At 65.6% G+C, this 112,137-nt stretch carries 108 protein-coding genes and 2 tRNA genes (1 of these 110 only partly in view); 55 read left to right on the top strand and 55 right to left on the bottom strand.

Annotated elements, in window-relative coordinates; translation table 11 throughout:
- The 8 genes from EMQ25_RS16615 to EMQ25_RS16580 all read left to right on the top strand — a co-directional run.
- Window positions 1–504 carry the 3' portion of a carbohydrate ABC transporter permease gene (locus EMQ25_RS16615; RefSeq protein ID WP_127189728.1) on the top strand. Its footprint begins 357 nt before the window's first position, so 504 of the gene's 861 nt are visible here — the last part of the coding sequence; its start codon lies off the left edge, out of view; the stop codon is at window positions 502–504.
- Window positions 501–1,358, top strand: a complete 858-nt coding sequence (locus EMQ25_RS16610) for a carbohydrate ABC transporter permease (protein ID WP_127189727.1) — start codon at window positions 501–503, stop codon at window positions 1,356–1,358. The genes EMQ25_RS16615 and EMQ25_RS16610 overlap by 4 nt, the downstream gene beginning before the upstream one ends.
- A 4-nt stretch (window positions 1,359–1,362) precedes the next feature.
- Window positions 1,363–2,178, top strand: coding sequence for an aldo/keto reductase (locus EMQ25_RS16605; protein ID WP_127189726.1), 816 nt, complete (start codon window positions 1,363–1,365; stop codon window positions 2,176–2,178).
- A 10-nt stretch (window positions 2,179–2,188) separates the two neighbouring features.
- A complete protein-coding gene (locus EMQ25_RS16600) occupies window positions 2,189–3,247 on the top strand; it encodes an ABC transporter ATP-binding protein (protein WP_127189725.1) in 1,059 nt (352 codons plus the stop codon).
- Window positions 3,248–3,298: 51 nt separating this feature from the next.
- A complete protein-coding gene (locus EMQ25_RS16595; protein ID WP_127189724.1) occupies window positions 3,299–4,051 on the top strand; it encodes an RraA family protein in 753 nt (250 codons plus the stop codon).
- 62 nt (window positions 4,052–4,113) lie between these two features.
- Complete coding sequence (locus EMQ25_RS16590) at window positions 4,114–4,611, top strand: 2,4'-dihydroxyacetophenone dioxygenase family protein (RefSeq protein WP_127189723.1); 498 nt, start codon at window positions 4,114–4,116, stop codon at window positions 4,609–4,611.
- 3 nt (window positions 4,612–4,614) lie between these two features.
- A complete protein-coding gene (locus tag EMQ25_RS16585) occupies window positions 4,615–5,367 on the top strand; it encodes an SDR family NAD(P)-dependent oxidoreductase (RefSeq protein ID WP_127189722.1) in 753 nt (250 codons plus the stop codon).
- 64 nt (window positions 5,368–5,431) lie between these two features.
- The gene (locus EMQ25_RS16580) at window positions 5,432–6,172 is read left to right on the top strand and encodes an endonuclease/exonuclease/phosphatase family protein (protein ID WP_127189721.1); all 741 of its coding nucleotides are present in this window, start codon (window positions 5,432–5,434) and stop codon (window positions 6,170–6,172) included.
- 271 nt (window positions 6,173–6,443) lie between these two features.
- Here the strand turns inward: EMQ25_RS16580 and EMQ25_RS16575 are convergent, their stop codons facing one another.
- On the bottom strand, window positions 6,444–8,507 hold the full coding sequence (locus tag EMQ25_RS16575; RefSeq protein WP_192895688.1) for an ATP-dependent helicase: 2,064 nt from the start codon (window positions 8,505–8,507) through the stop codon (window positions 6,444–6,446).
- Between the two features lie 197 nt (window positions 8,508–8,704).
- Here EMQ25_RS16575 and EMQ25_RS16570 point away from each other — a divergent pair, with 197 nt between their 5' ends.
- On the top strand, window positions 8,705–10,120 hold the full coding sequence (locus tag EMQ25_RS16570; RefSeq protein ID WP_127189720.1) for a cytochrome ubiquinol oxidase subunit I: 1,416 nt from the start codon (window positions 8,705–8,707) through the stop codon (window positions 10,118–10,120).
- Window positions 10,110–11,114, top strand: coding sequence for a cytochrome d ubiquinol oxidase subunit II (cydB, locus tag EMQ25_RS16565; protein ID WP_127189719.1), 1,005 nt, complete (start codon window positions 10,110–10,112; stop codon window positions 11,112–11,114). Before EMQ25_RS16570 ends, cydB begins: the two co-directional genes overlap by 11 nt.
- A gap of 113 nt (window positions 11,115–11,227) precedes the next feature.
- Here cydB and EMQ25_RS16560 read toward each other — a convergent pair whose 3' ends face one another.
- From EMQ25_RS16560 to EMQ25_RS16530, 7 genes are all read right to left on the bottom strand, one after another.
- Window positions 11,228–11,923, bottom strand: coding sequence for a hypothetical protein (locus EMQ25_RS16560; RefSeq protein ID WP_127189718.1), 696 nt, complete (start codon window positions 11,921–11,923; stop codon window positions 11,228–11,230).
- Window positions 11,924–11,934: 11 nt separating this feature from the next.
- Complete coding sequence (locus EMQ25_RS16555) at window positions 11,935–12,984, bottom strand: ABC transporter ATP-binding protein (RefSeq protein ID WP_127189717.1); 1,050 nt, start codon at window positions 12,982–12,984, stop codon at window positions 11,935–11,937.
- Window positions 12,985–12,997: 13 nt separating this feature from the next.
- Window positions 12,998–13,840 (bottom strand): carbohydrate ABC transporter permease, encoded by an 843-nt coding sequence (locus tag EMQ25_RS16550; RefSeq protein WP_127189716.1) that lies wholly within the window; start codon window positions 13,838–13,840, stop codon window positions 12,998–13,000.
- Window positions 13,830–14,741: a carbohydrate ABC transporter permease gene (locus EMQ25_RS16545; protein WP_127189769.1), complete on the bottom strand. Its 912-nt coding sequence runs from the start codon at window positions 14,739–14,741 to the stop codon at window positions 13,830–13,832. The genes EMQ25_RS16550 and EMQ25_RS16545 overlap by 11 nt, the downstream gene beginning before the upstream one ends.
- 87 nt (window positions 14,742–14,828) lie before the next feature.
- The gene (locus EMQ25_RS16540; RefSeq protein ID WP_127189715.1) at window positions 14,829–16,097 is read right to left on the bottom strand and encodes an ABC transporter substrate-binding protein; all 1,269 of its coding nucleotides are present in this window, start codon (window positions 16,095–16,097) and stop codon (window positions 14,829–14,831) included.
- 23 nt (window positions 16,098–16,120) lie between these two features.
- Window positions 16,121–17,731: an FAD-dependent oxidoreductase gene (locus tag EMQ25_RS16535; RefSeq protein WP_192895687.1), complete on the bottom strand. Its 1,611-nt coding sequence runs from the start codon at window positions 17,729–17,731 to the stop codon at window positions 16,121–16,123.
- The gene (locus EMQ25_RS16530; protein WP_127189714.1) at window positions 17,728–18,756 is read right to left on the bottom strand and encodes a LacI family DNA-binding transcriptional regulator; all 1,029 of its coding nucleotides are present in this window, start codon (window positions 18,754–18,756) and stop codon (window positions 17,728–17,730) included. Before EMQ25_RS16530 ends, EMQ25_RS16535 begins: the two co-directional genes overlap by 4 nt.
- A 166-nt stretch (window positions 18,757–18,922) precedes the next feature.
- Here EMQ25_RS16530 and EMQ25_RS16525 point away from each other — a divergent pair, with 166 nt between their 5' ends.
- On the top strand, window positions 18,923–20,452 hold the full coding sequence (locus EMQ25_RS16525) for a cryptochrome/photolyase family protein (RefSeq protein ID WP_127189713.1): 1,530 nt from the start codon (window positions 18,923–18,925) through the stop codon (window positions 20,450–20,452).
- Window positions 20,453–20,461: 9 nt separating this feature from the next.
- On the opposite strand, the gene EMQ25_RS16520 is transcribed toward EMQ25_RS16525, so the two are convergent.
- The 6 genes from EMQ25_RS16520 to EMQ25_RS18125 all read right to left on the bottom strand — a co-directional run bounded on the left by EMQ25_RS16520 (window position 20,462) and on the right by EMQ25_RS18125 (window position 26,396).
- Window positions 20,462–21,733, bottom strand: a complete 1,272-nt coding sequence (locus EMQ25_RS16520) for an O-acetylhomoserine aminocarboxypropyltransferase/cysteine synthase family protein (protein ID WP_127189712.1) — start codon at window positions 21,731–21,733, stop codon at window positions 20,462–20,464.
- A gap of 77 nt (window positions 21,734–21,810) precedes the next feature.
- Window positions 21,811–23,028, bottom strand: a complete 1,218-nt coding sequence (locus EMQ25_RS16515) for an MFS transporter (RefSeq protein WP_127189711.1) — start codon at window positions 23,026–23,028, stop codon at window positions 21,811–21,813.
- Window positions 23,029–23,217: 189 nt separating this feature from the next.
- Complete coding sequence (gene cysW / locus EMQ25_RS16510) at window positions 23,218–24,045, bottom strand: sulfate ABC transporter permease subunit CysW (protein WP_127189710.1); 828 nt, start codon at window positions 24,043–24,045, stop codon at window positions 23,218–23,220.
- Window positions 24,042–24,890 (bottom strand): sulfate ABC transporter permease subunit CysT, encoded by an 849-nt coding sequence (gene cysT / locus EMQ25_RS16505; RefSeq protein ID WP_127189709.1) that lies wholly within the window; start codon window positions 24,888–24,890, stop codon window positions 24,042–24,044. The genes cysW and cysT overlap by 4 nt, the downstream gene beginning before the upstream one ends.
- Before the next feature lie 66 nt (window positions 24,891–24,956).
- A complete protein-coding gene (locus EMQ25_RS16500) occupies window positions 24,957–25,955 on the bottom strand; it encodes a sulfate ABC transporter substrate-binding protein (protein WP_127189708.1) in 999 nt (332 codons plus the stop codon).
- Window positions 25,956–26,219: 264 nt separating this feature from the next.
- Window positions 26,220–26,396, bottom strand: a complete 177-nt coding sequence (locus tag EMQ25_RS18125; protein WP_158626120.1) for a hypothetical protein — start codon at window positions 26,394–26,396, stop codon at window positions 26,220–26,222.
- A gap of 216 nt (window positions 26,397–26,612) precedes the next feature.
- On the opposite strand from EMQ25_RS18125, the gene EMQ25_RS16495 reads away from it, so the two are divergent.
- Complete coding sequence (locus EMQ25_RS16495; RefSeq protein ID WP_127189707.1) at window positions 26,613–26,855, top strand: DUF6894 family protein; 243 nt, start codon at window positions 26,613–26,615, stop codon at window positions 26,853–26,855.
- Between the two features lie 6 nt (window positions 26,856–26,861).
- Here the strand turns inward: EMQ25_RS16495 and EMQ25_RS16490 are convergent, their stop codons facing one another.
- Window positions 26,862–27,413, bottom strand: coding sequence for a cytochrome b (locus EMQ25_RS16490; protein WP_127189706.1), 552 nt, complete (start codon window positions 27,411–27,413; stop codon window positions 26,862–26,864).
- 100 nt (window positions 27,414–27,513) lie between these two features.
- Here EMQ25_RS16490 and EMQ25_RS16485 point away from each other — a divergent pair, with 100 nt between their 5' ends.
- The 3 genes from EMQ25_RS16485 to EMQ25_RS16475 are packed head-to-tail and all read left to right on the top strand — an operon-like array spanning window position 27,514 to window position 30,862.
- Window positions 27,514–28,284 carry a CDP-alcohol phosphatidyltransferase family protein gene (locus EMQ25_RS16485; protein ID WP_127189705.1) on the top strand — a complete coding sequence of 257 codons (771 nt, stop codon included), beginning with the start codon at window positions 27,514–27,516 and terminating at the stop codon, window positions 28,282–28,284.
- Entirely contained in the window at window positions 28,281–29,921 is a 1,641-nt protein-coding gene (locus EMQ25_RS16480) for a sulfatase-like hydrolase/transferase (RefSeq protein WP_192895686.1), read from the top strand. The genes EMQ25_RS16485 and EMQ25_RS16480 overlap by 4 nt, the downstream gene beginning before the upstream one ends.
- A complete protein-coding gene (locus EMQ25_RS16475; RefSeq protein ID WP_127189704.1) occupies window positions 29,918–30,862 on the top strand; it encodes a lysylphosphatidylglycerol synthase transmembrane domain-containing protein in 945 nt (314 codons plus the stop codon). The genes EMQ25_RS16480 and EMQ25_RS16475 overlap by 4 nt, the downstream gene beginning before the upstream one ends.
- On the opposite strand, the gene EMQ25_RS16470 is transcribed toward EMQ25_RS16475, so the two are convergent.
- The 6 genes from EMQ25_RS16470 to EMQ25_RS16445 all read right to left on the bottom strand — a co-directional run bounded on the left by EMQ25_RS16470 (window position 30,859) and on the right by EMQ25_RS16445 (window position 36,846).
- On the bottom strand, window positions 30,859–31,698 hold the full coding sequence (locus EMQ25_RS16470) for a carbohydrate ABC transporter permease (RefSeq protein WP_425290251.1): 840 nt from the start codon (window positions 31,696–31,698) through the stop codon (window positions 30,859–30,861). The genes EMQ25_RS16475 and EMQ25_RS16470 overlap by 4 nt on opposite strands.
- Window positions 31,698–32,528: a carbohydrate ABC transporter permease gene (locus EMQ25_RS16465; RefSeq protein WP_127189766.1), complete on the bottom strand. Its 831-nt coding sequence runs from the start codon at window positions 32,526–32,528 to the stop codon at window positions 31,698–31,700. The genes EMQ25_RS16470 and EMQ25_RS16465 overlap by 1 nt, the downstream gene beginning before the upstream one ends.
- A gap of 159 nt (window positions 32,529–32,687) precedes the next feature.
- Window positions 32,688–34,001: an extracellular solute-binding protein gene (locus tag EMQ25_RS16460; RefSeq protein ID WP_127189702.1), complete on the bottom strand. Its 1,314-nt coding sequence runs from the start codon at window positions 33,999–34,001 to the stop codon at window positions 32,688–32,690.
- Between the two features lie 88 nt (window positions 34,002–34,089).
- Window positions 34,090–35,187, bottom strand: a complete 1,098-nt coding sequence (locus tag EMQ25_RS16455) for an ABC transporter ATP-binding protein (protein ID WP_127189701.1) — start codon at window positions 35,185–35,187, stop codon at window positions 34,090–34,092.
- 150 nt (window positions 35,188–35,337) lie between these two features.
- Window positions 35,338–36,279: a class 1 fructose-bisphosphatase gene (locus tag EMQ25_RS16450; protein WP_127189700.1), complete on the bottom strand. Its 942-nt coding sequence runs from the start codon at window positions 36,277–36,279 to the stop codon at window positions 35,338–35,340.
- 108 nt (window positions 36,280–36,387) lie between these two features.
- Window positions 36,388–36,846, bottom strand: coding sequence for a tryptophan-rich sensory protein (locus EMQ25_RS16445; protein WP_127189699.1), 459 nt, complete (start codon window positions 36,844–36,846; stop codon window positions 36,388–36,390).
- A 206-nt stretch (window positions 36,847–37,052) separates the two neighbouring features.
- Here EMQ25_RS16445 and EMQ25_RS16440 point away from each other — a divergent pair, with 206 nt between their 5' ends.
- The 3 genes from EMQ25_RS16440 to EMQ25_RS16430 are packed head-to-tail and all read left to right on the top strand — an operon-like array spanning window position 37,053 to window position 40,002.
- Window positions 37,053–38,120 carry an efflux RND transporter periplasmic adaptor subunit gene (locus EMQ25_RS16440; protein WP_158626119.1) on the top strand — a complete coding sequence of 356 codons (1,068 nt, stop codon included), beginning with the start codon at window positions 37,053–37,055 and terminating at the stop codon, window positions 38,118–38,120.
- Between the two features lie 2 nt (window positions 38,121–38,122).
- Window positions 38,123–39,328, top strand: coding sequence for an ABC transporter permease (locus EMQ25_RS16435; RefSeq protein ID WP_127189697.1), 1,206 nt, complete (start codon window positions 38,123–38,125; stop codon window positions 39,326–39,328).
- Window positions 39,325–40,002, top strand: coding sequence for an ABC transporter ATP-binding protein (locus tag EMQ25_RS16430; RefSeq protein WP_127189696.1), 678 nt, complete (start codon window positions 39,325–39,327; stop codon window positions 40,000–40,002). Before EMQ25_RS16435 ends, EMQ25_RS16430 begins: the two co-directional genes overlap by 4 nt.
- Window positions 40,003–40,152: 150 nt before the next feature.
- Here EMQ25_RS16430 and EMQ25_RS16425 read toward each other — a convergent pair.
- Window positions 40,153–40,226 (bottom strand) — tRNA-Gln (locus EMQ25_RS16425).
- A 395-nt stretch (window positions 40,227–40,621) separates the two neighbouring features.
- On the opposite strand from EMQ25_RS16425, the gene EMQ25_RS16420 reads away from it, so the two are divergent.
- Together EMQ25_RS16420 and EMQ25_RS16415 are read left to right on the top strand one after the other, a co-directional pair.
- Entirely contained in the window at window positions 40,622–41,806 is a 1,185-nt protein-coding gene (locus tag EMQ25_RS16420; protein WP_244606628.1) for a Ppx/GppA phosphatase family protein, read from the top strand.
- Entirely contained in the window at window positions 41,757–42,497 is a 741-nt protein-coding gene (locus EMQ25_RS16415) for an RlmE family RNA methyltransferase (protein WP_425290249.1), read from the top strand. Before EMQ25_RS16420 ends, EMQ25_RS16415 begins: the two co-directional genes overlap by 50 nt.
- A 59-nt stretch (window positions 42,498–42,556) precedes the next feature.
- Here EMQ25_RS16415 and EMQ25_RS16410 read toward each other — a convergent pair whose 3' ends face one another.
- Window positions 42,557–43,954: a DHA2 family efflux MFS transporter permease subunit gene (locus tag EMQ25_RS16410; RefSeq protein ID WP_244606627.1), complete on the bottom strand. Its 1,398-nt coding sequence runs from the start codon at window positions 43,952–43,954 to the stop codon at window positions 42,557–42,559.
- A gap of 293 nt (window positions 43,955–44,247) precedes the next feature.
- Here EMQ25_RS16410 and guaB point away from each other — a divergent pair, with 293 nt between their 5' ends.
- From guaB to EMQ25_RS16390, 4 genes are read left to right on the top strand one after another with little or no spacing between them, the layout of a single operon-like run.
- On the top strand, window positions 44,248–45,750 hold the full coding sequence (guaB, locus tag EMQ25_RS16405) for an IMP dehydrogenase (RefSeq protein ID WP_127189692.1): 1,503 nt from the start codon (window positions 44,248–44,250) through the stop codon (window positions 45,748–45,750).
- A 19-nt stretch (window positions 45,751–45,769) separates the two neighbouring features.
- Entirely contained in the window at window positions 45,770–46,210 is a 441-nt protein-coding gene (locus EMQ25_RS16400; protein WP_127189691.1) for an MAPEG family protein, read from the top strand.
- Window positions 46,210–47,502, top strand: a complete 1,293-nt coding sequence (locus EMQ25_RS16395) for an RsmB/NOP family class I SAM-dependent RNA methyltransferase (protein ID WP_127189690.1) — start codon at window positions 46,210–46,212, stop codon at window positions 47,500–47,502. Before EMQ25_RS16400 ends, EMQ25_RS16395 begins: the two co-directional genes overlap by 1 nt.
- 38 nt (window positions 47,503–47,540) lie before the next feature.
- The gene (locus EMQ25_RS16390; RefSeq protein ID WP_127189689.1) at window positions 47,541–48,026 is read left to right on the top strand and encodes a TspO/MBR family protein; all 486 of its coding nucleotides are present in this window, start codon (window positions 47,541–47,543) and stop codon (window positions 48,024–48,026) included.
- Between the two features lie 48 nt (window positions 48,027–48,074).
- On the opposite strand, the gene EMQ25_RS16385 is transcribed toward EMQ25_RS16390, so the two are convergent.
- Together EMQ25_RS16385 and EMQ25_RS16380 are read right to left on the bottom strand one after the other, a co-directional pair.
- Window positions 48,075–48,404 carry an ArsR/SmtB family transcription factor gene (locus EMQ25_RS16385; protein WP_127189688.1) on the bottom strand — a complete coding sequence of 110 codons (330 nt, stop codon included), beginning with the start codon at window positions 48,402–48,404 and terminating at the stop codon, window positions 48,075–48,077.
- Window positions 48,405–48,412: 8 nt separating this feature from the next.
- A complete protein-coding gene (locus EMQ25_RS16380) occupies window positions 48,413–49,057 on the bottom strand; it encodes an SRPBCC family protein (protein WP_127189687.1) in 645 nt (214 codons plus the stop codon).
- A 118-nt stretch (window positions 49,058–49,175) separates the two neighbouring features.
- On the opposite strand from EMQ25_RS16380, the gene guaA reads away from it, so the two are divergent.
- The 6 genes from guaA (at window position 49,176) to EMQ25_RS16350 (ending at window position 56,059) form a co-directional block, all read left to right on the top strand.
- A complete protein-coding gene (gene guaA, locus EMQ25_RS16375) occupies window positions 49,176–50,753 on the top strand; it encodes a glutamine-hydrolyzing GMP synthase (RefSeq protein WP_127189686.1) in 1,578 nt (525 codons plus the stop codon).
- 59 nt (window positions 50,754–50,812) lie between these two features.
- Complete coding sequence (locus EMQ25_RS16370; protein WP_127189685.1) at window positions 50,813–51,262, top strand: DUF3429 domain-containing protein; 450 nt, start codon at window positions 50,813–50,815, stop codon at window positions 51,260–51,262.
- Window positions 51,259–52,239, top strand: a complete 981-nt coding sequence (locus EMQ25_RS16365; protein WP_127189684.1) for an NAD(P)/FAD-dependent oxidoreductase — start codon at window positions 51,259–51,261, stop codon at window positions 52,237–52,239. The genes EMQ25_RS16370 and EMQ25_RS16365 overlap by 4 nt, the downstream gene beginning before the upstream one ends.
- A 101-nt stretch (window positions 52,240–52,340) precedes the next feature.
- Window positions 52,341–53,219, top strand: a complete 879-nt coding sequence (locus EMQ25_RS16360; protein ID WP_127189683.1) for a tetratricopeptide repeat protein — start codon at window positions 52,341–52,343, stop codon at window positions 53,217–53,219.
- A 40-nt stretch (window positions 53,220–53,259) separates the two neighbouring features.
- Entirely contained in the window at window positions 53,260–54,690 is a 1,431-nt protein-coding gene (gene der / locus EMQ25_RS16355) for a ribosome biogenesis GTPase Der (protein WP_127189682.1), read from the top strand.
- Between the two features lie 106 nt (window positions 54,691–54,796).
- Entirely contained in the window at window positions 54,797–56,059 is a 1,263-nt protein-coding gene (locus EMQ25_RS16350; RefSeq protein ID WP_192895690.1) for a CNNM domain-containing protein, read from the top strand.
- A gap of 15 nt (window positions 56,060–56,074) precedes the next feature.
- On the opposite strand, the gene EMQ25_RS16345 is transcribed toward EMQ25_RS16350, so the two are convergent.
- From EMQ25_RS16345 to rpsF, 9 genes are all read right to left on the bottom strand, one after another.
- Complete coding sequence (locus EMQ25_RS16345; RefSeq protein ID WP_127189680.1) at window positions 56,075–56,809, bottom strand: SDR family NAD(P)-dependent oxidoreductase; 735 nt, start codon at window positions 56,807–56,809, stop codon at window positions 56,075–56,077.
- Window positions 56,810–56,812: 3 nt separating this feature from the next.
- Entirely contained in the window at window positions 56,813–58,297 is a 1,485-nt protein-coding gene (purF, locus tag EMQ25_RS16340; protein ID WP_127189679.1) for an amidophosphoribosyltransferase, read from the bottom strand.
- Between the two features lie 161 nt (window positions 58,298–58,458).
- Window positions 58,459–59,085, bottom strand: coding sequence for a CvpA family protein (locus EMQ25_RS16335; RefSeq protein WP_127189678.1), 627 nt, complete (start codon window positions 59,083–59,085; stop codon window positions 58,459–58,461).
- 121 nt (window positions 59,086–59,206) lie between these two features.
- Complete coding sequence (gene radA / locus EMQ25_RS16330; RefSeq protein WP_127189677.1) at window positions 59,207–60,595, bottom strand: DNA repair protein RadA; 1,389 nt, start codon at window positions 60,593–60,595, stop codon at window positions 59,207–59,209.
- Between the two features lie 86 nt (window positions 60,596–60,681).
- Window positions 60,682–61,818, bottom strand: a complete 1,137-nt coding sequence (gene alr, locus EMQ25_RS16325) for an alanine racemase (RefSeq protein ID WP_127189676.1) — start codon at window positions 61,816–61,818, stop codon at window positions 60,682–60,684.
- Entirely contained in the window at window positions 61,818–63,305 is a 1,488-nt protein-coding gene (locus EMQ25_RS16320; protein ID WP_127189675.1) for a replicative DNA helicase, read from the bottom strand. Before EMQ25_RS16320 ends, alr begins: the two co-directional genes overlap by 1 nt.
- Window positions 63,306–63,590: 285 nt before the next feature.
- Entirely contained in the window at window positions 63,591–64,211 is a 621-nt protein-coding gene (gene rplI / locus EMQ25_RS16315) for a 50S ribosomal protein L9 (RefSeq protein ID WP_127189674.1), read from the bottom strand.
- A gap of 95 nt (window positions 64,212–64,306) precedes the next feature.
- Window positions 64,307–64,561 (bottom strand): 30S ribosomal protein S18, encoded by a 255-nt coding sequence (rpsR, locus tag EMQ25_RS16310; protein ID WP_127189673.1) that lies wholly within the window; start codon window positions 64,559–64,561, stop codon window positions 64,307–64,309.
- Window positions 64,562–64,583: 22 nt separating this feature from the next.
- A complete protein-coding gene (gene rpsF, locus EMQ25_RS16305; protein ID WP_127189672.1) occupies window positions 64,584–64,973 on the bottom strand; it encodes a 30S ribosomal protein S6 in 390 nt (129 codons plus the stop codon).
- A 358-nt stretch (window positions 64,974–65,331) separates the two neighbouring features.
- On the opposite strand from rpsF, the gene fabD reads away from it, so the two are divergent.
- The 7 genes from fabD (at window position 65,332) to gmk (ending at window position 71,557) form a co-directional block, all read left to right on the top strand.
- Window positions 65,332–66,273, top strand: a complete 942-nt coding sequence (fabD, locus tag EMQ25_RS16300) for an ACP S-malonyltransferase (protein WP_127189671.1) — start codon at window positions 65,332–65,334, stop codon at window positions 66,271–66,273.
- 27 nt (window positions 66,274–66,300) lie between these two features.
- Entirely contained in the window at window positions 66,301–67,038 is a 738-nt protein-coding gene (gene fabG / locus EMQ25_RS16295) for a 3-oxoacyl-[acyl-carrier-protein] reductase (RefSeq protein WP_127189670.1), read from the top strand.
- Between the two features lie 210 nt (window positions 67,039–67,248).
- The gene (locus EMQ25_RS16290; RefSeq protein WP_127189669.1) at window positions 67,249–67,485 is read left to right on the top strand and encodes an acyl carrier protein; all 237 of its coding nucleotides are present in this window, start codon (window positions 67,249–67,251) and stop codon (window positions 67,483–67,485) included.
- Between the two features lie 29 nt (window positions 67,486–67,514).
- A complete protein-coding gene (fabF, locus tag EMQ25_RS16285) occupies window positions 67,515–68,777 on the top strand; it encodes a beta-ketoacyl-ACP synthase II (RefSeq protein ID WP_127189765.1) in 1,263 nt (420 codons plus the stop codon).
- 85 nt (window positions 68,778–68,862) lie between these two features.
- The gene (mltG, locus tag EMQ25_RS16280) at window positions 68,863–70,005 is read left to right on the top strand and encodes an endolytic transglycosylase MltG (RefSeq protein ID WP_127189668.1); all 1,143 of its coding nucleotides are present in this window, start codon (window positions 68,863–68,865) and stop codon (window positions 70,003–70,005) included.
- A 2-nt stretch (window positions 70,006–70,007) separates the two neighbouring features.
- Window positions 70,008–70,910 (top strand): YicC/YloC family endoribonuclease, encoded by a 903-nt coding sequence (locus tag EMQ25_RS16275; RefSeq protein WP_204570077.1) that lies wholly within the window; start codon window positions 70,008–70,010, stop codon window positions 70,908–70,910.
- Between the two features lie 8 nt (window positions 70,911–70,918).
- Entirely contained in the window at window positions 70,919–71,557 is a 639-nt protein-coding gene (gene gmk, locus EMQ25_RS16270) for a guanylate kinase (protein ID WP_244606626.1), read from the top strand.
- 9 nt (window positions 71,558–71,566) lie between these two features.
- On the opposite strand, the gene rsmA is transcribed toward gmk, so the two are convergent.
- From rsmA to EMQ25_RS16240, 6 genes are all read right to left on the bottom strand, one after another.
- Window positions 71,567–72,415, bottom strand: a complete 849-nt coding sequence (gene rsmA / locus EMQ25_RS16265) for a 16S rRNA (adenine(1518)-N(6)/adenine(1519)-N(6))-dimethyltransferase RsmA (protein ID WP_127189667.1) — start codon at window positions 72,413–72,415, stop codon at window positions 71,567–71,569.
- Complete coding sequence (gene pdxA / locus EMQ25_RS16260) at window positions 72,412–73,425, bottom strand: 4-hydroxythreonine-4-phosphate dehydrogenase PdxA (protein ID WP_127189666.1); 1,014 nt, start codon at window positions 73,423–73,425, stop codon at window positions 72,412–72,414. The genes rsmA and pdxA overlap by 4 nt, the downstream gene beginning before the upstream one ends.
- A 12-nt stretch (window positions 73,426–73,437) precedes the next feature.
- Entirely contained in the window at window positions 73,438–74,346 is a 909-nt protein-coding gene (locus EMQ25_RS16255) for a peptidylprolyl isomerase (RefSeq protein WP_280177646.1), read from the bottom strand.
- Between the two features lie 79 nt (window positions 74,347–74,425).
- A complete protein-coding gene (locus tag EMQ25_RS16250) occupies window positions 74,426–76,687 on the bottom strand; it encodes an LPS-assembly protein LptD (RefSeq protein ID WP_158626117.1) in 2,262 nt (753 codons plus the stop codon).
- 23 nt (window positions 76,688–76,710) lie between these two features.
- Complete coding sequence (locus EMQ25_RS16245) at window positions 76,711–77,781, bottom strand: LptF/LptG family permease (protein WP_127189663.1); 1,071 nt, start codon at window positions 77,779–77,781, stop codon at window positions 76,711–76,713.
- A complete protein-coding gene (locus tag EMQ25_RS16240) occupies window positions 77,778–78,875 on the bottom strand; it encodes an LptF/LptG family permease (RefSeq protein ID WP_158626116.1) in 1,098 nt (365 codons plus the stop codon). The genes EMQ25_RS16245 and EMQ25_RS16240 overlap by 4 nt, the downstream gene beginning before the upstream one ends.
- Before the next feature lie 203 nt (window positions 78,876–79,078).
- Between EMQ25_RS16240 and EMQ25_RS16235 the strand changes: the two genes are divergently transcribed.
- Window positions 79,079–80,581: a leucyl aminopeptidase gene (locus EMQ25_RS16235; protein ID WP_127189661.1), complete on the top strand. Its 1,503-nt coding sequence runs from the start codon at window positions 79,079–79,081 to the stop codon at window positions 80,579–80,581.
- Here EMQ25_RS16235 and EMQ25_RS16230 read toward each other — a convergent pair.
- Entirely contained in the window at window positions 80,569–81,537 is a 969-nt protein-coding gene (locus EMQ25_RS16230) for a nucleoside hydrolase (protein ID WP_127189660.1), read from the bottom strand. The two genes, EMQ25_RS16235 and EMQ25_RS16230, sit on opposite strands and share 13 nt — an antisense overlap.
- Window positions 81,538–81,673: 136 nt before the next feature.
- Here EMQ25_RS16230 and EMQ25_RS16225 point away from each other — a divergent pair, with 136 nt between their 5' ends.
- Window positions 81,674–82,120: a DNA polymerase III subunit chi gene (locus EMQ25_RS16225; protein WP_127189659.1), complete on the top strand. Its 447-nt coding sequence runs from the start codon at window positions 81,674–81,676 to the stop codon at window positions 82,118–82,120.
- Between the two features lie 7 nt (window positions 82,121–82,127).
- Here the strand turns inward: EMQ25_RS16225 and EMQ25_RS16220 are convergent, their stop codons facing one another.
- The gene (locus tag EMQ25_RS16220; protein ID WP_127189658.1) at window positions 82,128–84,008 is read right to left on the bottom strand and encodes an ABC-F family ATP-binding cassette domain-containing protein; all 1,881 of its coding nucleotides are present in this window, start codon (window positions 84,006–84,008) and stop codon (window positions 82,128–82,130) included.
- A 90-nt stretch (window positions 84,009–84,098) separates the two neighbouring features.
- Here EMQ25_RS16220 and EMQ25_RS16215 point away from each other — a divergent pair, with 90 nt between their 5' ends.
- The 3 genes from EMQ25_RS16215 (at window position 84,099) to EMQ25_RS16205 (ending at window position 86,061) form a co-directional block, all read left to right on the top strand.
- A complete protein-coding gene (locus tag EMQ25_RS16215) occupies window positions 84,099–84,533 on the top strand; it encodes a hypothetical protein (RefSeq protein WP_127189657.1) in 435 nt (144 codons plus the stop codon).
- Between the two features lie 128 nt (window positions 84,534–84,661).
- Window positions 84,662–85,084, top strand: a complete 423-nt coding sequence (ndk, locus tag EMQ25_RS16210; protein WP_127189656.1) for a nucleoside-diphosphate kinase — start codon at window positions 84,662–84,664, stop codon at window positions 85,082–85,084.
- 101 nt (window positions 85,085–85,185) lie between these two features.
- Complete coding sequence (locus EMQ25_RS16205; protein ID WP_158626115.1) at window positions 85,186–86,061, top strand: SDR family NAD(P)-dependent oxidoreductase; 876 nt, start codon at window positions 85,186–85,188, stop codon at window positions 86,059–86,061.
- 7 nt (window positions 86,062–86,068) lie between these two features.
- On the opposite strand, the gene EMQ25_RS16200 is transcribed toward EMQ25_RS16205, so the two are convergent.
- A complete protein-coding gene (locus EMQ25_RS16200) occupies window positions 86,069–86,674 on the bottom strand; it encodes a MarR family winged helix-turn-helix transcriptional regulator (RefSeq protein WP_127189654.1) in 606 nt (201 codons plus the stop codon).
- Window positions 86,675–86,849: 175 nt separating this feature from the next.
- Here EMQ25_RS16200 and EMQ25_RS16195 point away from each other — a divergent pair, with 175 nt between their 5' ends.
- The 3 genes from EMQ25_RS16195 to EMQ25_RS16185 all read left to right on the top strand — a co-directional run bounded on the left by EMQ25_RS16195 (window position 86,850) and on the right by EMQ25_RS16185 (window position 90,993).
- Complete coding sequence (locus tag EMQ25_RS16195) at window positions 86,850–88,436, top strand: MDR family MFS transporter (protein WP_127189653.1); 1,587 nt, start codon at window positions 86,850–86,852, stop codon at window positions 88,434–88,436.
- Between the two features lie 192 nt (window positions 88,437–88,628).
- Window positions 88,629–88,817, top strand: a complete 189-nt coding sequence (locus tag EMQ25_RS16190; RefSeq protein ID WP_127189652.1) for a hypothetical protein — start codon at window positions 88,629–88,631, stop codon at window positions 88,815–88,817.
- 76 nt (window positions 88,818–88,893) lie between these two features.
- Window positions 88,894–90,993, top strand: a complete 2,100-nt coding sequence (locus tag EMQ25_RS16185) for a molybdopterin-containing oxidoreductase family protein (RefSeq protein WP_127189651.1) — start codon at window positions 88,894–88,896, stop codon at window positions 90,991–90,993.
- Here the strand turns inward: EMQ25_RS16185 and EMQ25_RS16180 are convergent.
- Window positions 90,984–91,781 (bottom strand): sulfite exporter TauE/SafE family protein, encoded by a 798-nt coding sequence (locus EMQ25_RS16180; RefSeq protein WP_244606625.1) that lies wholly within the window; start codon window positions 91,779–91,781, stop codon window positions 90,984–90,986. The genes EMQ25_RS16185 and EMQ25_RS16180 overlap by 10 nt on opposite strands.
- A gap of 240 nt (window positions 91,782–92,021) precedes the next feature.
- On the opposite strand from EMQ25_RS16180, the gene EMQ25_RS16175 reads away from it, so the two are divergent.
- Both EMQ25_RS16175 and EMQ25_RS16170 read left to right on the top strand, forming a co-directional pair.
- Window positions 92,022–92,462 carry a glyoxalase superfamily protein gene (locus EMQ25_RS16175; protein WP_127189650.1) on the top strand — a complete coding sequence of 147 codons (441 nt, stop codon included), beginning with the start codon at window positions 92,022–92,024 and terminating at the stop codon, window positions 92,460–92,462.
- A gap of 99 nt (window positions 92,463–92,561) precedes the next feature.
- Complete coding sequence (locus EMQ25_RS16170; RefSeq protein ID WP_127189649.1) at window positions 92,562–93,269, top strand: glutathione S-transferase N-terminal domain-containing protein; 708 nt, start codon at window positions 92,562–92,564, stop codon at window positions 93,267–93,269.
- Between the two features lie 36 nt (window positions 93,270–93,305).
- Here the strand turns inward: EMQ25_RS16170 and EMQ25_RS16165 are convergent, their stop codons facing one another.
- Both EMQ25_RS16165 and EMQ25_RS16160 read right to left on the bottom strand, forming a co-directional pair.
- The gene (locus EMQ25_RS16165; protein ID WP_127189648.1) at window positions 93,306–93,809 is read right to left on the bottom strand and encodes a DUF2147 domain-containing protein; all 504 of its coding nucleotides are present in this window, start codon (window positions 93,807–93,809) and stop codon (window positions 93,306–93,308) included.
- A gap of 90 nt (window positions 93,810–93,899) precedes the next feature.
- Window positions 93,900–94,478, bottom strand: coding sequence for an acyloxyacyl hydrolase (locus tag EMQ25_RS16160; RefSeq protein WP_158626114.1), 579 nt, complete (start codon window positions 94,476–94,478; stop codon window positions 93,900–93,902).
- 164 nt (window positions 94,479–94,642) lie between these two features.
- Between EMQ25_RS16160 and EMQ25_RS16155 the strand changes: the two genes are divergently transcribed.
- Window positions 94,643–94,735, top strand: a tRNA-Ser gene (locus EMQ25_RS16155).
- Between the two features lie 660 nt (window positions 94,736–95,395).
- On the opposite strand, the gene EMQ25_RS16150 is transcribed toward EMQ25_RS16155, so the two are convergent.
- From EMQ25_RS16150 to EMQ25_RS16130, 5 genes are all read right to left on the bottom strand, one after another.
- Window positions 95,396–95,941 (bottom strand): hypothetical protein, encoded by a 546-nt coding sequence (locus EMQ25_RS16150; RefSeq protein WP_127189646.1) that lies wholly within the window; start codon window positions 95,939–95,941, stop codon window positions 95,396–95,398.
- Window positions 95,942–95,963: 22 nt separating this feature from the next.
- Window positions 95,964–96,785: an SH3 domain-containing protein gene (locus EMQ25_RS16145; protein ID WP_127189645.1), complete on the bottom strand. Its 822-nt coding sequence runs from the start codon at window positions 96,783–96,785 to the stop codon at window positions 95,964–95,966.
- A 35-nt stretch (window positions 96,786–96,820) separates the two neighbouring features.
- Window positions 96,821–98,848, bottom strand: coding sequence for a vWA domain-containing protein (locus tag EMQ25_RS16140; RefSeq protein ID WP_127189644.1), 2,028 nt, complete (start codon window positions 98,846–98,848; stop codon window positions 96,821–96,823).
- A 21-nt stretch (window positions 98,849–98,869) separates the two neighbouring features.
- Window positions 98,870–99,844, bottom strand: coding sequence for a hypothetical protein (locus EMQ25_RS16135; RefSeq protein WP_127189643.1), 975 nt, complete (start codon window positions 99,842–99,844; stop codon window positions 98,870–98,872).
- Window positions 99,845–99,953: 109 nt separating this feature from the next.
- Entirely contained in the window at window positions 99,954–100,904 is a 951-nt protein-coding gene (locus tag EMQ25_RS16130; RefSeq protein ID WP_127189642.1) for a helix-turn-helix transcriptional regulator, read from the bottom strand.
- A gap of 450 nt (window positions 100,905–101,354) precedes the next feature.
- On the opposite strand from EMQ25_RS16130, the gene EMQ25_RS16125 reads away from it, so the two are divergent.
- The 3 genes from EMQ25_RS16125 to EMQ25_RS16115 all read left to right on the top strand — a co-directional run bounded on the left by EMQ25_RS16125 (window position 101,355) and on the right by EMQ25_RS16115 (window position 103,918).
- Window positions 101,355–102,491, top strand: coding sequence for an AAA family ATPase (locus EMQ25_RS16125; RefSeq protein WP_192895685.1), 1,137 nt, complete (start codon window positions 101,355–101,357; stop codon window positions 102,489–102,491).
- 373 nt (window positions 102,492–102,864) lie between these two features.
- Window positions 102,865–103,113, top strand: a complete 249-nt coding sequence (locus EMQ25_RS16120; protein ID WP_244606624.1) for a VOC family protein — start codon at window positions 102,865–102,867, stop codon at window positions 103,111–103,113.
- 223 nt (window positions 103,114–103,336) lie between these two features.
- Entirely contained in the window at window positions 103,337–103,918 is a 582-nt protein-coding gene (locus EMQ25_RS16115) for a uracil-DNA glycosylase family protein (RefSeq protein ID WP_127189640.1), read from the top strand.
- A 240-nt stretch (window positions 103,919–104,158) separates the two neighbouring features.
- Here the strand turns inward: EMQ25_RS16115 and gdhA are convergent, their stop codons facing one another.
- The 4 genes from gdhA to EMQ25_RS16090 all read right to left on the bottom strand — a co-directional run bounded on the left by gdhA (window position 104,159) and on the right by EMQ25_RS16090 (window position 108,069).
- Window positions 104,159–105,514, bottom strand: coding sequence for an NADP-specific glutamate dehydrogenase (gene gdhA, locus EMQ25_RS16105; RefSeq protein WP_127189639.1), 1,356 nt, complete (start codon window positions 105,512–105,514; stop codon window positions 104,159–104,161).
- Between the two features lie 385 nt (window positions 105,515–105,899).
- Complete coding sequence (locus EMQ25_RS16100; RefSeq protein ID WP_127189638.1) at window positions 105,900–106,295, bottom strand: hypothetical protein; 396 nt, start codon at window positions 106,293–106,295, stop codon at window positions 105,900–105,902.
- Window positions 106,292–107,617 (bottom strand): recombinase family protein, encoded by a 1,326-nt coding sequence (locus tag EMQ25_RS16095; protein WP_127189637.1) that lies wholly within the window; start codon window positions 107,615–107,617, stop codon window positions 106,292–106,294. The genes EMQ25_RS16100 and EMQ25_RS16095 overlap by 4 nt, the downstream gene beginning before the upstream one ends.
- Window positions 107,614–108,069 carry a DUF2924 domain-containing protein gene (locus EMQ25_RS16090; RefSeq protein ID WP_127189636.1) on the bottom strand — a complete coding sequence of 152 codons (456 nt, stop codon included), beginning with the start codon at window positions 108,067–108,069 and terminating at the stop codon, window positions 107,614–107,616. The genes EMQ25_RS16095 and EMQ25_RS16090 overlap by 4 nt, the downstream gene beginning before the upstream one ends.
- Window positions 108,070–109,042: 973 nt before the next feature.
- Between EMQ25_RS16090 and EMQ25_RS16085 the strand changes: the two genes are divergently transcribed.
- From EMQ25_RS16085 to EMQ25_RS16070, 4 genes are all read left to right on the top strand, one after another.
- Window positions 109,043–109,258 carry a helix-turn-helix transcriptional regulator gene (locus EMQ25_RS16085; RefSeq protein WP_127189635.1) on the top strand — a complete coding sequence of 72 codons (216 nt, stop codon included), beginning with the start codon at window positions 109,043–109,045 and terminating at the stop codon, window positions 109,256–109,258.
- 96 nt (window positions 109,259–109,354) lie between these two features.
- Entirely contained in the window at window positions 109,355–109,942 is a 588-nt protein-coding gene (locus tag EMQ25_RS16080; protein WP_127189634.1) for a hypothetical protein, read from the top strand.
- A complete protein-coding gene (locus EMQ25_RS16075; protein ID WP_127189633.1) occupies window positions 109,939–111,090 on the top strand; it encodes an AAA family ATPase in 1,152 nt (383 codons plus the stop codon). The genes EMQ25_RS16080 and EMQ25_RS16075 overlap by 4 nt, the downstream gene beginning before the upstream one ends.
- Before the next feature lie 727 nt (window positions 111,091–111,817).
- Window positions 111,818–112,137: ParB/Srx family N-terminal domain-containing protein (locus tag EMQ25_RS16070; protein ID WP_158626113.1), on the top strand; the 320-nt coding region annotated here is incomplete at its 3' end.

Raw genomic sequence — 112,137 nt, 5'->3', positions numbered from 1 at the left:
ACCGAATTCGGCATCATCAACTACATGATGACGGCGCCCGGCCTCATCGAGGCGCCGATCGGCTGGCTCTCCAATCGCGATACCGTGCTCCCGGTCATGATCGCGATCAATGTGTGGAAGCTCTTCCCCTTCGTCGCCATCATGGTGCTCGCGGGCCTTCAATCGATCCCCAATGACCTCTACGAGGCCGCGCGTGTCGATGGCGCGAATTTCTGGCACGAGGTCTGGCACATCATGCTGCCGCAGGTCCGGCCGGTGATCGTTGCGGTGACCCTGCTGCTCGTGATCTGGGGGCTGAACTCCATCACCATCATCTACGCCATCACCCGCGGCGGCCCGGCCAATCTGACGCTGATCACGCCGATCCAGATCTTCCGGCTCGCCTTCGAAAGCTTCCAGTTCAATCAGGCGGCGGCGCTCAGCGTCATCTTCTTTGCGGTCACCATCGTGGTCGTCTTCATCTACATCCGGTACCTGGCGTCCTCGCCCGCGGAGGCAAAATGAGCTCCCTGACCACGACCGACACGCCCACCCGCACCGGGCTCGGCATGCCCTTCATCATCGTCGGCGCGATCGTGCTGGTGCTCGTGTGCCTCTTCCCCTTCGCCTGGATGGCGCTTTCATCGGTCAAGACGCTGGGGGAACTCTACACCGTTCCGCCCATCTGGTGGCCGGCGAGCCCGACCTGGGAGAATTACCGGACGGTGCTCTTCGAGAGCAATATCCCGCGCTATTTCCTCAATTCGGTGATCATCTCGGTGGGGTCGACCGGGCTGGCCCTGATCCTGGCGATCTTTGCGTCCTACGGCTTTGCGCGCTTCAACTTCCGCGGCAAATCCTGGCTGCAGAGCTTCGTCCTGATCGGCCAGCTGCTGCCCACTGCCGCGATCATCGTGCCGCTCTTCATCACCCTGCGCGTGCTCGGGCTGGTCAACACCTTCTGGGGGCTGATCCTCGTCTACATGATCATCACCCTGCCGCTCTCGGTCTGGATGCTGACGAGCTATTTCAAGGCCATTCCGGTCGAACTGGAAGAGGCCGCGATCATCGACGGGGCGAGCCGGCTCGGCGTCCTCTTCCGCATCACGCTGCCGCTTTCCCTGCCCGGCATCGTCGCGGTGCTGGTCTATGCTTTCGTCACCACCTGGAACGAGTTCATCTTCGCGCTCTGCTTTGCGACGGACTCTTCGGTCAAAACCCTGCCCATCGGGCTCGCCGAGTTCTCGACCGAGTTCAACACCGACTGGGGCGCGGTCATGGCCGCGTCGGTCGTGATGACCGTGCCGATCGCGATCCTCTTCTTTTCCATGCAGAAACTCTTCGTCGGTGGCCTCACCGCCGGCGCCACGAAAGGTTGACTTGATGGCCCAGACCACCACCATTCCCCGCCTCGGGCTCGGCACCTATGGCCGTACCGGTCCCGAAGGTCTCGATGCGCTGTTGAAGGCGATCGAGATCGGCTATCGCCATCTCGACACCGCCCAGAGCTATGGCACCGAGGAGAATGTCGGGGAGGCGGTCAAGCGCTCCGGCCTCAGCCGGTCCGAGCTTTTCGTCACGACCAAGGTTGCCGACACGAACCTCGAGGCAACCCAGTTTCTCCCGAGCGTCGAGAAGAGCCTCGAAACCCTGCAGCTCGATCATGTCGACCTGCTGCTCATCCACTGGCCGTCGGCCCGTGATCAGGTGCCGTTCGAGGTCTACATGACCGGGCTCGCCGAAGCCAAGGCGCGCGGCTGGGCCAAGCGGATCGGCGTTTCGAACTATCCCATTGCTGATCTCGAGCGGGCCGACCCCATCGTCGGCAAGGGCGAGATCGAGACGAACCAGGTCGAGATCCATCCCTATCTGCAGGCGCCGCGGCTGCGCGATCATGCTCGCAGCAAGGGGCTGACGCTCACTGCGTACATGCCGCTCGCCAAGGGCAAGGTCAGCGCCGACCCGGTGCTGGGTGAAATCGCTGCGACCCATGGGGTGACGGCGGCGGCCATCTCACTCGCCTTCCTCATGGGGGAGGGCCACATCGTCATTCCCGCCTCGGGCAATACCGAGCGGCTTCACGACAATTTCGCCGCGCGCAACGTAACGCTCAGCGCCGACGAGACGGACGCGATCCGGGCGCTCGACCGCGGCGAACGCATGATCAATCCCGAAAAATCTCCCAAGTGGGACGACTAGGAGCAAGCCAATGGGTGCCGTCACCATCAGGGATGTGCGCAAGAACTATGGCAGCGTCGCCGTCATCCACGGCGTCTCCATCGATATCGCCGATGGGGAGTTCGTCATTCTCGTCGGGCCCTCGGGCTGCGGGAAGTCGACGCTGCTGCGGATGATCGCCGGGCTCGAGGCGATCAGCGGCGGGGAGATCGATATCGGGGGCAGGGTGGTCAACAATCTCCACCCCAAGGAACGCGATATCGCCATGGTGTTCCAGAGCTATGCGCTCTACCCGCACATGACGGTCGAGCAGAACATGGGCTTTTCGCTCAAGCTCGGGAAGGTCTCCAAGGAAGAGACGCGCAAGCGGGTCACCGCCGCCGCGCAGATCCTCGGGCTCGAGCCCTATCTCCAGCGCTATCCGCGCAATCTTTCGGGCGGGCAGCGCCAGCGCGTCGCCATGGGTCGCGCCATCGTGCGCGATCCGCAGGTGTTCCTCTTCGACGAGCCGCTCTCCAACCTCGATGCCAAGCTGCGCGTGCAGATGCGCTCGGAAATCAAGGCGTTGCACCAGCGGCTGAAGACCACAACCGTCTACGTCACCCATGACCAGATCGAGGCCATGACCATGGCCGACAAGATCGTCGTGATGCATGACGGCATCGTCGAGCAGATCGGAACGCCGCTCGAACTCTACGACCGGCCCGAGAACATGTTCGTCGCAGGCTTCATCGGCTCGCCGGCAATGAACTTCCTGCCCGGCCGGATCGACCAGGGGGCCTTCGTCGCCGACGACGGCACGCGGATCCCGCTCAATCCGCTGCCGCCCGCTGCCGAAGGCGCGCGGGTGACGCTCGGCATCAGGCCCGAGCATTTCCGGCTCGATCCCGAGGGCATCGCCGCCAAGGTCGTGACCATCGAGCCCACCGGCTCAGAGACCCAGGTCTCCGCTCAGCTGGCAGGGCAGGACATCGTCGGAGTCTTCCGCGAGCGTCTGTCCACCGCTCCGGGTGCCGATCTCAGGGTGAGCCTCGATCTCAACGCGGTCCACCTCTTCGATGCAGCCACCGGCAAGCGGCTCGTCGCCTGAACGTCCCGGCCGGGCACGGGCCCGGCCACAACCCTATTTCGGAGACTATCGATGACCCACACGCCAGGCATCACCCGGCCGGACCGGGCGCTTGTCGAGGCCCTGGCCCAGGTCGGCACCGCCACCGCCACGGGCGAACTCAGCCTCATGGGCATTCGCAACGCCCAGATCCGCGGGCCGCGCGCCTTCACCACCGGCAAATGCGTCGCCGGTCCCGCGCTGACGCTCCAGTTCATGCCCAAGCGCGAAGACATCTTCGGGGCCAACGAGTATGAGGAGCCCGAGCTCCAGCTCCACCGGCACGTGCTCTACCACACCGAGCCGGGCGACATGGTGGTCGTGGATGCGCGCGGCGACATGGACAGCGGCATTTTCGGGGAGATGATGCTGACCTACTTCAAGGGCAAGGGTGGCGCGGGCGTCGTCATCGACGGCTGCATTCGTGACAGCGCCAAGGCGCGCGAGCTCGACCTGCCGATCTGGGTGAAGGGGGTGACGCCCAATTTCCATGCCCAGACCAACATCATCCCCTTTGGCGTCAACTGCCCGATCGCCTGCGGCGATGCGCTGGTCATGCCCGGCGACATCATCATCGCCGATGATGACGGCGTGGTGGTCGTGCCCGTCGCCATGGCACCGGCCCTGCTCGAACGGGCGAGCGAGCACGTCGAGTGGGAAGAATTCGCGCGGATCCGCCTCTCCGAGGGCGGGGATCTGCGCAAATATTATCCTCTCACCGAGGAAGTGCAGGAAGAATACCTCGCCTGGCGCAAGGCGCAGGAAGAGGCAATGGGTCGCCCCTGACGCGGGGTGACGGCCAGAGCGGAATCGGGGATAGTCCGGCCAGTCCGGAGGAAGGAAACTCTATGTACAAGACCCTCAACGGTTCCGCCCATCCGCTTGCGCCCGCCGAAATTGCCGTCAAGGCCATGCCCGAGGATGAGCGCGTCTGGGTGCCGCAGGCGGACAATGTCTGGTTTCGCCCGCTCATGCTCAACACCATGGTCGGGCAGTGGTGCAATCTGTTGCGCGTCCGTCGGTCGGGCGTCCTTTCGCGGCACCTGCACCCCAACCCGGTCCATGGCTATGTCATTGCAGGAAAATGGTATTATCTCGAGCATGACTGGGTGGCCGACACCGGCTCCTATGTCTTCGAGCCTCCCGGAGAGATCCACACCCTGATGGTGCCGGAGGACTGCGCGGAGATGATCACCTTCTTCAACATCACCGGGTCCATGGTCTATCTCGACGCCGATAACCGCCAGATCGGCTATGAGGACGTATTCACCAAGATCGACATGTGCCGCGCCCATTACGACAAGGTCGGGCTCGGCGCCGACTATGTCGACCAGTTCGTGCGCTAGCCGATGAGCACCGATTATCGCTGGGCCGCGGACTGGTACCGCGGCCGGACGGTCCTCGTGACCGGGGGTACCTCCGGCATCGGGCTGGGGATCGCGACGGCTTTTGCGCTTGCCGGCGCAAACGTGGTCGCAACCGGGGTGAACGCCGCGGAAATCGACGCGATCGCGCCGGATTCGCCGCTGCGCGGGCAGCGCCTCGAGACGCTCGATGTTCGGGACGGGGAGGCGGTCAAGGCGCTGCTGGGCACGTTCGACACGCTCGACCATGTGGTCAATTGCGCCGGGATCATCCGGCGGGGCGCCGAGCTCGAGCCGGACGTCTTCGACCAGGTCGTGGACATCAACCTCAATGGCACGATGCGCATCTGCGCGGCGGCGCGCCCGCTTCTGGGCAAGTCCCAAAACGGTGCCATCGTCAACCTGGCCTCGATGCTCTCGATCTTCGGTGGCGGGCTGGTGCCGGGCTATTCGGCGAGCAAGGGCGGGATTTCCCAGCTGACCAAATCGCTCGCGATCGCCTACGCCGCCGAGGGCATCCGGGTGAATGCCATTGCCCCGGGATGGATTGCGACCCCGCTCACCGCGGCGCTTCGGGAGGACGAGGACCGCTCTCGGGTGATCCTGGGGCGCACCGCGCTCGGGCGCTGGGGCACGCCGGAGGACCTTGCGGGCGCGGCGCTCTATCTCTGTTCGCCCGTCGCGGCCTTCGTCACCGGCACGGTTCTGGTCGTGGATGGCGGCTATTCCATCACCTGAGCGAAGCGGCTAAGGGAACGGCCCGAACTCCGGCGCGTTTGCGCTCCACACCGACGGGCAGTGCATGATCTCCGTAGCCTCCTATAACATCCGCAAGAGTGTCGGCACCGACTGGAAGCGGCGACCCGAACGCATCCTGTCGGTGATCTCCGAAGTGGGCGCTGATATCGTTGCGTTGCAGGAGGTGGATCGCCGCTTCGGCAGCCGGGCGACTTCGCTCGAAACCGACCTCATCGAGGCGGAAACCGACTACACCCCCGTGCGGTTCAGCCTGCGCGACCAGAGCCTCGGCTGGCATGGCAACGTCATCCTCGTGCGCAAGGGAATCGAGGTGATCGACAGCCGGCGGCTCGTGCTGCCCGCATTCGAGCCCCGCGGCGCGGTGCTCGCCGACCTCTCGATCTCCGGCTTTCGGCTGCGCGTCATCGGCATGCATCTGGGCCTGATCGGGCTATGGCGCAAGCGCCAGGCGCAGGCGGTGCTCGACCAGCTCGAGGCGCTCGAGGAGACCCTGCCGACCGTGATGATGGGCGACCTCAACGAGTGGACCACCGAGGGCGGGTGTCTGGCGCATTTCTCGCGGGATCATCACGTCGTGGCGCCGGGCCCGAGCTTCCATGCGACGCGGCCATTCCTGACCTTCGATCGGATCATCACCTCGATCGACCTCGCCGTGCCCGAAGCGGGTGTCCACACGTCCCCGCTCGCGCGGCAGGCTTCCGACCATCTGCCGGTCTGGGCGCGGCTCCACCATGAAGGACCGGCCGCTGCCCGCCTGCGCGAGGAAATCGCGCGTGGACATTGACGTCGGGGCGCATGAGGGAAGCCGAGCTGTCGGCGCATTCACCGACCCCCACCCAACCTCCCCCTGAAAGGGGGAGGAGCCGGCCGGTGCTTGTCGCCGGCCCCACCGTACCCCGATCCGTTCCTCCCCCTACAAGGGGGAGGTTAGGTGGGGGGCCTGCCAGCCCATCGCCAAACCGCGAGCTCGCGGCCCCTCATCCGTCTCGCGCTTTGCGCGATCCACCTTCTCCCACGTAGGGGAGAAGGAAGGGACGAGGGGGCCAGCGCAAGCGCTATTTCGCCCACATGCCCCGCATCTGCGCGCCTAGATCGATCCGCACGGGGCCCGGTGCCAGCCCTTCAATGGCGGCGGGCTTTACCGGTGGCCAGAGCATGTCCTCGAAAAGCGCGAGCATGGAGCGCGAGATGAAGCGGCTGCGCTGGGCGTAGACGTGCCGGTCGCCATAGGCGCTTTGCTGATGCACGAAGAAGCGCTGCGGGGTGATAAGGTGGAGCTCGTCCTTGGCGCGCGTCATCGCGACGTAGAGGAGGCGGCGTTCCTCCTCGATCTCCTCGCTGGTCCCCGTTCCGAGATCTGACGGCATGCACCCATCTACCACGTTGAGAACATGGACCGATTTCCATTCCTGGCCCTTGGCCGAATGGATGGTCGACAAGATGAGATAGTCTTCGTCGAGCAGCGGAACGCCGGACTGGTCGCTCGTCGCATCCGGCGGATCGAGGGTGAGATCGGTGAGGAACTTCTCCCGCGAGGGATAGCCCGAGGCGATCTGGCACAATTGGAGGAGATCGGCCTCCCGCATGGCGGCGTCTTCATAGAGGCCGTCCATCAGCGGGATGTACCAGGCGCGCGCGTGATCGAGCTCGAGCGGCCAGCCCGGGCGGCCCCGCAGCGTGCCGACCAGCGCGGTGAGAGCGGGCCAGCCTTCGCCGGCCCGGGGCGGGGGCGGGGCCTCGACGAGCTCGAGGAGCGGGTCCGCTGCGCCTGCCATCGCGTCGAGCATCCGACCGGCAGAGGCCGGGCCAACCCCCGGCAGCAATTGGAGAATTCGGAACCCGGCGACTCGATCGCGGGGGTTTTCGACCCAGCGCAGGAGCGCCAGCAGGTCCTTGATGTGGGCGGCGTCGAGGAATTTGAGGCCGCCGAACTTGACGAAGGGAATGTTGCGGCGCGTGAGCTCGATCTCGAGCGGGCCCGAATGGCTCGAGGTGCGAAAGAGCACGGCCTGTGACTTGAGCACGGTCCCGGCCTCGCGGGATTCCAGAACACGTTCAACGACATAGCGCGCCTGATCGGCCTCGTCGCGGACCGTGACCAATGCGGGACGCGGTCCGTTTTCGCGCTCGCTCCAGAGGTTTTTGGTGAAGCGTTCCCGGGCTTCTCCGATCACGGCATTGGCCGCAGCGAGGATCGGCTGGGTCGATCGATAGTTCCGATCGAGCGTGACGATGCGCGCCTGAGGCGTAAAATTTTGCGGAAATTGCAGAATGTTGCGCACAGTTGCAGCGCGGAACGAATAGATCGACTGCGCATCGTCCCCGACCACCGTCAATCCGCTGCCCAGAGGCTTGAGGGCGAGGAGGATCGATGCCTGCAGCCGGTTGGTATCCTGGTACTCATCGACGAGGACGTGATCGAACCGCTCGGCGAGCCCGGCCGCGATCTGCGGGGCCGACATCATCGCGGCCCAGTAGAGGAGCAGGTCGTCATAATCGAGGACGTTCTGGCGCTGCTTGGCCGCAACGTATTCGGCAAAGAGGGTGCGCAGCTCGGCCTCCCACATGGCGCACCATGGGAAATTGACTTTCAGCACTTCGGCCAAATCGGTCTCGGCGTTGACGACCCGCGAGTAGATCGAAAGGCAGGTGCCCTTGGTGGGGAAGCGGGACTTCGCGGCCGAAAAGCCGAGCTCGTGGCGGACGAGGTTCATGAGGTCCGCCGAATCCTCCCGGTCGTGAATGGTGAAGGCCGGATCGAGCCCGATGAGCGGAGCATGCTCGCGCAGGAGCCGGGCGCCGACGCCGTGGAAGGTGCCCGACCAGTCGAGCGCCCCGGCCATTGCCGCTTCGCCCGTGCCCAGGACGCGGCCGCAGATGCGCTCGACCCGACGGGTGAGTTCCTGCGCCGCGCGGCGCGAGAAGGTGAGAAGCAGGATGCGCTGCGGCGCCGCGCCGTTGACGACGAGATGGGCGACCCGGTGCGCCAGCGTATTGGTCTTGCCCGACCCGGCACCGGCGATGACCAGCAGCGGCCCGCACGGGCTGCCGACGCCATGCTCGACCGCGTCGCGCTGGCCGGCATTGAGGGCGTCGAGATAGTCGGGCGTGGCGAGCAAGGCGAATCTCTGCGGGGGTTTGATCCGAGCAGAACATGTTTCGCGTTTTGTTCGCAACCGGCATGCGCTTGCGGCATGCGGGCGCAGGACAGTCTGCGCCCTTGCAGGAGAGCGCCTGGTCTGCCCATTCTATGTGCACAGCGGGCCGGAACGTCGGTCCCCGGCGTCAGCCGACCCGCCAAACGCGGGGTGCCGCCATGTTCATGGGGTTCAGCGCCGAGCTTCTGGCGCGTTTCCAGTTCGCCTTCACAGTCTCCTTCCACATCATTTTCCCGGCGTTCTCGATCGGGCTGGCGAGCTATCTGGCCATGCTCGAAGGGCTCTGGCTCTGGAAGAAGGACCCGATCTACCTGAGGCTTTTCAATTTCTGGAAGGTGCCCTTTGCCGTGACCTTCGGCATGGGCGTCGTTTCGGGCATCGTGATGAGCTACCAGTTCGGCACCAACTGGGCGGTTTTCTCCGACCGGGCTGGGCCGGTGATCGGACCGCTGATGGGCTATGAGGTGCTGACGGCATTCTTCCTCGAGGCGGGCTTCCTCGGCATCATGCTGTTCGGGCTCAACCGCGTGGGGCCGCGGCTCCATTTCGTCGCGACGCTGATGGTCGCGATCGGTACGCTGATCTCGGCGACCTGGATCCTCTCGGCCAATTCCTGGATGCACACCCCGCAGGGCTTCTCGATCGCCGAGAACGGCCAGTTCGTGCCCGAGGACTGGTGGGCGATCATCTTCAACCCGTCTTTCCCCTACCGGCTGACGCATATGGTGCTGGCGGCCTATCTCACCACCGCCTTCATGGTCGGGGCGACGGGCGCCTACCACCTGCTGCGCGACAGGACCAACCGCCAGGCGCGGATCATGTTCTCGATGGCGATGTGGATGGCGGTGATCGTCACCCCGCTGCAGATCGTCGCCGGAGATCTGCACGGGCTCAACACGCTCGAATACCAGCCCGCCAAGGTCGCGGCGATGGAGGGGCATTATAAGACCCATGAGGGCGGCGCGCCGCTCATCCTGTTCGGCATTCCCGACGACGAGAACCAGGAGATCCGCAACACGATCGAGATTCCCCGGCTGGGCTCTCTGATCCTTACCCATTCGCTCGATGGCGAAGTGCTCGGGCTCGATGCCTTCCCCGAGGACGAGCGCCCGCCCGCCGCCATCATCTTCTGGACCTTCCGCATCATGGTGGCGATCGGGTTCGCCATGCTCGGGGTGGGGCTCTGGTCGCTCTGGCGGCGCTGGCGGGGCAAGCTCTTCGAGGATCGCCTGCTGCACCGGGCCGTGCTGCTGATGGGCCCGTCGGGGTTCCTCGCCGTGCTCGCAGGCTGGTTCACGACCGAAATCGGGCGGCAACCCTTCACCGTCTATGGCTACATGCGGACCTCGGAAAGCCTTTCGCCGGTCGATGCGCCGGCGGTCGGCACCTCGCTCATCGCCTTCATCATCGTCTACTTCATCGTCTTCGGGGCCGGCACGTTCTACCTCTTCCGCCTGATGCGCCGGCCGCCCGATGCGGACGACCACGAACTGGACAAGGGCCCGACCCGTACTGCCGGCATCACCCCGGGACCCCATCAGGACACGCCTCTGGAGAGCGGCCATGGAGCTTGATCTCGCGTTCATCTGGGCCGGCCTCATCGCTTTTGCGGTGCTGGCCTATGTGGTGCTCGACGGGTTCGATCTGGGCGTCGGGATCCTCTTTCCCTTCTTTCCGGAGGCCCATGACCGGGACGTGATGACCAATTCGGTCGCCCCGGTCTGGGACGGCAACGAGACCTGGCTGGTGCTGGGGGGCGGGGGGCTGATGGCGGTCTTCCCGCTGGTCTACGCCACGGTGCTTCCCGCGCTCTACATGCCCATCATCCTGATGCTGCTCGGGCTCGTTTTCCGCGGGGTGGCGTTCGAATTCCGCTGGCGTACCAATCGCTGGCGGACAGTCTGGGACTGGGGCTTCACCATCGGCTCGATGATTGCCGCCTTCATGCAGGGCATCGCGCTCGGGGCGCTCGTGCAGGGCATTCGGATCGAGAACCGTGCCTATGCCGGGGACTGGTGGGACTGGCTGACCCCGTTCAGCCTGCTGACGGGTCTCGCCGTCGTCGTCGGCTATGCGCTGCTCGGCGCGTGCTGGCTCAACCTCAAAACAACAGGCGAACTGCAGGCCCATGCCCGGCGCATCGCCATGGCGACCGGGGTGGGGACGCTCGGGCTGATCGGCGTGGTCAGCCTCTGGACGCCCTTCATCAACACGCTCTATTTCGAGCGCTGGTTCGCCTTCCCCCAGGCGTTCTTCTCGGCGCTGGTGCCGGCAATGCTGGCCGTGTGCGCTTTCGGGCTCTGGCACGGTCTGACGCGGGACAAGCACCTCCAGCCCTTCCTTGCGGCGCTCGGCCTCTTCATCCTGAGCTTCGTGGGGCTCGGGGTGAGCTTTTACCCCTATATCGTGCCCGGATCGCTCACCATTGCTGAGGCCGCGGCGCCGGAATCCTCGATGGCGTTCCTGCTGGTGGGCGCGGTGGTGCTGATCCCCGTCATCCTCGCCTACACCGGTTACGCCTATTGGGTGTTCCGCGGCAAGATCGACCCCGAGGAGGGGTATCACTGATGGCCACCGGCAGCAGGGGTTCGCAGCTTTTGTGGTTCGTCGGGCTCTGGATCGCCGGGGTGGCGACGATCACGCTCGTGGGGCTCGCGATCAAGCTGGCGCTCGGGGCCTGATCAGGCAGCCCGGGCCGCCGCGACTATGGGGGGGACGGCGCTGGCGAGGCTCGAGGGCGTGTCGCCGGTGACGATCACCCCCAGAAGTGCTGCGGCAACGCCTGCGCCCTTGAGCCGCGCCATGTCGGCGGGCACGAATTTCTTCTGGCTGGGCGCGATGACGGGAATGCCGGCCCTCTCGACGACGCTCCGATAGGCGGCGACGTCTTCGTCGGTCAGAGGCTTGCCATAATCGGCAAAGCGCGTGATCGAGGCTTCGACCATGGCGCCCGGAATGGCGGCGATGGTTTCGAGGTCCGCGTCGGTGCTGGAATCGGCGAGGGCCGGCATGGGGCGCAGGCGGCTTTGCAGCATGTGGGGCTGCATGTGCGCGAAATAGACGTTGAAACCTTCAAAGCCGAGATCCGCGAGCGCCTCGAGTTCTTCCGGGCTCGGCAGGGTTTCCTGCCCGGCCATGACGAGGAGGGGCAGGCCGAGCGTCGCGAGCTCTTCGAGGAACGGCCGCTCCTCGGTAAAGGAGCCGAAACTGACCTTGCCGGCACGGTGGTAGGCGTTGAGATGGATCTTGAGCGCATCGACGCCGGCGTCCTTTGCCGCGCGGGCGAGCGCCATGTCGTGGCGCGCGAGCGAGACGATGACGGGAAACCTGCCGCCGGTGATGGCGCGATAAAGGGGCGTATCGGGGTAATCGGGCATGGCAAACTCGCTCAGTTGAGACGCGCGCCGGTCTCGGCGTCGAAGAGGTGGATGGCCTCGAGATCGGGCCGGATGTGGAGCGTGTCGCCGGGCCGGGCCTTCACCCGCTCGCGGAAGACCGCGATGATCTGGTGTTCGCCGAGCATGAGGGTGACCTGGGTCTCTGGGCCCATCGGCTCGACGAGGGTGACAGTCGCGGGGAGGCCGTCGGGCGCGAGCGCGAAAGCTTCGGGTCGCGCGCCGTAGACCGCGCTGCGTTCCCCGGCAGGAAGCCCGGCGGGCAGGGGCAGGGTGACGCCGGCCGCCACGAAACCGCCAGGCGTGATCCGCCCGCCGATGAAATTCATCGCCGGCGAGCCGATGAAGCCGGCGACGAACTGGTTGGCCGGCCGGTCATAGAGATCGAGCGGGGCGCCGACCTGCTCGACGCGCCCGGCATTGAGCACGACGATCTTGTCGGCCATCGTCATGGCTTCGACCTGGTCGTGCGTGACGTAGATCGTCGTGGTCCTGAGCCGCTGGTGCAGCCCCTTGATCTCGCCGCGCATGACGACGCGCAGTTTCGCATCGAGATTGGAGAGCGGTTCGTCGAAGAGGAAAACCTGCGGGTTGCGCACGATCGCGCGACCCATGGCGACGCGCTGGCGCTGACCGCCCGAGAGCTGGCGGGGATAGCGATCGAGCAGCGCCTCGAGCCCGAGAATGTCGGCGGCCCATTTTACACGCTCGGCGATCTGGGCTTTGGAGGTCCCGCGATGTTCGAGCGAGAACCCCATGTTCGTCGCGACGGTCATGTGCGGGTAGAGCGCATAGTTCTGGAAGACCATCGCGATGTCGCGGTCCTTGGGCTCGAGGTCGTTGACGACCCGGTCCCCGATCGCGATCTCGCCATCGGTGATGGTTTCGAGCCCCGCGACCATGCGCAGGAGCGTGGACTTGCCGCACCCCGAGGGGCCGACGAGGACGACGAACTCGCCATCGGCGATATCGACGTCGACGCCGTGGATGACGGCGGTCGCGCCATAGGATTTGCGGACATCGGTGAGTGTGACGGAGGCCATGGGTGAATTCCTCTCAGCCCTTGAGGCCGGTATGGGCGAGCCCTTCGACGAACTGCTTCTGGGCGATGATGAAGACGATGAGGACGGGCAGCGCCGTCATCGAGGCGGCCGCCAGCTGCACGTTCCAGAGCGCGCCGCCATAGGCGTCGGTGAACTGGGTGAGCGCCTGGGGCAGGGTGAACCTGTCGGGCGAGGAGAGGAAGACGATCGGCTCGAGATAGAGGTTCCAGCTATGGAGGAACGTGAAGATCGCGACCGCGGCCAGCGCCGGGCGGGCGAGGGGGAGGGCGATGGTCCAGAAGATCTTGAACCGCCCCAGCCCATCGACGCGCGCCGCTTCCTCGAGCTCCACCGGCAGCGCGATGAAGAACTGGCGCATGACGAACGTGGCGAACACCGACGGCGCCCCGAAGATCGGCACCAGCACCAGCGGCCAGTGCGTGTTGATCATCCCCCAGGAGAGGAACATCTGGAAGAGCGGCACGATGGTGACTTCGGACGGGATGAGGAGCCCGAGAAGGACCACCATGAAGAGGAGGTTCGCGCCCGGAAACCGGATGCGCGCGAAGGCGTAGCCGGCCATGGAGGAGAACAGCATGGTGCCGATGGTGACGAGCGCGGCGATATAGGCCGAGTTCCAGTATTGCTGGGCGAAGGGCTGCAGCTCGAACACCCGCCCGTAGGTGGTGAAATCGAAGCTGCGCGGTATGATGTCGGGCGGGAAGGCGAAGATCTGGCTGATCGGCTTGACCGACGAGGTGACCATCCACCAGGTCGGGAAGACGAACGGGATGAGCAGCACGCACATCAGCCCGTAGACAAGCACCTTGGTGCGCGGGGCGAGCTCAGTTTTCATAGAACACGATCTTCCTGCGCATCTGCCACTGGGCGAAGGTCAACACGGCGACGATCACGAAGAGCAGGATCGAGAGCGTCGAGCCGTAGCCGAAGAGGTGGAACTGGAACGCCTGCTGGTAGAGGTAATAGACGAGCACGGTGGTCGAGATGCCCGGTCCGCCCTGGGTGAGGACGGCGATCTGGGCGAAGACCTGCAGCGATCCCACGATGGTGATGATCGAGGTGAGGAGCACGGTCGGGCTGATCAGCGGCAGGGTGATGCGGCGGAACTGCTTGAAGGGGCTCGCGCCATCGACGCGGGCGGCTTCGTAGAGCTCTCGCGGCACGCCCTGGAGCGCGGCGAGGAAGAGGATCATGTTGAGCCCGACATTCTTGAACACCTGCACAACGATGACCGAGATCATCGCGGTGGTCGGGTTGCGCAGCCAGTTGGGGCCCTCGACGCCGATCGCGGCCAGCATGCCGTTGATGCCGCCATTGTTCTGGAGGAGGAAGCTCCAGACGATCGTCCAGGCGACGAGCGAGACGACGACCGGCGAGAAGAAGAGCGTGCGGAAAATGGTGATGCCGGCGAGCTTCTGGTTGAGGAGCACGGCGAGCAGGAGCGCGAGGCTCATGTTGAGGACGACGAGGCCGGCCGAGAAGATCGCCGTGGCGCCGAGCACGCGGGGCAGATCGCGGTCGGTGAGCAGGCGCTCGTAATTCTCGGTGCCGATGAAGCGGAAGGTCGAGGCCAGCACGTTCCACTCGTGCAGCGAATACCAGAAGACGAGCCCGAGCGGGATGAGGACGAAGAGCGTGATCCCGGCAAGCTGCGGGGCGATGAACAGATAGCCCGCCGCCGCGTCGCGCCGCTCCATCGTCCAGAACGGGCGCTTGCGCTTTTCGCGCACTGCCATCGATGTGGCGGAGGAAGTCACCGGGGTATTCTCCATCGCGTGGGGGGTCGGCACCGGGGCAGGGCCCCGGCGCCTTGGGTGATGGCCTCAGAGGAGAGAGCCGATCCGGTCGCAGACCGAAGCGAGCACCGCTTCGACGTCCGCATCGGGCGTCCAGAGCGCGTCGAGTTCGGCGCGGACGGTCTGCTGGATCTGGGCGAACCCTTCATGGCCGGGCAGCACGACGCCGTTGGTGATGCCGGCGATGACGACGCTCTCCAGCTGCTCGGGGCTGAGCAGCGGATTGGTCAGCCCCAGCGTCTCGGCGGTGAGGAGGCTCGCCCTGGCCGGCGGGAAGAACTGCGCGAGCTTGCGGCTGTTTTCCGGATTGGTCATGAAGGCGAGGAAGTCGGTGGCGACTTCCGGATTGGCGCCATTGGCGAAGACGCCGATGCCGGCCTGGCCGATCACCGCATATTCGCCGGCAGGTCCGGCGGGCAGGGGCACGAGATCCCAGTCGAAGGCGTCATCGCCCTGCGGCAGCAGGGAGGCACGCGAGATCTGCGTGATGGTCATCGCCGCGTCGCCTGCGAAGAAATCGACGCTCTCGCCCGGCCCAGGCATCGCACCGGTCTCGAAGATGGCGTTGTGGATGAAGCTCATCGCGTCGACCATGGGCTGGTCGGCAAAGGTGCAGGTGTCGCCGTCCTCGCTCCAGGGCGAGGCGCCCCAGCCGCGCCAGATCGAGGCGAGGTTCTGCCAGATCTGGTAGTTGAAATCGCGCACGATGAGCCCGTCATGGCCGGCATCGGCAACTGCGGCAGCGATCGCGATGGCGTTGTCCCAGTTCCATTCGCCCGCCGCGATGAGCTCCGCCGGGGTCTGCTGCCCCGCCTCGGTGATGAGGTCGTTATTGGCGAAGATCGCGAAAGGCGAGGTCGAGAACGGGTAGGCGTAGAGTTCGCCATCGGACGACCAGAGGGCGGTCGCCTGTTCGGTGACGTCGTCGAGCTCATAGCCTTCTGCCGCCGCGAAGCTCTCGCGGAGCGGGGCGAGGGCGCCCGAATTGACGAAGTCCGCGGCCGTCGTCTCGAGGATCCAGGCGAGGTCGGGCGGGTTGCCGCCGGCGATCTGGGTCGTCAGCGTCGTCGTGTAGGTGTCGAAGGGCAGGGAATCGAACGTCACGGTGACGTTCGGGTTCTCGGCCTGGTAGGCGGCGGCGATCTCGTTGAACATCGCCAGATGCGCTTCGTTGGCGCTCCAGATGGTCATGCGCAGATTGACTGTGTCCTGCGCCCAGGCATTGCCGGCGAACGCCAGCGGGACGATGAGCGCAGCAAGCGCCGTCGCCGATTTGAGGCGGGTAAGATGGTTCATGGTGGTCCTCCTTTTTTTGATCGTCAGTAGCCGCGGACGTCGGGCCAACGGGTCTCGACGCCTTCGGTGTAGAGCTTGGTCTGGAACTGCTCGAGCTGCCGGTCGTCGGCCTGCACGGCATGGGGCGTGGTGCCGTGCTCGAGGCAATGGGCGGCGAGCAGGCCGGCCACTTCCCCGATGTTCCATTCGACCGGATGGAGCCGGTAGCAGCCATTGGTGATGTGGGTGGTGCCGATGGTCTTGCCGGCCGGGATGAGGTTCTTCATCCGGCGTGGCAGGAGCGCGCCGAGCGGGATCTCGAAGGGGCAGGAGCCCACATCGATGTAATTGTCCCCGCCCGTCGAGGGGTGCAGGTCGATCCGGTACATGCCGACCCCGACGCTGTCGCGATAGTTGACGGCGCCCGCCTCGCCCCGCACTTCGAGCGACAGATCCTGCTCGACGACCGTCGTGACGGCACGGATGCGGCGGCTCTCGCGGATATAGGGGGCCATGGCGAGCCCGTGCTCGGTGCCGGTGATGTCACCGCGCAGCCTGAGGCCCGGGAAACCCTGTCCGCCATCGACGCGCGGCGCCTCGGTCTGGAGCCAGTAGAAGACCGAGCAGGAGAGGTCGGCGGCCGCCGAGAGGTGCCGCTGGTACTCGTCCTCGGGGATGTCGATGATCGGGGCTTCGAAATAGTCGATCATCGGCCAGTTGACGAGGCATATGTCGGACGCATAGGCACCCTCGACGAAATTGCGCCGCGCGGCGATGCGCCGGAAGGTCCAGAGATTGCCGTCGCCGGGATTGCGCCGCTGGTCGGCATCGACGAGCAGCGGATCGTCGTCCGGATTGGGCGTGAAGCTGCGCTCGGTGATTTCGAGCGTGCGGGGGTGGGGGGCCTTGAACCCGATCAGCGGACCGCCCCAGAATTCGGGCTGGTAGGCCTTCCAGAAATCATAATTGCGAGGCTTGTCGATGACGTGATTGCCATCGACGTGGTCGACCGCAAAGCAGATCGAGACGGCCTGCTGGTTGTGGGGCTGGGCTTCGGACGGCGCGCTCGGCTCGCCCGTCTCAGCCTGGCTCTCGAAGCCGGTGACGTATTCGGTGCCGGTCATCGGCAACAGATCGCCGAGTTCGGTCGCATCGATCACATAGGGCGCCGACGCCACGATCTTGTCGCCGCTGTCGCGATGGCGCAGCGTGACCGAGCGGACGGTGTCGCCATCGGTTTCGGCCGACACGGGCTTGTAGGGCTGGAGGAGGGTGAGCTTTTTCGCCCCGATAAAGGGCATCAGCATCGCCTGCATGACCGCGAGTGAAACGCGCGGCTCGTGGCAGAGCCGGCTGACCCAGCCCGCGCCGGGATTGAGATCGCCCCAGTTCCGCGAGCGCTCGGTTAGCGGGTAATGGTCGCGATAATACTGGCGGACGCCCCGGCGCAGCGCCTGGTAGGAGCGGGTGACGCCGAACTGCTCGACCCAGGAATGCTCGTCGGGCGGCACGGCCTGGCTGGTCAGCTGCCCGCCGATCCAGTCATACTCCTCGCTCATGATGACGCTGTGCCCGTTGCGCAACGCCCCGAGGGCCGCCGCGACGCCCCCCAGTCCACCGCCCACGATCAGAATATCGGCTGCCAGTTCTCTCACGATCGGTCCTTGTTCTCGTTGTGGCCGAGGGTCTGGCCCTCGACGGGTTCGCATTGGAGCAGCACTTGCCGCTCGCCCGGCGTGCCTTCGAGCAGGCCCGCCAGCATCGAAGTGGCGCGCCGGCCCATCTCCTCGCGCGGGATCGCGTAGGAGGTGAAGACCGTGCCGGTATGGCTAGGGCGCAGATGACTGCCGAGCACGACGATGGAAAAATCGCGCGGGATAGAGAGCCCGCGCGCTTCGGCGGCGCGCTCGACGAGCACCGCATCGGCGAGCTCGGTGAAGAACACGGCCGTCGCCCCGGAGGTGTTGATGGTGTCGAGCGTTTCGACCGGATCCTGCGCATCGGCCGGCACATGGGCGGCGAGGGTCGCGCCATCGAGTGCGCCGGAAAATCCGCGCCAGCGATCGGCGGTGGCCTCTGGCCCGGAGCCCGGGCCGACATAGCCGAGCCTCTCGTGACCGCGTGCCCGGGCGAGGGCGACGAGCGCGGCGGTGGCCGCGACGTAGTCGGCCCCGACATAGGGAACGGGCCCTCCGGCATCGTCACGACGACCGATGGCGACGAACGGGAAATCGCCGGCGACCAGCCGGGCGAGCTCGTCGCGATCGAATTCGCGACCGAGCACCAGGCACCCGTCCGCCAGCCGGAGGCGATTGCTCTCGTGGAAGATCTTCTTGTGGGGGCCGCCCGAACCGGCCGTGAGCAGCAGCAGGTCATAGCCGAGCCGCTGGGCCTCCTCCTCGATGCCGAGGAGGAAGGGCGTGAAGAAGTCGGCCTGCGCGCTCGGAAAGGCGGGTTCGTAGGTGAAGACCCCGAGGATATTGTTGCGGCCCCGAACCATTCGGCGGGCAACGGGGTCGGCGACATAGCCGGTGTCGCGGATGGCCTTGTTGACGCGCTCGCGGGTCTCCTCGGGAATGCGGCCACGCGCGCTCGGCGCGCCGTTCAGGACGAGCGAAACGGTCGCCTGGCTGACCCCGGCAATGCGGGCGATGTCGCGTTGCGTCAGACGTTTGGACACTGCTCACCTCCCTCATCCCGCCGTTGATCGGCTTGTTAATACGTATTAGCAGCTGGGCATATTACGATCATCGGCGCCTGCCCTTGTCAAGGGGGTGATAGGGGGAGGTGTTCACGGTGTTGAAAAAGGGGTTGCGGGCGCACTGCCGAGGACGGCTAATCGCGCCATGACCCGCACGCTTCGTTTCATCCTCGGCGACCAGCTTTCCCGCAGCATTTCGAGCCTCGACGGGCTCGACAAGGACGCCGACGTGGTGCTGATCGCCGAGGTGATGGAGGAGGCCCTTTATGTGCGCCATCACAAGCGCAAGATCGCTTTCCTGTTCTCGGCCATGCGGCATTTCGCGGAAGCTTTGAGGGCGGAGGGGGTCACGGTCGACTACCGGCGGCTCGACGAGGAAGACGGAGCCAGGGATTTCACGACGGCGCTGTCGGACGCCATCGCCCGGCACCAGCCCGAACAGGTGATCGTCACCGAGCCCGGCGAATATCGCGTGCTCGCGATGATGCGGGACTGGGCAGAGACCATGCCCGTCCCGGTGCTGATCCGCGAGGACAGCCGCTTCATCTGCCCGCCCGACATCTTCGCGCGCTGGGCGGAGCGGCAGAAGAGCGGGCTCACCATGGAGTATTTCTACCGGGAGATGCGGCGGCGGACCGGCCTTCTGATGGAGGGCGACAAGCCCGTTGGCGGCGCCTGGAATTTCGACGCCGAGAACCGCAAGCCCCTGCCGGCGCGCATGGATTTGCCCGCGCGGCCGGCCTTCGCGCCCGATGCGGTGAGCGAGGATGTGCTCAGGCTCGTGGAGGCGCGGTTCGGGGAGCATTTCGGCAGCCTTGCCGACTTCGCCTATCCGGTGACGGCCGAGGATGCGGAGCGGGCGCTCGACTGGTTCATCGAGAATGCCCTGCCGCTTTACGGGGATTATCAGGATGCGATGCGGCAGGGGGCGCCGCTGCTCTTTCACTCAAACCTCTCGGCGCTGATCAATGCGGGCCTGCTCGACCCGCTTGACTGCTGTCGGCGCGCGGAGGCGGCTTTCCGCGCGGGCGCTGCGCCGCTCAATGCGGTCGAGGGCTTCATCCGCCAGATCATCGGCTGGCGCGAATATGTCCGCGGCGTCTACTGGCTCAAAATGCCCGGCTATGGCGAGCTGAATGCGCTCGAGGCCCGGCGGGAGCTGCCCTGGTTCTTCTGGAGCGCCGAGACCGAGATGAACTGCCTTGCCCAGGCGATCGGGGAGACGCGCGACCACGCCTATGCCCACCATATCCAGCGGCTGATGGTGATCGGCAATTTCGCGCTGCTCGCGGGGCTCGATCCGCGCCAGGTGCAGGAATGGTATCTCGTCGTCTATCACGACGCCTATGAATGGGTGGAGATGCCCAATGTGGTCGGCATGATCCTCCATGCCGATGGCGGGTATCTGGCCTCAAAGCCCTATGCGGCGTCGGGGGCCTATATCGACCGGATGTCGGACTATTGCCGGGGCTGCCGCTATGACGTGAAGGCCAAGGCGGGGCCCGATGCGTGCCCGTTCAACTATCTCTATTGGGATTTCATCGCTCGGCATCGCGAGCGGTTTGCCCGCAATCACCGCATGGGCGTGGTGCTGAAGAACTACGAGCGCATGAGCGCCGAGCGCAAGGCCGAGATCGAGAGCGACGCAGCGCGCTTTCTGGGCGCGCTGCGCTGAGAGGCCAAATCAGGCCTTGGCGAGGGCCTGGTCGATATCGGCGAGGATATCGTCGATGTGCTCGATGCCGACCGAGATGCGCACCAGATCCTCGGGCACGCCGGCGCGGGCGAGTTCCTCGGGATTGAGCTGGCGGTGCGTGGTGCTCGCGGGGTGGCAGGCGAGGGACTTGGCATCCCCGATATTGACCAGCCGGAAGATCATCTCGAGCCCGTCGATGAAGCGCGCGCCGGCGTCGCGCCCGCCCTTGATGCCGAAGCTGACGATGCCTGAGGCCTTGCCGCCCGAGACGCGCTGGCACACGGCGTTATAGGGGCTGTCGGGGAGGGCCGCGTAGTTCACCCAGCTGACCTTGGGGTGAGATTTCAGATGCTGGGCGACGGCGAGCGCATTCTCGCAGTGGCGCTCCATGCGCAGCCCGAGCGTCTCGAGGCCCATGAGGAAGAGGAACGCGCTGTGCGGGGAGAGCGCAGCACCGGTATTGCGCAGAGGCACGACGCGGCAGCGCCCGATGAACGCGGCGGCCCCGAGCGCCTCGGTGTAGACCACGCCGTGATAGGAGGGATCGGGCTCGTTCAGCACTTTGAAGCGGGCCTTGTTGGCCACCCAGTCGAACTTGCCCGAATCGACGATGATGCCGCCGATCGAATTGCCGTGCCCGCCGATATATTTGGTGAGCGCATGAACGACGATGTCTGCGCCGAGTTCGAACGGGCGGCAGAGCCAGGGGGTGGCGACCGTGTTGTCAACGATCAGCGGCACGCCGTGGCGATGGGCGATCTCGGCGAGCTTATCGATGTCGACGACGTTGCCTGCCGGGTTGCCGATCGATTCGCAGAAGACTGCCTTGGTGTTCTCGTCGATCAGCCGGTCGAAGGCCTCGTAATCATCGCCGGCGGCCATGCGCACTTCGATGCCCTGGCGGGGGAAGGTGTGCATGAAGAGGTTGTAGGTGCCGCCATAAAGCTGGCTGACGCTGACGATGTTGTCGCCCACTCCGGCGATCGCCTGGATGGCATAGGTGATGGCCGCCATGCCCGAAGCGACGGCGAGGCCGGCAATGCCCCCCTCCATCGCCGCGACGCGCTGTTCGAGCACGTCGGTCGTGGGGTTCATGATGCGGGTGTAGATGTTGCCCGGGACCTTGAGATCGAAGAGGTCCGCGCCATGCTGGGTGTCGTCGAAGACGTATGAGGTGGTCTGGTAGATCGGCACCGCGGCAGCCTTGGTGGTGCCTTCGGGCGTGTAGCCATGATGCAGGGCAAGCGTTTCGAGCTTCATGGGGCGTTCCCTCCTTTTGTGATTGGGTTAGAGGGGTACGCCGGGTCGCACCGCGCCGCAAGGGGGCGTAGGGCAACTCAGCGCGGCCGACGCGCGACCAGCGGCAGGGCGAGCCCGAGCCCCAGAATGCCGATGGCGACCATCACCCAAGAGAGCGGCACGACATCGCCGATCGAGCCGAGCACGAGCCCGCCAAAGGTGACGCCGCCGAAATTGGCGGTGCTCCACCAGGTGAGGACGCGGGCGCGGTAGGCCTCGGCCACTTCGAGCTGCACGATCATCTGGCAGCCAATGCCGACGACGGTGGTGGTGAGCCCGAGGAGGCAGAAGACGATCGCCATCTGCACCGGGTTGGCCGAGAGCCCGACGAGCACGATGAGGAGTGTGGTGACCGGCAGGAGGAATTGGGCGAGCCGCGCAATCTGGGCGGTGGTGGGGGTGAGGATGCCCACGCCCATGGCGGCCGCGAGGGCGCCGAGCCCGCCTGCCGAAGCGATGATGGCCAGATCGCTGCTCGTGCCTGAGAGAATGCCGCCGACGACGGCGGGCATGATCTCGAGGGCGCCACGGCCGATGGTCGCCGACCAGACGACGATGGCGAGGCACCAGCGGATCAGCCGGTCGTTGAGCGCGTAGGAGAGCCCGTCGCGCAATTGCGCGCCGAGCGAGGATTGGACGCGCTCGATCTGCGGGCGGGTGATGAGGGGAAGGACGGCGATCACCGCGACGATGGGCAGATAGCTGACGGCATTGACGATGAAGGCAGGCGGGAGGCCGGCCGCCGCAATGAGAAGTCCGGCGAGCGCGGGGCCGATGACGCGGGAGAGGTTGAAGGCGACCGCCATCAGCCCGACGGCGCTCGGCAGGAATTGGCGCGGCACGACTTGCGTGACGAGGACGAGACGGACCGGATGATAGAAGGCGCCGATCACCCCGAGCACGAGGGCGAGCGCAGCCACGGGGAGGATCGAGACCCCCGGCGTGATGGCGAGGTAAAAGAAGATCGCCGAGACGATCGCCATCGCGACGTTGAGGATGACCGAGACGCGGCGCATGTCCCAGCGCTCGGCATAAACGCCGATGACCGGACCGAGAAGCCCGACAGGCGCGGTTGCGGCCACGGCGACGAACCCCGTCCAGAAGGTGGATTCGGTCAGCTCCCAGGCGAACCAGCCGAGCGCGACCTTTTCGAACCACATGCCCATGAACGAGACGAGGCCCGCCCCGAAATACCAGCGGAACGGCCCGTGGCGGAAGGCGGACTGATTGACCGGGGCAATGGCCTCTTCGCTCATCCCTGCGCTCCGGGGGCAGGACGGCGAGGCGTGCCGATCAGGGCCGTATGTCGGGGCGTGCTCAGAAGGGAAATCCGAAGGTCTGGCGGGTGAGGCGCAAAAAGGATGCGCCTGTCATGGATTTCTCATAGGCGCGATCCATCCGCAGGGCAATGCGGACAAAGTGCCGATCCGACGAAAGTGGCAGGCTCAGCGCCAGCCGCGGCCTTCGAGCAGGGCCTTGAGGATCAGCGTCACGAGCGCGATGAAGGCGAGCGTGGAGGAGGCGGCGAAGGCGCCGGTGACGTTGAAATCGTTGAAGAGCTGGGAAATCTGTAGCGGCAGCGTGTTGGTCTGGCCGCGGATGGAACCCGAAACGACCGACACCGCGCCGAATTCGCCCATGACCCGGGCGTTGCAGAGCACCGCCCCATAGAGCAGGGCCCAGCGAATGTTTGGCAGCGTGACGTGCCAGAACATCTGCCAGCCATTGGCCCCGAGCGAGAGGGCTGCTTCCTCGTCCTCGCTGCCCTGCTGGGACATCAGCGGGATGAGCTCGCGCGCGACGAACGGCGCCGTGACGAAAAGGCTGACGAGGAAGATCGCGGTGACCGTGAACATGAGCTGGATGCCGGCCCCCTGAAGGGTCGGGCCCAGGAGCCCCTGGCCGCCATAGAGGAAGAGGTAGATGACGCCCGCAACGATCGGGCTGACCGAGAACGGGATCTCGATGATGGTGATTAGGAGGTTGCGGCCGGGAAACCGGAAGCGGGTCACCGCCCATGCCGCGCAGATGCCGAACACCATGTTGATGGGTACGACGATCAGGGCCGTGAGCACCGTGAGCCAGATGGCGTGGCGCGTATTGGGCTCGAGAATATTGGCAAAATAGGTGCCGAAACCCTCGCGCAGGGCGAAGGCGAAGATGAGCGCGACGGGCACGACGAGGACGAGTGCCGAAAGGACGAAGGCAAGCGCAATCAGCACCCGTTCCGGGCCGCTGCGCTCATGCCGGGCGGTGCGGGTCGGGTGGCTCATTTGCTGCGCTCCATGTAACGCAGCTGCCAGGCCTGGAGCAAATTGGTGAGCAGCAGCGTGAGGAACGCCGCGACGAGCAGCACGCTCGCAAGGGCCGCTGCGGCGGAGTAGTTATACTCGTCGAGCCGGATGTAGATGAGCAGCGACACGATCTCCGTCATGCCCGGCAGATTGCCCGCGATGAAGACGACGGCGCCGAATTCCCCCAGGCTGCGCGCGAAGGAGAGCACGCAGCCGGCGACGAACGCCGGCATGATGGTGGGCCAGATGACGCGCGCAAAGACCTGCCATCGCGTGGCGCCCAGGGTGCGCGCGGCTTCCTCGAGATCGACCTGCACCTCCTCGAGCACCGGCTGCACGGTGCGCACGACGAAGGGAACGGAGGTGAAGGCCATCGCGATGACGATGCCCACCTGCGTGTAATTGACCGTGAGCCCGAGCGGATTGAGGATCTGCCCGTACCAGCCATTGTTGGAAAAGAGGGTGACGAGGGTAAGGCCCGCGACTGCGGTGGGCAGGGCAAAGGGCAGGTCGACAAGCGCATCGAGGAAACGCTTGCCGGGAAACTCGTAACGCACGAGCACCCAGGCCAGAAGCAGACCGAAGACGCCATTGAAGAGCATGGCGAAGAATGCCGACCCGAAGGTGATGCGGTAGGCGGCCATGGAGCGATTGGAGGTGAGGATGCGCCAGAGCTCGTCCCATCCGAGACTCGTGGTCTTGATCAGCATCGCCACGAGCGGCAGCACCACGATTATGCCGAGATAGAGCATGGTGACGCCGAGCGTCAGCCCGAAGCCGGGCAGCAGATGCCGCGAACGTCTTTTTGAAGCGGTTGCCGCCATCGGCCCTTCCAAAGGCAAGCGGCGTGGATGGACCACGCCGCTTCAGGTGCAGGTTCGTTACGCTGCTTACTGGTTCAGGAACACCCTGTCGAGCAGGCCGCCATCGGCAAAATGCTCGGCGCTCGCCTGGTCCCAGCCGCCGAACACGTCCTCGACGGTGACGAGCCGCACTTCGGGGAAGCGATCGGCATTGGCGGCGATCACTGCCTCGTCATGGACGCGATTGTAATTGGCGGCGAGGATTTCCTGGCCCTCGGTCGAGTAGAGGAATTCGAGATAGGCCTGGGCGATCTCGGCGGATCCACGCGCCTCGGCGACGCGATCGACGACCGCGACCGGGAATTCGGCGAGGAGGCTGACGCTCGGCACCACGGCCTCGTAATTGCCCTGCGGGCTCAGCTGGCGAATGCCCTGAACTTCGGCTTCGAAGGTGATGAGCACGTCGCCCAGCTCGCGCTCGACGAAGGCCGTCGTCGCGCCGCGGCCGCCGGTTTCGAAGACGGGAACGTTGTTGAAGAGCTTGATGAGGAAATCCTCGACCTGCGCCTCGTCGCCGCCAAAGGCCTCCTCGGCATAGGCGCGGGCGGCGAGATAGGTGTAGCGCGCATTGCCCGAGGTCTTGGGATTGGGGAAGATCACCCGCACGTCTTCACGCACCAGATCGTCCCAGTCCTCGATGCCCTTGGGATTGCCTTCGCGCACGAGGAAGGCGGGTAGCGAGTAATAGGGCGAGGCGTTGTTTGGGAACTCGGACTGCCAGTCTTCCGAAACGAAGCCCTCACGCGCGAGGAGGTTGATGTCGGTCACCTGGTTGAAGGTGACGAGATCGGCCTGAAGACCCTCGAGAATGCTGCGCGCCTGGGCCGAGGAGCCGGCATGCGACTGGTTGACGGTGAGCGTCGTGCCGGTCTGCTCTGCATAATGGGGAATGAAGGCGGCGTTGACCTGCTCGTAGAGCTCGCGACCGATGTCGTAGGAGACGTTGAGGATATCGGTCGGCTGGGCGGCAACGGGCGCCGCGCCGAGGGTGAAGGCCGCGAGTGCAGCAAGGGCGAGTTTGTTCATGGTCTTCTCCGGAGACGCCCTGAGGCGCTGATGGGCAATGTCGAGCGCAAGGATAGACATTTGCGCCGAGATTCCAGCCGCCCCGATGAGATATGTCATTCAAGTGCTTGGCCGAACGTGGAAAGCTGTTTCGCGCGGGCGGCAGACCGCGCATCACCATTTCAGGACGGTCCCAGAGAGATGATGAAGGGTGTCGCCGGAACACGAAAAAGCCGGCCCGATCGAAGCGATCGGCGCCGGCTGCAGCAGGTTCGGGCAACCCTCTCAGGCGCGGGCTGCGGTATAGCGTTCGATCACCGTGCGGCCCGGAATGGTGATGAGATAGGTGTCGGCCATTGCATCCACCCAGCCCTTCTGCACGAGCGGTTCCACCGCATCGCGCGAGAGGGCGGAGGCCTTGCCCAGATCGATCATCCTCAGCCGGTCGAGATCGGTGTCCATGACCCCTTCAAGCACTTTGTCCGCAAACGCTCTCATCTGCCGTCTCACTCAAATCGATGGGGATGTGCCGGTGCCTCGGGGGCGCGGGCATTCCTCAACGGTTGATGGTCCGGGGCAGTTCCGGCGTCATCGCAATGGTAAGACGCTTACATTGCGGACGGTGATCCGCCGGAGGCGCGGTTGCGTAATCGCGACACGCGCAGGAGGCGCGTGATCATGCCCAGATATTTCTTCTGTGTCCGGAACGGGGACGACTTCTTCGAGGACTTCGAGGGCGACGAACTTGCGGACGAGGCGGCCGCGAAGGTCGAGGCGGCCGCGGTCGCAGCGGATCTCGCGCGGCACGGATTTTTCGCGCGGCCGCCGTCGCGGGCCCGCGCGCTGGTCGAGGTGTTCGACGAGGGGAGCAGGATGCTCTGCTCGCAGCCCGTCTATGACGAGACCCCGACGCTCAACTGACCCCAGTCACCGCCGGCCCGGCAGCATGCGCTGGAAGACGCCATCGCGCTTGATGGCGAGATGGTAGAGCGCTGCCCCGACATGAAGAAGCACCAGCAGGACGAGCGGGAAGCGCACCGCGCTGTGGATGGCGTGGGCGCGATCCGAGAGCGCTTCGTTCTCCCCGACGAGACGGGGAAAGCCGATGGCGTTCAGCCCCTCGATCGGGAAGCCCCCGGCAATGACGTAGATGTAGCCCGAGACGCCCATGACGATCACGAGCAGATAGAGCCCGTAATGGGTGAAGGCGGCGATGAGCCTTTGCGCGCGCGGCATGGATGCGGGGAAAGGCGGTGGCGGATTGAACGCCCGGAAGGCAATCCGCACGGCCACCAGCAAGAGAAGCACGACCCCGATGTTCTTGTGATAGAGGAAGAGCCGGTCCTGCAGATCGCGGGGCAGCCCCTCCTGCGCCATGATGATGCCGACCGGGATGGTGGTGAGGATGAAGAGCGCCATCAGCCAGTGCAGGAAGATGGCGACGGCATGGTACCGTCCTGCTTGATCCGTGCGCGACATGTCACCGTTTCTCCACTGGGCCGATCCAATCAGCTTAACGTGTGTGAAGCCTTTGTGACATCCGCTTGACACTCTGGTGAAACACTTGTCTCGTCCGGCCATGGAAACAGTCGAAATTCCCCATGCGCCGGACGATGGCGCCATCCGATCCGCGTGGACGATCCGCCCCGTGACCCTGCGCTTTCTCGGAGCGGGGACGGTGTTCCTGCTGTTCGGGCTCGTGCCCGCGAGCCTTTATCTGGCGAGCGGCAACGGGTTCGGGCCGTGGGCGGCGGCAGGGTTCTATCTCGCGATGGTGATCGTTGCGGCGCGCGCGCTCGAGAAGGGCTATCCGCATGCGCGGCTTGGCGTCTGCAATCTCATCACTCTCTTCAGGGCCGCGCTCATCGGCAGCTTTGCAATTCCCGTGCTCTGGCCGGCGGGGCTTTCGGACCCGCGCCATGCCTGGCTGATCCTCGCGATCGCCGTCTTCACCCTCGCGCTCGATGGCGTGGACGGGTATTTCGCCCGCAAGGAAAAGCTGGTTTCGAGCTTCGGGGCGCGGTTCGACATGGAGGTCGACGCGGTCTTCGCGCTGGCGCTCGCCATCATCGCCTTTCATCTCGACAAGGCCGGGCCCTGGGTGATCCTGCTCGGGTTCGCGCGCTACATGTTCGTCGCCGCCACCTATGTCTGGCCCTGGCTCGACGGGCCATTGCCCGAGCGGTTCTCGCGCAAGCTGGTCTGCGTCATCCAGATCGGCGTGCTCATTGCCATGATGGCGCCGATCGTCACCCCGCCGGTCTCATATGGGCTCGCTGCGATCGCGACGGTGCTCCTCATCTGGTCGTTCGGCGTCGATATCGTCTGGCGCAAGCGGAACCGCGCATGAGGATCAGTTTCGGCCGGATCGCCGGGCTCGTCCTGGCGACCCTGATCCTTCATCTCGTCCTCATCCAGCCCAACCATCCTGCCGCGATGACGTGGCAGGCACTGCTGCTGTTCCCGCTCGAACTGCCCTTCATCCTGCTGCTGCTGCTCGCGCTGCCCCCGGGGCGAGGCTGGACGCAGGCGGTGCGTGCGGTGCTCGTCCTCTTCCTCGTCGTCGTCGCGGTCCTGAAGGTCGCCGACTACGCGCTTTTCGTCGCGTTCAACCGGGCCTTCAATCCCCTCGTCGACATCAACCTGATCGAAGCGGGTGTGCGGCTGCTCGCGGGCAGCATCGGGCAGGTGCCCACCGCCTTCGTCGTGATCGGGGCGCTGGCGGCGCCTTTCCTGCTCGCCTGGGCGCTCTGGTGGGCGACGGGGCGATGGGCGGCCATCCGCCTGCCGCTGCCCGCGGGCGCGGCGGCCGGGCTCGGCGCAGTCCTCATGCTGGGGATCATCGTCGCCGAGATCGGCACCGTGCGCGGCTTCTGGCGCATGCCGTTCGATCCGCCCGGCACCGCATTCACCGGTCGCGTCGCGCTCGAGCGGGCGACGGCCTATGGCAATCTCTACCGGCAGCTCGCCGCCTTTCGGGAGGCCGCCGAGAACGACCCCTTCGCCGGCATGACGGGGCTCTTCGACCGGCTCGAGGGGCGCGACGTGGTGATCGTCTTCGTCGAGAGCTACGGCCGGACGAGCTTCGACAACCCCCTTTACGCGCCAACCCACATGGCGACGCTCGAAGCCGGGCAGGCCCGGCTGGCGCAGGCGGGGCTCGCCATGCGGTCGGGCTGGCTGACCTCGCCGATCTCGGGCGGGCAGAGCTGGCTCGCCCACGGCACCCTGGCCTCCGGACTGACGACGGGCAACCAGGCGCTCTACACCGCAATGCTCGCCAGCTCGCGCAAGACCCTGTTCGATCTTGCCGCCGATGAAGGCTATACCACCGCCGCGATCATGCCGGCGATCGTGCTGCCCTGGCCCGAGGCAAGCCTGCTCGGCTTCCGCGAGGTCTATCCTGCGGCCGAACTCGGCTATCGCGGCGAACCCTTCAACTGGGTGACGATGCCCGACCAGTATACGCTGAGCGCCTTCGATCGGCTGCTGCCGCCCGATGACGAGCGGCGCCTCTTTGCCCAGATCGCGCTCATCTCCTCGCATGCGCCCTGGGTGCCGGTGCCCGATCGGGTGGACTGGGACGCGGTCGGCGACGGCACGATCTTCAACGAGATGGCGCTGGCCGGCGACCCGCCCTCGGTGGTCTGGCGCGACCAGGACCGGGTGCGCGAGCAGTACCGGCTCTCGGTCGACTATTCGCTCGAGATCCTGATCGACTATATCGGCCGCACCGGTCGCCGCGACGGGACGGTCTTCATCGTGCTGGGGGACCACCCGCCCGCCATGTTCGTGAGCCAGATCGAGAGCTTCGACGTCCCGATCCACATCATCGGCCCGAGCGCACTCGTCGATCCGGTCGCGCCCTGGGGGTGGACCGAGGGGCTGATACCAGACCCGGCACTGCCCGCCGAGCCCATGGAGACCTTCCGCAACAGGTTCGTGGGCGCCTATACGAGCGGCGCGGAGGCTGCCGGGCAGCCATGATGAAAGCGCTGTTCTCACGCCTGCGCGGCCGGCGCATTCCGGTATTCGTCCGTGTGCTGGTGCCCGTCATCGTCATCGCGCTCGTCTGGACCCTTGCGGACGCCGACGATGCGCTCGCGCGGCTCGGCGCGGTCTCCTGGGGGTGGATCGCGCTTGCCTTCCTCGCGCTCAATCTGCAGATCGTGCTTTCGGCCCTGAGGTGGCGGATGGTGTCCCAAAGCCTCGGCGTGCCCCTTTCGCGTCGCGACTCGGTGGCCGAATACTATCTCGCGCAATTGGTGAACCAGACCGTGCCCGGCGGTGTGGTGGGCGATGCGGCCCGCGCGGTGAGGGCGCGGCATGCTGCGGGGCTCGGCCGGGCGACGCAGGGCGTGGTGATCGAAAGAATGGCCGGCCAGATCGCCCTCTGGAGCGTGCTCACCATCGGGCTCGTCGTCTCGCTCGTCATGCCCGGCGGCATCGTCTGGCCGGTGGAGCCCGGGCTGATCGGGCTCATGGGTTTTGCGGTGCTTGCCCCGGTCGGGCTCTATTTTCTTCTGCGCGGCGGGCGCACCGGCGTGCTGGCGCGGTTCGGCGAGGCAGTGAAGCTTGCGCTGATCGCGCCCGAACTGCGCTGGAAGCAGATCGGGATCAGCCTCGCCATCGTCGCTTGCAACCTGCTCGGCTTCGCCTTTGCCGCGGAGGCCACGGCAACGACGCTGTCGGCCGAGGCGGTGGTGACGCTGGTGCCGCTGATCCTCACCGCCATGCTGATCCCCGCGACAGTCGCCGGCTGGGGCTTCCGCGAAGGGGCGGCGGCAGCGCTCTTTCCCCTCGCGGGCGCCAGTGCGGCAGCAGGACTTGCCGCAAGCCTCGCCTTCGGGCTCGTGGTGTTGGCGGCGAGCCTGCCTGGCGTCTTCGTGATCCTGCGCCGACGGCGCGTGCCGGTCGCGACGGGCTAGCCCTTTACCGCTCCCGCGGTCAGCGCCGACACGATCAGCCTTTGCAGCAGCATGAAGGCGAGGATCGCCGGGACCACGGCGATCAGGCAGGCGGCGGCGAGCAGATGCGTCGTCGTTGCGGTGGTGCTGCCGGCATAATTGTAGATCGCCACTGAGATCGGCCACTGGTCGTCATCGGTCAGCATGATGAAGGGCACGAGGAACTGCGACCAGTTGAAGATCACGTTGAGGATGAAGGCCGAGGCGAGGCCGGGCGCGGCCAGGGGCAGGGTGACGCGCCAGAAGGTCTCGAACCGGTTGTAGCCATCGATCGCCGCGGCCTCGTCGAGCACGATCGGCACCGCATCGAACGCGTTCTTGACGAGCCAGACGGTGAGCGGGATGCCGATGGCGATATAGATCGCGGTCACCCCCAGATGGGTCTCGAGCAAGCCGAGCCACGCCATGTAGCGGTAGAGGGGGATGAGGATGACGAGGCCCGACACCATCTGGACGGCGAGGATGCCCATCATTGCCGCGCCGCGGCCGCGGAAGCTGAATCGCGAGAACGCATAGGCGGCGGGCGCCGCGACGATGAGCGCCCCGAACGCGCCGAGCACGGAGAGCTTCAGCCCGTTGCCCAGATAGGTGAGAAAGCCCGAGCCCGTCAGCACCTGCCAGAAATTGGCCAGCGTCGGATTTTCAGGAATGAAACGGGACGCCCCGAAAAAGATCTCCTGCGGGGTGCGGATGGCGAGCGAAACGAGCCAGACGATCGGCACGAGAAAGAATCCGGCAATCGGGATGGCGACGAGATAGGTCGCGATATTGCCCAGGCGATTGGCGCGGCCTTCTATCATCGGATAGCCTCCGGCCGGGGCAGGAAGAGCGCATAGACGCAGGCAAGGCCGAGCGAAATCAGCAGCATCAGCATCGACAGCGCGCTGCCGCCGGCAAGGTCGTAGCTGTAAAAGACGGTGTTGTAGGTAAAGAGCGACAGCACTTCGGTGGCACGCCCTGGACCGCCACCGGTGAGCGAAATGATCGCGTCGAAGGTGTTGAGCGTCTGGATGGTGACGAGGATGGCGTTGACGATGAGCGCCGCGCGCAATTGCGGCAGCGTGATGAACCACAAGCGTTCCCAGGGCCGCGCGCCATCGACCGCAGCCGCCTCGTAGAGCACCGGATCGATCGACTTGATCGCGGCATAGAGCACGATCATCGAGAAGGCCGTGCCCTGCCAGACATTGGCGATGATGGTCGAGATCATCGCATTGGCGGGGTTGGAGAGCCATGCGACGGGCGGGATGTCGAGGAGCCTCAGCGCGCTGTTGATCGCGCCATAGGGTGCCTCGTTGAAGAGCATCGACCAGATAATGCCGTTGGCGACCCCGGGGATCACCCAGGCGGTGAGGACGATGGTGCGGAGCGCCAGCATGCCCGGCAGCCGATTGCGCTCACCTCTTACGACGAGGAGGGCGATGGCGAGCCCCAGCAGCACCTGACCGATGACGCTTGCGCCGGTAAAGACCGCAGTGTTGCGCAGCACCGTGCCGAGCGCCGGATTTGCGAGCATCGCAAGGATCGAGCGCGTGGTGTAGGTCTCCTCGCGCCCGATCAGCGAGGCGTTGGTGAAGGCGAGGCGGAGCGCGTCGAGGATCGGGTAGAGATAGAAGACGCCGATCATCAGTAGGACCGGCAGCAGCCAGGGCAGGGGGCCCGAAAGCGGGGATGCCCGGCGGGTGGGGCTCTGGCGCAGGGCCGCGCCGCTCAGCTTGTTCAACGCTCGGCCTCGGATGTCGAATACGGCGCCCGGGACATATCATCCCGGACGCCGCTGGAAGGGCTAGAGCCGATCATAGGCCGCGATCAGGGCCGCTGCAGCATCGTCGAGGGCCTGCTCGGGCTCCTTGGACTGGGAGAGGACTTCCCCGAGCAGCACCTGGATCTGGGTCGAGATCTCCGGGTAGAAGGGCACGCCGGGACGGGCCTGGCCGTTCTCGAGCGCCGCTGCGAAGACGCCGAATTCTGCGCCGGCGAACTCGTCATACTCATCGTAAAGCGCCGCCGAGGTCGGCAGGAGGCGCTGGAAGGCGTTGCCGGGGCCGGCATAGAGCTTGGCGATCCCTGCGCAGATCTCGACCTTTGCCGGATCGTCGGTGAGTGCGGCAATGGCCCAGCCGCCCGTGCCGGTCGCCCGTTCTTCGGCCGTGGGGCCGGGGAGCTCGGAGACTTCCCATTTGGCGGCCTCTTCGGGAGGCAGGGTCGACTGGAGCTGGGCGTACTGCCAGTTGCCGCCGATGAAGAGGGCGGTCGTTCCGGCCGCAGCCGAGGCGGTGATGTCGTCATAGGTGGTGATGGTCGTCACCCGCTGCGGGGCGGCGCCGGATTCAACGAGTCCGTCGACGAATTCGAGCGCGCGCAGGAATTTCTCGCGGTTCTCGCCCTCATGGAAGATCGGCCGGCCGTTCTCGTCGACGAGTTCGCCGCCCTGCGCCCAGAAGAAGGCCATCCAGTCGAACGCGGTGCCCTCGGTGCGCCCGCCATTGAAGAGGATGCCCTCGAGGCCCTGCTCGACGGTGGCGAGCGCTGCAGCCTCAGTTTCCTCCCAGGTCTGCGGCGCTTCGGGGACGTATTCGGTATTGCGGTAGAGCACGCGCAGATCGGTGAACCACCAGAGCGCGAGCAGATTGCCTTCCTCGTCGCTCACGCCATCGCGCACGAAGGGAAAGAGATCGGCGATCTCGGCCTCGGTGAAGAAGTCGTTCATCGGCGCGAGGACGCCGGCCTGCTTGAACGTCGCGAGCTGGGCAGAATCGATCATCGCGCAATCGGGCCCGCGGCCGGCCTGGGACTGTTCGAGGATACGGGCCTGTTCCTCGTTGAGGTTGCCGGTCTGCAGCTGAGTGTCGATCCGCCAGCCCGGATGCTGCTGGATGAAATCGGTAAAGAGCTCGGCAAAGCCTTCGGCGGTGGCCGGATCGGCGCTGTAGAGATCGTAGGCGGTGAGCCGGAAGGTGAGGACGTTCTCGGCGTCCGCGGGCCCGACGCGATCGCGCGTCACGAGGCTCTCCTGGGCGAATGCGGGCAGCGCGATGAGGGAAAGGGCCGTGGCCCCGAGGCAGTTTGCAATGAGGCTCGTCTTGGATGGGCGCGCCATTGTGTCGTCTCCGTTCAGCATGTCGGGGAAGGGCGGATCCCGCAAGGCGCGGGGCGGATTGGGAAAAACGCGGCTGGACGCCGAGCGCTCAGTTCCATGGCACTACGGCTCCCGTATCGGGTCGGATCAGGTGCATCATGGCCGGGTCGAGCCCGAGCGCGATGGGTTCGCCCGCGCGCGGGGCGCGGTCGGGTGAAAGCCGGGCGCAGCCCGAGGCCCCCGGCGCATCGAAATAGACGAGGGTTTCGACGCCGAGGGGCTCGACGAGCCGTGTGGTGGCCGCCAGATGAGGCGTCTCGCCTCGCGGGACGATCGCGAGCGCCTCGGGGCGCAGCCCGAGCGTCAGCTTCTCGCCTACGATCGGACCATAGGCCGCTCGGCGCTCGGGCGGGATGGTGAGCGCAGGCCCGGCATCCATGCGGAAAGCGAGGCCGTCGCCCTCGGCGACGAGGCGGCCATCAAAGAAGTTCATCGCCGGCGATCCAATGAACTCGGCGACGAAACGCGTCCGTGGATTGCGATAGACCTCGAGGGGCGGCCCGACCTGCTCGATCGCGCCATCCTTCATCACCACGACGCGGTCGGCCATGGTCATGGCCTCGACCTGGTCGTGCGTGACGTAGATGGTGGTCGTCGGCACCTCCTGATGGAGGCGCTTGATCTCGGTGCGCATCTGGGTGCGCAGGCGGGCGTCGAGATTGGAGAGCGGCTCGTCGAAGAGGAAGACCTTGGGGCGACGGACGATGGCGCGGCCCATCGCCACCCGTTGGCGCTGGCCGCCCGAGAGCGCACCGGGACGGCGCTTCAGCAGAGGCTCGATCTCGAGAAGGCGCGCGGCGTCCGCGACGGCCTCGCGCACCTGCTGGCGGGAGAGATTGCGCCGGCGCAGCCCGAACGCGATGTTCTGCCCGACCGTCATGTGGGGATAGAGCGCGTAGTTCTGGAACACCATGGCGACGTCCCGCTCGCCGGGGGGCAGGGCATTGACCACCCGGTCGCCGATGCGCAGTTCGCCCGAACTGATCGTCTCGAGCCCGGCGATCATCCGGAGCGTGGTCGACTTTCCGCAGCCGGAGGGGCCGACGAGCACGACGAACTCGTGCTCGGCGATCTCGAGATCGATCCCGCGCACCGCCTCCTGGCCGTCATAGGATTTGCCGAGGCCCCTGAGGCTGACTGGTGCCATGATAGTCCGTTCCTTGCCGTTCGCGGGCACGGTCGCGCGCAAGCCGGACGATAGACCGCCCGGCAGCGCTTGTCTTTCGCGCTTTGTGCGAAATTCATCATAGCGTCACGGAACCTTTTGCGGCCGTAACGGGTTCGCGAGCGTTTCCGCTTAGGCCGTGACGCGCAGCAGGGTCAGGAGCTCGGGGTCGCCCGAGGCAAAACCGATCCGCTGGTGCAGCGTCTCCGGCTCGATCTCAAGCACGCGCCTCGCCCCGAAGAACGATGCGCCCCCGGCATTTGCGACGAGCAGCGCGATGGGGTTGCATTCGTAAAGGAGGCGCAGCTTGCCATTGGGCTTGTCGACCTGCCCCGGATAGAGAAACACCCCGCCCTGGTGCAGCATGCGATGGATGTCGGCCACCATCGAGCCCACCCAGCGCTGGTTGTGCGTGCCCCCGTCGAGGCAGGCGCGCGCGGCCTCCGATATCGGCGTGGCCCAGCGCGCGAGATTGGAAAGGTTGGCGCCGATCATCGGCGTGCCGCCGGGCATGACGATCCGCTCATGGGTGAGGATGAAGGTTTCGGTGGCCGGATCGAGGGTAAACTGCAGGGTTTTGCCGCCCAGGGCCAGCATGAGGCAGGTCTGCGGGCCATAGGAGACGTAGCCCGAGGCGAGCTGATTGCGGCCCGGCTGGAGGAAGGCATCGTCTCCCGCCTCGCCGCCCCTATGGGGCAGGACGGAGAAGATGGTGCCGATGGTGACGTTGACGTCGATATTGCTCGATCCGTCCAGCGGATCGAACGCGACGAGGAAGGGCGCATCGGGGCGTTCAAAGCCGACCGCGTGATCTTCTTCCTCAGACGCGATGGCGGCAATCGCGGCATTGGCGCCGAGCCGGGCCTTGCAGATCTCGTTGGAGAGGACGTCGAGCTTTTTCTGCGTCTCGCCCTGGACGTTCACCGCCCCCGCTTCACCGAGAGCGCCGGAAAGTGCGCCCCCGCGCACGAGCCGCGAAATCTCGACGCAGGCCGACGCGACATCGAGAATGACCGAGGCAAGGCGCGCCTCGCTGTCCTTAGCCAGCCAGTCCCCAAGGTTGATCCTACTCATCCCCGACCCCTTTCAAACCCTTAGATCTTGCCGCCACGTGCCATGAAAGCCGCGCGGGAGGCAATCGGCGATTGGGAGGGGTTGCGCAAGCGCTTGGGGCGGACCGGCCTACCCGGCGATGAGGTCGCGCACCACGCCGATCGACGCAAAGGAGACCCAGAGCGCCACGAGACCGAGAGCGACGCCCGCCCAACGCGACCGGCGCGCGGTGCGCAGGGCGAGCACGATGGCAAGGACGATGACGACGCCATTGCCGACGAGCGTGCACCAGAGAAGGCTGATGCCCAGGGCCGAGGAGAGCCCTACCGTGTAGTAGATGTAGAGCGCGCAGAGCGTCGCGAGCCCGAGGATCCAGGCGCCGAGCGCGCGGTCTGCGGGCGGCCGCGTCACCACCCAGCGGGCGTAGCCCATCAGTGGAAAGAGGACGAACCAGACCGAAATGACGAACCAGCCCGGTGGCGAGGAGGGGATGTCGTTGTCTTCGAAGCTGATGCCGAAAAGGGGCGCCGGCAGCGTGATCGCCAGTTGCAGGAGAAGAAATCCTGCCATGTTGAGAAAGAGCCTCATCGCGCGCTCCGCGGCTTGATCTCCCTCAACGCAGGCCTATCGCATTCGGATCAATGGATATTTGCCTGACCCGGGCCGTGCCGTGCAGGACGGATCGGGCGCGATGTGCATAATGGAGCACCGCGGTCCGAACGTCGCAGCGGCGGCGTGGGCGTTGAAGCGACTGACCAGAGGCGGCCATGGCATCGCCGGCATCGGAACTGAAAATGAAGCCAAAGCCCCGCCGCCGGCGGCGCTGGGGGATGGTCGTGCTCACGCTCGTGCTTCTGGCGGCGGGGGCCTATCTTGCCATCGCCCAGCCATGGTCGACCCCGCCGGCGCGGGTCATCGTCGAGGCAGTGGCGCTCGGACCCGTTGCGCAGGTGCTGGCGGTCAACGGCCGGGTGGCCGCGCGAGAGGCCGTGCGCATCCGCTCCTCGGTCACCGCGCAGGCAATCGAGGTGGCGGTGGATGAGGGCGAGAGCGTTGCGGCGGGCGATCTGCTGGTCCGGCTCGACACGAGCCAGCCCCGCGCGCAGGTCGATCAGGCCCGCGCCGCGCTCGATGCGGGGCTGGTGCGCCAGCAACAGGCCGAAGCGGCTGCCGAGCGCGCCCGGGCGCTGGGCGAGAACGTCACCCGCGTCGCACGCGAAGAGGCCGAACTCGCGCTCGTCAATGCCGGCAATGAAGTTGCGCGGCTGCGTGCGGCGCTCGACCAGGCCGAAAGCCAGCTCGCGCTTTATACGCTGACCGCGCCGCTCGCCGGCGTCGTGCTCGACCGGGCCGTCGACCGTGGCCAGCTCGTCGATCCGCAGAGCGCGCTTTTTACCGTCGCCGATCTTGGCCATCTCGTGGTCGAGACGGACGTGGACGAAATCTACTCTGCCCGCATGCAGAACGGCCTTCGTGCACTGTTGCGTCCGGCAGGGTCTTCAGTGCCGCAGAACGGCACGGTGATCTTTGCGGCCCCTACCGTGGATCCGGCGACAGGCGGCCGCACGATCAAGATCGCCTTCGACGCCCCTGTCGATCTGCCGGTGGGGCTCACCGTCAATGCCAACATCATCGTCTCCGAAACCGAATCCGCGCTTTCGGTGCCGCGGGGCGCCATCCTGACCGAAGGTACCGGCAGTCATGTGCTGCTGGTCGAGGACGGGTTGGCGGTCCTCCGCGCGGTCGAGTTCCTCGACTGGCCTGCCGAGCGCGTGATGGTGACCGACGGCCTCGCCGTCGGCGACCGGGTGATCCTCGAGCCTGACGGGGTCGAGCCCGAGCAGGCCGTGGAGGTGGACTGAGCATGCGCTACGGGCTCAAGATCGCCATGCGCTATCTGGGTGCGAGCAAGGCCCAGACCAGCCTGCTGATCGCCGGCGTCGCGGTCGGGGTCTTCGTCTTCATCTTCATGAGCGCGCTGATCGGCGGGCTCGCCGTGTTCCTCTTGCAGCGCACGGTCGGCGACATCGCCCATGTGACCGTCGAGGCGCCGAGCCGGGACGCCGTATCGCTGATGGGCGAGCAGGGCGATGTGCTGCTGGTCGAGCAGCGGGCGACCAACCAGCGCACCCTGCTACGCACGGCAGATGCGTTTCTGCCGCTGATCGAGGCGCTGCCCGGCGTCGCCGCCACCTCCCAGCAGATCGTGGGCAACGGCTTCGTCGTGCGCGGTCAGGCCCGAGCGCCGGTGGGGATCACCGGGGTGGAGCCGGGCAAGGTCTCGGCCATTGCCGATATCGACGGGGCGCTCATTTCCGGGACGACGGAGCTCGGAAATTCGGGCGTCGTCATCGGCTCCGGCCTCGCCGACGATCTCGGCATCGGTGTGGGGCAGGTGGTGCGGTTGCAATCGGACCGCGACGTCGAGCGGACCCTCGTTGTCGCGGGGATTTTCGAGATCGGGCTCGATGCCCTCGACAGCCGGGCGGCCTTCGTGACCCTTGCGACGGCGCGAACGCTGTTCGATCTTCCCCAGGGGGTGTCGAGGATCGAGATCAAGCTCGTCGACCTCAACGCCGCCGACCGCGAGGCCCGCAGGATCTCAGCCGAGACCGGGCTCAAAGCCACCCCCTGGACCGAAGGCAATGCGCAATTGCTCGACGGGCTCCGCGCGCAGGCGAGTTCGGGCAATCTCATCAAGGCCTTTGCGCTCATCACCATCGTCATCGGGGTGGCGAGCGCACTGCTCCTCTCGACCTATCGCAGGCGCCCCGAGATCGGCATCATGCGGGCCATGGGCGCGAGCCGGCTCTTCGTGATCGGGGTCTTCGTGACCCAAGGCACGCTGATCGGGCTCCTGGGCGGGCTCATCGGCGCAGGGCTCGGCTTTCTCGCGCTCTCGCCCTTTCCGGTCCCCGAACTGGCGCCCCCCGGCGGGCTGCCCGTCGACGTGCGCCAAGGCGCGTACGATCTCGCCATCGTGCTGACGACGCTCGGCGCGATTCTCGCCTCCATCCTCCCCGCGCGGGCCGCGGCGCGGGTTGATCCGGTCTCGGTGATCGGGCAGTGAGCGTGCTGGTCGAAGTTCGCGACCTGATCAAGACCTTCGGGGAGGGGGAGGCGGAAACCCGCGTGCTGCGCGGGCTCGACCTGACGCTGGAGACGGGCGAACTCTCGGCCCTGCTCGGCCCCTCCGGCTCGGGCAAGAGCACGCTTCTCACCATCCTCGGAACGCTGCTGAAACCCAGCTCGGGCCTGCACACCATGCTCGGCGTCGACCTCGCAGCGGCGCGCGATGCCGAACTGACCGAGTTCCGCAATCGCCACATCGGCTTCGTTTTCCAGTTCCATCACCTGCTGCCCGATTTCACCGCGCTCGAGAACGTCATGTTCCCCACGGCCGTCATGGCTGGCCGGGAGACGGCGTCGGCACGGACGCGGGCGGCCGAACTGCTCGAGCGGGTCGGGCTTGCGGACCGGATGCACTTTCTCGCGCCAAAGCTCTCCGGAGGCCAGAAGCAGCGTGTGGCCATCGCCCGCGCGCTGATGAACCGGCCCGAACTCGTCCTTGCCGACGAGCCGACCGGCAATCTCGACCGGGACTCCGCCGAGCAGGTGATGGCCCTGATCGGCGAGATCAATTCCGAGGAGGAAACGACCTTTCTGATCTCCACCCACGACGAAAACATCGCCGCCCACTGCCGCCGCCGCATCCTCGTGCGCGACGGCAGGGTGGAGGGGTGAGGGGGCGGGGCGCGAGGGGTAGCTCGGAATAGTTCAGCTGCGAAGCAGGCGAGCGACAGGACGCCGCGCAACTCAGCACGCGCGCGAATCGGCGCTTTTCGTGCAGCGCATGGCGACGGTATCGCGCGGGATAGGATGAGTATGGAGGATTGGCTGGGGAACCTGGATTCGAACCAAGATTGACGGAGTCAGAGTCCGCTGTTCTACCGTTGAACTATTCCCCAAGCGCGAGGCTGGGAAGCGGGCGGGGCCGGCGCTTCGGGGGGGCTTTTAGCACAATTGGCGGGGGGATCAACTCCCTTGCGGGGCAAAATCGCATGGGGGCGTGCGTGGCGCCCTCGACCGGGCGGGACGCGTCGGTCCTTGCGCCAAGCCGGGTCGGCCTCGGCTTTCGCCCTCTCGATCCATTACGCCGGGGCTGCGGGGCTATTGGCCGTTGCTCAGCTTTTTGAAGCGGGCAGATTGGCATCGGGCGGCGGTTGGTCGGCTCACGCGGACGTGGGGCTTGCGCGATTGCGCTGATGGGCGCCATGCACTAGGTTCGCTCCTGACACTGAACATGACTGCGCCCGGGCGCGATCGGCAGGACCTTTCGCGACCGCGCAGAACGGAGCTCGACGTGACCGATTCCGATCGGTCCGCAGCCGCGAACCTGCCCGCGGGCACGCTCGCGCCGCGTGGGGATGGCAAGGGCCATGTCCGGGCTGGCGCAGGCGGCGGGGAGGCGTCCGAAAAAGGGCGTGCGGAACGGCGGACCAGCCCCGCCCATGGTCCCGGCCCGCGCCGCGCGCGGGGGCCTGTCTATGCGGCGCTCGACCTTGGCACCAACAATTGCCGCCTGCTGATCGCGCGCCCGCACGATCAGGGTTTTCGCGTGCTCGACGGGTTCACCCGGATCGTCCGTCTGGGGGAGGGGCTCTCGGTCACCGGGCGGCTTTCGGACGCGGCGATGCACCGCACCATCGAGGCCCTTCGGCATTGCCGCAACAAGCTGCGCGAGCACCAGCCGGCGCGCATGCGGCTGATTGCCACCGAAGCCTGCCGCGCAGCGGAGAACGGCGCGGAATTCGTCGCGCGGGTCGAGGCTGAACTCGGCATCTCGCTCGAAATCGTCGACCGGCGCACCGAGGCCGAGCTCGCCGTGACTGGCTGCGCCGATCTCATCGAGCGCGAGAGCGCGGGCGCTTTGATCTTCGACATCGGCGGCGGTTCGTCCGAACTCGCCTGGCTCGACTTTCGCGGCGGGCGCCCGCGCCGGCAGGGGCGGATGTCCGCCTCGATCCGTTCCTGGCAATCCCTGCCGGTCGGGGTCGTCTCGATTGCCGAGCGCTTCGGGGGCGTGGACGTGACGCCCGAGACCTTCGAGGCCATGGTCGCCCATGTCGCCGAGCACCTGCGCCAGTTCCGCGGGCGCCAGAAGCTGCGCCAGATGATCGCCGAGCACCCCATGCATCTGGTTGGCACTTCAGGCACCGTGACGACGCTTGCCGGGCTTCACCTGGGGCTCGAGCGCTATGAGCGCCAGAAGGTCGACGGGCTCTGGATGAGCGATCAACAGGTGTCCGACACCATGCGCGCGCTGCTCGGCATGCCGTTCGAGCGGCGCATGGCCCATCCCTGCATCGGCCGCGACCGGGCCGACCTCGTGCTGCCCGGCTGCGCGATCTTCGAGGCGATCCGCCGCGAATGGCCGACTGAGCGGGTGCGCGTGGCCGATCGTGGCTTGCGCGAAGGCATACTCATCTCGCTGATCGATGCGGATCGGCCGATCGCGCTCAACAGGAGGAACCGGCACAATGGCTAAGGCGCCCGGCGGCGGACGGCAGTCCGAAAAGGACCTCAAGGTCCGCGTGAAGACCTCCAAGGGCCGCAAGATCGGCTCGACCCTCTGGCTGCAGCGCCAGCTCAACGACCCTTATGTCGCGCGTGCCCGCAACGAAGGCATGCGCTCTCGCGCCGCCTACAAGCTGACCGAGCTCGACGAGCGCTTCGGGCTCCTGCGCAAGGGCATGCGCGTGGTGGATCTCGGCGCCGCGCCCGGCGGCTGGTCGCAGGTCGCGGCCGGCATCGTCGGGACGACGGCGGAAAATCCGCTGGTGGTCGGCATCGACTACCTCGACATGGACCCGATCCCCGGCGTCATCCTGCTCAAGAAGGATTTCACCGAGGACGATGCGCCCGACATGCTGATCGAGGCGATGGGCGGGCACAAGGCAGACCTCGTGCTCTCGGACATGGCCGCGCCGACGACCGGCCATCGCGCGACGGACCATCTGCGCATCATCCACCTCGTGGAGCTGGCGGCCGATTTCGCCATCCAGGTGCTGGCGCCGGGCGGCACGTTCATCGCCAAGGTGTTCCAGGGCGGCACCGAGCACGAGCTGCTCGCCATGCTGAAGAAGAATTTTGCAACGACCCAGCACGCCAAGCCTCCCGCATCCCGGCAGGGCTCGGCGGAAACCTATCTGGTGGCGCGCGGCTTCCGCGGCACCTAAGGGGAATAGGCTTTCCGATCAATGCCTTCGCGGCGTGCGTGGATTCTGTTGCTGAACCTTCAGCCGGTCTTCTTGCGCTTCCTGACGACGTGACCGGAGACGGCGCTGCCCGCGTCGGCCGGCAGGCGCATGTAGACGAGGGCCGCGAGCGCCGAGAGGCCGCCGACCACGAGGAAGGCGACGTGGAAGTCGACGAGGCCGAGCCCGCCCGCATGCATGTGCGTGGTCAGCTCGAGCACGCTGCCGGCAACCGCGACGCCGAGCGCGATCGAGATCTGCTGGCTGACCGCGCTGATGGCGGTCGCCTGGCTCGCTTCGGTATCCTCGATATCGGCGTAGCCGAGCGCGTTGATGCCGGTAAAGAAGATCGAGCGCAGCAGCCCCCCGACGAGCAGCACGCCCATGATGAGGGCGATCGGCGTTTCGGGGTAGAAGGTGGCCTTGGCCATGATGAGGAGCGCCGAGCCGAGCCCGGCGACGATCAGCACGCGGCGGAAGCCAAACCGGGCATAGATGCGTTCGGCCACGAATTTCGACGTGAGCGCCCCGATCGCGCCCACGAAGGTGATCATGCCGCTCTCGAAGGCGTTGAGCCCGAACCCGAGCTGCAGCATCAGGGGCAGGAGGAACGGGATCGCCCCGATCCCGATGCGAAAGAGCGACCCGCCGAGCACGGTGCTCGCAAAGAGCCTGTTTCGGAAGACGCGTGGATCGAGAAGGGGAAATTCGGTGCGGCGCGCATGGCGCAGGTAGAGGATGGTCGCGACGACGCCGGCGCAGAGCGCGCCGAGACCCGCCATGATCGGCAGGGCCGGCAGGCTGACGACCGAAAGCCCGAAGATCAGCCCCGAAAAGGCGATGGCGGCAAGCAGGAACCCCTTGAAGTCGATGGGGCGCGGGAGACGCGCTTCGGTTTTTGGCAGGAAGCGTGTGACCAGCACGATGCCGATGAGCCCGATCGGCACGTTGATGATGAAGATCCAGTGCCAGGAGAAATAGGTGGTGAGGAACCCGCCGAGCGGTGGCCCGGCAAGCGGGCCGATGAGGCCGGGCAGGGTCAGCCAGGCCATGGCGCCGACCAGCTGGTTGCGCGGCGTCGCGCGGATCAGCAGCAGCCGGGCAATGGGCGTCATCATCGAGGCGCCGATGCCTTGCAGGAACCGGCTCATGACGAAGGTCTGGAGCGAATCGGCGAAGGCGCAGCAGAGCGAGCCGATGACGAACACCCCGATCGCGCCGCGGAAGACGTTGCGGGCGCCCCAGCGGTCCGCCATCCAGCCGCTCACCGGGATGAAGATCGCAAGCGCGACGAAATAGGCGGTGAAGGCAAGCTTCAGCGCGATCGGCTCGGTGCCGATGTCGGCGGCGATGGCGGGCAGGGACGTTGCGATAACCGTCGAATCCATCTGCTCCATGAAGAGGGCAACGGCAAGGATCAGGGGAGTAAGACGGTTCACTGAACTGCGGGATCCGGGGACGCGGGCGCGGGAAAGGCGGTGCCGCTCGAGGAGGGTGTGGACGCCAGCATCGGCCGATCGGACTTCAGGCGCAAGCGCCAAGGCCATTTTCGCGCCCGGGAGGCACCAAGGGCGAGGCGTGCGCTTCATGCATGTGCGCTGCGCGCGGCTGGCCTTTGCAATTGCCGGCACAGGTGCTATTGACCCTCGCCAACCCGCGGGCCCGACTGATCTCCCCGCGCCTCGGGCCTCCAACATTTCCGTACGGTACAGAGGCAGGGAAGGGTCTGGCCTTGGCTAAAATCATTTCTTCGATCACGGGCGAAGCGGCACTCACCTTTGATGACGTGCTGCTGCAGCCGGCACGTTCGGAGGTGCTGCCCACCGATGTGGACATCACCACCCGCGTGACGCGCGACATCGAGCTCAACCTGCCTATCCTCTCCTCGGCCATGGATACGGTGACCGAATCCGGCATGGCCATCGCCATGGCCCAGGCCGGCGGCATGGGGGTCATCCATCGCAATCTGACCCCCGAGCAGCAGGCCGAACAGGTGCGGCAGGTGAAGTCGTTCGAAAGCGGCATGGTGGTCAACCCGATCACCATCGGCCCGGACGCCACGCTCGCCGACGCCCTGGCGCTGATGAAGGCCAACCGCATCTCGGGCATTCCCGTGGTAGCCAATGGCGGCAGCGGCGGGCGCATGATCGGCCAGCTCGTCGGCATCCTCACCAACCGCGACGTGCGCTTCGCCTCCAACGATCGCCAGAAGATCTCCGAGCTCATGACCCATGAGCGGCTCGTGACGGTGCGGGACGGGGTGAGCAAGGACGAGGCCAAGCGCCTGCTGCACGCCAACCGCATCGAGAAGCTGCTGGTCATCGACGATGCCGGGCAGTGCGTCGGCCTCATTACTGTCAAGGACATCGAAAAGGCCCAGCTCAACCCCCATGCCATCAAGGACGCGCATGGCCGGCTGCGGGTGGCCGCGGCATCCACTGTGGGCGATGCCGGCTACGAGCGTTCGCTCGCGCTGATCGATGCGGGCGTCGACCTCCTGGTCATCGACACCGCCCACGGCCATTCGGTGCGCGTTGCTGAGGCGGTGGAGCGGATCAAGCGCGAGAGCAACGCCACGCGTATCGTCGCGGGCAACGTCGCTACGGCCGAGGCGACGCGCGCGCTCATCGATGCGGGCGCCGATTCGATTAAGGTCGGCATCGGGCCGGGCTCGATCTGCACGACGCGCATCGTCGCCGGCGTCGGTGTGCCGCAGCTCGCCGCCGTCATGGCGTGCGCCGAGGAGGCCGATCGCTCGGGCGTTCCGGTCATTGCAGACGGCGGAATCAAATTCTCAGGCGATCTCGCCAAGGCCTTGGCCGGTGGGGCATCCTGCGCCATGGTCGGTTCGCTGCTCGCAGGGACCGATGAGAGCCCCGGTGAGGTCTATCTCTACCAAGGGCGCTCGTACAAATCCTATCGCGGCATGGGTTCTGTGGGCGCGATGGCGCGGGGATCCGCGGACCGCTATTTCCAGCAGGAAGTGAACGACCAGCTCAAGCTCGTGCCCGAGGGCATCGAGGGGCAGGTGCCCTACAAGGGCGCTGCGGGCCATGTGCTCCACCAGCTCGCGGGCGGCCTGCGTGCGGCCATGGGCTACACCGGCGCACCGGACCTCAAGAGCTTCCGCGACAACGCCGTCTTCGTGAAGATTTCGGGCGCGGCGCTGTCCGAAAGCCATGTGCATGACGTCTCCATAACCCGCGAGAGCCCCAATTATCGCGGTGGCAAGTGATGGCTGAGGGCACGACCCGATGAGTGCTGCAACGCTCTGGCTGATCGGCGCCGCGCTGGCGCAGGGTCTGCTGGCCTTCGTCATCCTCTGGGTGATGGGCAGCGTCCGCCTGCCGCTGATCGCGCGCGGCAAGGTCTCGGTGGCAAAGATCGCGCTCGACAAGGGTGCCTGGCCCGAGAACGCGCAGAAGCTGTCCAACGCCTTCGACAACCAGTTCCAGCTGCCGGTGCTGTTCTACGTCGCGGTGATGATCGCGCTGCATCTCGGCGCCGGTGCGCTCGAGGCCGTGCTGGCGTGGGCCTTTGTCGGCTCACGTATCGTGCATGCTTTCATCCACACCACGACCAACCAGGTGTTCCAGCGCTTCTGGGCCTTCATCGCCGGCATGGCGATCCTCTTCTGCCTCTGGGTGGTCCTGATCGTCCGGCTCATCCTCATCGCCATAGCGGGGCCCGCCTGATGCGCCTTCCCGGACGACTTGCCGCCGCCATTGCGGTGCTCGAGGATATCGAGGCGCGCAAGCGCCCCGCTTCCGAAGCGCTGAAGGGCTGGGGCCTCAACAACCGCTTTGCCGGCGCGGGCGATCGCGCGGCCATCGGCAACCTCGTCTACGATGGATTGCGGCGCCGCGCTTCGCACGCCCATGCAATGGGGGAAGACACCCCGCGCGCACTTGTGCTCTCGGTCGCGGTTCGCGACTGGGGCGAGCGCGTTTCGGACCTCAACGCTGCTTTTGCCGAGGACCGGTTCGCGCCGGCCCCGATCACCGAGGCGGAGGCCGCCCGGCTCGAGGCGGAGGCGACCCTCGCCGACGCGAGCGACGCGGTGCGTGCCGACGTCCCCGGATGGACCGCGCCGGGTATCGCCGCCAATTTTGGTGGCGACTGGGTGGCGCATGGCCACGCCATGACGGCCCGCCCGCCGCTCGACCTGCGCGTCAATAGGCTGAAGGCCGACCGTGAGCGCGTCGAGAAATCGCTGAAGCGCTTTTCCCCGGCGCCCACCGGCATCGCGCCGGACGGGCTGAGGCTTGCAGCCGGACCGAGGGATGCGCGCACGCCCAATGTCACCGCGGACGAGGGCTACCAGAAGGGCTGGTTCGAGATCCAGGACGAGGGCAGCCAGATCGTCGCGCGCCTCGTCGGGGCGGAGCCGGGCGAACAGGTGCTCGATCTCTGCGCCGGGGCAGGGGGCAAGACCCTCGCCATGGCCGCTATGATGCAGAACAAGGGCCAGATCTTCGCCTATGACAGCGACCGCGCGCGGCTGGCGCCGATCTATGATCGACTGAAACGCAACGGCGTGCGTAATGCCCAGACGCGTTCGCCCGAGCCGGGTGCCCTCGAGGATCTCGCAGGCCGCATGGACCGGGTGGTGATCGATGCGCCCTGCACCGGCACCGGCACGTGGCGGCGGCGTCCGGACGCCAAGTGGAAGCTGGCCGAAGACCAGCTCGCCCAGCGTGTTGCCGAACAGGCCGCGATCCTCGCCGAGGGCCGGCGCTTCGTGAAGCCCGGCGGCGTGCTCGCCTACATCACCTGCTCGATCCTCGCGGCAGAAAATGACGAGCAGGTCGCGGCCTTTCTCGAATCCAATGAGGAATTCAGATTGCGCGACGCGCGAGCGGCCTGGGCGGAAGCGTTCGGGGAGGCCGATAGAGCCGTGTTCACCCCGGGCGGTGGCATCGCGCTTTCGCCGCTCACCACCGATACGGACGGCTTCTATATCGCGCTGCTCGAGCGGAAATCCTGAGCTGTGAACCGCGCGGCCCGTTCGCGCGTTGAACGCCTATGAGCACCCTGACCCTAAACGATTACAAAGCCCCCAAGGCCCTCGGCCTTCTCGCCCTCTTCATCCTCGTCGTCCTCGGCGTCGGATCGTTCATCGGGACCCAGACCGCCCCCGGCGCCTGGTACGAGGGCCTCGACAAGCCCTTCTTCAATCCGCCCAACTGGGTCTTCGGCCCGGTCTGGTCGACGCTTTACGTACTCATCGCGATCGCAGGCTGGCGGACGTTTCTCGACGACCGGGGCGGCCTCGCGATGAAGCTCTGGGTCGCGCAGATGGTGCTGAACTGGATCTGGTCGCCGGTGTTCTTCGGCGCCGAAAACCTTGTTCTCGCTTTCGGCATCATCCTCGTCATGTTGGCGACGATAATCGCCTACATCGTGGTGGTCAGTCGCCGCGATCGCCTCTCGGCACTGCTCTTCGTCCCTTATGCGGCGTGGGTGGGGTTTGCGAGCATCCTGAATCTGTCTCTCTGGATCCTCAACTAACCCGCTCTTGCGAAAAGCATCTTGCGCGCCCGGCTTGGCCCGGTGCTGTCATTTCGAGCGGGCCTTCTTGCCACGCGCCACTTCGGTCGCCAGCGCCTCGAGCCGGTGGGTCCAGAAACCGCGGAACTGCTCGAGCCAGGCGTCCACCTCCTGCATGGGCTCAGGGCGGATGGCGTAGAGCCGCCGATTGCCGATAGCGCGCGCCTCGGCAAAGCCTGCCTCGCGCAGTACCCGCAAATGCTGGGAAACGGCACCGTGCGAGATGCCGAACTCGGCCATGATGGTGGCCGCCAACTCACCGGCGCCCGCTTCCTCGCGAGCAATGAGTTCGAGGATGCGGCGCCGGACCGGATCGCCCAGCACATCGAAAGCGTGCATGGCTGGGCTCACCCCGCCGGCGGGGTATCGCCCGTGTAGAAGGCCTTGGTGCGCTCGCCGGCCGCGCGCGCGGCATCGGCGTCGTCACCATCGGCGATCGCTGCTGCCACCCAACCCTCAGCCGACCGGACGATGAAGCTTCGGCCATCCGCAGAAGCGGACCAGGCGTTGATCTCCTCGGGCGACCAGACCGTCGCGGTCCCGGTCTTAATGTGCATGCCGAGGCCCATCAGCGCCATGTCCCAGCCGACGCCCGTGGCACCGGCGCCATATTGCGACCAGAACTCTTCGGGCACATGCGCCGAATGCTCGAGCCGCAGGCGGGTGACTTCGCCGGCCGGGCTCAGAGAGACGGTGAGCCAGCTCACTTCCCCACCGAATTCCCAGGTCACGCTGAATTCCTTCGGCGGGTCGCAGGCGAGGACCTCGCCCCCGGCATTGCCCTTGAGCTGGTAGCGCTCGCCGAGCCCGACCGACCCCTCGATCGGCATGAACCATCGGGCGATCCGGTCAGGATCGGTCACCGCGTTCCAGAGATCCTCGATGTCCGTTTCGTAGTCGCGCTCGGCGATGACCACCCGCATCGATTTTCCGTCGCGCGTGCGTGTAGCGACGGTCCGCGTCACCGCGCCAATGATGGCTCCAACATCCATGATGTCCTCCTGTCTCCGCACACCTGTTTAAGTCAAAACTAAAATAGATACAAGTCGGCATGCCGGCCATGCCGCCGTCGCGATTGCCTGCCGCATCGATTCGCCGTAAAGCCTCGCCATGCACACGACCCAGCCCCAAGACGCCCCTTCGCCAGACGCCATCCTGATCGTCGATTTCGGCTCGCAGGTGACCCAGCTCATCGCCCGCCGCATCCGCGAAACCGGGGTCTATTGCGAGATCCATCCGTTCAACACTGCCGGCGATGCGGTGGCCGCGCTCAATCCGCGCGGCATCGTGCTTTCGGGCGGCCCGGCTTCGACGCTGGACGAAAACGCGCCGACGATCCATCCGGCTCTTCTCGAGGCGGGCGTGCCGATCCTCGGCATCTGCTATGGCCAGCAGGCGCTCTGCATGGCGCTCGGCGGCAAGGTCGAAGCGGGCCACCATCGCGAGTTCGGGCGGGCGGACGTGACGGTGCAGAAGCCCTCGGCGCTTTACGAGGGCGTCTGGGACCTCGGCACCCAGCATCAGGTCTGGATGAGCCATGGCGACCGCGTGACCGCGCTGCCCGAGGGTTTCGAGATCGTGGGCACGTCGGCCGGCGCGCCCTTTGCGATGATCGCCAATGAAGAGCGGCGCATCTGGGCGGTGCAGTTCCACCCCGAAGTGGTGCACACCCCCGATGGTGCCAAGCTCTACGCCAATTTCGTCCACCATATCTGCGGCATCGCGCCGAGCTGGACCATGGCGGCCTATCGCGAGAAAGCGGTCGAAAAAATCCGCACGCAGGTGGGTTCCGGCCGCGTCATCTGCGGGCTTTCGGGGGGTGTGGACTCCTCCGTGGCGGCCGTGCTGATTCACGAGGCGATCGGGGACCAGCTGACCTGCATTTTCGTCGATCACGGGCTAATGCGGCTCAACGAGGCGGACGAAGTGGTCTCCATGTTCCGCGACCATTACAACATCCCACTCGTCCATGTGGACGCGTCCGAGCTCTTCCTTTCCCAGCTTGCCGGCGAAGCCGACCCCGAGACCAAGCGCAAGACCATCGGGCGGCTCTTCATCGAGACCTTCGAGGCCGAGGCAAAGAAGATCGGTGGCGCGCAGTTCCTCGCCCAGGGCACCCTTTATCCCGACGTCATCGAAAGCGTGTCGTTCACCGGCGGCCCCTCGGTCACGATCAAGAGCCACCACAATGTGGGCGGCCTGCCCGAGCGCATGAACATGGAGCTGGTCGAGCCGCTCCGCGAGCTCTTCAAGGACGAGGTGCGGGCGCTCGGTCGCGAACTCGGGCTTCCCGAAAGCTTCGTCGGGCGCCATCCCTTCCCGGGGCCGGGCCTTGCCATCCGCTGCCCGGGCGGCATCACGCCCGAAAAGCTGGACATCCTGCGCCGGGCCGATGCCATCTATCTCGACGAAATCCGCAAATCGGGCCAGTACGACAAGATCTGGCAGGCCTTCGCCGTGCTGCTGCCGGTGCAGACCGTGGGCGTGATGGGCGATGGCCGCACCTATGAGTTCGTCTGCGCGCTCCGCGCCGTGACCTCGGTCGACGGCATGACCGCCGATTTCTACCCCTTCGACATGGGTTTCCTCGGCCGCACCGCCACCCGGATCATCAACGAGGTCCGCGGCATCAACCGTGTCGTCTACGACGTCACCTCCAAACCCCCCGGCACGATCGAGTGGGAATGATCGCTCGGTCCTGATCGCGTTTTGGTGATCGGATCGGGCTGGTTCTGCGTAAGCGGGGCATGACCGATGCACCGTCACCCACCATGCCCATGGCCAGCCGGCAGACGATTGCCCTGATCCTCACGGCGGCAGGCGCGCTGCCGTTCCTCGCTGGCCTCGTGGACGTCGCGCTTCTCGGGGGGCAGTGGCTGCAGGCCATTCAGGTCTATGGCGCGGTCATCGCGGCCTTCATCTGCGGGATCCACTGGGGGGCGGCGATGTTCGCGCCCGAGCGCATGGCGCCGCGCCTGCTGATCCTGTCCAATTTTCTGGCGCTTCTGGCGTGGCTTTCAGCGTTGCTGCCGCCGACCGCCGGCTTTCTCTCGCTGGCGGCCGTCTTCGGCAGCCTCCTGCTGGTTGATCGCCATCTCTTTCGTGCCGGGCTCTGGCCCGACTGGTTCTGGACACTCCGGATCGCCATCAGCGCCCTCGTCATCGGGGTCACCTTGCTTCTGGGGATCCTCGCGTGAAGCGGGTCGCGATCATCGGCGCCGGCATCGGCGGGCTGACCTTGGCGCGTGCTCTTTATGGGGCCGCAGAGATCACGGCCTTCGAAAAGGGCAGGGGCGTCGGCGGGAGGACCGCCTCGCGCCGCGAAGGACATTTTCAGTTCGATCATGGCGCGCAGTGCTTCACCATACGCACCGAGGCCTTCGCGCGCTGGATCGCCCCGATGCAGGAGGCGGGCGTCGTTGCGGAATGGAAGGGGCCGGTGGTCAATCTCGAGGCCGGCCGGGTGACCGGACCGCGGCTCTGGAGCGAGCGCCATTTCGTCGGCGCTCCAGCCATGAACGCCCTTGCCCGTCATCTTGCCGACGGCCTCGATATCAGGGCCGGCACCGATGTGCTGCCGCTCGAACCGGGCGGCGGGGCTCATATGCTGCGCGACGCCGACGGCCGGGACCTCGGGTCCTTCGATATCGTCGTTTCGACGACCACCCCGCATCAGACCGCCGCCCTCTTCGCCAAACTGGCGCCGGGGCTCGGTTTCTATGCGGGCCAGATGAAGGCCTCTCACGCCCTGATGCTCGGCTATGACCGGGCGCTCCCCATCGACTGGATCGCCGCCAAGGTGATGGATGGGCCGATCCGTTGGATTTCAGTCGACAGCAGCAAGCCGGGGCGGCCGGCCGGTTCGACGACGCTCGTTGCCCACACGCGCAGCGGTTTTTCCCGCCACCATCTCGATACGCCGCCGGGGCTTTTGGCGCCCATCCTCTTCGAGGCCATGCGCGCCGCCATCCCGGGCGGGCTCGGGACCCCCGACATGATCCGGTCCCATCGCTGGCGCTCGGCCATCGTCAGGCGCACCGGGCGGCCCGGGCCGTGGCACGATGCCCAAATGGGTCTTGCGGCGACCGGAGACTGGGCGGCGTCGAGCCGCATCGAGGAGGTTTGCCTGGCCGCCCTCGACCTCGCCGCGCAGCTTCGCGCGGAGCTGGGCTGACCGGCCAAAACCTTGGCGCGTCGGGGCCGCGAAGCGTTTGCATTCGGGGGGCGCGGTGACTATTGTGCGGCCAAATTCGGCCCCGCAGTCCAAGGCTTTCAATGTCCAACGATACCATTCTCCGCGAAGTCAATGAAGAGCTCCGCGGCGATCGCATGCGCGCCCTTTGGCGCAGCTTCGGGCCCTATGTGATCGGCGCAGCCGTGGGTGTCGTGCTCATTGTGGCCGCGAGCGAGGGCTGGTCGTGGTGGCAGAACTCCAATGCGGCGCGTGCTTCGGACGAGTTCTACGCCGCGCTCGACATCGCCGATGGCGACGATGCGGCTGCGGCTCAGGCGGCGCTCAACGGCGTCATCGACACCAATGTCGGTGGCTACCCGATCCTCGCGCGCTTCCGCCAGGCGGCCATTCTCGCCGAGAGCGGACAGACGGCAGAGGCCATCGCCGCCTATGATGCGCTCGCCGGCAGCATCAACAATCAGCGCCTTCGCGAACTGGCCCTCGTCTTTGCGGCCAATCTGCTCGTTGATGGCGGTGACGTGTCGGCCGTGCAGACGCGCGTCGGTGGGCTGATCTCCCCTGAAAACCCGATGCGCAACGCGGCCCGCGAAGCCCTCGGGCTCGTCCAGTACCGCGCGGGCGATCTCGCCGGCGCCGCGGCGAGCTTCGAGGCGATCACGAACGATCCCCAGGTGAACCCGCAGACGCGCAACCGCGTGCAGCTTTTCCTGCTGCAGGTCCTTTCGGAGGGCGACGGGGTGGAGCCTCCGCTCGAGAGCGCCGCCGAAGCCGAGCCCGATCCTGCGGCCGAGCCGGCCCTTGTCGAGGAAGCGCCGGCTGCCGAGGACGCGCCCGCCGAAGCCGCACCTCCGGCCGTAGAGGCCGAGCCGGCGTCCGAAGCGCCTGCGGCCGAGGCGCCGGCAGACGATGCCGTGCCCGCCGACGAACTCATCCCGGATACGACCCCGGCCGGGAACTGACGGGCGCACCGCCTGACCATTTTGCAGGAAGGACGCGGCAATGAGCGTCACCGTCGCCATTGTCGGCCGGCCGAATGTCGGCAAGTCGACCCTTTTTAATCGCCTCGTCGGGCGCAAGATCGCGCTCGTCGACGACACGCCCGGCGTCACCCGGGACCGGCGGGAAGCCGAAGGCCGGATTGCGGACCTGAAGTTCCGTGTGCTCGATACGGCCGGCTATGAGGACGTCACCGACGACAGCCTCGAATCGCGCATGCGCCGACAGACCGAGCTCGCAATCGCTGAGGCCGACGTCATCCTCTTCATGTTCGATGCGCGCGCCGGGGTGACCCCGCTCGACCAGCGCTTCGCGCAGGTGCTGCGCAAGGCGGGCAAGGATGTCCACCTCGTCGGCAACAAGGCCGAGGGACGCGAGGCCGAGCCCGGCCTGATCGAGGCCTTCAAGCTCGGCTTCGGCGAGCCCATCGCGCTTTCGGCTGAGCATGGGCTCGGGCTTTCGGACCTCCACTCCATCGTCTCCCAGGCCATCGACCGGGCCGCCGAGGCGCAGGAGCAGGCGCGCGAGAGCCTCGAGCAGTATCTGCCGCAGGTGGATGTCGACCTGCCCGAGGACGACGGCTCGACCGAGGAGGGGCCGGCGCTCCGCTGGAACCCCAACCGCTACCTCAACGTCGCCATCATCGGCCGGCCCAATGCCGGCAAGTCGACCCTCGTCAACCGGTTGGTGGGCGAAGAGCGCGTGCTGACCGGGCCCGAGGCGGGCATCACCCGCGACAGCATCATGGTGCCTTGGGAATGGGAAGGACGCACGGTCAACCTCGTCGACACCGCCGGCATCCGCCGCCGCTCGCGCGTGCAGGAGAAGCTCGAAAAGCTTGCCGTCGGCGATGCGCTGCGCGCCATCCAGTATGCCGAAGTGGTCGTGCTGATGCTCGACGCCACCATCCCGTTCGAGAAGCAGGATCTGGCCCTCGCCGATCTCGTCGAGCGCGAGGGGCGGGCGCTGGTGATCGCGCTCAACAAATGGGATCTGATCGAGGACAAGAATGCGGCGCTCTCTGCGATGCGCGAGGCCTGCGAACGGCTGCTGCCTCAATTGCGCGGCGTGCCCCTCGTGACGATTTCGGGGCTACAGGGTCGGAACATCGACAAGCTGATGAAGGCCATCTTCGCCATCGAGAAGGTCTGGAACACCCATATCTCTACAGCGCGGCTCAATCGCTGGCTCGCCGGAATGATCGAGGGGCACCCACCTCCGGCCGTCTCGGGACGCCGGCTCAAGCTGCGCTACATGACGCAGGCCAAGATGCGCCCGCCCAGCTTCATCGTCTTCGCCTCGCGACCCGACGCCCTGCCGCAATCCTATGTGCGCTACCTCGTCAACGGTATGCGCGAGGCCTTCGACATGCCCGGCACGCCAATCCGCTTCTGGGTCCGGGGCGGCAAGAACCCCTATGTGAAGGACGACTAGCCTGCGCTATTCCAAGCGCCGGGCTTGTGCCCTATGATTCAGCGGCTCAAGCGCCCCGATAAAGAGTGCGGGGTCGCAGGATCGCTTCAGAGTGTTCATCGAAATATTGATCGTCGCCGTCCTGACCATGGTCAACGGCGTGCTGGCCATGTCCGAACTGGCCGTCGTCTCGTCCCGGCCCGCCCGCCTTCAGGCGATGGCGGCCGAAAGCCGGGGGGCCGCGACCGCGTTGCGGCTCGCCAAGGACCCCGGCCGTTTCCTGTCGAGCGTCCAGATCGGCATCACGCTTGTCGGCATCCTGTCTGGCGCCTTTTCCGGCGCGACGCTGGGCGCCCGTCTCGCCGAGACACTGCGCGAACTCGGCCTTGCGCCCGGCCTTGCCGATCCGCTCGGCGTCGGTATCGTCGTCGTTGCCATCACCTATCTCTCGCTGATCGTCGGCGAACTGGTCCCCAAGCAGATCGCGCTCCGTAACCCCGAAGCCGTCGCCTCGCGCGTTGCCCCGCTGATGGCGCTGATCGCAACCGTTGCGGCGCCGCTCGTATGGCTGCTCGACGTCTCGGGCAAGCTGGTGCTGAGGCTTCTCGGCCAGTCGGGCGCCGCAGAGGAGCGGGTGACCGAGGAGGAAATCCGCACCATTCTCGCCGAGGCGACGAGCGCCGGCGTCATCGAAAGCGCCGAGCGCGAGATGATCGCGGGCGTGATGCGCTTTGCCGATCGCTCGGCACGCGGGCTGATGACACCGCGGCGCGAGGTGGAGATCATCGATCTCGCCGATCCCCCCGCAGTGATCGAAAAGCAGCTCCGCGCCTCCAAGCGCACACGCCTGCCGGTGCAGGACGGCGATGCCGACGCCATCATCGGGGTCCTGCTGCGCAAGGATCTCATCAACGTCTATGCCGAAGGCCGGCCACTCGACATCCGCAAGCTGGTGCGCGAGGCGCCGGTGGTGATGGACCGCACCCATGCGCTCGATGTGCTGAAGGCGATCAGGGCCTCCACGGTGCATCTGGCGCTCGTCTTCGACGAGTATGGGCACTTCGAGGGGGTGATCAGCTCGGGCGACGTGCTCGAGGCCATCACCGGCTCGTTCCAGAACGAGGGTGAGGCGGAGCCTGCCTTTGTTACGCGCGAGGACGGGTCTTGGCTCATCGCCGGCTGGATGCCCGTCGACGAAATGGGCGATGCGCTCGGCGTGCGGATCGCGCGCAGCGGCGATTTCGAAACGCTCGCCGGCTACGTGATCTCCGAACTCGGCCGCCTGCCCGAGGTCGGGGAGGCGTTCGATCGCAATGGCTGGCGGTTCGAGGTCGTCGACCTGGACGGCCGGCGCGTCGACAAGCTCCTGGTGAGCCGGGCGCCGGACTGAGCCCGGGCCCTTCGCTCAGAGCTCGGACCAGACGCCTTCGCGAACGTCGAACCGGGACGCGTTGCGGGTGAAGCCGGGTTCGATCATGTCGATCAGCTGGCCGGCGATGTCGGCCGGCAGCGGCAGGGTGTCGGGATCTTCTCCGGGCATGGCGCGGGCCCGCATCGCCGTCCGCACCGGGCCCGGATAGAAGACGTTGGCGCGCACGGAAGTCTGCTCGATCTCGCCCGAATAGCTCTTCACCAGCGCTTCCAGCGCCGCCTTGCTAGCCGCATAGGGGCCCCAATAGGGCTTGGCCGTATGCGCCGATGAGGAGGAGACGAAGACGGCGCGGCCAGCGCTCGACTGGCGCAGCAGCAGGTCCGTCGAGCGCACCAGCCGATAGTTTGCCGTGACGTTGAGCGAAAAGACCTTGTCGAATTCCTTGGGCGTCACATGGGCGAGGGGGCTCAGCGTGCCGAGCTGGCCTGCATTGCCCACGAGCCCGTCCAGCATGCCCCAGCGTTCGAAGATCGCCGCGCCCAGCCGGTCGATGGCGTCGCCATCCGCCAGGTCGAGCGGCACGAGCGTGGTGGTGGACCCGAGCGCCTGGATTTCGTCATCCAGCTCCTCGAGCCCGCCCACCGTGCGCGCGACGACGATCACATGTGCCCCGCGCCGGGCCGCTTCGCGTGCGGCCGCATAGCCGATGCCGCGCGACGCGCCGGTGACGAGCACCACCTTGCCCGAAAGTGTCTTTTCTTCAGTCATCTATTAGCCGGCTTCCTTGAGCAGGGAGATCTTCTTTGGCTCGTTCTTGGCGCGGCCGTTGAGATCGGTGAGCGAGGTCGGATAATCGCCCGTGAAATAATGGTCGGTGAACTGGGGCGCCTTGGGATTGCGCTTCTCGCCACCGACGGCTTCGTAGAGCCCGTCGATCGACAGAAATTGCAAGGAATCCGCCCCGATGAACCGGCACATCGAGGCCAGGTCCGGATGCTGGTTCGCGAGAAGGTTTTCCGGGTCCGGCGTGTCGATGCCGTAATAGTCGGAATGAAAGATCATCGGGCTTGCGACGCGGATATGCACTTCCCGGGCGCCCGCATCGCGGATCATCTGCACGATCTTGACCGACGTCGTGCCGCGCACGATCGAATCGTCCACCAGCACCACCCGCTTGCCCTCGATCTCGGCGCGATTGGCCGAATGCTTGAGCTTGACGCCGAAGGCGCGGATCGACTGGGTGGGCTCGATGAAGGTGCGGCCCACATAGTGATTGCGGATGATGCCGAGCTCGAACGGGATGCCGCTCGCCTGCGCATAGCCGATGGCGGCCGGCGTCCCTCCATCGGGCACGGGCACCACGACATCGGCCTCGACCGGGGCCTCGCGCGCGAGATTGTAGCCCATGGCCTTGCGGGCGGCGTAAACGCTGCGGCCGGCGACCATGGAATCGGGACGGGCGAAATAGACGTATTCGAACAGGCACATGCGCTCGGGGCGCGGCGGGAAGGGCTTGTAGGATTCCACGGTGATCGTGCCATCGGCCTGGATCTCGCAGACCACGACCTCGCCGTTCTCCACATCGCGGATGAACTTGGCGCCGATGATGTCGAGCGCGCAGGTCTCCGAGGCGAAGATCGGCTTACCGTCCAGCTCTCCCAGCACCAGCGGGCGAATGCCGTTGGGGTCGCGCGCGCCGATGAGCTTGGTGCGGGTCATCGCGACCATGGCATAAGCGCCTTCGATCGCGCCGAGTGCATCCACGAACCGGTCCGAGGACGAGGCGCGCTGGGACCTTGCGATCAGGTGCAGCACCACTTCGGTGTCGGATGTCGACTGGCAGATCGCGCCCTGCGCGATCAACCGGCGCCGAAGCGTCAGGCCGTTGGTGAGGTTGCCATTGTGGGCAATGGCGATGCCACCGACCTCGAGTTCGGCAAAGAGCGGCTGCACGTTCCGCAGAATGGTCTCGCCCGTGGTCGAGTAGCGCACATGGCCCATCGCCATGTTGCCGGGCACGCGCGCCAGCGTCATCGGATTGGTGAAATGATCGCCGACGAGCCCGAGCTGGCGTTCGGAATGGAACTGCCGCCCGTCGAACGAGACGATGCCCGCGGCTTCCTGCCCGCGATGCTGCAGCGCATGCAGCCCGAGTGCTGTGAGGGCCGATGCATCGGGATGCCCCAGAATGCCGAACACCCCGCATTCCTCATGCAGGGTATCCCCGTCGAGATCGAGATCGAAGCTAGTCGCCATTTTGCCTGCCGTGGACATGGTGTCTCCAGTCTTCAGCCCGGGTCATGGGCCGTCGGTTTCGCCGCCGCGTGGCCGGGCCGCGCAGGGCACTGCGCTTAGACCCAGCTTTGGGCGCAATCGCGTCCGCCGGCCGTCGATCCGATCACGGCTCCGTCAGGCCGTCAGATCTGCGTCTGGTCGAGCGGAGGAAGCTCTTCGCCCTGCGGCTGGGGTGCGGGCGGCACCCCGTTCTGCGGAGCGGTATCGGGCATCGGTTCTTCGCCCAGATCGGCATCGCCGCCCCCGCGCTGCAGGATGTCGGTCACCTGCCGCTCGAGGTCTTCGGGCAGCATGTCGATGAGGCTGTCGCCCATGCTCGACAGGATCGGCAGCGAGCGGGCCTGGGCGGCCCAGTCCGGCAGGCGATCACGGAAGAGCCACTGGCCGAAGATGACGAGGACGATCGCGATCAAGAGCCCGCGCGCCAGCCCGAACAGGAACCCGAAGGTGCGATCGATCGGCCCGATGCGGCTGTCGACTACGAAATCGGCGATCCGCATGGTCAGCAGGTGAAGCACGATGAGCGAGACGAGGAAGCTGACGACCACCGTCGCCGCATCCGCGATCAGCTGCTCGGCGATGAAGCCGCGCGCGATTTCGGGATGGTACTGCCACATGTAGATTGCGACCGCAGCCGAACCGGCCCAGGTTGCCAGCGACAGGACTTCGCGCGTCAAACCACGCGCGGTCGCCAGTATGGCCGAGATCAGTACGAGGACGCCGACGCCGACGTCGAATGCGGTCAACATGGATTAAGTCCGCCCATGGCTTTGCTTTGGCTCCGTTTAGCCGCTTCTGCCCGCGATGCCAAGGGCGCAGGCCCGGGGCATGGGCGATGTTCACCAAAAGCATGGCGAGGGCGGGCGATGCTCACTCTTCGGCCCGTTTCCGCCCCCGGGCCGCGATGTCGCCGACGAGCTCGGCGAGCGTCGAGACTTCGGAGACCCGAAGCCCGTCGGGCTTGTCGCCGGCCCCGAGCCGGCCGGTGACGACCGCGGAAAATCCCAGCTTCTGGCCCTCGCGCAGGCGCAGCCCGGCATGGACGACCGGGCGAATGCCCCCCGCGAGCGAGACCTCGCCGAAATAGACCGCATCGGCAGGCAGCGGCGCATCGGTCAGCGAGGAGATGAGTGCGGCGGCGACGGCGAGATCGGCGGCCGGCTCGTTGATCTTCAGCCCGCCCGCGACGTTGAGATAGATGTCGTTGGCGCCGATCCTCACCCCGCAGCGCGTCTCGAGGACGGCAAGGATCATCGAGAGGCGGGCCGAATCCCACCCCACGACCGCACGCCGCGGCGTGCCGAGCGGGGAGGGCGCGACCAGTGCCTGGATTTCGACGAGCAGGGGCCGCGTCCCCTCCATCCCGGCAAAGACGGCCGATCCTGCAGCCCCCTCGTCGCGCTGGTCGAGGAAGATGGCCGAAGGATTGGCGACCTCCCGCAGCCCGAGCATGGTCATCTCGAAGACGCCGATCTCGTCGGTCGCCCCATAGCGGTTCTTCACGCCGCGCAGAATGCGGAAGGTGTGGCTGGCATCGCCCTCGAAATAGAGCACCGCATCGACCATGTGTTCGACCACCCGGGGCCCCGCGATCTGTCCGTCCTTGGTCACGTGCCCGACGAGCACCACAGCCGCACCGCTCTTCTTGGCAAAGCGCGTCAGCGCCTGGGCGCTCGTGCGCACCTGCGTCACGGTGCCAGGGGCGCTCTCCACGCGGTCGGTCCAGAGGGTCTGGATGGAATCGATGATGACGAGATCGGGCGCCGAGCCCTGCTGGAGCGTTGCGAGGATGATCTCGACATTGGTTTCGCTCGCGAGCAGCACCTGCTCCTCGCCGAGCCCCAGCCGCTGCGCGCGCAGCCTGATCTGGGCAATGGCCTCTTCGCCCGAAACGTAGATGACGCGTTTGCCCTGCGCCGCCAGAGCCGCCGCCGCCTGCAGGAGCAGGGTCGATTTCCCGATGCCCGGATCGCCCCCGACCAGAACGGCCGAGCCCTTGACGAACCCGCCGCCCGTCACCCGATCGAGCTCGCGGAGGCCGGTCTCGATCCGCGCCGCGCTCTCGATCTCGCCCTTGAGCGGGACGAGGTCCACGGGGCGCCCGCCGGCGATGGCCGATCTGGGGCCCGCGCCCACCCCCGATTCGACCAGTTCCTCGACGAGCGTGTTCCATTCCCCGCACGAATCGCAGCGCCCCTGCCAGCGCGTGCTGACCGCGCCGCAGGCCTGGCAGACGAAACTGCTGCGTGATTTGGCCAAGACTCTCTCCTGCTCGGTTCGGGCGGTCGGCAGCTAGCTCCTAGCGCAGGGGCGGCAGCTGATCAAGAACGAAAGAGGAACGGACTTCAGCCGCCAAGCCCCTCGGCGCCGAAATAGCTGCGCGTCGCGCGGGCGAGCCGCAGATTGGTCAGCATCTCGTAGCCGATGGTGCCGGCGGCGTCGGCCTGATCGTCGACGCCGAGCGTCCGCCCCAGAATCTCGACCATCTGGCCGGGGCGCGGGGGCTGGTCGGCGAGGTCGGTGACATCGACGACGACCATGTCCATCGAGACGCGTCCGACCACGGGCACGATCCGCCCTCCGATGGCGACCCGTCCCCCGAGCCGGGCATTGCTGGCCGAAAGGCTGCGCAGGAACCCGTCCGCATAGCCGATGCCGACGACTGCGAGGCGGCTGTCGCGGGTGAGGGTCTGGCTCGCGCCATAGCCGACCGTCTCGCCCGTGCGTGCCTCGCGCATCTGGAGGATCGGCATCTCGAGCGTCACCACCTGCGACATAGGATTGCGCCGGCCCGCCACGGCGCGTCCGCCATAGAGCGCGATGCCTGGCCGCACCATCTGGAAGTGCTTTTCCCGGCCCGTCATCAGCCCCGCCGAATTGGCGAGCGAGGCCGGGATGTTGGGGAACTGCTGCAAGAGCGCCGAAAAGAGCGCGAGCTGGGTCCGGTTCTTCTCATGGCTCGGCTGGTCCGCGCAGGCCAGATGGCTCATGATCATCTGGGGCTGATAGCCGATCTGCTCGATCAGCCGCTTGACGATGCTCGCTTCATTGAGCCGGAAGCCGAGCCGGTTCATCCCCGTGTCGAAATGAAAGGCGGCCGGCAGGGCCTCGTTGCGCGAGAGGCAGGCTTCGAGCCATTCCTCCAGCATGGGCAGCGAGTTGATGACGGGCATGAGCCGCTCGCCCACATAAAGCCTCGCCGCGCCCGGAAAAAGCCCGTCGAGCACGAAGACATGCGCATCGGGCAGGGTGGCACGCACAGTGACCGCTTCGTCGGGCGTCGCGGCAAAAAAGAAGCGCGCGCCCGCCGCATAGAGCGCCCGGCAGGCCGCAACGAGCCCGGTGCCATAGGCGTCCGCCTTCACCACCGCGCCGGTGAGGGCGCCGGTGCTCACCTTGTCGAGCGCACGCCAATTGCGCTGCAGCGCGCCCAGATCGATGCTGAGCCGGCCGCCGAGGCCGGTCGGGGACGCGGGCGCCATCACTCCATCCGATCGGGCAGGTAATCCGAGCGCGCCAGATTGCCGAACCGGGTGAATTGCGCCTCGAACTGTAGCTGCACCGTGCCCGTAGGGCCGTGGCGCTGCTTGCCGATGATCACTTCGGCCCGTCCATGCACCTGTTCCATCTCCCCCTGCCACGCCAGATGTTCGGGCGTGCCCTCCTTGGGTTCCTTGTTCTTGAGGTAGTATTCCTCGCGATAGACGAAGAGCACAACGTCCGCGTCCTGTTCGATGGAGCCGGATTCGCGAAGATCCGCAAGCTGGGGGTGCTTGTCCTCGCGCGCTTCCACCTGCCGGCTGAGCTGGCTGAGCGCGATGATGGGCACTTCGAGTTCCTTGGCGAGGGCCTTGAGCGTCGTCGTGATCTCGGTCAGCTCCTGCACCCGGCTCTCGCTCGCCTTCTTGGACGAGCCCGACAGCAGCTGCAGATAGTCGACGATCAGGAGGTCGAGCCCCCGCTGGCGCTTGAGCCGGCGCGCACGCGCGGCGAGCTGCGCGACGCTGAGACCGCCCGTATCGTCGATATAGAGCGGCACCGAGGCCATGAGGTTGGAGGTGTCGACCAGCTTGTTGAACTGGCTTTCATGGATGTTGCCGCGCCGGATGTCCGAGGAGGAAATCTCGGCCTGTTCGGCAAGGATACGGGTGGCGAGCTGTTCGGAACTCATTTCTAGGCTGAAAAACCCGACCTGGCCGCCATCGATGGTCTTGGTGTGCCCATCGGGCGTCACTTCCGAGCGCCAGGATTTGGCGACGTGGAAGGCGATGTTGGTTGCGAGCGAGGTCTTGCCCATGGCCGGGCGCGCCGCGAGGATGATGAGGTCCGAGCGCTGCAGCCCGCCCATCAGCCGGTCGAGATCGACGAGCCCGGTCGCCGTGCCCGAGAGCGTGCCGTCTCGGCTATAGGCCTCGCCGGCCATGGTAATGGCGTGTTTCAGCGCTTCGTTGAAGGGCAGGAACCCCCCGTCATAGCGGCCCTTCTCGGCGAGCTCGAACAACGCCTTCTCGACGTTCTCGATCTGGACTGCGGGAGTGGTCTCGACATCCGCCTCATAGGCGGTCTGCACCATATCCTCGCCCACGAGAATGAGATTGCGCCGGATGGCGAGGTCGTGCACCGCCCGCCCGTAATCCGCCGCGTTGATGACGGTTGTCGCCTCCGCCGCGAGCCGGGCGAGATATTGCGACATGGTGACGTCTGCCACGAGGTTTTCGGGCAGATGGGTCTTGAGCGTGATCGGGGTCGCCGTGCGGCCGGCGCGGATCACCTTGGCGATGACCTCGTAGATCTCGCGGTGGATGGGCTCGTAGAAATGGCTGGCATCGAGGAAGTCCGACACCCGGTAGAAGGCCTCGTTGTTGACGAGGATCGCGCCCAGCAGCGCCTGCTCGGCTTCGATGTTGTGCGGGGCGAGCCGGAAGGATTTTTCTTCCTCGGGGCGCAGGCGGGCAACGTTGTCGGCCATCTCATCCTCCTTGGCGATGCCACGCGAGGCCGTGCCCTAGGTCGTCTTGTTAGATCGCACCGGCCGCGGGGCTTCGACAATTGTTCGAGGGACACACCGACGCAAATTCGTCATCCGTTGGACAACCTGATGTGATCAGGGGGGATAACGGGCAAGTTTACGTTTCCTGCTTGCGAATCCCGGCGTACCTCGATGTCACCGTTTAAACAGCGTGTGGCGGCATGATGAAGAAAAAGGCCGGGTCCAGACGGGCCCGGCCTTCCGATGCGGGTGCGGGGATGACGCTTATGCGTCTTCCTGACGCTCGGTCTCTTCGGCGACTTCGCCGGCTTCCTCGGAGGTCACGCCTTCGGCGTCTTCCTCGGCGCCTTCGGCCTCGCCGCCGAATGCATAGTCATCCTCGTCATCGTCATAGCTCTGGACCGTGAGGTCCTCGCCACGCGACTGGCGCTCGGCCTCGTCCTCGGAGCGGGCGACGTTGACGGTGACGGTGACTTCGACTTCGGCGTGGAGGTTGAGCGCAACCGAGTGCAGGCCGACGGTCTTGATGGGGTTCATCAGATCGACCTGAGACCGCTGGACGGTGAAACCGTCGGCGGCAAGCGCTTCCACGACGTCGCGCGAGGACACCGAACCGTAGAGCTGGCCGGTCTCGCCGGCCTGACGGATCATGGTGACGGTGCGGCCGTTGAGGCCCGATGCGATGCCGGCGGCCTTCTCGCGGCGCTCGTCATTGCGCTTCTCGATGGTCTGGCGCTCGGCCTCGAACCGCTTGCGGTTCGCTTCGGTCGCGCGCAGGGCCTTGCCCTGGGGCAGGAGGAAGTTGCGGGCGAACCCGTCCTTCACGTTCACTTCGTCGCCGATATGGCCCATGCGGCCAACGCGCTCGAGCAGAATGACTTTCATTGCATAACTCCTGATGCTGTCCCGCCTCGTGGGCGGTTAGAGGCCGCGACCCATTCGCGACCCCAGCCTGCGGCCCTTGCGGGCACGCTGGAAGATTACTTCACCGCGTAGGGCATGATGCCGATGAAGCGGGCGCGCTTGATGGCGCGGGCCAGCTCGCGCTGCTTCTTGGCCGAAACGGCCGTGATGCGGCTCGGCACGATCTTGCCGCGCTCGGACACGTAGCGCTGCAGCAGACGCACATCCATGTAGTCGATCTTGGGTGCGTTCGGGCCCGAGAACGGGCAGGTCTTGCGACGGCGCTGGAAGGGGCGACGCGTCTGGGTGGTGGTCAGGTCACGAATTGACATGGTCTAGATCTCCTTTTGACGCTCAGAACCGGCGCGGACGGCGTTCGCCGCCGAAGCGGTCGCCACCGCGATCACCGCGCTCGCGGTCGTCGCGCTTCTGCATCATGGCCGAGGGGCCGTCCTCGTGCTTGTCGACGCGCACGGTCATGAAGCGCAGAATGTCTTCATTGATGCGCATCTGGCGCTCCATCTCGGCGACCGCGGCGTGCGGCGCGTCGATGTTGAGCAGCGAGTAATGGGCCTTGCGGTTCTTGCGGATGCGGTAGGAGAGGGACTTCAGCCCCCAGTACTCGGTCTTGGTGACCTTGCCGCCATTGCTCGAAAGCAGTTCGGTCAGCGTGTTGGTCAGCTCTTCCACCTGCTGGGCGGAAACGTCCTGCCGCGCGAGGAAGATGTGTTCATAGAGGGCCATGAGCCGCCTTTCTGAATCTCTTGTTTCACTGCACACTCTTCGGCGCGGAGCCCCTTTGAAGCCCGGAAAGGCGACAAAGCGTTCTTCTAAAGAGCGGGAACACGGGAGGCCGGGCGATTGCCCTATCCGCCAATGGCGGACCCTCCGTTCAGCCCCCGGCCGACGAATGCAGGCGTGCAAATAGGCTGAAACCGCCCCGAAAGCAAGCCGAAACCCTTTCGTAGGCACGGGCGCCGGCCCCTTCGGCTGGCGCCGGGGTCACATGCTTGACATATTGTGCCGTCACGGGGCAAACGCCAGCCGCAACGGGGGCAGCACGGAGCGGCATCCGCACCGAAACCATTTTCAAGAGGGCTTCATGGGCAAAAGCGCATTCACCTTTCCCGGCCAGGGCAGCCAGGCTGTCGGCATGGGCCGCGAACTCGCAGAGGCTTTCCCCGAGGCCCGCGCCGTGTTCGACGAGGTGGATGCCGCGCTCGGCCAGTCCCTCTCGCAGATCATGTTCGAGGGGCCCGACGAGACGCTGCGCCTCACCGAGAATGCCCAGCCGGCCCTGATGGCCGTCAGCGTCGCCGTTGTGCGCGTGCTCGAAGCGCGCGGGGTGAGCCTCCGGGACGCGGCTGATTTCGTCGCCGGCCATTCGCTCGGGGAATATTCGGCGCTCTGCGCTGCCGGCACGTTCTCTCTTGCTGATGCGGCGCGGCTCCTGCGCATTCGCGGCGAGGCCATGCAGAGAGCCGTGCCGGTGGGCGAGGGCGCGATGGCCGCGATCCTCGGGCTCGATCTCGAGGCGGTGAGGGCGATCGCTGCCGAAGCGGGCGGCGTTTGTGACGTGGCCAATGACAACGCGCCGGGGCAGGTCGTGATCTCGGGCACGGCTGCCGCCGTCGAGGCGGCGATGGCGGCTGCCAAGGCCGGTGGCGCAAAGCGTGCGCTGCCGCTGCCGGTCAGTGCCCCTTTCCATTGTTCCTTGATGCAGCCGGCTGCCGATGCCATGGCGGCCGCGCTCGCCGAAGTCGAGATGGCCGCGCCGGTCGTGCCGCTCGTCGCCAATGTCCGGGCGCGCCCCGTGACCGATCCGGCCGAAATCCGCACACTCCTCGTCGAGCAGGTGACGGGCATGGTCCGCTGGACGGAAAGCGTCTCCTGGCTTGCAGGAGAGGGCGGGGTGGACGCCCTCTACGAACTCGGGACCGGCAAGGTGTTGACCGGGCTCGCCAAGCGCATTGCCCCCGGGGCCACGGCCACCGCCCTCAATACGCCGGCCGACATCGAGGCCTATCTTTCGGCGCGAAGCTGAATCCGTTTCCGAACAAGGACACCCCAAATGTTTGATCTTACCGGCAAACGCGCTCTCGTCACCGGCGCCAGCGGCGGCATCGGCAGCGAGATCGCCAAGGCGCTGACCGCTGCGGGCGCACGTGTGGCGCTCAGCGGCACGCGCGTGCCGGCGCTAGAGGCTGTCGCCTCCGAGATCGGGGGCGACAGCCCGATCCTGCCCTGCAACCTCTCGGACCTTGAAGCGGTCGACAAGCTCGTGCCCTCGGCCGAAGCCGCGCTCGGCGGGCTCGACATTCTCGTCAACAATGCCGGCATGACGCGCGACAATCTCTTCATGCGCATGAAGAACGAGGAATGGGACGACGTGATCGCGGTCAACCTCACCGCCGCTTTCCGCATTTCCCGTTCGGCCCTGCGCGGCATGATGAAGCAGCGATTCGGCCGCATCATTAACATCTCCTCGGTCGTCGGCGTCGTCGGCAATGGCGGCCAGGCCAACTACGCCGCCTCCAAGGCAGGGCTCATCGGCATGGGCAAGGCGCTGGCGCAGGAAGTCGCGTCGCGCAACATCACCGTCAACGCCATCGCGCCCGGCTTCATCGCCTCCGCCATGACCGACGAGCTCAACGACAAGCAGCGTGAGGCCATCTTTTCGACGATTCCCGCCGCCCGGCTCGGAACGGCCGCCGAAGTGGCGGGTTGTGCCGTCTTCCTGGCGAGCGACGCTGCCGGGTACATCACCGGCCACACCCTCGACGTGAACGGTGGAATGGTGATGGTCTGAAGCGTCTATGTGCTTGAAAAAGGCGAGTTTGCCGATTATGGCCAAACCATAGGAAGTGTGGTACTGCCGCCGCTGATCGACGGCGAGCGGCTCACTTGCGGGCAACGAAGCGCCCGCCTACAGTCAGTTTTGAATAGTCCCCGTGTCGTGCACACGTGCAGCGCGGGGCAGACAACAACGAACCAATAGCCCGCTAAAAGGAAAGTAAATATGAGCGATATCGCTGATCGCGTCCGCAAGATCGTTGTGGAACACCTCAACGTGGATGCGGAGAAAGTCACCGAGAAGGCCAGCTTCATCGATGACCTGGGCGCCGACTCGCTCGATCAGGTCGAGCTCGTGATGGCGTTCGAGGAAGAATTCTCGGTCGAGATCCCCGATGACGCCGCCGAAAGTATCCAGACCTTCGGTGATGCGGTCGCCTTCCTCACCAAGGCCGTCGGCTAACACGAGCTACCGGGTTCGATCGCATGGAACTGCGCCGCGTCGTCGTCACCGGCATGGGGTTGGTCAGCCCGTTGGGCTGCGGCATCGACTCCAGCTGGAGCAATATCCTCGCCGGAAAGAGCGGTGCGAAACGCATCGATGATTTCCAGGTGGACGACATCGCCTGCCAGATCGCCTGTCGTATTCCCCTCGGCGCCTATGCGGAGGGGAAGTACGATCCGGACGAATGGATGGAGGCCAAGGAGCAGCGCAAGGTCGACCCGTTCATCGTCTTTGCGATGGCTGCGGCCACGCAGGCCATAGCGGATGCCGGCGTCGAGCCCCGCACGCCCGAAGAGCAGGAACGCACCGGCGTGCTGATCGGCTCGGGCATCGGCGGCGTCGGGGGGATCTACGATGCCTCCGTGACGCTGCACGAAAAGGGGCCGCGCCGGATCAGCCCCTTCTTCATTCCCGGTCGCCTGATCAACCTGGCCTCTGGCCATGTCTCGATCCGGTTCGGCCTCAGGGGTCCCAACCATTCCGTCGTCACTGCCTGCTCCACCGGGGCGCACGCCATTGGCGACGCGGCCCGGCTGATCGCGCTCGGCGATGCCGACGTGATGGTCGCGGGCGGCGCCGAGAGCCCGGTCAACCGGATCTCCATGGCCGGCTTCGCAGCCTGCCGTGCGCTGTCCACCGGCTTCAACGATGCCCCCGAAAAGGCCTCGCGCCCCTATGACAAGGACCGCGACGGCTTCGTGATGGGCGAGGGTGCCGGTATCGTCGTGCTCGAAGACTACGAGCGGGCCAAGGCCCGTGGCGCCAAGATTTATGGCGAGCTCATCGGCTACGGCCTTTCGGGCGATGCCTACCACATCACCGCGCCTTCGCCCGACGGCGATGGCGGATATCGCTGCATGCAGGCCGCGCTCAAGCGCGCCGGCATTTCGGCCGGCGACATCGACTACATCAACGCTCATGGCACCTCGACCCCGCTCGGGGACGAGATCGAGCTCGGCGCCGTTACGCGCCTTTTGGGCGATGCCGCCGGCAAGGCCTCGATGAGCTCGACCAAATCGGCCATCGGCCACCTGCTCGGCGCCGCCGGCTCGGCCGAAGCGATCTTCTCGCTCCTTGCGATGCGCGATGGGGTAGCGCCGCCGACCATCAATCTCGACAATCCATCGGTCGAGACCGAGATCGACCTCGTCCCCAATACCGCGCGCAAGCGCACGATCGACGTGGCGCTCTCCAACTCCTTCGGCTTTGGCGGCACCAACGCGTCGCTGATCTTCCGCAGGGTGAACTGAACACCGCCATATTCGGGCCATCCTGCCTTGAAATCTGCACGGTCCGCCGCCGAGTGTCGCGCACCATGAAGAGGTTTGCCCCACGATGAACGACCGCCAGCAGAAGCGCGAAAAAAAGCCACGGCGCAGGCGCAACGGCTTCCTCGAAATCCTGAATGCGCTCCTGACGCTGATCGTCATCGGCATGCTGCTTGCCGGCGGCGCGGTGCTGTTCGGGGCACAGCAATTCTATTCGGCCAGCTCGGTCGCAGAGGATACGAGCTTCACGGTGGAGCGTGGCTCGGGGCTCAACATGGTCGCCCAGCGTCTTCAGGACCAGGGCATCATCTCCAACCGCTACATCTTCCAGCTCGGCAGCCTCGCGCTGCGCCGTCAGGGCGACCTCAAGGCTGGCGAATTCCGCATCCCGGCCGGTGCGAGTATGTCCGATATCCTGCGCGAGCTGACCGAGGGCAGCCCGATCCAGTATGCGGTGACGATCCCCGAGGGGTTCACCTCCTGGCAGGTCGTCGAGCGGCTCAACGCCGACAGCAATCTCGTCGGCGAGATCGCGAGCCTGCCCGCTGAGGGCACCATCCTGCCCCAGACCTACAATTACGACCGCAACAACACCCGCGCCTCCGTCCTCGAGAAGATGCAGGAAGCCCATGCCGCAGCGCTGGCGGACATCTGGGAGAGCCGCGATCCGGACCTGCCGATCGAAACGCCCGAGGAACTGGTCATCCTCGCCTCGATCATCGAGAAGGAAACCGGCGTTGCCGACGAGCGTCGCCAGGTGGCGTCCGTCTTCGTCAACCGGCTTCGCCGCGGCATGCGCCTGCAGTCCGATCCGACCATCATCTACGGGATCACCCAGGGGCAGGGGACGCTCGGGCGCGGCCTGAGGCGCTCCGAGATCGACGAGCGCACGCCTTACAACACCTATCAGATCGATCGGCTGCCCCCGACCCCGATCGCCAATCCCGGCATCGAATCGCTCCGTGCAGCGGCCAATCCCGACGAGACCGAATATCTCTACTTCGTCGCCGATGGCACGGGCGGGCACGCCTTTGCGCGGACCTATGCCGAGCATCGCCAGAACGTCGCCAACTGGCGTCGGATCGAAGCCGAGCGCGCCAGCGCCGCCGAGCAGGAATCCAACGCCGCCCGCGATGCGGTGGAGGCAGCCGAGGCCGCCGAAGCGGGCGAGGACGTGCCGGCCGAAGTCCTCGAAGACGCCGCTCCGTGACTATGGGCTCCGCTGCCACGCCTCCCGCCAGCATGACCGGCTATGGTCGCGCGGGCGCGGAGCGGGCAGGCGTGGCGATTGCCTGCGAAATCCGTTCGGTCAACGCCCGCGGGCTGGACATAAGGCTTCGCCTGCCGGCGGGCCTCGAGCGGCTCGAGCCCGAACTCCGCCGCCTGCTTGGCACGGCGTTCACGCGCGGCGCGATTAATCTCTCCCTGTCGGTCGAGCGGCGGACAGCCGGTGGCGATGTCATCGTCAACCCGCGGGCGCTCGAAACGGTGATCGCGGCGATCACCGCCCTCAATCGCCGGCTCGATCTCGCAAAGTCCACGCCTGAGGCGATCCTGGCGCTGCCGGGCGTATTAGAACTGAGCGAAGCGCGTCTCGACGATGCGGTTGAGGCCGAAATCGATAGGGCGGTGCTGGCCGTCGCGGGTGAAGCTATTGCCGGCCTCGTCACCAGCCGCCGGGAAGAGGGCGCGCGCCTGCTGCCGGTGATCGCAGCGCATCTCGACACCATCGAAGCTCTGACCGCAGCGGCGGAAGCCCACCCCGCCGGCGCGCGGGAGGTGGTGCTCGAGCGGCTTCGAACCCAGATCGCGGACCTTCTCGGCACGGTAGGAGAGATCGGGGAGGAGCGGCTAGCGCAGGAGGCGCTTCTCCTCGCGACGAAAGCCGACATCAGGGAGGAGCTCGATCGGCTCTCGGCCCATGTCGCTGCGGCCCGCCAGCTTCTCGCCGGTGGCGGCGCGATCGGGCGCAAGCTCGACTTCCTCTCGCAGGAGTTCAACCGCGAGGCCAATACCCTCTGCAGCAAGGCGAGCGCGGTGGAACTGACGGCCATCGGGCTTGACCTGAAGGCGGCGATCGATCAACTACGAGAGCAGATCCAGAACATCGAATAGGGGCACAGATGGAGTTCGCACGCCGCGGCGTCATGCTGGTCATCGCATCGCCATCCGGGGCGGGCAAATCGTCCATCTCGCGCACGCTTTTCGGTCAGGATCCGAACATCAGGCTTTCGGTATCGGTCACCACCCGCGCCCGCCGCACCGACGAGGTTGACGGCAAGCACTACCATTTCATCGACGTCCCGACCTATGAGCGCATGCGCCAGGACGGGGAATTGCTGGAATCCGCCGAAGTGCACGGCAATTTCTACGGCACGCCTCGGGCGCATGTCGAAGAGCAGCTCGCGGCCGGCAATGATATCCTGTTCGACATCGACTATCAGGGCACGCTGCAGCTTTACCAGCGGTGCCGCGCGGACATGGTGACGGTCTTCATCCTGCCGCCCTCGATCAAGGAGCTGCGCGCCCGGCTCGAGCGCAGGGCGCAGGACAGTGTGGGGACGATCGAAAAGCGCCTGCGCAACGCCAAGCTCGAAATGGCCCACTACAACGAATACGACTACATAATCGTCAATGAGGATCTGGAGAACTCCACCCAGAAGGTGCGCTCCATCCTCGCCTCTGCCCGGCTGGAACGTCGGCGCCTGACGCAATTGGATAATTTCGTCAAGGACTTGCAGAACCAGATCGATTCTCTTTGAGAAGTCCGGTCAGCCCCGCCGCAGGGGTCCGAGCGCCTGCGCCATCGCAAGAAATGCGGAGATCGGCAGGTCTTCGGCGCGCTCGTCGCCCTTGAGCCCGGCGGCCTCGAGCAGGCCTTCGACGGGCACCCCGAGCGATTTGAGGCTCTGCCGCACCATCTTCCGCCGCTGCCCGAAGGCGGCCTTCGTCACCGTCTCGACATCCCGAACGCCAAGCGCCGGATCGACAGGACGGGGCTTCAGATGCACGATCGACGAGGTCACTTTCGGGGGCGGGGTGAAGGCGTTGCGGTCGACATTGAACGCGATCCTCGCCTCGGTCCGCCAGCCGGCAAGTACGCCCAGCCGCCCGAATGGCTTGTCGCCCGGTTTCGCGACGATCCGTTCGGCGACCTCGCGCTGGAACATCAGCGTCAGGCTCTCGAAATAGGGCGGCCAGGGATTGGCGGCGAGCCAGCCTGTCAGAAGCGGGGTCGCGATGTTGTAGGGCAGGTTGGCGACGATCCGCGTCGGTCCGGAGGCGAGGGCGGCGTAGTCGATCTCAAGCGCATCGCCCTCGATCACTTCCAGCCGGCCGGGATAGGCCGCCGAAATTTCCGCCAGCACGGGCAGGGCCCGCGCATCGCGCTCGATCGCGATCACCTTGCCGGCGCCCTCGGCCAGCAGCGCGCGCGTCAGCCCGCCCGGTCCGGGGCCGACCTCGATCACCGTCACGCCCTCGAGCGGGCCCGCGACACGGGCAATGCGCGCGGTAAGGTTGAGATCGAAGAGGAAATTCTGCCCCAGCGCCTTCTTGGCCATCAGCCCGTGCGTGGCGATCACCTCGCGTAGGGGCGGCAGATCGTCGATGCGGCTCATCGGCCCGCCTCCGCCATCCTGTCGGCCAGTTTGAGCGCGGCGCGGAAGCTGGCGGCAGAGCCACGTCCCGTGCCGGCAAGGTCGAACGCTGTGCCATGGTCGGGCGAGGTGCGGACGATCGGCAGCCCCAGCGTCACGTTGACGGCGCTGTCGAACGCCACGGTCTTGATCGGGATCAGCGCCTGGTCGTGATACATCGCGACGATGGCGTCGTGCTGCCGCCAGTGCGGCGGATAAAAGAGCGTATCGGCGGGGAAGGGGCCCTGGACGGCGATCCCTTCCTCCTCGAGTGCCGCTACGGCAGGCGCGATGATGTCGCGATCCTCGAGCCCGATCGTGCCTGCTTCGCCCGCATGCGGGTTGAGCCCCGCAAAGGCGATCCGGGGCACCGCAATGTCGAAGCGGTGCGCGAGGTCGCGCGAGAGGATGCGGCCGGTTTCGATGAGGAGTTCCGTCGTGATCAGCTTGGGCACCTCGTGAAGCGGCACGTGGATGGTTGCCGGAACGACGCGCAGATCCTCATGGGCGAGCATCATCAGGGGCAGCGGCGTGACGCCATCCGTGGCGCAGAGGGCTGCGAGGTATTCGGTATGGCCCGGATGGCTGAAGCCGGCACCATAGAGGGCCGCCTTGTGGATCGGCGCGGTGACGACGGCACGGCACGCGCCCGCCCGCGTATCGGCAACAGCCGCCGCGATCGCCTCGATCACGACGCTTGCCGAGCCCGCCTGCGGCTCCCCGGGGGTGTCCGGAACATCGCCTTCGACATCGCAGACCGGCAGGGCATGGGGAAAGATCACGCCCGCCGCGCCAGGCCGCGCACCGACGATTTCGATGGAGAGCCCGAGGCGGCTTGCGCGCTCGCGCAGAAACTGGGCGTTGCCGTAAACGATGAAGGGCGGCACCTCGCCGCCCTTGCGTTCGCTGAACAGTCTGAGGATCAGGTCCGGCCCGATCCCCGCCGGCTCGCCCATGCTGACGGCCAGGGGCGCCGCATGGTCATCGATCATGAAAGCGTCCGATCAGCGGATGACGATATTGGAGCGCGAACGGACCTCGGCGAGGTACTTGTCGGCTTCGGCGCGCAGCTGCTCGTTGCCCACTTCCTGGCGAAGCTGGTTCTTGATGAAGGTCGTGTCACGCGCCTGCGCCTTCTGGCAGACGGCAAGCATGGACACGCCGTTCTCGACCACACGAGGACGGGTGATGCCGCCGACATTGATGCCGGCCAGTTCGCTCGCAATCGCCTCGGGCAGCTGCGTTGCATGCCGCCGGCCGATGTCGCGCACCGCCGCGTCGGTGAAGTTCAGCGAGCGCTGCACTGCGGTGTCGCAGCCCGCAAAGCTCGAGCGGTAGCGATTGGCCTCGGCCGTGCGGGCGCTGGCATTGCCCTGGCCGCCCGGCATGATGAAGAGCACTTCCTTGAGGATATAGTCGAAGCTGTTGGCCTCGCTGACCTGGCCCACGGCGCGCTGCTCGAGCTCGACATCCGAAATCTGCACGCGCGGCACAACGGCCGCCTGCGTCACCTTGCTCCAGGCGATGGCAGCGCGCATGCGGTCCTGCAGGGTCGAGATGTTGACGCCGCGCGAGCTCAGGATCTCGCGCAGGTTTTCGGGGCTGACGCGCAGGTTCCGCGCGACGTTGAGGATGGCCTGGCTCACCTCGGCATCGGTGACTTCGATGCCCAGCCGGCGGGCTTCCTGCATCTGCAGCGCCTCGTTGATCAGCTCGTCGCGCGCCGCATTGCGCCCGCTGCGCCCCTCGAGCTCGTAGAGCCGAAGCCGCGCGTTCAGCTGAAGGTCTGTGATCGGCTGCTCGTTGACCGAAGCAACCACGCTCGCGGCGCTCGCCGGAACGGCCATCCCCATCATCATCGTGAGGCTCAGAGCCAGAGCGGCCAGCATGCGAACCATGATCGTCATCCCAATCGTTTGAGTGCCCGTTTGAAGGCGACTCTGTTGTCCAGAAATGCGGCCAAAATCCGTGTGCCGGAGCAGCCCGCCCGCGTCAGAAGCCCAGAACGTCGCCCGATGGGCTCTTGAGCCGGAAGTTGACCGTATACCGCAAATCGTCCGGCGTGCGATGGGTCGGACCCGTGATCGTCCCCTCCGCCCCGAATTCGAGATAGCCGTCATCATAGACGAGCCCCGCATTGGCTTCCAGCCAGGTCTGCGCGCTGAGGTCCCAGGCGAGCCCGGCCGTCGCGCGCCAATAGTCGATCGGCAGCGGCGCGCCGACGCGTCCGGCTATCTCGTGCTGGTCCTCGTCCTGCCCGAGCGCCGAATCGGCGGGGCGGTAGAGATAATCGACCCCGGCCGCATAGCCGTCGCGCTCATAGGCCGCCCCGAGCCCCGCCCGCGCGATCCGCGCATCGGCCGGATCGAGCTGCACCTTCGCCCCGAGCATCGTGCCTGCAACAGGCGCGCCGCGTGCCCCGAGCACGATATAGGACGCATCCCCCGCAAGCCCGCTGCCGACCCCGGTAAGCGCCGGATCCGCTTCGGCGAACGCGTTCTCGCCCGCCAGATGGAAGGATTGCCCGCCGATCAGCTCGAGCCAGGTCCCATCGGCGAAATTGGCGAGATAGCGCCCGCCCAGCGTCGCCCTGAGCCCGGTCTCCTGCCTGTCGAAGCCGGAAAAGCGATTGTAGGAAAAGAGGTTCGTGTCATCGAAGACGAAGCTCTGGGCATCGTCATTGGTGATGCCGACGGGGCTCGTCGCGCTCCCGCGATAGGCGAGCTGCGCGATGGGCTCGAGCAAATGGCTGTCGAGGCCGTTGCGCGCAACGAGCGGCCAGCGCACGTCGATCGCCGCGATCGGCGTCGCCTCGAGGAGCGAAACCTCGCTGCCGCTGAAATCCCCGCCCGCGCCGTCATAGCTTGCCGCGTCCGCGCGCAGCCCCAGATAGGGCGTCGCGAGCACGCCGCCCGGAACGACATACTGGTTCTGCCACGCGCCTTCGAGCGCCACATGCACCTTGCGCCCCTCATGGCCGAGCACATAGTCGACGCCATTGGCAGTCACGATGTGATCGGCGCTGCGATCGACAGCGAGCAGCCTGCCATTGAGCCGCAGCTGCCCCCAGCCATCGGGCAGGTCGGTCACGCTCGCGCCGCGGATCACGGGGAGGGCGCGGCCCTGTCCGGCCTGGTCGGCTCCGCTGACATCTTCGCCCAGCAAGAGGAAATCCTGCACCCGAGCGTCGAGATAATGGTCGCGGCTCAGATGCGTCGCGTAGATCTCGTTTACCACATAGTCGTCTTCCGAGAGCCTGTAATCGGGCAGGAAGCCTGCATCCGAAAACGCAGTGTGGGTCCAGCCCGCGGTCCAGGTCTCGGCGGGGGTGAACCGGCCAGACGTCTGGATCGCCCCGCGCCATTCGCGATCCCCCAATTCGCCCGCGAAAGCGTCGGGGTCGAGCTGATAGACCCCATGGGCCTTGGCATCCACCTCGCCGAAGGCGAAGCGATGCACCACTTCGGCTCCGAGCAGCAGGCCCTGTCGGGACATCAGCCTGGGAGAGAAGACGAGATCGGTATCGGCCCCCAGTGCGACCGCATAGGGCACTTCGAGCGATGCGCCGGTCTGCTCGTCAAAAGCGATCTGCGGGGTGCGGAAGCCAGTCAGCCGCGGCTGGCTGGGATCGGGCAGCACGAGAAAGGGCAGCCACGCAACCGGAACCCCGAGCAGCGAGAGCTGCGGCTCGTCGAGGGCGATCGTCGCGTTCTCGCGGTCATAGACGATGCGCGCAGCCTTCACCGACCAGCCGATGCGGCGCCCCTTGCTGTCGATGCAGAGCCCGCAGGGGGAGTAGGTCGCCTCAGTCAGGATCGTCTCGAGGGCGTCGGCATAGCGCACGTCTTCGGCGGTGATCCTTGCGCCGTCGGCGGTCGTGATCGTCAGCGACCGCAGGAAGGCCTGCCGCATGCCGCCCGTCACCTCGACGCTGTCCGCCTCGTAGCGATTGCCGTCCGGATCGAGCACGACCACATTGCCGACGAGCCGCACCTCGCCCGAACCCTGATTGTAGACGACGCGGTCGCCGCGGGCGGTATAGCCTTCATAGACCATCACCACGCCGCCTTCGGCGCTGATGGTCTGCGTACGGCCGTCATAGCTGAGGATATCGGCCTCGATCGCGGCCTGCCCGCCGGTGCCGGGCGGTACCCGATCGAAGAAGCCCGGGGGCACGAGGCCCTGGGCAAAAGCGGCGCTTGCCATGCCCATGGCGAGCCCCAAGCCAAGGCCGGCCAGGCGCAGTGACGACACGATACTCAAGTCACGGCGCAACATCACGCTTGCCCGTCTTCCCTGTAGAGCAGCACCGTGACGCCCACGACGATTGCCGTCAAGGCCGGCCCAAGTGCTGCCAGCGTGGGATCGAGTACGCCAGCCGATCCGGCGAGATCCGCCATTTCGGTGATCACGAACACCACGAAGCCCAGAACGATGCCCGAGAACACCGTCCCCCCATATGTATTGGTCCTTCGATAACCGGCGGTAAATGCAAAGGCAATGAAGAGCGAGCCCGCGAGCATCAGCGGCATGCTCGCAAGTCGAAGAAAGCGCGTGAGCACCGCATCGCGCAGCACCGGGTCAGTGAGATCGGAGGCGAGCGCCGCGGCGAGCTCGAAGAAGGTGAGGTCGGCCGTGGAGGCGACTTTGACCTGCAGGTCTGCGGGCGTGCTCGCGGTTGCGATGCTGGCATCCCCCAGCCGCTGTGGCAGCGCCTCGGGCGTAAACCGGATCGCATCCTCGAGCATCCACGCGCCTGCACCCAGCACTGCCCGGCTCGCCGTGATGCGCACGGCGTCGGCGGCCCCCGTCATGAAGATCGTGACGTCGCCGAGGGCTGTGCCACCCGGCTCAACATTGCGCCCGACCATCACATAGTCGCTTCCCGCCGCACTCTGCACGAGCCAGAGGGCGCCGTCGGCGGTCAGCGCGCCCTGCGCCTGGGAGCGGGGCGGGCTGAGGTCGCGGTTGAGGCGTGCCGACGCCGATTCGGCGAACACCCCGACCACAAGCCCGATGAGAACGAGCGCGATCAGCGGCGCGCGCAGCACCCGCCAGATCGAGATGCCGCTCGCCGAGATGACCGTCAGCTCACGCCGCGCCTTGAGATCCAGAATGCCGATGATGGCGCCCAGCAGCACCGTTACGCTCAGCGTCTTGATCGCCCAGCGGCTCGAGCCGGCAAGGATGCCGAGCGTGCCCAGCAGCGGGCCCCCGAGTTCCGAGAGGTAGGTGAAGCGCCAGAAATCGAGCGATTCGATGAGGATGATGAGCCCGAAGAAGACCAGAACGGTCACCCCGATCCGGCCCATGATCCGGCCCAGCATGATGCGGTCGATGCGGCTCATGCGCCGCTCTCCCGACGGACCGGCACGCGGCCGGGCAGGTAGGCGCGCAACCGAACGAGCACGAGCACGAGCGCGATCGTGAAGAAGAGGAGGGCGCCCGCGACCTCGCGCAGGGCGCCCGCCACGGGCAGCGCCTCGTTGACGCTGCGCTCCAGAAAGGCGGCTGAGAGCACCACGAGCTCGATCGGTATGCGGCCGCCCCGCCGTCTGCCATGAGGAAAGGCTGCGAGCGCAGTGGCAAAAAGGCAGTAGGTGATGACCCGAAGGCCTTCGCCGAGGCGCGTCGCGATCTCGAACTGCGCGCGCGGCTCGAACGGTTCTCCGCGGGCGACCGACGCGATGATGTCGAGGCTCGTACGCTCCGAATAGCTGCGATCCCGCTCCACCGGCTCGGTCAGCTGTTCGAGGGCGACGTCATAGCCCCCGAACGCGACCCGCGAAAATTCCCCTTCGGCCGTCATGTACTCGACCGATCCATCGCGCAGCTGCAGCACGAAGCCGTCCTCGTCGGTCGCGAGCAGCGCACTTCTGGCGATATAGGTGCGGCGCATCTGCGGATCGCGCATGTCGTCGGCAAAGAAGTCCGTAATCGTGCCGTCCGCCTCGCGCCCGCCGATCGAGAGGATCACACCCGGCACGATCTCGGTGAACCGGTCGGGCGCCAGCGATCGGCCGACGAGGTCAGCCGTGATCGCCGCCGACCACGCATTGTACTGGCGCTGCGCGAGGGGCTGCACGATGCTCGAGAGCACGAGCACGAGAAGCGTCGCGGCAAGCGTGAAGAGCCCGATCGCGCCCATGAGCGCAGGCACGCGGCGATTGGAATGGATGACGGCGAGCTCATGGCTCGCCTGCAGCCCGCGAAGCGCGCGCGCCAGACCGATGGCGGTGCAGAGATAAAGGAAGATCACCGCCAGCGCGGGCATGGTCAGCACGGCCTGTCCCATCAGGGTCCAGAGCCCCTGTCCGCGCACTGAGACGAGGTCGAAGATCCGCAGGCACTGGATGAGGAAGACGAGCACCGCCGCGACCGCGAACAGCATGGCGGCTTCGCGCGTGAAGAGCCCAAGCAGATAGGCGCCGAGCCGGTTCATCGGGTCTCCGAGGGGGTGAGGGCGGCCGGCACCGTGCAACGGCTCGCCTGTCCATGCAAGCCTCCGCGCCGGCGCGTGGCCATTTCTCGCCTCCCCCGTAGCGGGCCGTTGCGGGATTGACGCGCGGGCCGCAGCCATTATCTCTGCAAGGACCTCCCTGCGGCCGCTCCGGCCCCATCTCCCAATCAAGAAGGCACGCCTCCATGCCCAGAGAACTCGTCATCAAGACAGCGCCCATGCCTGCCCGTCCCACGGGCACCCTCGTCATCTACGCTGCCGAAGGGGCGGCGCCGGCCGATGGCGGCACGGCGGTCTGGGCCGCAACCGGGCTCGACTGGGCCGAGGTCAGCGAAGCTGCAGGGTTCAAGGGCAAGCAGGGACAGGCGCTCGATATCGTCAAGCCCGCCGGCCTCGAAGCGAGCCGGTTGCTCGTTCTCGGTTCGGGCATGACCAATGGCGACGCCCCCGCGTCGGCTACCGCATGGGCCGACCGCGGTGGATCGCTGATGGGAAAGCTGCTGGCGCTGAAGGCTGAAGCGGCAGCGGTGGTGCTCGACGGAATCGATGCGACCCCGCAGCTCGTCGCCGAACTCGCCGCCGGCCTGCGGCTCCGCCACTACCGGTTCGACCGCTACAAGACCAAGCCCAAAGACGACAATGGCGGCCCCGACTCCCTGACCATCACCCTGCATGTCTCCGATCCCGCCGCAGCCGACGCGGCCATCGCCGAACGCGGCGCGGTGGTCGAGGGCACGCTGCTCGCGCGCGAACTCGTCAACGAGCCGCCCAACGTGCTGGGCCCGGTGGAGTTCGCCGAACGTGCCGGGCGCCTTGCCGACCTCGGCGTCGAAATCGAGATCCTCAAGCCCTCCGACCTCGAAAAGCTCGGCATGGGCGCGTTGCTCGCGGTCGCGCGCGGCTCGCACCGTCCGGCGCGGCTCGTCGTCATGCAGTGGCAGGGCGGCAAGAAGAAGGAAGCCCCGATCGCCTTCGTGGGCAAGGGCGTGGTCTTTGACAGCGGCGGCATCTCGATCAAGCCCGCCGGGTCCATGGAAGACATGAAGGGCGACATGGCTGGCGCCGCCGCCGTTACCGGCCTCATGCACGCGCTCGCCGCACGCAAGGCGAGGGTCAACGCAGTTGGCATCATCGGGCTGGTCGAAAACATGCCCGACGGCAACGCCATGCGCCCCGGCGACATCCTGACCGCCATGTCGGGCCGCACCATCGAGGTCGTCAACACCGACGCCGAGGGCCGGCTCGTGCTCGCCGACGCCCTCTGGTACGCGCAGGATCGCTTCAAGCCCAAGGCCATGATCAACCTCGCGACCCTCACCGGAGCGATTCTCGTCGCCCTCGGCCAGGATCATGCCGGGCTCTTCTCAAACGACAACGACCTCTCCGAACGGCTCGCCAAGGCGGGCCTCGCTTCGGGGGAAAAGGTCTGGCGCATGCCCATGGGCCCCGCCTACGAGAAGATGATCGAGAGCCGCTTCGCCGACATCAAGAACACCGGCGGCCGTCACGCCGGTTCGATCACCGCCGCGCAGTTCCTCAAGCACTTCGTCAACGACGTGCCCTGGGCCCATCTCGATATCGCCGGCGCCGGCATGGCGACCAATTCCAACGAGATCAATGTGAGCTGGGCCCCGGGCTTCGGCGTTGCGCTGCTCGACCGGCTCGTGCGTGACAATTACGAGGCCTGAGCCGCGCTCCAGGTGATCGAGGCGCGATAGAACGCCTCGAGCCGCCCCAGATCGGCGGTCTCGACGATCGTGACCTTCGGGGTGCCGAGGCGCCCCGAGGGATCGACCACCGTCATCCCGCGCGTCAGGCCGGGCGCCAGCGCCACGTCCATGCTCGCCTCGAGCGTGCCGGTGACGATCGAGGGATCGATGACGACGGCCGCAGCGAGCGGATCGACGAAGCGGAACACGTCCTGCCCGCTCCAGCCCTTGGTCATCTTCATCGCGTGGTGTGCCAGCGCTTCGGAGAACCGCCGCTCCGCGCTGTCGCCGAGCCCCGCGAACAGCGCCAGCATTTCGCTCGCCGGCGTGAAATGGGTCGTGCACGGCTCCCACGGCACCACGACCGTCTCGATCTCTGCCCCGAACACCACGCTCGCCGCTTCCGGATCGGCATAGATGTTGAACTCGGCCGCCGGCGTCGTGTTGCCGCGTCCGTTCACAGTGCCGCCCATGATGGTGAGCTGCCCGATCCCCGCAACGATCCCCGGCTCCAGCCTCAGCGCGAGCGCCAGATTGGTGAGGGGCCCGATCATCAGGATGTCGATCCGCTCGCCCCGTGCCGCCGCAGCGCGAAAACTCTCGCGCAGGAACATGACGCCGTCATTGCCGGCGACTGGAGCCGCGCGGTCCGGCCGCGGCGCACCGCCAAGCCCGTCCTCGCCATGAATGTACTTGGCGTCCACCACCGGCTGCGTCAAAGGCCGGTCCGCACCGGCATGAACCGGGATCGAAACGCCCGCCACCGCCAGCACGTCCAGAATGTTGCGCGTCGCAGCCTCGAGCCCGACATTGCCGAACACGGTCGTGATCGCGTCGGGCGCCTTGCCGTTGGCCAGCAGCATCAGCAGCGCCTGGGCGTCGTCCACCCCGCCATCGGTATCGAGGATCAGTTTATTGCCTGCGCGGTCGGTCATTGGCGCATCCTTCATAATCGTTTTATTTGGTGGGCGCCCCTATGGCACGGGCCGCACCGTTCGCGCCAGCCCGCGCGCGCGCCTGCGGCAAGAGGCGCAGGCTTTCCCGCGTCGTCCGGGCGTGGAATAAGGAGCCATGGCCGAGATCCTCTTCTATCACCTCGAAAACCAGCCCCTCGAACGCGTGCTGCCGGTGCTGCTCGAAAAGACGCTCGAGCGCGGCTGGCGGGCGGTCGTCGAGGTGGGCTCGGAGGAGCGTGCCGAGGTGCTCGACACTCATCTCTGGACCTGGCGGGACGACAGCTTCCTGCCCCACGGCCGGGCCGGGGACCCCACCGATCCGCGCCAGCCCATCCTCATCACCACCGGCCCTGACAATCCCAATGGCGCGCAGGTGCGCTTCTTTGCCGATCGGGCGGTGCCGCGTTCGGGCGAGGGGTATGAGCGGATCGTCTACCTGTTCTCCGGGCACGATCCCGATGCGGTGGCCGAGGCGCGCCTCGCCTGGCGTGCGCTGGGGGCGGGCAATGCACTCACCTATTGGCAGCAGGACGAGGCGGGGCGCTGGGCCAAGAAGGCCTGATGGGCGCCTAGGCGCTCATCGCCTCTTCGTATTCGGTGCTCATCTCGAGCCATTTCTCTTCGCCTGCCGCGATTTCCGCCTCGACCTTCGCCTTGTCGACGCCGAGCGCGATGGTGCGCTGCTGGTCGCCCGCATAGGTCGCTGGATCGCCCAGTTCGCGCTCGATCGCCTGGCGCTTGCGCTTCAGCCGCGCCAGATCGTCTTCGATCTGCTTGATCGACTTGCGCAGGGGCGCCAGTTCCTGCCGGCGCTGCGCCGCCTCCTGCTTCTCGCGCTTGCGGTCTTCCTTGGAGAGCCCGCTAGTGCCGCCCCCGCCACGCGCGCCGTTCGATGAGGTCAGCATGCGCTGATAGCCGTCGAGATCGTCGTCGAATTCCTTGATCGTGCCGTCGGTCGCGATCCAGATCGTGTCGCAGGTGGTTTCCACCAGATGCCGGTCGTGGCTGATGATCAGCACCGCGCCATTATAGTCGTTGAGCGCGTGCACCAGCGCATCGCGGCTGTCGATGTCGAGGTGGTTGGTCGGCTCGTCGAGGATCAGCATGCCCGGTCCCCCGAAGGTGATGAGCCCGAGCAGCAGCCGCGCGCGCTCGCCGCCCGAAAGGTTCTTGACCAGCGTGTCCATGCGCGAGCGCGACAGCCCCATCTGCGCGAGCCGGCTGCGGCGCTTGGATTCCATGTCCCGCGGCATCAGGTCGACCATGTGCTCGAGCGGGGTCTGCTCGGGGCGCAGCTTGTCCATCTGGTGCTGGGCGAAATAGGCGACTTCGAGCTTCTTGCCCCGCCGCAACTCGCCTGCCATCGGCTTCAGATCTCCCGCAAGGAGCTTGGCGAAGGTCGACTTGCCATTGCCGTTGACCCCGATGAGCGCGATGCGGTCGTCCGGATCGATGCGGTTGGTGATGCGGGAGAGGATCTTAGTGTCGCCATAGCCTGCAGCCACGTTCTCGAGCGTGATCATGGGCATGGCCTGCTCGTCTTTGGGCTGCTCGAACCGGAACGGCGACGAATACTCGTCATACATCGCCTCGGGCGGGCGCAGCTTCTCGATCCGCTTCATGCGCGACTGGGCCTGCTTGGCCTTGCTCGCCTTGGCCTTGAAGCGGTCGACGAACTTCTGCATGTGCGCGATCTGGTCGAGCGTCTTCTCGCGGCTCTTGTTGGCGAGCTCCATCTGCATGCGACGGGTCGCCTCGAACACGTCATAGGCGCCCTTGTAGTAGGTCAGCTTGCCGTGTTCGAGATGGATGATCGAATCCACCGCCTTGTTCAGCAGGTCGCGATCGTGGCTGATCATGAAGACGGTGTAGGGATAGGTGGCGAGGTATTTCTCGAGCCAGAGCGTGCCTTCGATGTCGAGATAGTTGGTGGGTTCGTCGAGCAGCAGCAGGTCGGGCTGGGAAAAGAGCACGCCCGCGAGCGCGACGCGCATGCGCCAGCCGCCCGAAAGGGTGGAGCAGGGCGCCATCTGCCGGTCCTGCTCGAACCCGAGGCCCTTCAGGATGGTCGAAGCCCGCGCTTCGGCTGTATGGGCATCGATGTCGGCGAGGCGCATGTGGATCTCGGCGATGCGGTTGCCGTCCGTCGCCATCTCCGCTTCCTCGAGAAGCGCCGTGCGCTCCTTGTCGGCCGAGAGCACCATGTCGAGCACGCTGTCCTGGGTCGCCGGTGCTTCCTGCGCCACGCCGCCGATACGGGCCTTCTTCTGCACCTCGACGCTCCCGGCGTCTGGCGCGATATGCCCCTGGATCAGGTGGAAGAGGGTGGTCTTGCCCGAGCCGTTCTTGCCGACGAAGCCGGTCTTGGACCCAGTCGGCAGGGTGACCGACGCCTCCTCGAAAAGCGGGCGGCCCTGGATGCGGTAGGTGAGGTTATTGATGCTGAGCATGGCAAATCGTGACGCAGCCCCGGGCGGGCTCGCGCGTTCCTGTTCTCGGGGTGCGGAACGCCAGATATCGTGCCTGAAAGGAGAAGTCCAATGCCCATTGCCAAACTCAGCCTTGCATCCGTCGCGGTGCTCGCCCTTGCCGGCGCCGCTTTCGGTCAGGATGCGCCGACGCTGCGCGACCTCGATGCCGACCGGATCGGGCCCGAGGAGGTGCGCGTCGAGTTCGAGTATGACGGCAGCGCCTGCGAAGAGGTGCAGCCCGCCGAGATCGGCGAAAACGTCGACGGCACGCTCGCCGTGACATTCTCGGCGGTCAGCACCGCCGAGGTCTGCACCATGCAGATCGTCGAGATCGAGGTCGAACAGACCATCATGGCCGACGAAACCGTTTCGCGGCTCGAAGTGACCCTGCGCGGCACGAATGGCGAGGTCTACGCCACCGGCACCACCGACATCGATGATGACGACGATGACCACGACGATGACGATGACGATCGTCGCGATAGCGCGCGGCCGACGCCCTGATCGCCATAACGAGTGAAAGGGGCGCCAGGCGCCCCTTTCTCCGTGTCGGGCCGCGGGCTCGTCTTGCCTCCGTCACGACCTGAGGCTACAAGGCGCCACCCTTTCGGACCCACAACAAGGACCATCACATGGCTCTCGAGCGTACCTTCTCCATCATCAAGCCCGACGCGGTGCGCCGCAATCTGATCGGCAAGATCATCGCCAAGTTCGAAGAGAACGGTCTGCGCCCGATCGCAATCAAGAAGATCCACATGACCCGCGAGCAGGCCGAAGGCTTCTACGCGGTCCACAAGGAACGCCCCTTCTTCGGCGAACTGGTCGAGCAGATGATTGCTTCGCCGGTTGTCGTGCAGGTGCTCGAGGGCGAGAACGCGATCCTCAAGAATCGCGAGATCATGGGCGCGACCAACCCGGCCAATGCCGAGCCCGGCACGATCCGCAAGGAGTTCGCTCTCTCGGTCGGCGAGAACTCGGTGCACGGTTCGGATGCGCCCGAAACCGCGGCCCAGGAGATCAAGTACTTCTTCTCGGACGACGAGCTGGTCGGCTGAAATTAACGTGACCGGACGTTGAGAGGGCCGCCTTCGGGCGGCCCTTTTTTGTCGTGAGGGTGATGGCTCGGGGCACCCAGAAGCAAGAGCAACTCTCCCGCATGGCCCAGCCGCCAATCGTCGTCACCGGAGCCGATGCCCCCTTGGGCAAGGCAACCGCCTTCGCGCTCGCGGCGCGCGGCATTCCGCTCATCCTGATTGCGCCCGAAGGGCAGGCGGGCCGGGACGCGCAGGCCGAACTCGTTCATGGCTCGGGCAATCCCGATATCGCTCTCGAACTCGCCGACCTCGCCGATCCTCTGGAGCTTCGCGAGGCCGCAGAGCGCATTCTCGCGCGTCATGCCCGGCTTGCCGGCTTCGTGCATGCCGCGGTCGCGCGCTACGAGACCGAGGGCCATACCGCCGCCAGCATCGAGATGACCCGGGCGGTCAATCACCTGGCGCCATTCCTTCTGACCTATCTTCTGCTGCCCCCTCTGGCTGCAGAAGCCGGGTTTTCTCCCGAAGGCAAGACCGGTGACCGGCCGCCGGGGCGGGCGCGCATTCTCGTTGCGACCTCTCCACGGCATGCGCCCCTGGCCCCGGCCACTCCTTTCGATCCCGACAGGGCCTTCGCTGCCGCCCAGTTCGCCAATGTGCAGATGGTGTTCGAGCTCTCGCGCCGCCTCGACGGCAGCGGCATTACGGCCAATGCCATCGTGCCGAGCCTTGCGGCGCCCCGGCTCGAAGGCCTCGCCCGCCGTTGGCGCCACAAGGGTCCCGGGGCAATCGCGCACAGTCTTGCCAGAAGGCGGGCAGGGCAGGGCGAGCGGGTGGCCCATCTGGCCATCGACAGCGGGACCGGCGTGCTCAACGGCGCCTATGTGGTCCGCAATCGTCCGGCCCGCGCCCATCCCGCCGCCTATGACGAGGCTGCGGCGCAGCGGCTCTGGCAGGAGAGCGAAATCGCCTTGGGGATCGGTCTCGTCGAGGCCTGAACCCCGTTCAGGCGGCGTCGTCGGCCTTGGCGCGCGCGACCGTCTTGGCCAGCGCCGCGATCTCGGCGCCGAAGCGCTCGCGTCCAGCGGCAGTGTGCTGGGGCCAGGAGTTGAACTGGTCGAGCAGGGCTAGGAACCGTTCGAGCTCTTCGGCCGGCCACTGGCCGAGGAAGTCGCCCATCAGCAGGTTCTTGTAGGCGCGCACGGCTTCGACCACCGCCTTGCCGCGCGGCGTCAGCGCGATGATGGTCCGGCGCGCATCGGCCTGCGACACCGCTCGTAGCGCATAACCCGCCGCCACCATCTCCGAGACGATACGGCTTGCGCGGGACGGGTCGATCATCAGCCGATCCGCAACCGTCGCGACCATCACTTCGCCCGTCGGCGCCGGATCGAACATGCCCTCCGGCGCGTCGATCGCGCCCAGCACGTCCAGCTGGGCCAGATCGATCTCCAGCCCGAGATCCTTCAGCGCCTGGTGCACGAGGTCACGCCGCACCATACGACGGCGCCACACCTGGAGCATCCCGTCGATCCGGGCGGTGGCGGCAATCGCTTCGGGCGTCAGCCCGGCTGCTTCGAGCAGGGCGATGGTCTCGGCGCTATGCGGCATGGACGGCCATCTCCTGGAACTGAACGCTGCGTCGCGAATTGCGTGCTATTGACATGAAAGTGCTGATAACAGATATCTGTGGGGCTGACAACAGCCGGACCCCGCCGGGCCGGCCGTGTCGGCTTTGTGCGCTTCGCGGCAATGGGTCGGTCCCGCACGCAACCAGGAGTAGCTGATGTCCGCCCCCAGCGTGCAGGAAACCGAGACCGTCGACCAGCCGGTCGGCCTCATCATCTTCGCCATCGCAGCGGTGCTGCTCCTCGCGGCGATCGGCCAGACCATCGTCTCGACCGCGCTTCCGGTCATCGTTGCCGAACTCGGCGGGCTCGACCATCTGACCTGGGTCATCACGGCCTATCTGCTCTCGGCCACGGTCGTTGCGCCGATCTACGGCAAGCTCGGCGATCTTTATGGCCGCAAGATCGTCATCCAGAGCGCCATCGTCATCTTCCTTCTGGGCTCCGTCCTTGCGGGCATTGCGGGCAACATGACGGTCCTGATCCTCGCCCGCGTCATCCAGGGCCTCGGCGGCGGTGGTCTCATGGTCATGGCGCTGACCGTCGTTGCCGACGTCCTTCCCGCCCGCGAGCGCGGCAAGATCCAGGGCCTGTTCGGCGGCGTCTTCGGCCTTGCCACCATCATCGGGCCGCTGCTGGGCGGCTTTCTCGTCGAAAATCTGTCCTGGCACTGGATCTTCTTTGTCAACCTGCCCCTGGGCGTGCTTGCGCTCGGCGTCATTGCCTTCGCCCTGAAACCCAAGGGCAATCGCACCGAACGCAAGGTCGATTATGCAGGCGCGGCACTCCTGACTGCAATGCTCAGTTCGGCGGTACTCTACACCAGCCTCGGCGGCAATACGCTGCCATGGGGTTCCGCCCCGATGCTCGCCCTCATCGCCATCGCCATCGCCTCACTCTTCGGCTTCATCGCCGTCGAGCGCCGCGCCGCCGAGCCGATCCTCCCGCTCGGCCTCTTTTTCAACAACACCTTCCTCATCACCAACACCGTCGGGTTCATCGTCGGCGTTGCGATGTTCGGGGCCATCACCTTCCTGCCGCTCTATCTGCAGGTCGTGCAGGGCGTCAGCCCCACCGAATCCGGCCTCTACCTGCTGCCGATGATGGCCGGCCTCATCTCCACCTCCACGCTTGCCGGCGTCGTGATGAGTCGCACCGGCCGCTACCGCCTCCTGCCGATCCTCTCCACCGGCATCCTCGCCATCGGCATGCTGCTGCTCTCGACGCTGGGCACCGAAACCGCCATGCCCATGGTGGCGCTCTACATGTTCGTGGTCGGCATCGGGCTCGGCCCGGTTATGAGCATCGGCGTCACCGCCGTGCAGAATGCCGTCCCCGGCCCGCAATTGGGCGTCGCCACCGCCAGCGTCCAGATGTTCCGCCAGATCGGCGGCTCCATCGGGGTCTCGGCCTTCGGCGCGGTGTTCTCGGCCGGGCTCGCGAACCGCCTCCGCGCGGTCCTGCCTGGCGGCGGCACGTCCGGCTTCGATGCCGTTTCCATCGCCGCCATGCCCGAAGGCGTCCGCGATACCGTGCTCGCCGGCTTCGTCGCCTCGCTGCAGCCGGTCTTCCTCATCGCCGCCGGCGCGTCGGTGATCGCCTGCCTGCTCGGCTTCCTGATCGTAGAGGTTCCGCTCGCCACCACGCTCCGCCAGGAGCCCGAAGCCGAGTTCGAGGCCGAGGAAGCCGCGACCGCCGGCATTGTCGGCGGCCCGATCACTGAAGGCGGTTCAGGCCGCGCCTGACCGCCAAGCCTCGCGCGCGCGAATGCGGCAAATCGGCAACGGTTCCACGCCGCTCCTCGCGCTCGCGTTTTTGTGACTAGAATGTGGCCCCGGACTGCCTCAGGATTCAATGCGTTGAGTGGCTTGCGTCTCCCACTCCTCGCAATGATACCCATTTGCCGCCGCAATTGCGACGGCCAGCCGGAGACCCAGATGATCTTCAAGATTTCCGAAGTTGCCGCCACCCTGACCCTCGTGGTCTGCCTGCTCGCGGCCAAGCACGTTCCCGCACTGTCCCATCTGCCGCTCAGCCAGGCGACCGGGATCGTGTGCTTCAGCTTCGCGATCTTCATCGCCCTCCGCCTCTTCCAGTTCGAGCTCGCGCGCCTGCGCCGCGAGTGACGCGGCGCCATCGGGGGCTGGCATCGCAGGGTGGGGCGGCATATCCTGCCGCTCCGCCAACCCTTCCGGCCCGATGATGAACAAACCCGCCGATCTGCGCATCGCCCGCTCCGTATGCCCCCATGATTGTCCGTCCACCTGTGCGCTCGACGTCGAGATCATCGATGGCCGCACCATCGGGCGCGTGCGCGGGGCAAAGGACGATCCCTATACCGCCGGCGTCATCTGCGAGAAGGTCGCGCGCTATGCCGAGCGGATTCATCATCCCAGGAGGCTTCTGCAACCCCTTCGCCGCGTTGGTGAAAAGGGAGAAGGCCAGTGGGCGGAGATAGGCTGGGACGAGGCCTTCGACGAGATCGTCGCCCGCTTCGAGGCGATCGCCGCCGAGCACGGGCCTGAGGCCATCTGGCCCTATTATTATGCCGGCACCATGGGCCATGTGCATCGCGACGGGCTCTCGCGGCTGCGCCACGCCAAGGGCTATTCGCTCCAGTACGACACGATCTGCACCGGCACCTCCTGGCCGGGCTACATTGCCGGCACCGGGCTGCTCACCGGGCCCAATCCCGAACAGATGGCCGAGAGCGACGTCGTGGTGATCTGGGGCACCAACCCGGTCCACACCCAGGTCAACGTGATGACCCACGCCATCCGCGCCCGCAAGGAACGCGGCGCGCGCATCGTCGTCGTCGATATCTATCGCACCGCCACCATGGAGCAGGCGGACCTCGGGCTCATGCTGCGTCCGGGCACCGATGGCGCGCTGGCGCTCGGGGTCATGCATGTGCTCCTGCGCGACGGGCTTGCCGATCGGGCTTTCCTTGCGAGCCATACCGATTTCGACGCCGAGATCGAAGCCCATCTCATGGAAAAGACGCCGGACTGGGCGAGCGCCATCACCGGCCTCCCGGTCGGCGAGATCGAGGCGTTCGCGCGGCTCGTCGGCGAAAACCCCCGCAGCTTCTTCAGGCTCGGCTACGGCTTCACCCGGCAGCGCAACGGCTCGACCAACATGCATGCGGCGCTCTGCATCCCTGCCGTCACCGGCGCTTGGCGTCACCGCGGGGGTGGTGCGTTCCACTCCAATTCCGGCAGCTGGGCGCTGGACAAATCGATCATCACCGGGCCTGAACTGGCGACCCCTGGGGTGCGCTCCCTCGACATGTCCGAGATCGGCGCCGTACTGACGGGGGACCCGGCGGCGCTGCGCAACGGCCCGCCCGTCAAGGCGCTCTTCATCCAGAATACCAATCCGGTGTCGGTGGCGCCCGATCAGACGCGGACCCGTGAGGGGTTCTCGCGGCCCGATCTCTTCACCGTGGTCCATGAGCAGTTCATGACCGAAACCGCCGAGATGGCCGATATCGTCCTGCCGGCCACCATGTTCCTCGAACACAATGACTATTACACGCGCAGTGGGCACAACCGGGTGCTTTTCGGTCCCGCGCTGTTGCCGGCCCCCGGCGCGGCGCGCTCCAATTTCGATGTGGTCAACGAACTCGCCCGCCGTTTGGGGGTGAGCCATCCGAGCCTTGCCATGACCGACAGGGAGATGGCGGCCGAGACGTTCCGACGCTCGGGCTATCCTGCGCTCGAAAGCTGGGAAGCCGAGGGCTATCTCGACCGGGCGCGGCCCGATCCCGAAACCCGCTTCGCCGACGGCTTCGCCTGGCCCGACAAGCGTTTCCGTTTCCGGCCGGACTGGGAAGCCACGCGCATTCGCAGGGACCTCAAATGGGTCTGCGATCCTGCCGAGATGCCCGCTCTTGTCGACTATTGGCCGATCAACGAGCAGGCGACACCCGAAACGCCGTTCCGGCTCGCCACGAGCCCGGCGCGGGCCTTTCTCAACTCCACCTTCACCGAGACCCCCGGGTCGCAGAAGCGCCACGGCACGCCGACCGTGTTCATCCGGCCCGACGACGCAGCTGCCTGCGGCATCGTCGATGGGGCTCCGGTTACCCTTGGCAATCATCGGGGCACCGTGGAGCTGACGGCGCGATTTTTCGATGGCCTGCAGCAGGGCGTGCTGATCGCCGAGAGCATCCACCCCAACAAGGCCCATCGCGGGGGCAGGGGGATCAACACCTTGATCGGTGCGGATCCCGCGCCCCCCTTCGGCGGGGCCGCCTTCCACGATGCGTCGGTCTGGATCAGGCCCTCGGTTCAGTCATAGGTGGTCCAGAAGAAATAGGCGGTGAGCCCGACCCCATAGACGATGATCAGTCCGCGCAGCACGCCGGTCGGAACGAGATGGGCAAGCCGCGCCGCCCCATAGCCGCCTATGGTGATGCCGATCAGGGCGATCGAGCCCTCATACCAGGCAATCGCGCCCTCTGACGCAAAGCGCGCGACCGCGACCAGCGCGACGATGGCCGACATCCAGAGCTTGAGCCCGTTCATGGCGTGGATGTCGCGCAGGCCTGCCAGCGCAAGAAACGCCAGGAGCAGTATGCCGAGCCCGGCATTGAAGAACCCGCCATAAAGACAGACCAGTGCCAGAAGGCCGGCAAGCACGATCGTGCCGGCGCGCTGCATGGAGAGGCTGCCCGCGGCCCGTCGCGCCATCCAGGCATTGATCCGCCCGCCGAATGCGAAGAGCGTCACCGCAAAGCCGATGAGCCAGGGCACGATCAGTGCGAATTCGGCATCCGATACGCGCAGCAGCAGCTCGGCTCCCAGAAAGCCGAACACCAGCGCGATCAGCGTATAGAGCGTCAGCCGCCGGCGCTCCGCCCGGATCTGCGGCCAGAACCCGATGGCTCCGCTCGCATAGCCGGGCAGTGAGGCATAGGTGTTGGAGGCATTGGCGAGGACTGGCGGTACGCCGGCCGCAAGGAGCGCGGGAAAGAGGATGAACGATCCCCCGCCCGCAAGCGTGTTGATCGCCCCGGCGACGAGGCCGGCGGCAAGAAGAAGGATTTCGGTCAAGGCGTCGATGCTCGCTGTGGTGAGGCGGCGCACACTACGCCTCGGTCGGCCCAAGTCCAGCCGCGAGACCCCGGGCCTTGACTTTTTGTCGCACCAGCCACATCTACCTCTCCGGTTGCTGGCACCCGCCGCTCGCCGGACTTCGTCCGATGGTGAAGCCCAGCCACGCCCCAGCGCGTGACCGCAGACATGATCGCTCCTTCGCTAGAGGCGGCTCATGGCAAGGCGAGCCCCATGAACGAACCGCCTCTTGTTGCAAGAGAGGATCTTCTCATGACCTATTCGATCGATACCCCGTCCCGCACCACGCTCAAGGCCGAGGCTCGCGCCCTGCGTGACCAGCGCTCACGCGCCGGCACGCCGATAGGGCAGGGCGCCGCGCTCGAGGAAATCGCCCATCGTCACGGCTATCGTGACTGGAACACCGCCCATGCGGCCTTGCCCGATCGCGTGCCGACGCCGGTGCAGGTGGGCCAGCGCGTGAAGGGCACCTATCTCGGACAGCGCTTCACCGGCCTCGTGATGGGCGTGCAATTGCTCGCGGACATGCAGCACTACACCGTAACCGTGCATTTCGACACGCCCGTCGACGTCGTCACCTCGAGCCTGTTCTCGGCCTTCCGCCAGCGGGTCACCGCGACGGTCGATGTCCATGGCGTATCGCCGGCGCGCACCAGCAACGGCCAGCCGCACATGCGGGTGATGCGCGCCTGACCGGCCGGGCTAGGCCCGTTGCCTTGCGCTTCATCGTAAGATGACGATATAGTGGAGGGGTCGCGTCCAGCGGCTCCTCCATTCAGCATTGGATTCCCCATGGCCGAACAGACTCAGCCGATCGACCTCTACTATTTCCCCACGCCCAATGGCCGCAAGGTCACCATCATGCTCGAGGAACTGGGGCTGCCCTATAGGCTCCACCTCGTCCATATCGGGCGCGGCGACCAGTTCAAGCCTGATTTCCTCGCCATTTCGCCCAACAACAAGATCCCGGCCATCGTCGATCCCGAGGGGCCAGGCGGCGTGCCGATTTCCATCTTCGAATCCGCGGCCATCCTCAAATATCTGGCGCAGAAGTTCGGCCGCTTCTATCCCGCCGATCCCCGCGAGCAGGTCGCGGTCGACGAATGGCTCTTCTGGCAAATGGCGAGCTTCGGCCCGATGCTGGGGCAGAACCACCATTTCGCGCTCTATGCGCCCGAGAAGATCGAATACGCCATCAAGCGCTATCGTGACGAGACGCACCGGCTCTACGGCGTCCTCAACAAGCGCCTCGACGGGCGCGATTACGTGGCAGGTGACTATTCCATCGCCGACATCGCCATCTTCGACTGGTCCAATGGCTGGGAACGCCAGGGAATGGACATCGCCGAGTTCCCCAATGTCGCCGCATGGAACGCACGGATCAAGGCGCGCCCGGCCGTGGAAAAGGCTCTCGCCATCCAGGTCGATCTCGATGCAAAAGTGGATCTCTCCACCGACAAGGATGCGCAGGCGGTGCTCTTCAACCAGCGCAGCCGCTGATCTTGTAGAACGAAGATCGCATCTGCATCGTGGGGCCTATTGCTCCACGATGCGCACCCACTCCTCCCCCCGACAGATGATGTTGTAGAGAATGCATCCGTTGAGCTTGAGCACGTCGGGCCCGAGCACTTCCACATAGCCCGAATAGGTGTTGCCGTCCTCGGGGTTGTAGATCTCCCCGTCGAAGATATGCGCCTGCCGGCCTGGCCGCAGCGTCAGGATCCGAAGGCCCATGATCGGCCTGTTGCGCAGGGCCGGATCCTTGTTGAGCGCATCGGTGAAGCTGCTCTCCATCGCCACCACGTCGCTGCCATACTGCGCAATGATGTGTTCGGGCACGACGATCCGGGAGATGTGCCCGCAATAGCCCTCGGGGCAGGGGGCGATCGTCAGCTCCGACTGCGAGACGGTCATCCAGACCCCCTCGAGCACCGATTGTTGCGCCTTGGCCTCGCCGAGCGCCAATGGCGCCATCACGGCAACCGCCGCCGCCGCTGTCCGCCATCCGGCAGCGCTCCGCGCGTCCAAACTCTCACTCATGACTGTCTCCGCAACGGCCACTCCGACCCGTCCGTCGAAGCAGCTCACGATGAGCTCGATTCGCGCCCGATTTATGTCGGGCTCATAGCCTCAGAACCGATAGCCGGCCGACAGTCCGAAATTGTTGATGCCGTCGTTCCGGTCGCCGCACAGATTGGCGTGCGAGATGTGTTGAAATTTTGCAAGAATGGTAAAATTGTTCTCTAAGTTTGCACCGAGTGCGTACGAATAATGGAAGCCGAACGGGCATCCCAGATTGCGCAGCGGCCGCTCGGCACCATCCAGCGCCCCGTCATGGATCCCGACGCCGAGCCCCAATTCGGCAAAAAGCGGCGTCTCGAAGACCGGCACCTGCCAGTTGAGCCCGGCATGCAGCACGCTCTCGCGCCCCTGCACATTGAGCACGCCGCCCAGTTCCAGCCGCGGCGCACCCAACCAGTCGATTGACGCAAGGTCTTCTGAATGAAAGAGAAAATCGACCGTCAGGCTGTCCAGATTGTCGGTGGTGAAGGTCTCGAGATCGGGCGCGAACCAGGGCAGGAGCTCGATCCCCGAGATCGCTCCGCCCACCCGCACTTCCGAAAGCGAGACCGGATCCTGCCCCTGCGCGGGCAGGGCAAGCACAACGAGCGCGCCGAAGGCGAGGGATAGGGCAGGGATCGTTCTCACGTCGGGGCCAGTCGGTCGGGGGGAGGACTGTCCTGATTTTCCCTGCTTTTCCGCGCGTTTGCAAGATGGCCTGGCCTCAGCGTCCGCTGCTGAACGCAAAAAACATCCTCAAATCCACCAAACCCCCTTGCCCCCCCGCTACCCGGCCATGTATCAGCGGCCTCGGAGAGGTGGCCGAGTGGTCGAAGGCACACCCCTGCTAAGGGTGCAGATGGTCAAAAGCTGTCTCGAGGGTTCGAATCCCTTCCTCTCCGCCACTTGCCCTCGCGAAAGCGTTCTCCCGATCCGGCTGCGGCCGGATTTTCTCGTTGTTTGCGAGGGTTATGCAGGATGGGCTCAGCACCGGCCCTCGTGCCGATGGGGGCGGGAACCGTCTCTTAGGGCCGATATTCTCCAGAGCTGATGACTGCCACCATCTGGTGTTCAGCCCGCAAGCTGCTGATCGTCCTATGCATTTTCGACTGGCGGCAACTGGTTGGCTTCGGGTTCCTTCCGGCCTTCCATGGCCCTTGCGTCGAAATCCTGCTTTGCGGCGAGCCTTATACCCGGCAGCCCATGCCAAAACCGAAGAGCGGCCGCAAGGGGGCCGATTCCCGACAGTCTGGTCTTGGCGCCGAGGACCGAATAGCTGCCGTAAAGCTGAGACTGACCTCAACGGCGGCTTTGCGCCCCCATGCATGAACCCGCTTCGCGCCATGCGCCCACAAGCCGGTCTCGGGCCATAACGTCGTATGCGTCCTCATAGGGCGCATTTGGATCGCTTGTCTGCGCCCCAGCCTGCGGGACGAATGCGAGGGTCGGCAAGGCAAGCGCACAGATGAGCGCGCAATTTTTCAACCACGGCATCGCCGTTCAACAGCCTATCATACTTCCCCCACTTCCAGAGCGCCGACACGGGGCGCCCAGAATTCCCCGCCTCAATCGGCCTTGCGCAGTGCGGTATCGAATATGCCCTTAACCTGCCGGCAGTCGCTCGTGTCAGGCTCCGCAAACATGCTATCCCTGCGGCAAACGAGAGCCGAGAAGCTGCCTTGAGCAGCGGCAGCCCCGTCTTCCAGAAAAATGGCATCGAGGATGACCTCGGGCGCTGTCCCGCTTTCCTCACTCAGATAGAAGGGCCCGCTCATTCCGTCCGGCCACCAGGAAACGGAGGCGTCCATGATGGTGGCCGAGGCGTCACTGCCCATCAGCGAGACCTCGACAGACAGAACGTTGCGCATGATGCTCTCGGCTTCTGGGTCGTGAGCCTGAATGGAGATCGAGGTCACCGGGCCAAAGGACCGGACCTCGGCGGTCGATGTTCCCTCGGATGGCACATCGAGCGTTTCGCCCGAATAGTGTTCCCCGTCGATGGTGGCTTCGACTGCGCCGATCGGTGTTCTTGCGATTTGAGCCAGTGCAGGTTGGGCGAAGCACAGGGCGACGCAGATTCCTGCCATGAGAGGCGCTTGGTTCAGATGCATTGAGTAAGTCCTATTTGTGCGCTCAGGGGTACGACCAATCGTCGTGTTCGATACGGAAGATGCGCAGCGGCGCATCGGGCCGGGTGGTGTCGCCGCGTAGTCGGAAGACGGCCGTATGCGTCTGGCCAAAATTCTCGACCTCGACATTAATCGTAATCATGCCCCGGAACATGGGCTGATCGGGATCGGGCACCGGTGTTGAAATGACGCCCTGGAAGTCCTGCGCGCCGATGAGCAGGTCCGCCCCCGGCGGGCGGGAGCGCAGCGCGTCCTTGAAATCGGTGGAGAAAAATACATCGGGCGCTGCCGGATCGAGGTGGCTCTGTCCGATGGCAGGATCGTCGTACTCATAGAGCGCCTCGACGAGCCCACGTGCATGTTCGATCAGTTCGTCACTTGACCACGCGTCAGAGCCGGCCGTAGGCGCGGGAAGGATCTTTTCGACATCCACCACCTCCTCAGGCTCGTCATACGCTCCGCCATCCCCGAACAGGATTTCCTCATCGAAGTCGGCGATCAGGTAACGTAGAGCCACCCAGCCGGACTTCGTCAGGTCGGCGGTGCGCATCAGGCACCAGCGCGGCGGCAGGGCATCGAGTTCTGCTTCGCTCATCACCGAGAAGTGCGCCATTGTGTAGAACGGAACGCAGGTGATCTGCTGAAGATTGCGTTCGTCGTGCGCAAAGGTCTCGATCACCGGATAGTTGGTGCCCGGCCCCATGCGGACGTTGAGCACATCGTTGGGCGCGATACCCATTACCCGCCACGCATCGGGTCCGGATCCATCGATCTCGGCGTGGGCAACGGACGTGAGAAAAGGAAGCGCCAGGGCGATGGCCGCCATAGCGAATCGGCGAGATTGTCTGGCCCCAAACATCGTTATTCCACCTCCACGATCGCGCGGCCGAGAACGGTCTGTCCGCCGATGTCGAGATACCGGACCTCATAAGGGCCCGGCTCGTCCGGCATGGTCAATTCGAGCGTGGTTTGCTCGCCGATGCGATGGGCTTCGATCCAGCTGAAATCGGCCTGATCGGCCCGGGCGAGCGAAATTCGCTGATCGGCGCTGTCGGCGCTCCCGGACCAGGAAACATTAATGGTCTCGCCGGGGCTGGCCTGTGAGGGCACGACCAGGCCCGCGCCATCGTCGAGCGGCGCGTCGGCCCCGACGACTTCGAGCATAAGGCTGGCAACCGTGCGCGCGCCCTCCTGCAGAACATATCTGATTTCGTAGAGGCCGGGCTCGGCAGGCGCATTTAGGTCGCCCTCAAGGTTATCCCTGACACGGATATAATCCTGATAGTTTCCCTCGTCGGCGCCAGCTGGAACGATGGTGATATAGTCCTGCGGGTGAATGGCCACAGACCAACTAATGCGCAGCGGTGTTTGTGCACGCGCAAAATCCGGGCCGTTCAGGATCACCTCAGCCTCAAGGACCTCGATCGAGGTTGACGCCAGCGTCCGGGAACCTTCGTTCAGCACATAGCGCACTTCGTAAAGTCCCGGATCGGCTGGAGCGACCAGACTACTTTCCGTGTCGTCGCGCACGCGCCGGTAACCGGTATAGGTTCCGTCATCGGCTCCGGCGGGAACGATGGTAACATAGTCCTGCGGATGGACAGAGGCCGACCAGGAAACCGAGAAGCTTGCCCCCGTGATGACCGTTTCCGGGGCAGAAATGGATGTCTCAGCCTCGACAACCTCCACCGGCGTTGAAGCCAGCGTTCTCGATCCTTCGTTCAGTACATAGCGTACTTCGTAAAGTCCCGGCTCCGCTGGTGCGACCAAGCTGTTCTCCGTATCATCACGCACACGCCGATAGTTGGTATAGGTGCCCTCATCAGCGCCGACTGGAACGATGGTCACATAGTCCTGCGGATGGACAGAGGCCGACCAGGAAACAGAAAAGCTCGCCCCTGTCGTGACCGCTTCCGGAGCAGAGATGGCAATCTCGGCCTCGACGACTTCCACCGGTGCTGAAGCCAGCGTGCGGGAGCCCTCGTTCAGCACATAGCGGACCTCGTAAAGTCCCGACTCGGCTGGAGCGATCAGACTGTTGTCCGTGTCCTGGCGCACACGCCGGTAATTGGTGTAGGTGCCTTCATCGGCACCATCGGGAACGATGGTCACGTAGTCCTGCCCGTCGATCGTGGACGACCAGGAGACGGTGAAGCTTGAACGGGTGAGCACCGTGGCGGGTGCTTCAAGGTCGATGTCGGCATCGATCTGGGGTTCCGGTTCGGGCTCCGCCTCTGTCACGGGTTCAGGTGACGAGAGTGGCTGAAGGTCCACGACGGTTTGCACATGAGCCAGCGCATCGCGCAACTCATCGGCGTATTGTGCGGGCACGAACACCCCGCCTGTGCTTTCCGCAATACAGGCAAGGCCGGCGTGTTCTTCTTCGGTCAGATCAAAGCCAACAACATGGGCGGTGAAATTGACGCCTTGCTGCGCCAGTTCCGCCGACGGTGCGCAAGGATCCGCCTGGCAGGTTTCCAGGCCATCCGAAATCAGGATCACGGTGGCCTGCGTGTCACGATAGGAAAGCAGCTCGGCAGCCTGACGAACGGCTTCGGTGAGCGGCGTGCGCCCGCGCGGTGTCACCTCGTTGACCGCCGAAATGAAGGCCGGCCTGTCCAGCGGCGACGGTGCAATCAGGGTTTCGATATCCGAGCAGTCGCTTCCGCGCCGGCGCCCGTAGGCAATGAGCCCCACATTCGCGCCTTCGGGCCATGTGGCGATCAGGTCGCCCATGACCTGGCGCGCAATCCCGACCTTGGAGACGCCGCCGATCTGCCCCCACATCGAACCCGAACCGTCATAGACGACCACCACATCCTCGGCCGCCGAGATGGACGGCATGAAGGCTGCGGCGAGCGCCAGCGACAAGACACCGAAACGTCCCATGTTCAACTTCCTTTGTTGCTATCAGGCAGGCTCAGCACTGGCATCGGGTTGAGCCCGACCGCCAAAGGCACGTGCCTTGAGGTCTCGGAATTTCTTGGACATCTGCTCAAGTCGCGCATCCCATTCGGGATCGGGCTGCTGGCCTTCGATGGTCTTGAAATAGACCTGCATCAGGCAGGTGATAGCGAAGGGCTCCAAAACTGCGGCCTTGACGGCCCAGGCGAACAGAAGCGCGAACACGAACCCGCCCGCCGCCCACGCGCCCGGCATCAGGTGGACGACCAGCGCCGCGGGCGCGAGCATCACGAGGAACACCACAAAGCTAAGGAGATAGACGATGATGGCGAGCCACGCGGCGTTCTTGAGCATTACCCTGTAGTTCTGCCCATAGAGCACCAGCGCGTCCTTGGCCGAGCCCCACGGGTTGGTTGAGCCCGTCCTGATGGCGTGGGCAAGGATTACCTCGTCGACGAGCCCGACGGCTACTTGCAGGAACGCATGCAGGATGCCGGTCAACTGCCGGGCGCCCGGTATCGGCAAAATGGTCAGAATACCCCGGACCAGCCCCGTGACGGCCCGCAACACGCCCTTGATAAGCTGGTCGACGGCGAACAGCACACTGGCCTGGGCGAACCGCTCCGTAACAACGACCCTGCCATGCTCAACCTGTGAGCGACCTTCGGGCATCGACTTGCCGTCGATCAGTTCGACAAGCACCGCGATATGACCGGCTTTTACGATGTAGAGGATATATTCGCGCGCCCAGTACATAACGGCCCCGACAAGCCCAAAGCCGATCAGGCCACCCCAGAAGGTCGAGCCTGCCTGAAAGCCGGCGTCGCCCAGGGCACCGACGCCAAAACCGATTCCTGCGCCCATGCCGGTCACAAGTATATAGGCCAGCGTGATCCCGAAATAGACCGCCATCCTGAGCACGACAAAGGGCAGGGTCTGCATCATCAGACCCATCGCCCTGCCAACACTAAAATCCCACATGCATCCTCCGGTTACGCCCCGCTCTGGTCTGGCGAGCGTCCGAAGGTATCTCGTGTGAGACCACGCTTGAAAATAGAGCATATGCTCTATTGACGGCACAGAACGGCGGTTACATCCCGCCAACAAATCCCGCGAGTTCTGCTTTGCTGGAAATGCCGAGTTTTTCGTAGATTCGTACGACCTGATTGCGCACGGTGGATGGTGACGTGCCCAGAGCACGCGCCACTTGCTTGTTGGTCATGCCGGATGCGAACAAGCCAGCAACTTCGCGTTCGCGTGGAGACAAACCCGAAAGGGTCGAATGGACCGACAGGTGAACAACGTAACTGCTGCCAAACCGGGACATGCGCGCATCGAGCAATTCCCCGCGCCATCGGTTGCCGCGCTTGAGCACGCCCATCACGACAGCAGGGAGGTGTGCAACATTGCCGCGCCACTCCTGCCTAGCAAAATCGTCAAATGGCCCCTGCGTGCATAGCACCCAGCCTTGTTGGTCAACGAGCGCAATCGCCTCATCCTCCATGGCTGCGCGGCGGATCCACAGTTCGCGGTTCATACGCAGAGCCTGGGACAGGTGTGGCATAAGCATCTGCTTGAATCTGCGCTCGCGGTCGGAGAAGGTCCTTGGTCTGTCGTCCGCGCAAAGCCCCACGAAGCTGACATAACCGTCGGTTCTTTCGCCAAGGATGGTGGCCATCATGTTCGAGGCATTGAACTGACGCCAATGCTCGTTATAGGCCAAGCTTGCGCGATATTCTGGAACGTCATCGAAGCGGGCGGTCGCTCCAAGACGGTTGAGCGTCAGGTCGCAGAAAGCATCGTACTCGGCAACGGTTCCCCAATCGCCCAGAAGCGCTTCACTTTGATTGAGAACCGTCAGATCGGTGACCAGCCGGCCATCGGCCCTGCCTCCACCCCACACGCCGAAATCGAAGGGAATAAAACGCTGCAGGTTTCTGAGCACGCGGAGGCGAAATTCGTCGGACGTGCATTCCGAGGCGTCATGGTAAAGTTCCAGCAGAAAATCGCTGAGCTTCGATACGCTTTCTACTTCCCCCATAGCGACAGCTCGATCTGCAACCGTTCCCAAAGTCTGATACCGAACATCTACGCTAACTGAGCTGACGACAAGCCCTGATAAGATTATGCCGAAGCAGCTGGGCTCTCGGCTCCGGTCACGCCGCTTGGTTACCCCAGCCATCTGCATAACAATAGCCAGCCCGAACGGCTGCTTGCTCTGGTTAGTCGCCACAAGCTGCCTGTCTGAAAACCACCCCGTTTCTGCCGTGCAGCACGTCTTTGAGGATGGCAGCTTTTAGGAAACCGCCGAAGGCTCCTGGATGACTGGAATGACGGCGCTTTGCGGACGGCTGCATTCGGAGCGTTCCGCGACCAGCTTGAACTACTGGAATGACAGCTCTAGTGACCTGTCGACGAATGGCCTTGGTCTGCCCGAGAATAAGTTTCTTGACGCTTCCGTCGTCATCCGAAGGCATGCCAGATTAATATCATGTCTCTCATCGACCTCGATATTGCCGGCTACCGCTCTGTCCGCTCCATCCGGTTTCCCCTCAAGCGTCTGACCGTGCTGGTCGGCGGCAACGGCGTGGGCAAGACCAACCTCTATCGGGCGCTTGAACTGGTCCATGCCGCCGCGACCGGCGACCTCTCAATGTCCATCGCGCAGGAGGGTGGCCTCGCATCGGTGATGTGGGCGGGCAAGCGCCGAGTAACCGATCAACCCCGGCTACGCCTCGAGGTCGGACTTGATACCGTCCTGCCAACGGATGAGGAGGAAGCTTACCAGCCGCGTTATGCTGTCGAGATCGGCTTTGGCGACAGCAAGTATCAGGCTGTGTTTGCCGAGGAACCGCAGATAAAGGCCGAAAGCCTGATCCTGCCCGGACGGCGTAGTGTCTCACTATTAGAGCGCAAGGGGCCCGCCGCCTGGTATCGCGACGACACCGGCAGGAGGCGCCAAATCGAACTGCCCCTTCTGGCGAGCGAGACGGCACTTTCAGCCCTCCGCGGCACTCTCCCCGAACTTGACGCGGTCCGAAATCTGCTCGCGACTTGGCGCTTTTACCATGGTTTCCGTACCGATCAGAGCTCGCCCTTGCGCCAGCCTTCGCTTGCCGTCACGGCGCCCATGCTCGACGCAGACGGCGGCAATCTCGGAGCCGTTCTGGCGACCCTGAAGCATATACGCGGCGATACCGAAGACCTCGACGCCGCCATTGAACACGCCTTTCCCGGTGCCCGTCTTGACATTCCGCCTCCTGGGAGGAATGCATCTTTTTCCCTAACCTTCCCTGATGTGCCACATCGGTCGTTCGGTCCATCGGAGCTTTCGGATGGCACCTTGCAGTTTCTTGCCCTCCTCGGCGCCCTGCTGGCCTATCGTCCACCGCCGTTTATCGCCTTGAATGAACCGGAGGCGAGCCTGCATCCCGAACTTCTGCCAGCACTTGCCCGGGCCATTGCGCGCACGGCAGAACGCAGCCAGGTGTGGATAGTTACCCACTCGACGATCCTTGCCGGGGCCATCGCGGAAGAAACCGGCATTCACCCGCGCCGCGTTATCCGGCGGGATGGAGCGACGTGGCTTGATGGACTCTCTGATATCGGCATTTTTGCCGATGAATAACTATTCCGTCTTGGTCGACTGCTCGAGGCGGGGCCTTGCCATTTCGATTCAGAGCAGCCATCGGGCCACCCATCCACCAACTGCGCGACTGAAATGGAGGTGTAGGGCCAAAACTGGGACGAATGTCTGATGGGCGCTCTCGACGCCTTCTCGGTCACTAGCCCGTAGTTTGCCGCCTCCCCGTAGCAGTCATCATTCGGGATTTCGGAACCGTTTTCCGAGTGGGGTTTTGTGAGAGAATGCTGCACCACGTTTCACTTGGCACCTCCGATCTGAACAGAGCTCGGGCCCTCTACGATCCAGTGATGAACCAGCTTGGTCTGCGCCGGACCCCCGATGTTGAAGAGGCTGTAGGGTAGGAGCAGGCATCACGGTGTTCAGCCTCAATACGCCTGCCGATGGAGAGCAGGCGACGACAGGAAACGGTACGCACATCGCCTTCGAAGTCGAAAAGCGAGCTGCCGTCGACGCGTGTTACCAGGCAGCATTGGCAAACGGTGGCATGGGCGACGGGGCGCCAGGCGTAAGGCCGGAATACGACGCACACTACTATGCTGCCTTCGTCCGCGATCCTGATGGAAACAAGATTGAGGCGCTACATTCGCTGCGACTTGACTGGTAGACCTAATCAAACATCGTCGCGGCACTCTTAGCCCCATCATCAATGCATCTAAGCCTGATCAGAGGTCCACCCGGCGTTCCGGGACTTCAATCGCGCCATGATCGAAGTCCGGCAGGAAACGACCCTATTGAAGACGTTTAGTGACCTATCGTGATGTTCCTAAACCTGCTGCTCGTGTTCTGTCCCTTCTAGTGGGCAGGAGTTTAGCGCCGAGGATCCGCCCATGCCTGACCATGAACTCAGTTCAGTCCTAGAGGCAGTTCGAGCCTGCACGCGCTGCGTCGCCGACTTGCCACTGGGGCCGAAACCTATCATCCAAGCAAGCGCCTCAGCGAGAATACTAATTATCGGACAGGCCCCGGGCACAAAGGCGCACGAGAGCGGCTGTCCCTGGAATGACCAAAGCGGGAATAGGCTGCGGGAATGGACCGGACTTGCCGAGGCCGAGTTCTACGACGAAAGCAAGGTTGCCATAGTTCCGGCTGGCCTATGTTATCCTGGCGCGATTCCCGGGGGCGGTGACAAGCCTCCTGTGCCAGCATGTGCGCCCTTGTGGCATGCACGGATACTGCCGCTTCTCACCAACGTATGGCTTACTCTTCTGGTCGGGCTGCATGCGCAAAAGCTCTACCTAAAGGGTGGCCGCTCGCTCACGGAGCTTGTGCGTCAACATCCTCAATCCTCACCCGTCATTCCGCTTCCCCATCCAAGCTGGAGGGGAGTGGGCTGGATGCGGAAGAATGCCTGGTTCGAGTCGGAAAGCCTTCCCATGCTTCGAAAAAGGATAGAAGAGGCTCTTCGTTAATCCTGGCGTGTGGGTATGTCCAGCTTATGGATAGAGGACCCGGAGACGGATCAAGTACGGGTTCGGGGGCACAGTGAGAATGTCGACAAGCAGCTCAATCTTGGACTTTTACAGAAGGCTCACGAGTTCCTCGATCGACCGTGTCGAGTGACCAATAGTAAAAAAGGGCCTCATCCAAGTCTGCGCTCGACGAAGATGATCTGCGACATGTTATCGTACTGGTCGCGTTCACCTCCTGAGTTAGATCACGCCCAGTTCGCGCATCGACTCGGCAACTCTGACAAAGCCTGCAATGTTCGCTCCGAGCACATAGTCCCCAGGTGCGCCGTACTCTTCTGCTGTCCTGGCACAGGTGTCGTGGATGGTCCGCATGATCTCGGCAAGGCGAGACTCGGTCTGCTCGAAGGACCAGCTGTCTCGCGACGCGTTCTGCTGCATTTCCAGTGCCGAGGTGGCCACACCGCCGGCATTAGCTGCCTTGCCGGGGGCGAACATCACGCCAGCCGCCTGGAACGTGCGTACGGCATCGGGCGTGGAGGGCATGTTGGCGCCTTCGCCTACCGCAATGACCTTGTTGGCAACGAGCGTCCTGGCGTCGTGGCCGGTCAACTCGTTCTGCGTTGCGGAGGGCATGGCAACGTCGCAGGGGACGTCCCAGATCGAGCCTTCGCCGGCCTTGATGAAGTAGGCACCGCGGCTCTCGCCCTTGAGTTGCAGATATTCGTCGATGCGAGCGCGCCGCACTTCCTTGACCTGCTTGAGGAGGTCAAGCTCGATGCCGGCCTCGTCGACAATATAGCCGGAGCTATCCGATACGGCGATGACCTTGCCACCGAATGCCTGGGCCTTTTCGACGCTGTAGATCGCGACATTACCGGAGCCAGAAACGACTACCTTCTTGCCGTCAAAGCTCTCGTTCCTGGTCCCCAACATGGCTTGGACGAAGTAGGTGTTGCCGTAGCCGGTCGCTTCCTTGCGCGCCCGCGACCCGCCGTTGAAGAGGGCCTTGCCGGTGAGGACGCCCGCCTCGTAGCGGTTGGTCAGACGCTTGTATTGGCCGAACATGTAACCAATCTCCCGGCCGCCCACGCCAATGTCACCTGCTGGCACGTCCGTGTACTCGCCGATGTGACGATGTAGCTCGGTCATGAAGGACTGGCAGAAACGCATGACCTCGCCGTCGGAGCGCCCGCGCGGATCAAAATCCGATCCCCCCTTGCCGCCGCCTATTGGCATACCAGTCAAGGCGTTCTTGAACGTCTGTTCGAAGCCGAGGAATTTGATGATGCCGATGTTGACCGACGGGTGGAAGCGGATTCCACCCTTGTACGGGCCGAGCGCCGAGTTGAATTGCACACGGAAACCGCGGTTGATTTGAACCTGCCCCTTGTCGTCGACCCAGGGGACTCTAAAAATGATCTGCCGCTCAGGCTCACAAATGCGCTCGATCAAAGCCTGGTCAAGATAATCGGGACGCTTTGCGACAACGCGCCCCAGGCTCTCCAGCACCTCGCGCACGGCCTGATGGAACTCCGGCTCCCCCGGATTTCGCTGGAGGACCTGGTCAAGGACCGTCTGTAGCTTGTCGTCGATCATACCGCCAACCTTGGATAGAATGTGCATCTGCTGTGCCGTGCTTACGACGAGTCAGCGGCGATTTGAACAAACAAAAGGCACTCTGCCCAAATCAATGGCCATGGGTTGTTCTCGATCTGCCTTGCGACGGACGGCTCTTGCGCCAGTCGACCGTCCGTCCCGGGGGCCTCACAGCTCATGGTCGGCATGTCGGTGTGATCACAGGCGCAGACGGTCAGTTCGCCCCTCCCGGACCTCTTGGCCACTCAAGTGCACCGGGCGCTTTCCGTAAGTTGCGCCCACCAACTTGCACGGCCGGAATTGGGCGCGAAGCCGCTTTAGCAAGGTCACTGCCTGCTTCCGGGTGCCGATGGCTCGGGGGTGTTTAGCTGTCGCCGTCATGAGCTCAAGCTCCGACGGCCGCCGCGTAACCGGGCTGCATCCACCAGATCTCGGGAAACGGCTCCAGCAGCCGCCCCAGCGTCAGATCGGGCGCTTGCCTTCCATGCAGAACCGCTTCGACGATGTCCGGCGCGAGCAGGGTCAAGCGCAGGACCCGGGTCATGTAAGAGGACGCGATGCCCTCCCGTTCGGCCAGTTCGGCGATGGTGGCGAACTCCCCCGACTCCAGCATCCGTTTCCACCGGAACGCGCGGGCCAGAGCCTTGACCAGCGTGCTGTCGGCCTTGCGTGGTCGAGCCGCGCCCTCAGGCAGCTGCATCTGCTTGCGCCCGCCGCGCTCCACGATGCGGAAGGGGACGTGGACGGTAACCGTGTCGGGATCGTGCTGCGCCCGGCTCATGCGGCTTTCTCCAGCGCGTCTGCCTGCATCTCCCGCGCGAGGCCGTCGAGACCATTCATGCGCAGTCGGACGCTCAGGCCATCGATGCCGATGTCGACGCGTTCGACCAGCAGCTGAACGATCCGCGCCTGCTCGGCGGGGAAGAGTTCGTCCCATAGCGGGTCGAGCTGCTGAAGCGCTGCCCGTGCGTCGGCCTCTGTGATCTCCTCGTCCTGGATACGCGCAGCCTTCCACGTCCCCGCCACGATCTCCGGCTGGCGGAAGACGGCGCGGAGCTGATCAATGACGGCCGCCTCGATCTCGCCTGCAGGCACGCGGCCGACCGGGCAAGACCCGGCACCATGCTTCAGCACGGTCTGGCTGACATAGTAGCGGTAGAGCCTGCCGCGCTTGCGGGTGTGGGTCGGTGAGAACGCCGCGCCATCGGGACCGAAGAGCAGCCCCTTCAGCAGCGCTGGGGTGTCGGCACGTGTGCGGGCGGCGCGCTTGCGCGGGCTCTCCTGGAGGATGGCGTGGACCTTGTCCCAAACCTCGCGGTCGATGATCGCGTCGTGTTCGCCTGGATAGCTGTCGCCCTTGTGCACCGCCTCACCGATATAGGCGCGGTTGCCGAGCATTCGGTAGAGGTACTTCTTGTCGATCCTGTTGCCGCGCGGGGTGGAGATGCCGCGCGCGCCAACCTCCCGCGCCAGTTCCGTGCAGGACCCGATCTCGAGGAAGCGGGTGAAGATCCAGCGAACGTGCTCGGCGGTTTCTTCGTCGACCAGGAGCTTCCGGTTCTCGACGCGATAGCCGTAGGGCGGCACGCCGCCCATCCACATGCCTTTCCTGCGGCTGGCGGCGACCTTGTCGCGGATCCGCTCGGCCGTCACCTCGCGCTCGAACTGGGCGAACGAGAGCAGGATGTTCAGCGTCAGCCGGCCCATCGACGTCGTGGTGTTGAAGGACTGCGTCACCGAGACGAAAGTCACGCCGTTCCGGTCGAACACCTCGACCAGCTTTGCGAAGTCGGCGAGGGAGCGGCTGAGGCGGTCGATCTTGTAGACCACCACCACGTCAACGAGCCCGTCCTCGATATCCCCCAGCAGCCGCTTCAGCCCGGGGCGTTCCAGCGTGCCGCCCGAGATGCCGCCGTCGTCATAATGGTCCCGGACCAGCACCCAGCCTTCGGACCGCTGGCTGGCGATATAGGCCTCGCAGGCCTCCCGCTGCGCGTGGAGCGAGTTGAACTCCTGCTCCAGCCCCTCCTCGGAAGATTTCCGGGCGTAGACGGCACACCGCAGCTTGCGCACGACCTTCGATTTTTCGGGCGGCTTCGTCATGTCCGCCCCCTGTGGTTCTTCAGGCCGAAAAAGACCCAGCCGTTCCAGCGCGTTCCGGTGATGGCCCGCGCGATGGCGGACAGTGATTTGTAGGGCCGCCCCTGCCATTCGAAGCCGTCGGCGGTGACGGTGACGATATGCTCGACGCCCTGCCACTCGCGCAGCAACCGTGTGCCGGTGATCGGGCGGTCGCGATCGGCGCGGAGGCCGCGCTTCGTCCTGTCGCCGCCGTCCAGTTCCTCGCCCAGCCGTTCCAGCCGCCGGATCGTCTCCGGCCTGAGCCCGCTAAAAGTCAGTTCCTGGATGCGATAGGCGAGGCGGCTTTCGAGGTAGCGCCGGTTGAACGGTGGCGGCTCGCTGTCGAACAGGTTGCGCCACTGCTGCTTCAGGTCAGCCGTGGCAGCAGTCTTGAGCGCGGCGAGGCGCGCAGGGATTGGGTCGGGGGTCGTCATGCCATTCTCCGATGAGTTGGAGTTGCATGACCGCTCTGGTCGGGCAGGTAGCGTAGCGAACTATCTCCATCATGCGGCAAGTGTTCGCTTGACTGGGCGAGCCGTAGCCGGACGAGACGTGTGGGAGATGGTCCGCGTGGGTGTCGAACGGCTCTCGCGCCTTTTCGCCTGCGCCGACACCATTCTGGTTCCTCACCGCGCAGTGGCCAGTGGGCGTTACCGGAAGCTGCCCAAGTTACCGTCTGAAGGCGAGCGCGCGGTAACATCATGGGCGGGCCTCCGTGGCCATGATCGCAGCTGAACCAGGCAGCTCCACAGACCCAAGTTACCATTGTCACCGCTGTTACCTGGTACCGGGGTCTCCTTCGTAAACGCTTCAGGTCCCATATTGCCATATGAGGCCGTTCCCATCCGCCTGGAGCAGGCTTCGCTCGCGTCCAATCCTGGCACGCTTCAGCGCCGCGATGATGAACCTGCGCGACGTTGCCAAGGTCACGCAGAACAGGTCGCGCAAGTGACGCACCGAGACACACCTGCGCTACTGCGCTACCTGCGCCACCCCCCCTTTAGGGGTGGCATAGTGGCGCGGTTGTGCAGACCTTCTCCCTTCGAGAAGGTCTCGGGTACGCTCGGCCTGTCCGGCGCGGCCGACACCACCGTCACCCCGATCGTGATCAGAATGAGTGCAGGCTTTACGGGCGGCAATTACCGCCTGAACATCCAATGCCGCTCCGAGCTGAGCTCCAGCAGGGCGTTCCGACGCCTGATCCGCGTATTTCGAGAGACTGCAGCCTGAAAGCGACTCTCGGGCCGTGCTCGGCCCCTCGTGCCAAGCCGTCCCGTTCTGTCCCACGCCCGTCCCACGCAGGCCCATCACAGGCGGGCCTTACTGTCCCACACCGCTGCCCGCCGCGCGAAGTCTTGCGCTGTGATTTGCTCTGTCGCGCAGGTCATCAAGACCAGGAGAACGCAAATGAACGGACACGACCTCTTCATCGACCAGATCCAGCTGGCACGCCGCTGGAAGCTCTCGCACCGGACGCTCGAACGTTGGCGCTGGCTGAGCCAAGGGCCGAGCTATACCAAGATTGGCAGACGCGTCGTCTACCGGCTCGTCGACGTGGAGCAGTTCGAGGCGGAAGGCCTTCATGCCACCACCATTCGCTCGGAGGCAGAACGCCGTGCTTGAGCCCTCGTCCCCTTCGGGCTGCTGCCCCCAAACGGCTCGCGCCGCCGCAAGACGCGCGCAGGTTCAGCTGAAGGCGGTCGGAGAGGCAGATTGCCTATGACTGCGATCGGTCACGCGTTGCTCGCGGCCCGTCACGAGCTCTATGAACTCGCGTGGGCGAACCCAACTTATCTTGCCTATGTCCATCAGCATCGGCTCGATCCTGGCGCACTAGCGGCGTTCGCCGGCGCAACTGCCACCCTGTCGGTTGTGGACTGTGGCAACGGTCGGTTCGACTGGGAGGCTCCGGGTGACCGGCTTGATGTCTTCGTCTGCGAGGCGCTCGACGCCGACGGCGAGGCAACCCTGGATCTGGTCGCCTGGCCGCTGAACCGGCCGAGCCATGTGCTCACCATGTTCGGGCGTGCGCCGCTGCTTGGGCTTTGGGAGGCGATGAACCCGGCCACCTACTTCATGGGCAAGTCGCTGGTGATGCACAGGACGCCTCTGGACTGGCTCAAGTCCGGGTGCTCTGGAGCGGTCATCCTCAACTCTCGTCTGGCCGCCAGATTGTTCCTCGATATCGAAGGCTCCATAGCTGCCAGGGATCAGGCCCATGCTCGGGAGCTGGTTCAGATCGCCCGCAGTGTCGTCGACGAACGCAGGATCGTCGTGGCCGTCGGAGATGCAGCGAGGGCTGCATGAGCGACTATCGATATGGGTCCGACAGCGGCTACGACCGGGGGCTTCTGGCCGCGGGGAGGCAGTCAGGAAGGCGATACCTTGGCGTCGTCTCCGCGAGCACCTTCGAAGGCAAGGAGGTGCTGGCGAGAGAGTGGTTTGCCCCAAACCTGATCCCGGCACGGAACGTCACCATCGTCAACGGCGATGGCGGCACAGGCAAGTCCCTGCTGCTCACCCAGCTGGCCGTGGCCGCAACCAGCGGAACGCCCTGGATCGGCCTGCAAGTGGCACAGGGTGGCTGCCTTTACCTGAGTGCGGAGGACGACCTGGACGAACTGCATCGCCGCCTGGCCAATGTCTCGGAGCGGGCAGGCGTTCGGTTTTCCGATCTCGAGCAGCTGCGCATCGTTCCGCTTGCTGGAGAGGATGCCGTGCTCGCCGCTCCCAAGCCAGCAAGCAACATGCTGCTGACAACAGGTCTGTTTGATGCCGTAGATGAGGAACTCGCCAAAACGCGGCCCGCACTCGTCGTGCTCGACACCTTGGCCGATCTCTTTGGGGGTGAGCAAAACCAGCGGGCGCAGGCCCGGCAGTTCATAGGCCTGCTCCGCGGCTGGGCGATCAAGCACCAGACCACGGTCGTGTTGCTGGCCCATCCTTCCCAAAGCGGCATGGTCAGTGGCACCGGGTCGAGCGGCAACACCGCCTGGAACAACAGCGTCCGCAGCCGACTTTATCTGGAGCGGGTGACAGCGAGCGAGGGCAGCAAGGCCTTCGAGCCCGATCCAGATGCCCGTGTTCTGCGGACCGTCAAGGCAAACTACGGTCGGACGGGAGGAGAGATACCGCTCAGATGGGTGGAAGGTGTGCTCGAACCGAAAGCGCAGTCGTTCGACAGCTCCATGGCCCGGATGTCTGCCGAGCATCGGGCGGATCAGGTCTTCCTGAACTTGCTGGCACGGTTTGAGGCAGAGGGCCGGCAGGTCAGCCCTCTGCCCAATGCTCCCACATACGGACCCTCCTATTTTTCGAGGCACGGCGATGCCGAGGGGATCACCAAACGCGGCCTGGAGGCTGCGATGAACAGGCTGTTCGCGTCAGGCAGGATCAGGGTCGGCAAGTCGCACGGATCGCCGTCGAAGCAGAAGGACATCATCGTCCGTGCGTGAAGACGCGTAAGCCTTCCTGACCTACCTCACTCCCTGCCAAGTGGGTGCCAACACCCTGTCTTACTCCCTGCCTACTCCCTGCCTACCCCTTCCTACTCCCTGTGCTGCGTCTCCCCCGTACCCCCTATACGCGTTGCGCCCTTTGGAGGGCGGGCGCATGCGTTCGAGGGAGGCGGTTGACCGCGGCGCGGCCGATCCGCGCAAGGAACAGGCTATCCGTAGAATGAAGAGGCCTGCCAGCCGATCCCCGCCATCGACGGTCTCCCGGGAGGCAACCGTTCTAGGTAACTCGCCTGGCCAGTCTACCAGCGGAGTGCCCACGCACCCTTCCGTCCGCAGACGGCTAGATGGAACTCTTCTGCTATCACGCAGCATCGATCAGTAGCAAAACCATGATGGATAGCCTGGAACGAGCCATAGCCATCGCAGCCGCTGCGAATCGCACGGGTCAAAGATTGGCCAGAGAGTGCTTCCACGCCGGGTCGGTCTTCAGGGCGGAGTGATCCTGCGTAGAGCTGCGGCTCCGTTCGAAGAAATGTCAGGATTCCCAGAGCCATAGCTGCCGGCGTAGAATTGGCCATGGCCTGAAGGCGGGGGGGGGGGAGGCGGAAAAGTCTCTGACGATCCGATCCCTGACCGGTGGGGCCGTCCATCTTTCACACCCGCGAAATTGGCATGGGGGTCACCGGCAGTGGCGCAGGCAGCAGAGCTCAAACAATCCAAAGCCATGGCACTCGCTGGCGAGCATCCTGGAGGGCCCGATCATGCGACCAACTCCGCAGTGCTCGGGGACCTGGCCATCAGCTATCGCGACGTCGCCGGCCTCATCCCCTATGCCCGAAACGCCCGCACCCACACCGATCGCCAGGTCGCGCAGATTGCGGCGTCCATCCGGGAGTTCGGCTGGACCAACCCCATCCTCGTCGATGGCGACAACGGTGTCATCGCCGGTCATGGCCGGCTGCTGGCCGCACGCAAGCTCGAGATGACGAGGGTCCCGGTCATCGAGCTTGCGGCGATGAGCCCGGCGCAGCGTCGCGCCTACGT

It is taken from the genome of Arsenicitalea aurantiaca, from assembly GCF_003994485.1.
Classification (GTDB): Bacteria; Pseudomonadota; Alphaproteobacteria; order Rhizobiales; family Devosiaceae; genus Arsenicitalea; species Arsenicitalea aurantiaca.
The sequence above is the reverse complement of the archived record's forward strand: the minus strand, read 5'-3'. Positions and strand labels throughout refer to the sequence as shown.

Excerpts from the sequence above, each read along its gene's own strand:
- EMQ25_RS16610 (WP_127189727.1), top strand. The coding sequence starts at position 501 with ATGAGCTCCCTGACCACGACCGACACGCCCACCCGCACCGGGCTCGGC.
- EMQ25_RS16605 (WP_127189726.1), top strand. The coding sequence starts at position 1,363 with ATGGCCCAGACCACCACCATTCCCCGCCTCGGGCTCGGCACCTATGGC.
- EMQ25_RS16600 (WP_127189725.1), top strand. The coding sequence starts at position 2,189 with ATGGGTGCCGTCACCATCAGGGATGTGCGCAAGAACTATGGCAGCGTC.
- EMQ25_RS16595 (WP_127189724.1), top strand. The coding sequence starts at position 3,299 with ATGACCCACACGCCAGGCATCACCCGGCCGGACCGGGCGCTTGTCGAG.
- EMQ25_RS16590 (WP_127189723.1), top strand. The coding sequence starts at position 4,114 with ATGTACAAGACCCTCAACGGTTCCGCCCATCCGCTTGCGCCCGCCGAA.
- EMQ25_RS16585 (WP_127189722.1), top strand. The coding sequence starts at position 4,615 with ATGAGCACCGATTATCGCTGGGCCGCGGACTGGTACCGCGGCCGGACG.
- EMQ25_RS16580 (WP_127189721.1), top strand. The coding sequence starts at position 5,432 with ATGATCTCCGTAGCCTCCTATAACATCCGCAAGAGTGTCGGCACCGAC.
- EMQ25_RS16570 (WP_127189720.1), top strand. The coding sequence starts at position 8,705 with ATGTTCATGGGGTTCAGCGCCGAGCTTCTGGCGCGTTTCCAGTTCGCC.
- cydB (WP_127189719.1), top strand. The coding sequence starts at position 10,110 with ATGGAGCTTGATCTCGCGTTCATCTGGGCCGGCCTCATCGCTTTTGCG.
- EMQ25_RS16560 (WP_127189718.1), bottom strand. The coding sequence starts at position 11,923 with ATGCCCGATTACCCCGATACGCCCCTTTATCGCGCCATCACCGGCGGC.
- EMQ25_RS16555 (WP_127189717.1), bottom strand. The coding sequence starts at position 12,984 with ATGGCCTCCGTCACACTCACCGATGTCCGCAAATCCTATGGCGCGACC.
- EMQ25_RS16550 (WP_127189716.1), bottom strand. The coding sequence starts at position 13,840 with ATGAAAACTGAGCTCGCCCCGCGCACCAAGGTGCTTGTCTACGGGCTG.
- EMQ25_RS16545 (WP_127189769.1), bottom strand. The coding sequence starts at position 14,741 with ATGGCAGTGCGCGAAAAGCGCAAGCGCCCGTTCTGGACGATGGAGCGG.
- EMQ25_RS16540 (WP_127189715.1), bottom strand. The coding sequence starts at position 16,097 with ATGAACCATCTTACCCGCCTCAAATCGGCGACGGCGCTTGCTGCGCTC.
- EMQ25_RS16525 (WP_127189713.1), top strand. The coding sequence starts at position 18,923 with ATGACCCGCACGCTTCGTTTCATCCTCGGCGACCAGCTTTCCCGCAGC.
- EMQ25_RS16520 (WP_127189712.1), bottom strand. The coding sequence starts at position 21,733 with ATGAAGCTCGAAACGCTTGCCCTGCATCATGGCTACACGCCCGAAGGC.
- EMQ25_RS16515 (WP_127189711.1), bottom strand. The coding sequence starts at position 23,028 with ATGAGCGAAGAGGCCATTGCCCCGGTCAATCAGTCCGCCTTCCGCCAC.
- cysW (WP_127189710.1), bottom strand. The coding sequence starts at position 24,045 with ATGAGCCACCCGACCCGCACCGCCCGGCATGAGCGCAGCGGCCCGGAA.
- cysT (WP_127189709.1), bottom strand. The coding sequence starts at position 24,890 with ATGGCGGCAACCGCTTCAAAAAGACGTTCGCGGCATCTGCTGCCCGGC.
- EMQ25_RS16500 (WP_127189708.1), bottom strand. The coding sequence starts at position 25,955 with ATGAACAAACTCGCCCTTGCTGCACTCGCGGCCTTCACCCTCGGCGCG.
- EMQ25_RS18125 (WP_158626120.1), bottom strand. The coding sequence starts at position 26,396 with ATGGACACCGATCTCGACCGGCTGAGGATGATCGATCTGGGCAAGGCC.
- EMQ25_RS16495 (WP_127189707.1), top strand. The coding sequence starts at position 26,613 with ATGCCCAGATATTTCTTCTGTGTCCGGAACGGGGACGACTTCTTCGAG.
- EMQ25_RS16490 (WP_127189706.1), bottom strand. The coding sequence starts at position 27,413 with ATGTCGCGCACGGATCAAGCAGGACGGTACCATGCCGTCGCCATCTTC.
- EMQ25_RS16485 (WP_127189705.1), top strand. The coding sequence starts at position 27,514 with ATGGAAACAGTCGAAATTCCCCATGCGCCGGACGATGGCGCCATCCGA.
- EMQ25_RS16480 (WP_192895686.1), top strand. The coding sequence starts at position 28,281 with ATGAGGATCAGTTTCGGCCGGATCGCCGGGCTCGTCCTGGCGACCCTG.
- EMQ25_RS16475 (WP_127189704.1), top strand. The coding sequence starts at position 29,918 with ATGATGAAAGCGCTGTTCTCACGCCTGCGCGGCCGGCGCATTCCGGTA.
- EMQ25_RS16465 (WP_127189766.1), bottom strand. The coding sequence starts at position 32,528 with ATGATCGGCGTCTTCTATCTCTACCCGATCCTCGACGCGCTCCGCCTC.
- EMQ25_RS16460 (WP_127189702.1), bottom strand. The coding sequence starts at position 34,001 with ATGGCGCGCCCATCCAAGACGAGCCTCATTGCAAACTGCCTCGGGGCC.
- EMQ25_RS16455 (WP_127189701.1), bottom strand. The coding sequence starts at position 35,187 with ATGGCACCAGTCAGCCTCAGGGGCCTCGGCAAATCCTATGACGGCCAG.
- EMQ25_RS16450 (WP_127189700.1), bottom strand. The coding sequence starts at position 36,279 with ATGAGTAGGATCAACCTTGGGGACTGGCTGGCTAAGGACAGCGAGGCG.
- EMQ25_RS16445 (WP_127189699.1), bottom strand. The coding sequence starts at position 36,846 with ATGAGGCTCTTTCTCAACATGGCAGGATTTCTTCTCCTGCAACTGGCG.
- EMQ25_RS16440 (WP_158626119.1), top strand. The coding sequence starts at position 37,053 with ATGAAGCCAAAGCCCCGCCGCCGGCGGCGCTGGGGGATGGTCGTGCTC.
- EMQ25_RS16435 (WP_127189697.1), top strand. The coding sequence starts at position 38,123 with ATGCGCTACGGGCTCAAGATCGCCATGCGCTATCTGGGTGCGAGCAAG.
- EMQ25_RS16415 (WP_425290249.1), top strand. The coding sequence starts at position 41,757 with ATGCGGATCGGCCGATCGCGCTCAACAGGAGGAACCGGCACAATGGCT.
- EMQ25_RS16400 (WP_127189691.1), top strand. The coding sequence starts at position 45,770 with ATGAGTGCTGCAACGCTCTGGCTGATCGGCGCCGCGCTGGCGCAGGGT.
- EMQ25_RS16395 (WP_127189690.1), top strand. The coding sequence starts at position 46,210 with ATGCGCCTTCCCGGACGACTTGCCGCCGCCATTGCGGTGCTCGAGGAT.
- EMQ25_RS16390 (WP_127189689.1), top strand. The coding sequence starts at position 47,541 with ATGAGCACCCTGACCCTAAACGATTACAAAGCCCCCAAGGCCCTCGGC.
- EMQ25_RS16385 (WP_127189688.1), bottom strand. The coding sequence starts at position 48,404 with ATGCACGCTTTCGATGTGCTGGGCGATCCGGTCCGGCGCCGCATCCTC.
- EMQ25_RS16380 (WP_127189687.1), bottom strand. The coding sequence starts at position 49,057 with ATGGATGTTGGAGCCATCATTGGCGCGGTGACGCGGACCGTCGCTACA.
- guaA (WP_127189686.1), top strand. The coding sequence starts at position 49,176 with ATGCACACGACCCAGCCCCAAGACGCCCCTTCGCCAGACGCCATCCTG.
- EMQ25_RS16370 (WP_127189685.1), top strand. The coding sequence starts at position 50,813 with ATGACCGATGCACCGTCACCCACCATGCCCATGGCCAGCCGGCAGACG.
- EMQ25_RS16360 (WP_127189683.1), top strand. The coding sequence starts at position 52,341 with ATGTCCAACGATACCATTCTCCGCGAAGTCAATGAAGAGCTCCGCGGC.
- der (WP_127189682.1), top strand. The coding sequence starts at position 53,260 with ATGAGCGTCACCGTCGCCATTGTCGGCCGGCCGAATGTCGGCAAGTCG.
- EMQ25_RS16345 (WP_127189680.1), bottom strand. The coding sequence starts at position 56,809 with ATGACTGAAGAAAAGACACTTTCGGGCAAGGTGGTGCTCGTCACCGGC.
- purF (WP_127189679.1), bottom strand. The coding sequence starts at position 58,297 with ATGGCGACTAGCTTCGATCTCGATCTCGACGGGGATACCCTGCATGAG.
- EMQ25_RS16335 (WP_127189678.1), bottom strand. The coding sequence starts at position 59,085 with ATGTTGACCGCATTCGACGTCGGCGTCGGCGTCCTCGTACTGATCTCG.
- alr (WP_127189676.1), bottom strand. The coding sequence starts at position 61,818 with ATGGCGCCCGCGTCCCCGACCGGCCTCGGCGGCCGGCTCAGCATCGAT.
- EMQ25_RS16320 (WP_127189675.1), bottom strand. The coding sequence starts at position 63,305 with ATGGCCGACAACGTTGCCCGCCTGCGCCCCGAGGAAGAAAAATCCTTC.
- rplI (WP_127189674.1), bottom strand. The coding sequence starts at position 64,211 with ATGAAAGTCATTCTGCTCGAGCGCGTTGGCCGCATGGGCCATATCGGC.
- rpsR (WP_127189673.1), bottom strand. The coding sequence starts at position 64,561 with ATGTCAATTCGTGACCTGACCACCACCCAGACGCGTCGCCCCTTCCAG.
- rpsF (WP_127189672.1), bottom strand. The coding sequence starts at position 64,973 with ATGGCCCTCTATGAACACATCTTCCTCGCGCGGCAGGACGTTTCCGCC.
- fabD (WP_127189671.1), top strand. The coding sequence starts at position 65,332 with ATGGGCAAAAGCGCATTCACCTTTCCCGGCCAGGGCAGCCAGGCTGTC.
- fabG (WP_127189670.1), top strand. The coding sequence starts at position 66,301 with ATGTTTGATCTTACCGGCAAACGCGCTCTCGTCACCGGCGCCAGCGGC.
- EMQ25_RS16290 (WP_127189669.1), top strand. The coding sequence starts at position 67,249 with ATGAGCGATATCGCTGATCGCGTCCGCAAGATCGTTGTGGAACACCTC.
- mltG (WP_127189668.1), top strand. The coding sequence starts at position 68,863 with ATGAACGACCGCCAGCAGAAGCGCGAAAAAAAGCCACGGCGCAGGCGC.
- EMQ25_RS16275 (WP_204570077.1), top strand. The coding sequence starts at position 70,008 with ATGGGCTCCGCTGCCACGCCTCCCGCCAGCATGACCGGCTATGGTCGC.
- gmk (WP_244606626.1), top strand. The coding sequence starts at position 70,919 with ATGGAGTTCGCACGCCGCGGCGTCATGCTGGTCATCGCATCGCCATCC.
- rsmA (WP_127189667.1), bottom strand. The coding sequence starts at position 72,415 with ATGAGCCGCATCGACGATCTGCCGCCCCTACGCGAGGTGATCGCCACG.
- pdxA (WP_127189666.1), bottom strand. The coding sequence starts at position 73,425 with ATGATCGATGACCATGCGGCGCCCCTGGCCGTCAGCATGGGCGAGCCG.
- EMQ25_RS16245 (WP_127189663.1), bottom strand. The coding sequence starts at position 77,781 with ATGAGCCGCATCGACCGCATCATGCTGGGCCGGATCATGGGCCGGATC.
- EMQ25_RS16240 (WP_158626116.1), bottom strand. The coding sequence starts at position 78,875 with ATGAACCGGCTCGGCGCCTATCTGCTTGGGCTCTTCACGCGCGAAGCC.
- EMQ25_RS16235 (WP_127189661.1), top strand. The coding sequence starts at position 79,079 with ATGCCCAGAGAACTCGTCATCAAGACAGCGCCCATGCCTGCCCGTCCC.
- EMQ25_RS16230 (WP_127189660.1), bottom strand. The coding sequence starts at position 81,537 with ATGACCGACCGCGCAGGCAATAAACTGATCCTCGATACCGATGGCGGG.
- EMQ25_RS16225 (WP_127189659.1), top strand. The coding sequence starts at position 81,674 with ATGGCCGAGATCCTCTTCTATCACCTCGAAAACCAGCCCCTCGAACGC.
- EMQ25_RS16220 (WP_127189658.1), bottom strand. The coding sequence starts at position 84,008 with ATGCTCAGCATCAATAACCTCACCTACCGCATCCAGGGCCGCCCGCTT.
- EMQ25_RS16215 (WP_127189657.1), top strand. The coding sequence starts at position 84,099 with ATGCCCATTGCCAAACTCAGCCTTGCATCCGTCGCGGTGCTCGCCCTT.
- ndk (WP_127189656.1), top strand. The coding sequence starts at position 84,662 with ATGGCTCTCGAGCGTACCTTCTCCATCATCAAGCCCGACGCGGTGCGC.
- EMQ25_RS16205 (WP_158626115.1), top strand. The coding sequence starts at position 85,186 with ATGGCCCAGCCGCCAATCGTCGTCACCGGAGCCGATGCCCCCTTGGGC.
- EMQ25_RS16200 (WP_127189654.1), bottom strand. The coding sequence starts at position 86,674 with ATGCCGCATAGCGCCGAGACCATCGCCCTGCTCGAAGCAGCCGGGCTG.
- EMQ25_RS16195 (WP_127189653.1), top strand. The coding sequence starts at position 86,850 with ATGTCCGCCCCCAGCGTGCAGGAAACCGAGACCGTCGACCAGCCGGTC.
- EMQ25_RS16190 (WP_127189652.1), top strand. The coding sequence starts at position 88,629 with ATGATCTTCAAGATTTCCGAAGTTGCCGCCACCCTGACCCTCGTGGTC.
- EMQ25_RS16185 (WP_127189651.1), top strand. The coding sequence starts at position 88,894 with ATGAACAAACCCGCCGATCTGCGCATCGCCCGCTCCGTATGCCCCCAT.
- EMQ25_RS16175 (WP_127189650.1), top strand. The coding sequence starts at position 92,022 with ATGACCTATTCGATCGATACCCCGTCCCGCACCACGCTCAAGGCCGAG.
- EMQ25_RS16170 (WP_127189649.1), top strand. The coding sequence starts at position 92,562 with ATGGCCGAACAGACTCAGCCGATCGACCTCTACTATTTCCCCACGCCC.
- EMQ25_RS16165 (WP_127189648.1), bottom strand. The coding sequence starts at position 93,809 with ATGAGTGAGAGTTTGGACGCGCGGAGCGCTGCCGGATGGCGGACAGCG.
- EMQ25_RS16150 (WP_127189646.1), bottom strand. The coding sequence starts at position 95,941 with ATGCATCTGAACCAAGCGCCTCTCATGGCAGGAATCTGCGTCGCCCTG.
- EMQ25_RS16145 (WP_127189645.1), bottom strand. The coding sequence starts at position 96,785 with ATGGCGGCCATCGCCCTGGCGCTTCCTTTTCTCACGTCCGTTGCCCAC.
- EMQ25_RS16140 (WP_127189644.1), bottom strand. The coding sequence starts at position 98,848 with ATGGGACGTTTCGGTGTCTTGTCGCTGGCGCTCGCCGCAGCCTTCATG.
- EMQ25_RS16135 (WP_127189643.1), bottom strand. The coding sequence starts at position 99,844 with ATGTGGGATTTTAGTGTTGGCAGGGCGATGGGTCTGATGATGCAGACC.
- EMQ25_RS16130 (WP_127189642.1), bottom strand. The coding sequence starts at position 100,904 with ATGGGGGAAGTAGAAAGCGTATCGAAGCTCAGCGATTTTCTGCTGGAA.
- EMQ25_RS16125 (WP_192895685.1), top strand. The coding sequence starts at position 101,355 with ATGTCTCTCATCGACCTCGATATTGCCGGCTACCGCTCTGTCCGCTCC.
- EMQ25_RS16115 (WP_127189640.1), top strand. The coding sequence starts at position 103,337 with ATGCCTGACCATGAACTCAGTTCAGTCCTAGAGGCAGTTCGAGCCTGC.
- gdhA (WP_127189639.1), bottom strand. The coding sequence starts at position 105,514 with ATGATCGACGACAAGCTACAGACGGTCCTTGACCAGGTCCTCCAGCGA.
- EMQ25_RS16100 (WP_127189638.1), bottom strand. The coding sequence starts at position 106,295 with ATGAGCCGGGCGCAGCACGATCCCGACACGGTTACCGTCCACGTCCCC.
- EMQ25_RS16095 (WP_127189637.1), bottom strand. The coding sequence starts at position 107,617 with ATGACGAAGCCGCCCGAAAAATCGAAGGTCGTGCGCAAGCTGCGGTGT.
- EMQ25_RS16090 (WP_127189636.1), bottom strand. The coding sequence starts at position 108,069 with ATGACGACCCCCGACCCAATCCCTGCGCGCCTCGCCGCGCTCAAGACT.
- EMQ25_RS16085 (WP_127189635.1), top strand. The coding sequence starts at position 109,043 with ATGAACGGACACGACCTCTTCATCGACCAGATCCAGCTGGCACGCCGC.
- EMQ25_RS16080 (WP_127189634.1), top strand. The coding sequence starts at position 109,355 with ATGACTGCGATCGGTCACGCGTTGCTCGCGGCCCGTCACGAGCTCTAT.
- EMQ25_RS16075 (WP_127189633.1), top strand. The coding sequence starts at position 109,939 with ATGAGCGACTATCGATATGGGTCCGACAGCGGCTACGACCGGGGGCTT.